The organism is Brucella tritici, from assembly GCF_008932285.1.
Classification (GTDB): domain Bacteria; phylum Pseudomonadota; class Alphaproteobacteria; order Rhizobiales; family Rhizobiaceae; genus Brucella; species Brucella tritici.
Genome location: NZ_WBVY01000002.1, coordinates 283765 through 399107 on the forward strand (window position 1 = coordinate 283765; position 115343 = coordinate 399107).

Below are 115343 nucleotides of genomic sequence, written 5' to 3' on the forward strand. Positions count from 1 at the left end.
GCCGGTAGATGCGGCTAACGTCGGACAGCCCCCGCCCGGGCAGGACAAACAGTCGCCGGTAGCCGAAACGTCGTCGCGCGTTGGCCGAGCCACGCAGTCTTGTCCGCAGTTCGGCCACCGACTGTCGGCGTGACTGACACAGCACCATCTTCCTATCCGCCGATATGATCTGGCAGGCCCGCAGCTTCGTTTGGAGACTTCCATGCTACCGTATTTGGCCTTCCAGTTGTAAAAGGCCGCTTTTGAAGTTACGTGCTTACGGCACAGCTCAGCTGCTTTCGCTTTTCCATTCGTGGGCGATAGGCGGAAAGAAATCCGTTGAACACAATAAGTTGCGCGCAGAAATCTGACTGCAATCTTTTGATTGATGGTGTGCGTCTGCTCAGAACGAGCAGTGCACGTACTTTAATCACCGTCAAAGGATGCAACTTCCTCCTTAACTGGATCGGTCTGTGAACCAGACTGGCCTTGGTCGCGATCAAAGATGCCGCCTGTCACGTTATACTGTAGCTAGTCTTTGTCATCGGTTATCTTGCAGATGCGTGGAAGTTAGTTGGAGGCTCCGCCGTTGGGTATGATCGCTCCAGAATTGCAGTGTGCGATCAGACGACAAATCGGATGGCACGCTGAATATCGAAGAAATCATCAGCTTTGAAACGGAGTGTACGGGGCGCCGGATGTTCGATGCCGGGGTACCAACTGCCACGATAGGCTTCTATCGGATTGGTGTATTCGACGATAAGCTCGAATGTCTTTGCCAGCTTAGGAAGACATTCGGACAGGTCGCGCGATAACGCCTGTTCAACGCTTTCACGAATTGCTTTGACAGCGCCCTGCGGCGACAAGGAGGAGGTCGCAGGCCCATGCCCTTCGCTTGTGGCGACGGTGAGAATGTCCGGCACGAGCCCGCGTGCTTCGCTGCACATCCCGGCGTCGCCCGAAAGAAACGCCGAAGGTACACCATAGCGCGCGGCGCAAAGGGCGTTCAGCGTATATTCAGACGCAACTTCACCATTGATCAACATTCGTGAAACCGTGCCTGTCAACGTGTGAGCCAGTGGATTGGTATCGGTGCCAGCTTTGTTGTGATAACCGGTATAAAGTGCCGCGCTGAAACTACGGTCAATACCGAACATCATGGCGTCAGGATGTCCGCTCCAACCACGTACAATGCGAACATAGTCGGGAAGTTTCGAGAGGATCAGATTACGCGCGGTAGAGTGTGCATCTTTCACCACAATTTCCTTCGCACCTGCAGCACGTGCACCCTCGCAGGCGGCCACCAGCTCGTCGGTCATGTATTCGCGAAACTCTTCGTAGTCGGCATGACCCTTTCGCGCCTCGTCCCAGTTGGTGATGCCAGCCGTACCTTCAATATCCGCGCTTATGAATATTTTCATGGCCTTCGATCCTTATCTCACTTGCATTTGCGCGCCCAAAGGTGCCGTTAATAGGGAGAAAACAATGTGTTCGACCGGAGTCTCCGTCAGGCGGCCTTCTCGGCTTGCCGACGTTCGAGAAACATCGGGCCGACCCGAATACCTGTTCGCCCGGCTTCGTCAGTTGCGCCCAGCTCCAGTATCTCTTCTTCATAAAGCAACCCGCGCATGCGGTACCGGTTACCGTCGACAGGTTCGCAAGTATGCGTGCAGAAATACTCGATCAGGCATTTGAGTTGGCCGTGGCTATAAGTCAGGTACGTGATGTTAAAGTCTGGCCCGTATCTGCCCAGATGAGAGGCTATTTCCGTTGGAACTTGCTCTGCAGGAAGGCTATCGGCTTTCAGCCACTCCTGACCTTTCCAGTCGAGTTTGCCGGGGTCGGGAAACAAGACATCCATATGAGGATAATCTGCTCCACGACCGTAGATGCGACCATCAATGACAAAATGGTTCCCGGACTTCGGACGAATTTGCAGAGGCACACCCTCTCCCATGAGATAGAGTTTGCCCGCCTTTTCCTTTACCTCGACAACTTCACCGCTTTCAACCTGACGATAAAGGCCTGGAAGGGTGGCAAACTGCTCGTCAGTTATAGCGGGCGGCACCTGGACGCCGTGCAGGCGCTTGCCCATACCATTTTCCGACAATGCAATACGCAAACCATCGCCAGCCAGGCGCGAAGCGATCTGATTGGCAAAATCCAGGGTGGCGAAGATAAGAACACCAAATCCAGCACGTGGGAGCAGCGTCATCTGGGATGCATAACCATAGACCGCTCCACCATGTCCAACGGAAGTCCAGCCATCCATATCTCCAACACCAAAACATAGCCCGTAGCCGTTCTGAGTTCGGTCGTGACCAGTTGGCCGCTTTCCTATCGGCGTCCACATGTCCCGCAGCGAAGCAGGGCCGATAACGGAATGACCATCCGGCGCAAAGCCGCCGCGGAGAAGACATCGTGCATAGTTTGCCATGTCATGGTTGGTCGAGAAAATGTTTCCAGCAGGAGAACCACCAAGACTGAATACAGGCGCAGGGCTATCCCCGTCGATGGTCCACATGTCTGCGGGCGCCAGACGCTCGCGGATACCGTCTGCCATACCCGAGGAGGTGTCATACATACCGAGAGGCTTGAGGATATTGTCAGTTATATAGTCTGCATAGCTCTTGCGTGTTACCTTCTCGATGACCAGTCCAACAACCGCGATCCCGGCATTGGAATAATGCATTGTTCCAGCACTGGGATCCTGCTTGAGTGTCGAGGTTGCAAGCTCGGCCACTGTATCTGCAAGCGGAGGGCGATGGGCGTCAAGATAATGGCCGCTTTTGGGTTCCCGGACGATACCAGCCGTATGACTCATCAACTTGCGAAGGCTGACATGAGAACCGAAAGGCCCGCTTTCACGCCCGACGAACGGATTGATGGGCTGGAAACCTGGAAGATATTCCGAAACGTCGACATCGAGGTCTAAAAGTCCCTTCTCGACCAATTGCATTATCGCGACCGAAGTGAAGGTTTTGGTAATCGAACCGATACGGAAACATGTCCGTGCATTCATCTCGAAATGACGATCTGGATGCTGAATATGTCCTTCCACCAGCAATCCGTCGCGATCAACAAGTGCATAGGAAATTGAAGGTATGGTCTTGTCTTCCACCTCATGGCGGATAAGGCTTTCGAAGAGTTCAATTGATTGATTTGAAAGCTTGGACACAACAATACTCCCGAGGTTCAGCTTGAGTGGCGAGGATCAAGAACATCGCGCAGCGCGTCGCCGACAAGGTTCCATGACAAAACGAAGAGAAAGATCGCAGCGCCGGGAAAGACCAGCGTATACCAGTATTGGAAAGGGTTTCCGGGCTGGCCAACAATCCAGTTTCGCGAATAGGCGATGAATTGCCCCCAATCCGCATAGCCTTCTTCAGTGCCGACACCGAGGAAGCTGAGCGCAGAGGCCGAAAGTACCATTGAACCGGTCGCCATGGTGGCGAGAACCAGGACCGGGAAAAAGGCATTAGGCAGAATGTGCAACGCAATAAGACGAATATCTCCGGCACCATAGCTGCGGGCGGCGTGGACATAATCCATCTCACGAATACGCAGTATTTCACTGCGGATGACGCGGGCATACCCCATCCAGCCAAAAGTTGTCAGCGCAATCGTAATCGGACCGATGCCCTTTCCAAGAAGTGCGGTTAGCACCATGGCTGCAATCAGGAATGGAACGGCCATGAATACGTCGACAATGCGCATCAGAACCTCGTCGACTGTGCCACCATAATAGGCGGCGAGAGAACCGATCAACGTTCCGATCAGCACGGAGATAGCGACAACGCCGAGGCCGATCTTGAAGGCCGTACGGGTGCCCCATATAACTGCATAATAGATGTCATACTGACCTTCCGTGGTCCCGAAGATCGCTTCTGCGGAGGGCGGTTGCGGTGTCGCCAGAAAGCCGGCTCGCGGCGTGTCATAGACCGACATCTGGAATTCCTGCGGCGGCGCCAGTACCGGCGCAAATATTGCCACCAGCACAAAGGCCAGCAAAATCAGGACTCCAACCAGGGAAATGGGGTTACGCAGCAGATATCGCAGCAATTTCATCGCGTCTTCACCCTTGGATCGAGTAACGGATAAATCAGGTCAACGATCAGGTTCATCAGTACAAGTACGATCGCAAAATAGAGGCTGAAGCCGAGAATTGCCGGAAAATCGAGATTGGCGGCGGACTTGGCAGCGAACTGGCCGAGACCGGCATAATCGAAAATGGTTTCTGTGATGACGACACCACCCATCATCGTCGCAAGCTCCATGCCGGCAATTGTGGTAACGGGTAGAAGCGCGTTGCGACGGGCGTGTCGCAGTTCCACAACGCGTTTGGGCATGCCTTTGGCTCGTGCCGTACGCACATAGTCCTGACGCAGGGTCTCAAGCATCGAGGTTCGCATCACACGTGTCATGCTGGCGAGATTGACATAGGTCAACGTAATGACAGGGGCAGCAAGGTGACGAAGGGAATCCCAAAGTATCTGAAAATTGCCGTTGAGGATCGCATCAATGGTATTGGCGCCGGTATATCTGGTGAAATCGGAGGACATGACCGTGGCCTGCGCCCACTGGCTGAGCCTCCCCGGTGGAAACCAGTCAAGCGCGGAATAAAAGATCAGAAGCATCAATAGGCCGAAGACATAGACCGGAAACGACCATCCCAGAATGGTGAATATCCGGATGAGGTGATCCGGCCATTTGTTGAGATAAATGCCCGCACGCGAACCCAAATAGATCGCGAGCAGAAAACTTGGAATGAAGGCCAGCAGAACCAGCTCCAGTGTTGCAGGCAACAGCGACGTCAGCGCATGGGATACAGGTTGACGTGCAGTCTCGGACCAACCGAGATTGCCGGTCATGATATTACCGATCCATCTGCCGTATTGAACGTGGAAGGGGTCGTTAAGCCCGTATTGTTCGATCATGCGCCGGATGCTCTCCTGTCCCCCTTTGAGAAAGTCGGGCGAAGGAGCGTAAGCCGCCAGCCGTTGTGTTGGCGATAGCGACATCTGCAGCGCGAAGAGCATCAATGACAAGGCAAAAAGGACGACGGGAAGCGTCAGCAACCGCCTCAAAGCGTAATTCAGCACACCAGAATCCGTTTCGCTTGGAGTTGGGGAAAAGAGCCGGGCGATCGTATCGCCCGGCACGTTTCAGCGAGACTCAGTCAGCCTTGGTCACCGGGTAGAAATCCCAGGCGCCGTAAAGGATCATATTATGCACATAACCATCGATATTACTGCGGGTAACGATGTAGCCGAAATCCTCCCAAAGGAATTGGGTGGTTGCATAGTCGTGAGACATCGTCTGCAGTTTTGCATAGATTGGTTCGCGAACGGCAGGGTCAGAGGAAGCCCAGGCCTCGTCCAGCAAGGGCTTGAATTTTTCAGCCATCAACCCACGATACCCGTCGCCGAGCATGCCACCGACGAGTCCGGTCGGTGAAAGATAATAGGTTGCGGCCCCGAGCGGACCACCTGGGTCGGAATAGTCTGGGCCCCAGCCCATATAGGTCAGCGGAGACGCTGGCTTTTCGCGATTATTGAGCTTGTCCGAAATCGATGCCCAAGGCAGCGACTGGATCTTCATCTTGAACTTGGGATTGATGCGCTGCAAACCCTGCTGCAGTGCAGACAATGCGGCTGTACCCTGCGGCGTGCCTTCCTGTACATAGGCCGTGAAGGTAAAGCCTGTTTCCCAGAGCTTGCCGCCGAAAGCCTTCTTGAAATGTTCTGCGGCCTTCTTCGGATCGTAGCTATAGATAGGAGAATCGTCACGATAGCCCATGATGCCGCGCACGGTCGGGCCACGCGACTGGACGGTCTTGTTCAGAAGAACCTGTTTGATAAGCGCATCATAGTTCTGCGCATAGTTGAAGCCCTTGCGCACATCAATGTCAGCGAAGAAATCGGGTGGGATGCCATTTCCATCGAGCTTGCCGCTGCCGAGTGCAGGGTTGTCGGCGTCATCGAGAGGCCATGCAAAATAAAGTCCGCGACTGAAAACCTTGGGCAGTCCGTCAACAACCTTGACACCCTCGGTCTTGCTGAGTTCATCGAGAAATTCGACCGGAGCCGTGACAAAATCGGCGTCCCCTGAGAGGAGCTGCAGGCGCCGTGTCGTCCATTCCGGCACCGTGCGCATGACAACGCGCTCCAGCTTTGCCGGTCCCATGAAGTAATTGTCGAACCGCTTGAGTGTGATGCGGCGATCGGTACGATCCCATTCTTCAAGCATGAAAGGACCGGTGCCATTTTCCTGAGCAAATAGTGGGTCGTCACCGAGCTCGGGGCGATAGTACTTTATCCATGTATCGCCATTGCCGTCCCATCCGCCAACGGAAGCGACCCATTCCTTGTCAACGATGGAAGCACCGAAAGGAAGAGCCAGAACACCGAGTGTAGCCGGGAAGGATTTGGGAAGCTTCAGGACAACATTGTCCCCTTCGACAGTGATCTGCGATGCAAGCTGGTCATAGACCTTGCGCAGAGCTTCAGGATTGGCGTCTTTGATATCCTTGACATTTGCTTCGGTCTCGACCCACTTCGTGACGTCTGGATATTTTCCGGCCGTTACCACTTCGGTAATGGCATTCGCCATCCACGATTGCCCCATGAGAATGGCCCGCAACAGCGAGTAGCGCACGTCTTCGGGTGTGATCTGGCCGTATCCCGGCTCTATCTTCGCTTTCTGATCACCGGCCAGTCCGTCGTAGTTCTGCCAGGTTATCTTGCCGTCGCTACCCTTGATCCCGACCTTGTGAGCGTGGACGTCCTTGCGGATGGGGAACGTATAGCTGATCGATCCATCAGTGCCTTGTTTTATAAGGCCATTTTCCAGCGTCGGCACTTCGCTGGAAAGGGCGGGCACAAATTCCGAAATCTGCGAACCGTTATAATTGAGCAGGCGACTATAGACATTCAGTACGCCGTAGGAACTCGGTGTATTCGCGATATAGGCTGGATCAAAGGACTGAATATCATCAGTCCAGAGAAAGACAAATGTTCCGGGGTTCTTGGTCTGCGCGACAGCAGGTGCTACCGCCAGGCCAAGGCCACAGGAAAGGGCCAGAGCCAAAGCACGTTTCATGGATATGTTCCCCTATTTGGTCTTGCAGTCTTCTTTTGAATTTAAGCTAGGAGCACACTTGCATTGGTGTCCAATGCGTAGTTAGAATGAATTATGCAAATAACGCATGAGGTCGTTATGGAGCTAGCGTGGCTCGAGGACTTCCTGGAAATTGTCGCGACGCGGAATTTCTCCACGGCCGCTGCATCGCGAAATATTTCGCAACCAGCATTCAGCCGGCGTATCAGGTCGTTAGAGTCATGGGTTGGTGCAGATCTTCTTGATCGAAGTACCTATCCGGTGCATTTGACAAGTGCTGGCAACATGTTCGTACCCCGCTGTCAGGAACTCGTGAGAGACATGTACCGTCTTCGCACCGATTGCCACAACGTGGCGGGGGCTAATTCACAGCTTCTTACATTCGCTGCACTTCACACATTAGCGATCTACTTTTTCCCAAACTGGATCAGCCGTTCCGAACTGCCGAGTTCACCCGTTCGCTGCAGTATGCATACGGGCGATTTTCTCGAATGTATTGAACATCTGTCTTCTGGAAAATGTAACTTCGCGATTACTTATGATCACCCCGATGGGCCGCCAGTTCTAGAAGCGGGGCCATTCGAATCCCTGCAGATTGGAAAAGATCGTCTGATCCTCGTCTCGGGAACTGATCCATCAGGTAAACCTCTTTACGATCTGGACGTAGCTGAGGGTGACAGAATTCCCTACCTTTCCTATTCATGGAACGACGGATATCTGGGAAAGCTCATCTCTCTCATCCAGTCACGCTGGCGACGTCCACTCAACCTGAGCACGGTGTATCAATCTTCACTCGCGGAGGGCCTCAAGCAAATGGCGATCGCCGGCCAGGGCATCGCGTGGTTGCCCCAGATATGCGTGCAGAAGTCGATCAGCCAGAACGAACTGGTTCAAATCGGCGGGCAACAAATGTCATTGGAGATAGAAATTCGGATCTTCCGACGTGCAGGTGCGAAAGACAGGGACGCAGAAGCGTTCTGGAAATATCTCGCAGAAAACCAAAGCCGCGCGCGCAGCCTTATCGATCCCGTCCTTAAGCTGCGCTGAAACCGTCCATGCGAAAACAGAGAGGGTAATGCAAAGTTTGCATAACCTTCTTTGGAGGCAGTCCTTTGCCGGTTTTTTTATTGGGTAGGCTTAGTTGACAGCCTCCCGACCACTTTAATGTTCCTGTTAAAAGCCACCTGTTATCAAGACAGTATGTTGACACAGGCTTGATCCAAAGCATTAGATAACCCCAAAATGCGAGCCAATCGCAAGGGGAACCAGTTTGACCAGGATATCGACAAGTAGTTTAACCCTTACTGATAACATCATCCTGTCCGTTGAAAACCTCGAAGTGTGCTTCGCGCCAAAAGCTGCAAATCCGGTGCATGCCGTGCGCAAAGTATCGTTTCAGATCGGACATGGAGAAACCCTTGCGCTGGTGGGAGAATCCGGCTCGGGGAAATCCGTGACGGCAATGACGGTGATGCGCCTGACAGAATTTGATGGTGCCAGGATTACTGGTGGCCGGATACTGATGCGGCTGAAGGACGGCTCAATCGCTGATCTGGTGAAACTTTCCGAAAGGCGTGTCGAGGCGCTGCGCGGCTTTGAACTCTCAATCGTTTTCCAGGACCCGATGTCGAGCCTGAACCCCGTTTTCACCGTTGGGGACCAGATTGCGGAAGCTGTCATCCGGCACCAGAGAAAGACACCGCATGATGCAAGGCAGATAGCGCTGAATGTCCTCAAACTTGTCCGCGTACCCGATGCCGAGCGTCGGCTGGACCAGTATCCGCATCAACTTTCGGGCGGTATGCGCCAACGTGTGATGATCGCCATGGCTCTGGCGTGCCGACCATCATTGATGATCCTCGACGAGCCCACAACAGCACTGGACGTCACTATCCAGGCACAAATACTGGATCTCGTGCGGGCGCTACAACGCGAAATCGGTATGGCAGTACTGTTCATCACCCACGACATGGGCGTTGTTGCAGAAATCGCCGACCGCGTGTGCGTGATGCTCAAGGGGGAGATAGTCGAGACTGGACCTGTCAACGAGATATTCAACAATCCGCAGCATCGGTATACAAAAGCATTGATCTCCGCTGTTCCTCGGCTTGGCAGCATGGCAGATAAGGATAAGCCTGAAAAGTTTCCTCTTCTTGTTTACGAGCACGATGCGGTTTTGGCGGAGGTGGCGCGATGAATGACGCTGCCAAGCAAAATATTGCCAAAACTCCGCTTGTCGAAGTTCGCAACCTGGTTACCCGTTTTGACCTAAAGGGCGGTCTTATGGGACGCATTACTGGCCGTGTCCATGCGGTCGAGAATGTTTCTTTTGATATCTTCCCTGGCGAAACCTTGGCGTTGGTGGGTGAATCAGGTTGCGGTAAGTCCACGGTCGCTCGAAGCATCATGCAACTGGACAAACCCCAATCCGGTTCAATCCGTTATGATAGAACTGAACTCATCGGCGCATCCAAAACGACTCTCACACGATTTCGCCGCGAAGCGCAGATGGTATTTCAGGATCCGTTCTCATCACTCAACCCGCGTATGACGATAGCGCAGGCTTTGATGGATCCCATGCGTGTCCATCGTGCGGGACGAACGACGCAACTGCGGAAACGGGCTGTTGATCTGCTCGCCAAGGTCAACCTCCCGGCTGACCATCTTGAACGCTATCCGCACGCCTTTTCAGGGGGGCAGCGCCAGCGCATCTGCATTGCCCGTGCTCTTGCGCTCGATCCACGCCTCATGATCGCGGACGAAGCCGTTGCTTCGCTGGACGTGACAATTCAGGCGCAGGTTATCAATCTGCTGATGGACCTTCAACGGGATATCGGCATTGCAATCCTGTTTATCAGCCACGATATGGCCGTCGTCGAACGCATCGCCCATCGTGTTGCAGTCATGTATCTGGGCGAGATCGTGGAGATTGGAGATCGCCGCTCGGTCTTTAACAATCCTCAGCATCCCTATACCAAAAAGCTGCTTTCGACCGTTCCTGTTGCCGATCCGGCACGGCGTCCAATTGGTCGCGAACCGATGTCGGATGAAATACAGAGCGCAGTAAGGGCACCGGATTTTGTGCCGGTCCATCTTCCTATGAACCAGATCAGTCCAACGCACTACGTACGTCAGTCTTGAACCTATGTTTGTCGGCGCAACTATCATGATAGCTGCCCCACATAGCTCACAATGGAAAACACCTTCAGAATCTGCCGATCTAACAAGCTTGGGTGGTATGGCCCGACCTGAAGCTGCTGGATTTTAACTGGCCGCGTAGGTCGCCGAGCAAGGCGCTTCAGTCTCAACATGCGTTAACACGCTAACGGATTGCTCTTTAAGGCCAGCCATTTCTTACTCAAAAAATTCATATCAGTTTTGAATAATGCCATACTCATTTGGGATTTTACATTTGCATCTACCTACCGCATGGTTTCAATAAAATGTTGGGGGAAGGTAGTTGTGAGCCAGGCTTCACGATATGTGCCTCCGCAAGTTGGGGAATAGAACAGACAATTATGTATCCTCGGAGAGATACGGGAGTTTCTCAAGTTTTACATGTCAAGTCATCATAAGGCATTCTTTGAATGGAGTGCACTTTGTCCGTCGCGATAAAAGTAAAGAACGAAAAATCGCATCATGATGATTTGGAAATAATTTTGGATAGTATAAAATTTATTATCCAATCAGATGGGGTGCTTCCTAGTAAACTTCATCATAGAGCCTGAAAAAGCAAAAGACGACCGAATATTCGGATTGAACGTATAAAAGGGGATAGAATGCTTACAAAAGCCAAGTTGCTATTGGCCACCGGATTGGTGAATTTGACTTTGATGTCACCAGCGCTCGCCGATCAGATACTACGTTTGGCGAATTCTGACGATCCTCGGACGATAGACGTCCAGATGACGACAAATGACTATACAATTCCGTTGAATGTATATGACCGGCTGGTGGAAGCAGAAACGGTAGCTCCCGGTCAGTCGAAAATCGTTCCATCCTTGGCCGAAAGCTGGGAAATCTCTGAGGACGGCAAAACCTATACTTTGCATTTGCGCAAAGGCGTTATGTTCCATAATGGCGAAGAGCTGACCGCCGATGATGTCGTGTTCACCTATGACCGCATGCTGAACCCAGCGACTAAAGCGCTGAATACCGATATTCTGGACTTCGTCGAAGGGGCGAAAGAACGCCTTGATGGCTCAGCGCAGACAGTTTCAGGCTTGCAGGCTGTCGATAAATATACAGTCAAGATCGTTCTGGTCCAACCATATTCGGCCTTCATCGCATTGCTCGCCAGTCCACAGGCATCGATCTATAATCGCAAATTTACCGAGCCGCTCGGTGACAAGTATGGCCTGTCGCCAGAGACCGTTAACGGCACGGGTCCGTTCATTTTGAAAGAGTATAATCTGAACGACAGCCAGATGATGGAAGCCAATGAGAATTATTTCAAAGGGCGTTCCAAGTTGGATGGCGTTCTCATCCGCGTTGTTCCCGATGCGGAAACCATGCGTATGCTATTCGAATCTGGCGAGATAGACGTGTTCGATACGGATTCCGCTATCACGCAAGTTCCATATTTTATGAAGAGCGAAAAGTGGAAGGACCAGATTAGAAAGGGTCCGATCGCTGGCTTGGACTATTACAACATCAACCAGAAGATTAAGCCCTTTGATGATGTTCGGGTGAGAAAAGCTTTCCAGATGGGTATCAACCGTCAGGAAATACTTGACAAGATGTTCTATGGTGAAGGACAGCTCGAGAACGGCGTTCTTCCAAGTGGGGTCACCTGCTACAAGCCCGCTACGCCGATTGAATACAACCCCAAAAAGGCCAAGGAACTGCTGGCCGAAGCCGGTTACCCGGACGGTGTCGATATTGCCTTTTCTCAGGTCAGCAGTTGGTCGTCTAAGTGGGTCGACCTGAACCAACTCGTTCAGGCACAGTTGAAAGAAGCTGGTTTCAACACCGAAATCAAAGTTGTCGATGAATCGGCCTACTTCGCCATGCGCAAAGGCGGTACCATCAACAATTATTCTCAGGTCTGGTCGGCCGATTTCAACGATCCTGACAACTTCTTCTACACCTTCTTTAGCAAGACAGGCACTTCGGTGCGTGGTTTCAACAATGAAGATCAGGAAGTTTTCGACGGTATCGAAAAAGCCCGCAGCATGACCAATCCCGACGAGCGGTGCGAACTGTATGCCAAGCTCGCTGAGCGTATTGTCCAGACGGACGCTGCGTGGGTTCCTATGTATAGTCTCAACCATTTGTTTGTCGTGCAGCCGCGCGTGAAGAATTTCGTGGTTCCGTGGAACGGATGGACAAGCATGAGCTACTATAAAATGGAAGTTGAAGATTAATTATGCTGACCGGGGAGTGATGCGTACTCCCCGGTCAGACTTCCAGTCTTCCAACTCCATTTCAGCAGGAATTAGATGGGCTAAATCCAGCTCGTCAATTCGTGTCAGCCGAAGATAACGTCCTTTGCGACATTGTCTTAGCCATACAGATGAAAGCCTCCACGCAATGCTGACCTTTTTGATTAAGCGTATTGCGGTTTCCATTCCGGTCTTGATCGGTGTGACCGTACTGCTCTTCATCATGATGAATATCATTCCTGGCGATCCAATTGCCTTGTTGATGAAAGAGCATGCCAGCGCTGAAGTTATCGAGCGCGTGCGAGCTCAGATGCATCTTGATGATCCACTGATCACCCGTTACTTCCGATTTCTGTTCGCGGCAATTCAAGGCGATTTGGGTGTTTCCATAAAACTCAATCGTGATGTCACGACCCTGATCCTCCAAGCTTTCCCGAACACGCTATATCTGGCGGCCTGTGCGGCCCTCGTGTCATGGCTGATTGGCATTCCGGTTGGCATCCTGTCAGCCGTAAAGCGCGATTCAGCGCTCGATCATTTTTTCATGGGTTTTTCGCTGCTGGGCGTTTCGATGCCGGTTTTCTGGTCGGCGCTCCTGCTGCAGTATATTTTTGCCATGCAGTTGAAATGGCTTCCGGTATCGGGCTTCTACGGCTTCAAATATGTCATTCTGCCAGCGATTGTGCTGGGCTGGAGTTCGGCGGGCGTTATCGCGCGTTTGACGCGGTCAAGCCTGCTGGAAGTCATGCGCAACGACTATGTGAGAACTGCACGCGCGAAGGGCCTGCGCGAGATTTTTGTCATCCTCCGTCACGCTGTTAAGAATGCTCTTATTCCTGTTGTGACGATTATGGCAATTCAGGTTGCCGGCCTTTTGTCGGGTGCAGTTATCACGGAAGCGATTTTCGGTATTCCCGGTATTGGCCGCATATCTGTCAATGCAATTCAGGCGCGCGACATGCCTCTACTTCAGGGTTCGGTTCTGTTTGCTACTGTTCTGGTGCTGATCGGCAATCTGGTTGCGGATATCCTTTATTCTGTCCTTGACCCCCGTATTCGCCATCAGATGAAGGGAGGGTCAAAATGACCGAACTTGCTCAGGCAAACGACGCCTATATCGAAGAAACGGAGAGCGCCAGCTTTCTGCGCGACACGGTTCGTATATTTCGTCGCAATAAAATGGCAATGACCGGCTTGATTATTGTCGTCGTTCTGGTGCTGACGGCAGTATTTGCACCGTATATCAGTCCGCATGATCCATATCGCGTTGATATGAACGAGCAATTCCTGTCGCCATCGCTCACACACTGGCTTGGCACCGATAATTTCGGACGGGACGTCTTAACCCGCATACTTTACGGTGCGCGAATTTCACTCGTGGTCGGCATCGTTCCGAGCTTCATATCGCTGATAATCGGCGCCATTATGGGCATCGTTAGCGGTTATTATGGCGGACGGATCGATTTTACGATCATGCGTCTTGCCGACATGATGATCGCCTTTCCGTCGCTATTGCTGGCGATGGTGGTGATGTACACACTGGGCGCGAATTTGTTCAACATTTTCATAGCCCTCAGCCTGGTCGGCTGGGCAAGTGTAGCCCGAGTTGTGCGCTCACAGACGTTGGCGTTGAAAGAAAAGGAGTTCATCGAGGCTGCTCGCGCCAATGGATCGAAGAAGACAACGATCATGTTCCGACATCTTTTTCCCAATGTCGTGCCGACGCTGATAGTTCTGTTCTCGCTTAGTATTCCTGAAGCGATCATGTGGGAATCCAGTCTCAGCTTCCTTGGCGTTGGTGTGCAGCCGCCCGAAGCAAGTTGGGGCCTGCTCGTTGCCAAGGGCAAGGAATATCTCTTTGCTGCTCCTCTCGTTGCCATCATGCCTGGTGTGGCAATTCTGATCACGGTGTTGGCGTTCAACTTCATCGGCGATGGGATGCGTGACGCTCTCGATCCTTACATGAAAGATTAAGGCGGCTGATATGACCGATCAAAGGCCTCTATTGAGAGTGCGCAACCTGCGTACTGAATTCAAGTCACATCGCGGAACAGTCCGCATCCTCGACAATGTGTCTTTTGATGTTGGACATGGCCGAATTGTCGGCTTGGTTGGAGAGTCCGGCTCCGGCAAAAGTATGACGGCATTGTCCCTGATGGGGCTGGTTCCATCGCCTCCCGCGACTGTTACCGCTGACAGTATCATGCTGGATGGTGTCGAACTGACGACCCTCACCAAGGATCAACTGCGCGCGAAGCGCGGGCGTGATATGTCGATGGTATTTCAAGAACCGATGACATCGTTCAACCCGGTCAAAACCATGGCGCAGCAGGTGGGCGAACCCCTGCAGATTCACGGCAAGTTTTCTAAACGGGACGTTCGCGATAAAGTTCGGCAAATGTTTGAGATGGTGGGCATTCCGGAAGCCAAAGCCCGCCTCGACGCCTACCCCCACGAATTGTCGGGCGGCTTACGCCAGCGGGCAATGATTGCCATGGGATTGATCTGTGAACCCAAATTGCTGATTGCCGATGAGCCGACAACGGCGTTGGACGTCACGACGCAAGCACAGATACTGCGCCTCATCATGGAACTGCGTGACCGTGTCGGCACCGCAATCATCATGATCACCCATGATCTCGGTATCATCGCCGAAATGTGCGACGAAGTGAATGTAATGTATGCCGGTCAGATCATCGAGCAGGCAAATGTATACGATGTTTTCGACCGTGCGTCCCATCCTTATACCCGTGGCCTGCTGGCCTCGATACCGAAGGCCAACGAGAAGCCGGACGGTACGCGTTTGAAGAGCATTAGTGGTATGGTGCCTAATCTGGCCAAACTTCCTGGTGGTTGCCGTTTCAATCCCCGCTGCAATGATGCCATGTCCGTTTGCAGTGTTAAGGCACCTGATCTGACCCTATTGGAAAATGGGCACAAAGCACGCTGCTGGTTGCATGACAAAGCAGGAGCCTCTCTATGAACAAGGTTCTCATTTCCACCGAAAAACTGAGCAAGCACTTCCGGCTCGGCAAGGGATTGTTCTCGTTTGACGAGAAAGTGGTTCGCGCAGTCGATGATGTATCGCTGGAAATCTATGAGCGTGAGACCTTCGCATTGGTCGGGGAGTCGGGTTGCGGCAAGTCTACTCTTGGGCGCATCATATTGCGGCTTCTGGAGCGCAGCAGTGGTTCGGTAAGCTTTAAAGGCCAGGATATATACGCGCTCGATGAAACACGAATGCGCGAACTGCGCAAACAAATCCAGATTGTGTTTCAGGATCCTTACGCATCGTTGAACCCGCGCATGCGGGTGAAGGATATTCTAGCCGAGCCATTGCGCGCGCACAATTTCGGCACCAGCCAGCAAATTGAGACCCGCTGTAAAGAGCTTCTCAATATGGTCGGCCTGCGCCCGCATCTGATCAATCACTATCCGCATCAGTTCAGCGGGGGGCAGCGCCAACGCATCGGTATTGCACGCGCGCTGGCGAACAATCCGGAATTTATCGTCTGCGATGAAGCCGTTTCTGCTCTTGATGTCTCCATTCAGGCTCAGGTTCTCAATCTCCTTCGAGACTTGCAAGAACAATTACAGCTTACATACCTTTTTATTACCCATGACCTGAGTGTCGTACGACAATTTGCTGACCGTGTCGGCGTCATGTTTCTTGGACGTCTGGTGGAAGTGGGTACAACGGAAGAAATCTTCAACAATCCGCAGCACCCTTATACGCAATTCCTCATTTGCGCTGTGCCGCGTGCCGATCCGCACCAGCGCAATAGGGCCCGCCCACTTTTGAAGGGCGAAATACCGAGCCCCATGAACCTACCCAAGGGCTGTCGTTTCAATACACGATGCCCTTGCGCACAGGACATTTGCCGGACTGAAGAACCAGTACTTTCCGGCGGCGTCGGTCTGCATCATGCCGCCTGCCATTTTCCAGGTGTTAAGCTCGGCGAAGCACAAGTGGAAGCTTGAAGCAAGCTTCAAGACTGCCCAATATTTTGCACTTCGCCACAGCTTTACTGGTCCATGTGAAAAACACGATCAAGCTTCGATAGGCTTGGAACAGAGTAGATACCTATGACCCGCATATCCGATGAAACTCTTGTGGATCGCTTGCTAACGTTTTTGTGCGAACAAAGCGAACCGCTCAGTATTCCCGGTATTGGACTGTCTATCGTCCGCCAGGGAAAGGTTCTCTATACAGGCGGCATCGGCGTTCTGGAGGCCGGCACTGACCGCAAGGTCACAGCGGATAGTCTGTTTGCTGTCGCATCCTGCTCAAAGGCTTTCACGACCACTTTATGCGCGATCCTGGCGGAGCAAGGAAAGTTGGACTGGGACCGGCCAATCCAGGAGATATGGCCGAAATTTGCATTTGGTCCTCGGGCTATTTCCGAACAGGTAACGCTACGGGACCTGTGTTCCAATCGTACCGGCATTGGCCAGGCAACCGCCGTAGAATACGGCTCTGTCCTGTCGTTTGAAGAAGTGGTCAACGGTGCTGGGAACGTCCCAACGATTGCACCATTTCGCGATCGATATTCCTATTCAAATCTCCATTTCACCGTCGCCGCTGAAGTATGCAACCGGGTGAATGATAAGACATTTGCCGAAGCGTCAGCGGCATATATTTTTGAGCCGCTCAAGATGACCACGGCGTCTGCTGATCGGCCCGATCTGGAAACCGATCCGCGTTTTGCCCGACCGCATGTGCGCAACGGCGATGCAATGCTACCTGTTGCTTTGGACAAGCTTTCTAACCTCATTGGCGCAGGGTCCGTGTCACAAAGTCCCAATGATGCGGCGCAATGGTTGTTGTTCAATCTGAACGCCCATCCAAATGGTGCCACGGTCTTACCAGTGGCCAAGCTGGCAGAACTAAAGCGAATTCATTCCCGAACCACACCGGAAAACACCTTCCTTGGCTATGGCCTTGGTTGGCGCATAGGCAACGGTAACGATTTGACGATTGTGGATCACACGGGCGCTATCGGAGGTGTACTTTCCCTCACTCGCCTGGTTCCCGATACAGGGTTCGGAATTTTTATTTCTATCAATGCGAGTGGCACAGAGATTGAGGATTTCCGCAATGCAGCTGCCAATCTTGCCGTGGCGCTCGATCGCGGTGAGGCAGATGCTGTCACGGCTCTTTATGAGCAAGCAGTTTGTTCATTAACCGAGAAGCAATCACAATATCGCAAGTCCATTTGGAGAAATAAGAAGCAGGCTCCTGTTGATGCTCCCATTGCCGGTGTTTTCGACGGTGGAGCGATGGGTACTTTGCGGATCGAAGCCCGCGACGGTTGCTTGACGACTTCGCTCGAGCTTTTGCCGGACTATCAATATTGCCTCATGGAAGCCGATAATGATGGTACGTACTCTTTGCGTTCGCTGGAAGCACCTGAACGTTGGTGGGGTAAAGATGATAAGGTCGCTTTACTTGTGCTGTCTGAAGACGGCGATACGATAACTTGGCAAAATATGTGGTTTGGTGAGTGTAGGTTTCACCGCAAGAGCATTTCCGCGGTTCCGGTTTAATCGGAACTACTCCAGCCGATTTCCATAACACTCGATAATTTTGCGGCCTGAGAACTGGTTCATTTCAGGCCGATTGACTGAGCAATTCATCTGGCATTGAACTGCAGATTACAGTTCGGGATTAAGGCGTATGCCCGGCCGTATTTTTTGATACGGTAGTTCAGATGGATCGGCCGTGTTAAATCCTGCGCTCTTTATCACAATAATTCGTTCGGCAATCGACTGGAAATCTGCCCTGAAGTGTACCGAGCTTTTAAGGCCTATGATTGCAACCCTTTTCGGATCAATGCCGAGATGAAAGAAAATGGCCTGTGTGCCTGCTTGTGACCGCCTGCTGGCCACGATTACGGAAACGCTGGTACCCGATATTCGGAGCAGTGCCGTCAGACCAATGTCAATTGCACTGCCCGCATAGAATTCACCGGTCCCATTGAATTTGCCGTCTCCGAGAGCAAGGACCTCGAATTCTGCTTTGAGTGGTGTAACGCCATCCGGCCCTGAACGACCGCCAATTTCCATCTCGAACCGGGCACCAGTCCCTTCTCGGTGTGCGGCCTCTGCCGCTTGAGGATCAAAAACAAAAGCGACGATTGCATCTTCCGCCCCTTGCTCCAAGAGCTGGCGGATCAAACCTGTACTGTCCCCTGTACCACCGGCGCCAGGATTGTCTTGTGTATCGACGAGAATTATCGGCTTTGTTGTTGAACGCGCCAGCTCCAGCGCCAAACTGACACCCTCATTCTCGTTGAATACGCAGTCTCTGGCATAGTCCATTTCGGCCTTCAGGATGCTATCTGCAAGCGACTGCATATGCCGGTCAAGATTGGGATGTGCTTCCATGCTGTATCCAATGATGGCAGGGCCGCAATCGAAGGTATCGGAGGGAGGAAACCCAGGTGCAAAACTGAGATGCAAATCATGCTGGCGCTCGATTTGCTCCAATCGGCTATAGATCGAAGATGTTGGCTCAGCCAATGTACATTGAGATGGAATGGGAATGAGGTATGGCGTTTGAACCAGCGCTTTGGAAAAACGCGTGCCGCTCCTGCACATGTTGAACAAAATCTGCGCTGTTCGCCGTCCGGTCTCCGTCATGTCAACGTGAGGATATGTTCGGTAGGCGGACATAAAATCACTATAGGCTACCATTCCCGGACTGATATTGGCATGAAGGTCGAGGCTGCAGGCGATAAGGACCTCAGGCCCTACAGCCTCGCGGATACGACGCAAGAAGTCACCTTCTCCATCTCCTATGCCTTCGACGACCATTGCTCCATGAAGATCCAATAATATCCCGTCGAACGGCCCTTTCGATGAAATCGCATCGAGAAAGAGGGTCACCACCCGTTCATATGCCAGCCGCTCAACAGTTCCACCCGGCTCGGCCTGACACCAGATGAGTGGTTGGAATTCGACGTTCTGTGAAATTGCCTCGTCTATCATGCCCGCAATAGGCAGATTACGTCCCCTCATGACTTCGAGGATAGCGCCTCCCAATGTCAGAGGTGGCCACCCCCCGGGCGTGTTGAACTCCGCCCAGCCTGTTGTACTGGGCGCGAAAGTATTGGTCTCGTGCTGAAAACCACCTATTCCAATTTTCATATCAGATACAGGTTTCCTATGAAATGCAGGTCATGAGACGTCTGGGTGCCCATCACGCTGGATTGGTCGCATTGTGCCCGTTAACCTGTGAGAGCGGTATCCAGTTCATCGATTACGCTGATGGAAAGGCCTCGGTTGGCTTCAAAACCAAACCCACGCACAGGAAAACGGATTGGATGACTTATTCGCGGAGACTATATCTTCAAGAACAAAACTTGAAAAATATCATTTGACGATAGTTTCATTCAAACGGGATATGTTTTCCTGTGATTTGTTCAATCGATCCGCGGGGCACATAGATTTCGCGCGATAAGCGTATCAACGATGGAATTCGTCGTGTTGACGATAGTCTCGATGAAACGCTCTCCAAGTTGGCTTCTACGTAGAGGGTCTGGCTGCCATATATTCAGGTCGTAAGGGATTGGCTGGGCGAGCGGCCGGAGAACGACTCCTGCGCTTTCGAAGGCCAGCGCACTTAATGGATTAATGATAGAGACCCCAATTCCGGCGGCAACCATTGTGCCGATCGAAGTTGCCGTCGTTGTCTCGACAACCAGATTACGCGCAATCCCTGCTGTGTCGAATTGCGCGTCGATCTGGCGGCGATAGGAATCTTCTTCGGAATAATAGATAAGCTCATGACGATCGAAATGAGCCATCTCAAGTACATCGTGCTGTGCCAGAATATGATTGCACGGCATAATGCACAGCAAATCCCCTGCGTAGAGATTAATGATCGAATTCGTATTGCCTGCAACGTTACCTTCAACGACTCCCAGATCAAAAAACTTGCTGAGCAGATCACGCGTTAATGCGGTTTCTTCCAGCGAGTGGATCTTGACAGAAGCATCGGGATAGATGCTGCGAAAGTTGCGAACGACCTGTGGCATCAGCGCGTGGGCGAATGCCGGCAGGCACGCCACTGTCACGCGTTGGAGCCGTTCGCCACGAATGGCGCGTGCTGTCCTGGCAATCTCGGCGAGGCTGACAAATGAGCGTTGCACAATGACATTGAGCGCTACCGCCTGCGGCGTCATCTCCAGACGGCGTTTTTCGCGTTGGAAAAGCGTAAAGCCAAGATCAGCTTCGAGCGACTTGAGCTCACGGCTGATTGTGGGTTGAGATGAGTTCAATTGCTTTGCTGTCTCAGTCACATTGAGGGTTTGCATCAACGACTGAAATATTTCCAACTGCCGGTGCGTCAGTTGCACGATACCCTCCACCACGATTCTAAGAACATATCATAAATGACTATTCTTATGATTAATAGGAATTTGACGGCATGTTATGCTCTGCTAGCCTTACTAATAATTTGGGGGAGACTTAGCGACCGCGAAACAGCCCCACGGTGGTCGAGAAGACGACAATTCGTTCTTCCAATACATAGAAAGAGTGAAGCAAATACAATGACGTCGTTCCGGCTCGCCAATCCACGGTCAGACGAAGGGAAGCAATATTTCATCAAATGTAACGGGCTCGGCAATGACTTCGTCGTCATTGATGGTCGCAGCACTCCCTTTCGGAAATCCGCGGATTATATCAAGTGGGTCTGCAACCGCCACGTCGGTATCGGCGGCGATCAGTTACTGGTTTTCGAAGCGCCTGCTTCGCCTGAAGCCTCCATTCGTCTTCGCATCTACAATATCGATGGACAAGAAGCGGAAACCTGCCTGAACGCTACCCGTTGCGCAGCCTGGTTGATCATGGAAGAGACAGGGCGAGACGAAGCCGTCATCGAGACACTCGGTGGGTCGATCCGGGCAAACCGGGCCGGCGATCACAAGGTTAGCCTGAATATTGGTAACGCCAAATGGGATTGGGCCGAAATTCCTCTGGCCGGCTCGATCGAATCTGCAGGCGATCAATTGGTTAGTGGACCCCTGAATAGTCCAATCGCTGTCAATATAGGGAATCCTCACCTCGTTTATTTTGTTCAAGACTTGGATGGGCTCGATATCGTCGCACTCGCTGATCCTGTGCAGAAAAGTAGCTATCTCCCCGAGCAGGCAAATATCGGCGTGGCTGAAGTTATCGGCCCGGATTCGATCAGACTCGTTGTCTATGAACGTCCAGGCATTCTCACCCAGGCCTGTGGCAGCGGCGCATGTGCCGCCGTGCTGGCCGCAAGACGGGCCGGTCTCATGTCCAGCGACAGGGTTACAGTCGGGACGCCCGGTGGTCAGCTTGAGGTCGAAATTTTTGGCGGCGAGACTTTCACGCTGACAGGTCCGGTCGACATAACCTTCGACGGATACATCGCATCCAACGTCCACCGGTGAAGATGAACAATAAGTGCCGTCGAACTCGGTCAGTCTCTCTGACCGTATCTGATATTCCATCTGAAAGTGATAAAATGAAGAGCGAATTCTCCCCAGACACGTTGTGCGATCTGGCTGACAAATATGCGACACCGTTATGGGTCTATAATGCCGATGTAATTCGACAGCAGATCGAACGTCTCGCTCCTTTCGATGTTATCCGGTTTGCGCAGAAGGCATGTTCCAACGTCAATATTCTGTCGCTCATGCGGGAGGCCGGCGTGCATGTCGATGCCGTATCTCACGGGGAAATCAGACGAGCGCAACAGGCAGGGTTTTCAGCAGCGGCTACGGGCGCCGGCGCGGCGGGAATTGTTTTTACCGCCGATCTTTTTGACCGTGATACCCTTGATTATGTTGTGCAGGAGAAGATTGAGGTCAATGCGGGCTCTTTGGACATGCTCCGACAATTGGGCGAAAGATCGTTTGGTCATCGCGTGTGGCTTCGTATCAATCCCGGCTTCGGGCATGGTCACAGCAAGAAGACCAATACCGGTGGAGAAAACAGCAAACACGGCATCTGGCATGGACAACTGACCCAGGCGATTGCCCTGATAAAGCAATATCGTCTCCATCTGGTCGGATTCCATCTACATATCGGTTCAGGCGTCGACTATCGTCACCTTGAGCGCGTCTGCCAGGCCATGACTGATATCATTTCATCGGTGGACCACGATTTTGAGGCCATATCCGCCGGTGGTGGTCTTTCGGTGCCCTACAAGGAAGGGGACCAGAACATCGACGTGGCTCACTATTTCAGTCTCTGGGATCAGACCCGCCGGCATGCGGAGAAAAAGCTCGGCCATCCGGTGCGTCTTGAGATTGAGCCTGGTCGCTTTCTGGTCGCACAGTCGGCAGTTCTGGTGGCGGAAGTGCGCGCAACCAAACAGATGGGCGGCAATCATTTCACACTGGTCGACGCGGGATTCAATGATCTGATGCGTCCGGCTCTCTATGGCAGTTATCACCATATTTCCGTTTTGACTGCGGATGGTAGGCCCCAGGAGACTGAATCATCGCGCCCGACCGTCATTGCAGGCCCTCTGTGTGAATCAGGCGATGTTTTTACACAACAACAAGACGGCACTGTGGAAATGAGAGAATTGCCGCCAGCTTTAGTTGGTGACTATCTGGTGTTTCACGACGCAGGTGCTTATGGAGCCTCCATGTCCTCCAATTATAACAGTCGAACACATGCTGCCGAGTATCTATTGGATGGCCCTGCGTCCCGCTTGATCCGGACACGCCAGAAAATAACTGAACTTTACCAGGGAGAATGTCTGAATTCGCCATCTTGACCGCCGTGTTGACGTCATTCAACTTCTGGCACAGTGAAGATTCATCGACGGGCTGCTGGCACCAAGATGGTCTCTTCTCATCGACGCCTCATTAGCGGAAAGCCTCATCCAATGTCCGACCGACTATTCGACCAGAAATACCACCTCGGTCATTTTCCGACTCCCTTGGAGCCAATGAGAAGATTTTCTCGTCATCTTGGCGGCCCCGAAATATGGATCAAACGCGATGATTGTACGGGGCTTGCAGGTGGCGGAAATAAAACCAGAAAGCTGGAGTATCTGATTTCCGATGCCCTCCGCACAGGTGCGGATACATTGATTACAACAGGTGCTTTGCAATCCAATCATGCCAGACAAACGGCAGCGGCGGCGGCAAAAGTTGGCCTGAATTGTCTTTTGTTGCTGGAGGATGCGGTTCCTTTTCGAGCGCCATACTATCACGATATGGGCAATCTCCTGTTGGATGACCTGTTGAGCGCACAAGTTCAACGCCTTCCACGCGGCAGCGATTTGACGAAAGCAGCTCTTGAGGCTGCCTCTATCTTAAGAAAGGCCGGTAAACGCCCTTACACTATTCCGCTGGGTGGGTCTAACGGGTTGGGTGCCCTGGCATATGTCGATGGTGTCGGAGAGCTTGCTGAGCAGGCAAGGGCTCTGGCTATAGAGTTTGATTATGTTGTCGTCGCAAGTGGAAGTGGGGGAACCCATGCTGGAATTCTGGCTGGTGCAGCGTATTTCAAACAACCATGGCGAACTTTGGGAGTAAGTGTCTCCAGTCAACCACCGGAACAAAGGCATAAAATTGAAGCAATTTTATCTGATCTGGAGAATTATTTGCCCGATCGGTGCACGGATCTAAGCGTCGATGTTGATGCTGGCCAGATCGGGTCCGGGTACGGCCAGCCTACACGACAAGCTGTTGCAGCCATACGTTTGGTCGCTGAAACTGAAGCAATCCTGCTCGATCCTGTATATACCGGCAAGGCGATGGCCGGGTTGATGGATTTCGTGCAAACACAAAAGTTAAACACGGGAAAACGCATACTGTTCTGGCACACGGGGGGCGCAGACGTTCTGTCGGCCTATACGTCCGACCTCGTTCGATCATAACCATAGTAGATGGTTCTGGTATTGGTTCTTTCATGCGATAAAAAATTTGCGCGACTTCATTCTCGATAGCAAGACAACATGGTGCTGAAATTGAATAATCAAGGTAAAAGCGGAAACACCAAACCCGTTATCGCAGTAATAATGGGGGAAAATACCAGCGCTGGTGGTGATCGATACGATATCTCGAAACACTACTTTGCAGCCATACACCGGGCTGGCGGCGTTCCATACGGGATACCCTATCTGACAGATATAGTGGATCGGGTCATTGAGGAGTTCGACGGCTTTTTAAGCATCGGAGCACGAATAAAGTTTCCTGATGACTGGTATGTTGAAGGGGATAGGTCTGTCTTTCCGCTCTCCGATCGTCTCGATGTGGAAGTAGCCCTGATGAAGGGATTTCTTGCTCGTGACAAGCCTGTGCTGGGCATCTGTAATGGGATGCAGATGCTGGGTTGTCTAAATGGTTGTCGCATGGTTTCGGATGTGCATGCCGCCCTGCCCAATGCAATCAATCACGACCAAGTCGATCTTCTGCATGAAGTTACTGTTTCGGCTGGAACGAGAATGGCTGGAATATTGCAGCTAGACAAATTCAATGTGAATACGTTTCATCGCGAAGCACTTGTCGATATTTCCGAGAAGGTGATTGTCTCCGCTTGCGGATCTGATGGTGTAGTAGAAGCAATAGAAATTCCATCACAATCATTTGCGATGGGCGTACAATGGCATCCCGAATTATTCGGCACTGCAGAGCACCCCGGCACCCTATTATTTGACGCATTTATAAGCGCTGCTGCCCGACATGCTTGAGACAAGACAGGCCATGGTGATGGAGGGGCTCAATTTTCTATACCTTCCGAGCTCCGTCACCATGCTTTACGGTCTGTCACGCAAGTTTCACTTTTGCGGAGTTATGTGGTCTTCGTGGGCTGCCCCTATGGGGTGATCCGTTTGGAATGTTAGTGCATGCTCGGTCTGCTGGCCACCGCCGGTGTTGACGCCGGTCCATTTTGGCAGGCCAGAGGGCTGCTTCGGGTGCCGGTGGTTTGTAGCCCAGCGATGAGTGGGACCGCACGGTGTTGTAATGCTGTCGCCAGTTTTCGATGATGATTTTCGCCTCCTTGAGCGTATAGAAGATTTCGCCGTTGAGCAGTTCGTCACGGAGCTTCGAGTTGAAGCTTTCGCAATAGCCGTTTTCCCACGGACTGCCCGGCATGATGTAGGCGGTTTTGGCCCCGACTGCTGCGATCCACTCCCGGAGTGCCTTTGCGATGAACTCCGGGCCGTTGTCAGAACGAATGTGCGTCGGGATGCCCTTTAGGATGAAGAGGTCGGAAAGCACGTCGATGACATCGACGGCCTTCAGCTTTCTCTCGACCCTGATGGGGATACATTCTCGCGTGAACTCGTCGATCACATTGAGCATGCGGATTTTCCTGCCGTTGTGCGTGCGATCCTCGACGAAGTCGTAAGACCAGACATGGTTGGGGTATTCCGGTCGAAGCCGGACGCACGAGCTGTCGTTCAACCACAGCCGACCGCGCTTCGGTTGCTTCTGAGGCACTCTCAGCCCCTCCCGTCGCCAGATGCGCTCAACCCGCTTGACGTTCACGATCTATCCAGCCTGGTGCAGCATCGCCGTGATGAGGCGATAGCCATAGCGGCCTGACTTACGAGCGAGCGCCGTGATGTCTGCGGTCAACGCCGCTTCATCATCCGGGGTCTTGGCGATCTTGCGCTGAGTGGAACGATGCTGGCCGAGAACCCGGCATGCCCGACGTTCGGACACCTTCAGTTCATCGATCACATGATCCACGCAAGCACGGCGACGGGCGGGGCTTAGAAGTTTCCCTTCGCGGCCTCGGCCAAAATCATCTTGTCCAGGGTAAGGTCGGAAACGGCTCGCCGGAGCCGGGTATTCTCCGCTTCCAGTTCCTTTAGGCGCTTCACCTGGTCGCCCTTCAGTCCACCGTATTCGGACCGCCACCGGTAGTATGTAACTTCCGTCACGCCTATCGACTGGATCGCCTCCGCCATCGATTTTCTTTGCGCATTCAGCACGTCAACCTGACGGAGTTTCGTGACAATCTCTTCGGCCTTGTGTGTTCCGCTGGGCAATCGATTCACTGGATCGATTGCTTATCCAGCTCCAATCGTTGCCATTTCAATATCCTTCTGAGGCTCAAAAGCCATACTTCACGAAGGATCTCTTTGCAGAGGGCAGACCAATTCGTTGGGTTTTGCATTTCAGCCCCAAGCTGCTTGACCGCTTCAATCGGAGAAAACGCGAGGTCACGCGGAAATGGAACCTCGACGAGACTTATGTAAAGGTCAAAGGCGCGTGGTTTTATCTGTATCGCGCCATCGACAACTATGGCGATACGGTCGAGTTCTACTTCACCGCAAACCGAGATCTCCAGGCTGCGAAGCGCTTTCTGCGCAAGGCCCTAGCTCGCCATGGCAAGCCGGAGCGGATCACCATTGACGGCAGTCAGACCAACCGCATGGCCATCATGCAGTGCGATGCGAACCGGTTGCGGCATGCCGGAGGGCCCATCGCTATCCGATCCAGCAAATACATGAACAATGCCATCGAGCAGGATCACCGTCGTGTCAAGCGCCGGATCCGGCCGATGCTCGGCTTCAAATCCGAAGCCGCCGCCAGGATCACGCTTGCCGGTATCGAACTGGTTCATATGATGCGCAAGCAGCAGGGCGTCTTTGCAACAGCAAAAGCGCCCTCGCTCAAACGGCAATTCGCCGAACTCGTAGCATAACTGCGTCCAGCGATAAGCCAGTCTCCGTCCCAACCGAATTTTTGCAACAGAACCTGGCGGCGATAGTGAAGCTGGTGTTCTTCGGTCATGCACCGTGCCTATCATCCACCCCCACACATTTCCGTTAAGGCGACGCTACCGCTTCAGCTAAGAACGATATTGTGCCGCAAGTGCTCTCAAGGCTTTCGTGAAGAGGCTGACGTCGATACCAACGCCAACAAAGTTAGCACCGGCCGTCTTGCAGTTCTGGATGAGCGAAGTGTCGGCCGAAAGCACGCCCGCAATGCGTCCGGCGGCTCGTATACGGCGCAATGCATCCAGCACTGCCTCGCGTACTGGTGGTGCTGAAACATTGCCCAGATAACCCATGTCGGCGGCCAGGTCCGATGGACCGATGAAAATACCGTCAACACCTTCGAGAGCCAGAATGTCGTCGAGAGTGTCGAGGCCGTGCATGCTTTCTACCTGCAGAAGGACGAGTACTTCATCATTTGCCGTGGCAAGATAGTCCGTGATCTCGCCGAACTTTGATGCACGCGCCAGCGCAGATCCAACTCCGCGGACACCTTTGGGTGGATAATGTGCGGCGCGGATGCAGCGCTCCGCCTGTTCAGCAGTTTCGATCATGGGGATAAGCAGATTCTGAGCGCCAATATCGAGTGCCTGTTTGACGCGTGTTGGATCATCATTTGGCAGACGCACAACCGCAGCGCTTTCCTTACCGTCAAGTATAGCAAGCTGTGCCATGATTGACCGAATATCGTTCGGCGCATGTTCACCGTCGATTAGCAGCCAATCGAAACCGGCAGTGGCTGCCATTTCTGTTGCGTATGGATCAGCAAACCCAAGCCAGATGCCATGCAGACATTCTCCTGCCTTGAGACGATGTTTGAAATGATTGGAAGGTGCGGGCATCTGGAAACCTCAGAATTTCAAAGAAACACTACCAAAGGAGCCAAAGTCGGCTTCAAAGACACTGCCAAAAGGAGCCTCTATCGGACGGATGAATGAGCCGGAGAGAAGTATCTGTCCCGCTTCTATTCCCTGCTCATATTGAGCCAGCCGATGAACCAACCACAATATGCCGGTCACCGGATCATTCAGCACGCCGGCTCCGAGCCCGGTTTCTTCTACAATACCGTCGCGCTTCACAATTGCTCCGATCCAGCGCAGATCGAAAGCGTCGATAGTATGCCGTTCCTTGCCCAATACAATACCTGCATTCGCGGCATTGTCGCTGATCGTGTCAGTGATAATACGCGTCTTTCCTGACGCTGGGTCCGCGCGAAAAATGCGGGTGTCGAGAATTTCGAGGCTGGGGGTTACGAATTCTGTCGCCGCCAGCACGTCCTTGTGCGTAACATGCCGGCCCTTGAGAGGTGCATTCATAATGAAGGCAATCTCAGCTTCGATGCGCGGTTGAATGAAACGTCCGGCCGGGATTTGTGCGCCGTCATCGAAAAGCATATCATCGAGAAGTACGCCAGAATCCGGGGTCGTGATGTTGAGCGCCTGCTGCATGGCGCGCGAGGTCAGACCTATCTTCCAACCGATCACTTTTTGTCCGACCGAACGTTTACGATCGATGAGGGCAGCCTGGATCGTATAAGCGCCTTCAAGGTCGAGGTGCGGATAACGCTGAGACAGCAGGCCGATCTGGTGGCCACTGATCTCTGCCTCAAGGAGGGCGTCTACAGCTTCCTGAATCTCTTGCGGGTTCATTCGTCTGCCACTCCGTTACGCAGCAGGCCGATGCCTTCCGCTTCGATTTCAACGATATCTCCGGGACGCAGCCAGACTGGTGGATCGAACCTTGCACCTGCTCCGGTAGGGGTGCCTGTCACAATGATGTCGCCTGGCGACAGCTCGGTGAAAGTCGAGATGTAAGCGATCTGACGGGCAATTGGAAACAGCATCCGGCTGGTACGGTCCTGCTGGCGCACTTCGCCATTGACGCGCGTCACGAGGCCGATGTCGAGTATTTGCGTCGCATCGGTGAAGGGGACAAGCCATGGCCCCATACTGCCGGACGACTGCCAGTTTTTGCCTTGCGTCACGTTGAACTTGGCGTGGCGCGTCCAGTCGCGAATGGTGCCCTCGTTGCATAAAGTAAGACCCGATATGTGGCTGAGCGCTTCATTCTGTGGAATGCGACGGCCTGGCTTGCCGATGACGATCGCGATCTCGCCCTCATAGTCGAGTTGTTCGCTTTCTGTAGGGCGAATCAAAGCTGAATTGTGGCCGGTGAAGCTACTGGCAAAGCGGGGAAACAGCGACATATTCGCGGGCGCGGCCTGCCCGTCCTTATATTCGGCATTACGGTCGGGGAAGTTTACGCCGACGCAGATGATCTTGCCGGGATCCGGAACCGGGATTTGTAATGTATAAGTGCCATCGGTGTGGCTGGGTAGACGGGATTGTGCGGCCTCGAGAACCTGTTGAATAGCATCGGCAGCTATTACGTTGCGCAGAGTCGCCCACTGCGGAAACTCTTCGGACAGCGCGAGCACTCCGGCATCGACAGTTGCCCCCCAATAGTTTCGGCCATCTGCCGTGAATGTGACGAGGTTCAATTTCCACTCCTGAAATTTGCCCGAAGCGCGGTGCCATGCTGACCTACAGAATTTCGATGCAGCCCAGTTCAAGCTTCAAAGCTAATAAATTTAACTTGATATATAACATGTTATATGCTTTGTGAATAGTCATCGCTTGCAGAGTTTTGGCGGGGCGGACTTCATCTTGGTGTTGACATTGCCAACTACCGCAAGGCTCATGCCAGAATTCAACATTGGGAGGACGGAAATGCTCAAATCAATTCAAAAGCTTGCCTTTGGTGTAGTGACTGTTTTTGCTGTTGTAGGCAGTGCAAATGCACAGAAGGGAGATACCGTCGGCGCCATCAAAGCACGAGGACAGCTCAACTGCGGTGTTTCCACTGGAGTTCAAACCGGCATGAGTACGCTTGATGCCAACGGTAAATGGGCCGGTTTCGAGGTGGATTTTTGCCGCGGCGTAGCAGCGGCCATTCTTGGTGATCCCGACAAGGTCAAATATGTTCCCCTCGAGATCAAAACGGCGTTCACTACATTGCAATCAGGAGGCATTGATCTTCTGGCGCGCACTGCCACGGAGACTTTCCTTCGCAATGTCGAGATGAACCTCACCTGGGCCGGCACCTATCTGTATGATTCCCAGGGCTTCCTTGCACGCAAGTCGCTCGGCGTGAATAGCGCTCTGGAGCTCGACGGTGCTTCGATCTGCGTTTCAGCGGGATCCAACTACGAGCAGAACCTGTCTGACTATTTCCGCAATAACAAGCTTTCCTTCACACCGGTCGCAGCCAATTCGCGCGATCAGAACGAGAAGAACTTGATTGAAGGACGTTGCGATGTCTACGCCAATGTACTCAGCGCGCTTGCCGCGGCACGCACCAAGATGCCGAATCCTGATGAATGGGTCGTATTGCCGGAAATGATCTCCATGGAACCCATTGGACCGGTTGTACGTCAGGACGACTATCGCTTCCGTGATGTAGTGGTGTGGGTGCTCAATGCCCCGATTGCTGCCGAGGAATATGGTGTCACTTCAAAAAACACAGTTGAAATGCGTGACGCGTCGCCTGCACCGGAAGTGCAGCGTCTGCTCGGCAAGACCGGCGATTTCGGTGCTAAACTTGGCCTCGACAATGACTGGGCGCTGAACACTATTCAGGCTGTCGGCAACTATGGTGAGATGTTTTCCCGTCATCTGGGCGATGAAAGCCCAGTCAAGCTGGAGCGTCGCTTGAACGGACTTTGGAAGGACGGCGGGTTGATGCACACTCCGCTGATCCGTTGACGTTTCTATAATTTCTGTCGCGGGCGGCGGCGGTCGCCCGTACACGGCTCTTCCGCTTTGCAAGAGAGCGCCTTTGAGTTCTTTTAAAGGGATTTAAATATGTCGGGACAGTCGACATCCTTAGCGACTGGCTATAGCGGCGTTTTCACAAGCGTTGCCTTGCGGCGTTGGCTGGTGCAACTTCTGATTGTCGCTGCGTTGGTGGCCGCTGGTTACGTGGCGTTCAGTAATCTAAATAGCAATCTGGCTCAGCGTGGCTTGTCGTTGGGTTTCGACTTCCTCCGCCAAGAGGCGGGTTTCGAGATTTCCTTCTCGCTGATCCCATTTTCGGCCAGCGACAACTATATGCGGGTTTTCCTCGTCGGGCTGACCAATACACTGCTGGTCACGATACTAACCATCATATTATCAACTATTCTTGGTTTCGTTGTCGGTGTCGCGCGTCTGTCTTCGACCTGGGCACTATCAAAGACGGCTATTCTCTATGTGGAAATCGTCCGCAATCTGCCACAGCTTCTGCATATCATGCTGTGGTACAATGTTGCGCTGCGTAATATGCCCGTACCTAAGAATGCCGTCGGTCTGCTCGATGTGGTCTATCTGACCAATCGGGGTATCTACATCCCCGCAATTCACTCCGACCGGCCGTTGTTATGGGTCGTCAGCGTACTTTTTGCGATTGCATCGTCCATCGCCCTCTATGTATCGATTACGCGCCGCTCTGACGCCATAGGCCGGCCGCTAAATGCATGGCTGCCGTCCCTGGCTGCACTAGTGCTTTTGCCAGTTGCTGTCGCATTCGTTTCGGGGAGCACTCTTTCCATCGATATGCCGCAACTGAAGGGTTTCAATTTCATCGGCGGATGGGTTTTCGTGCCGGAACTAAGCGCACTGGTTTTCGCGATGGCCATATATAATGCGGCATTTATTGCCGAATTGGTGCGGGCTTCTATCGAGGCTGTTAGCCGCGGCCAGAGAGAGGCATCGGCAGCTATCGGCTTCAACTGGGCGCAAACATTGCGTTACGTCATCATCCCGCAAGCTCTTCGGGTTCTGATACCGCCACTCGGAAACCAGTACCTAAACATTTTGAAGGGCTCGTCACTTGCCGTGGCGATCGGATTCCCCGATCTGGTCAGCGTGTTCACGGGCATCACCATGAACCAGACTGGCCGCGCGATTGAGATCGTGATGATGACTATGGGAACCTATTTGTTGATCGGCCTGGTGATCACGGTTCTCCTGAATGTCTTCAACTATATGACCCGGATTGTGGAACGATGAGCGCTGTGCAATCTCCCATCATCGCCAAGGAACTATCCCCCACTGGCAGGATACTTGATTTTGCAAGAACGAAATTGTGGCCTACCCCACAGGCGCTGATCATTAACCTCGTGGTTATGGTCGTGTTGGTAGCTATTGTGGTCAACATTGTGCCCTGGGCCTTGTTCAATGCCACATGGGCAGGCACCAGCCGTGCCGACTGCGTGACAGGGGGGGCCTGCTGGGCCTTCGTGCATGAACGCTGGCCGCAATTCATTTACGGCTTCTATCCTGAAGAAGAGCGCTATCGTGTGAACATTGTTTTCGCGACACTCACCGCCGGTATTGCCGCTCTTCTTGTTCCAGCCATACCAGGCAAGCGCTGGATCGGCTCGTTCATGATACTGGTCTACCCGTTCTTCTGCCTTGGGTTACTGCTTGGTGGTTTCGTTGGTCTCCCCCTCGTGCCTACGGACCGCTGGGGCGGGCTGCTTCTCACTCTCGTATTGGCTGTTTCGGGCATCACATTGTCATTACCGATGGGGGCCGCGCTGGCACTTGGCAGGCGAAGCGAAATGCCTATCGTGCGCTGGCTGTGCATTGGTTTCATCGAATTCTGCCGGGGCGTGCCGTTCGTCACGGTTCTGTTCATGGCTATCGTGATGCTGCCCTTCTTCCTGCCAACCGGCATGAAGCCAAACGCGCTGGCACTCGCCGTCGCAGGCATCATCTTTTACGAGGCCGCTTATATGGGCGAAGTTGTTCGCGGGGGACTGCAAGCTATTCAGAAGGGGCAATATGAGGCGGCCAAGGCCATCGGTCTCGGGTTCTGGCGCATGATGATCTACATCATCCTGCCGCAGGCGGTGGGCAAGGTCATCCCAGGCATTATGAACACCACCATTTCGCTCTTGAAGAATACCACGTTGGTTATGGTCGTCGGGTTGTTTGACCTGCTCAACATCGTCAACGCCGGTGCTTCGGACCCAAAGTGGTCCGGCTCGCAGACCGAAGGGTATTTCGTTGTTGGGTTGGTGTTCTGGCTCATGAGCTTTTCGCTGTCGCTATACAGCCGCAGCATCGAAACCAGATTGAAGAAGGCGGATCAACGATGACCGGCAAAGCTTCGCAGCAAACTCCTTTGCTCAACCTGCACGACGTCAGCAAATGGTATGGAAAATTTCAGGTGTTGAACGGGATCAATCTGGAAGTTACCGCTGGCGAGAAGATTGTCGTCTGTGGACCTTCCGGCTCAGGAAAATCGACAATTATCCGTTGCGTCAACGGTCTGGAAGGTTACCAACACGGTGAAATCCGCGTGGGCAACGATCTGGTTCGGCAGGACAGCTCTGGGATCGAAAAGATCCGTCAACGTGTCGGGATGGTGTTTCAGTCTTTCAATCTGTTTCCGCACATGACCGTTCTTGAGAACCTGACGTTGGGTCCGATCAAGCTGCGCCACAAACGCAAGGCGGATGCCGAGGCCGCAGCGCTTGATCTTCTGAAGCGCGTTCATATCGTCGAGCATGCACATAAATACCCAAACCAGCTATCCGGCGGACAACAACAACGCGTGGCTATTGCACGCGCCGTTGCGATGGAGCCTGAGATCATGCTCTTCGACGAGCCGACCTCGGCGCTGGATCCAGAGATGGTGAAGGAAGTGCTCGATGTCATGACTGAACTCGCCCAGACCGGCATGACCATGGTTTGCGTGACTCATGAAATGGGCTTCGCCCGTGCTGTTGCGGACAGAGTAGTCTTCGTGTGTGAGGGGCGAATTACCGAAGTAGCTCCACCTGACGTCTTCTTCACCGCGCCGCAGACCGAGAGAGCCCGGCAATTCCTCCAACAGATCATTCACTGAATGCCGTCCACGGCCAATCCAAAGAGTGTCCGATATGACAACCCTTCCACTAACCGAATTCCCCTATCGCCTGAGACTTCCGGGCCCCACAGCCATCCCCGAAGCGGTGCGGATGGCGGGTTCGCGTCCGATCATCAATCATCGCGGTGCAGAAATGCGCGTCATCCTGGGCCAGGTTCAGACGATGCTGCGTCCGCTTTTCGGAACGACGCAGCCGGTGATCCTGCAATCCAGTTCCGGCACTGGTGCGATGGAGACAGCCCTCGTCAATATTCTGGCGCCCGGCGAGAAGGTTCTTGCTTGTGTCAATGGTCAGTTTAGCGAACGTTTTGCCAAGATTGCGAGCACCCTTGGGGCCGAGGTCGATGTACTCGACATTGAATGGGGCAAAGCACCAGATCCGGAAGAAGTGCGTCAACATCTGACTGGTGGCAATTATCGCGCCGTTCTCGTTGTGCATAATGAAAGTGCGACTGGTGCATTGGCGGACCTGCGTGCTCTTGGCGAAATTACCGCCAAATTGTCAACACTTCTCGTGGTCGACAGCGTCAGTGGAATTGGCGGCGTAGAAATGCGTCAGGATGAGTGGGGCGTTGACGTCGTGGCTACCGGCTCGCAGAAAGCGCTGATGTGCCCCCCCGGCCTTGGGCTGATCAGTCTGAGCGCAAAAGCGCGCGCTATCGTTGACAGAGATGATCGCTGCCCCCGTTTCTACTGGGATCTGCGAAAGGCGCTGGCGGTTGTTGAGCAAAACGAGACTGCCTTTACCGCTGCGGTTTCGCTCGTGCAGAGCTTGCATGCTGCATTAAGCTTGATTCATGAAGAAGGTATTGAGCGAGTTTATGCGCGTCACCTTCGACTGTCGCAAGCCATGCGTGCCGGTTTCGTCGCACTGGGATTGGAAGCCTTTGGGGACCCTTCATGTCACTCGCCTACCGTCGTGGTGGGTGGATTGCCGGAAACCATCAAGGGTGGCGACGTAGTCAAACACATGCTGGAAACTTATAACACGGCCATCGCCAGCGCCCGCAACAAGCTCCAGGGTCGGGTCATCCGTATCGGTACCATGGGAGCCTTTTCCATTGGCGATGTGGTGACGGATCTGCTTTATCTTGGCCGATCATTACAGGCGCTTGGTCACGCCTGCGACCCGGACGCCGCGGTCGCGGCTGCTCTTTCCGCTAATTGCTGAATATGAGAGGACATCCCGAACATGCCCCACATCTGGGTTGAATACTCCGCTAACATCGAAAAAGAAATCAATGTTCCGCAGTTGCTTGAAGCCGTGCAGGACGCGCTGATTGATGATGGTAGCATTTTTCCATTCGCGGGAGCGCGTACACGCGGTGTTCGCGTCGACAACTATCTGGTTGTCGACGGTCATCCCGACAATGCTTTTGTGCATGTATTGCTGCGTGTTGCGTCAGGAAGAAGCGAAGCGGACCGAAAAGCTGCAGGCGAAAGAGTCTTCGCGAAAGTGAAGGACAATCTCGCGGCTCTCATGACGAGCAGACCGCTAGGTCTTTCGGTGCAAATGGAAGAAAGCGACGGGACGGTCAATCTTAAGACCAGCAACTATCGCGACTACCTCAGGATGCGCGCGGCGAGCTGAATGCAGGCAGCGTGGCCATTCAGGTCCAGGAGATACAAAAACGCAGGCTTCCAACCTGCGTTTTCATTTGGAATGTGCAGCGGATAATTGTTTGGAGCAAAGCTGCGTTTACTCCATGAGACCGGTTTCAGTCTCCTCCATATCCGGGAGAATGTTGAAACTGTTCATCGTGGTCTCTAGCTCTGCCAGCATGGTTTGAAGCTGCTGTAACCGTTCGTGTCCATATGCTTCCGCGATCCGTTCATAAATTTGAACGGACTGCGGCGCATGCTGGCGGATCAGTTCTTGTCCCTTGTCGGTAAGTGACAATACGCTTCGTCGCTGGTCTTCTTTATCAGTGCGGCGCGTGATGTGCCCGGATGTTTCCAGTGTACGCAGGATTCGTGACAGGCTCGGGCCGAGCAGGAAGGTCAGACGGACGAGATCGTTGACGTCGGCTTCACCAGACGAGCTGATTGCCCTGATAACGCGCCATTGTTGTTCAGTAACGTGATGTTCGCGTAGTGAATTCCGAAAATGGCGCATCACCGCTTCCCGGGCACGCAAGAGATGCATTGGAAGCGACATGGAGAATTCACGTAAATCACGTTCAGGAGCGTGACGATTGCCCCCATGCGCCTCTCCTGCCGATCCAGAGTCGTTTTGCTTCCCTTTCATCGATTGGCGCTCCGTTCATATTTTTAGCTCTTAGAAGCTGGATGCTTCTCAATCCCTTTTTTGTCTGAAGCCAAAAACTATCGAACGGTGCGCTCGATCCTGAGAAAGGCTTACATCACAATAATATCGACACATCTCCAATTTATCAATTCTATTCAATAAGTTGAGAAGAATTATTGTGTATTAGGAGTGCTCTCTTCATGTTCGTTCTCACTAATAACAGTTTCAGCGATTGCGCTTTGGACTTGTCCAGTCAAATCAGCCGCTGGAAATCCGATAATCGCCTGCAAGTGGGTTTTGTCGCAAACTTTTCACTTCTGTTGAGTTAAATGCCTCTGTTGCCTGTATTTTAGCGAGGTGCGAACGAATGACTGTCGATTTCAAAGGGGCTCATTTTCCCAAAAGCGCAATCCTTTATGCCGTATTCTTCTACCTTCGCTACCCTGGCTCCTATCGTGACCTTCAGGAAATTATGGCTGAGCGTGGCGTCGATATTGATCATGCAACATTGAACCGTTGGGTCGTTCGATGCGCGCCACAGATTGCAGATCATGCACAGAAGCGTAAGCGGCCAACGCTTGGTTCATGGCGGGTTGACGAGACTTATATAAAGGTCAAAGGGAAATGGACCTATCTGTATAGAGCCGTAGATCGTGATGGCCAAACTCTTGACTTCATGCTCTCTGAGCGCCGGGCCCTCGGCGCGGCAAGGCGTTTCTTTAAGAAAGCCATCGCAAGCAATGGTGTTCCTGACAAAATCGTCATTGATAAGAGCGGAGCGAACCTGGCTGGTGCACAGGCTGTAAACACGATCCTGAAAATCACCGGAACGGGCAAGTTGATGGAAATCCTGCAGGTCAAATATCTGAACAATATTCTTGAGCAGGATCATCGATTCATTAAGCGGATCACCAAGCACATGTTAGGCTTCAAAGCATTTCATTCAGCTGCAGCTACCATTGCCGGCATTGAAGTGGCGCATATGATCCGCAAAAACCAATTCGCAAATGACAAAGGTTCGCCATTCAAAGTCTTTGTGGAGCTCGCGGCATAATTGCGTCCAGGGATAAGACCGATCTTAACCGGCTGAAATATTTGCGACATAACCCTCAATCAACGCGGCTCGACCGAAGTCCTGCAGGCTGATTTCAGAATACCTGCTGAAACTACACGCGTCCACGAGCCCCTTCCTCCTGTGAATATCGGCGACTACCCACAATCCTCCGAGGTTACGCCCACTGATAAGGCCGGCTCAAGTAACGCCTTGATTGCCTCCCATGTCACGGTTGACGGGGACGCTGCCGACGGAGATGACCTGATCCAAGGTGGACCCGACGCTGATTGGCTATGGGGTGGCGGTGGTGATGATATACTCCTGGGTGGTGATGGCGATGACTATCTTGACGGCGGAACCGGCAACGACTTTTTGGATGGCGGGGCGGGCCGCGACTTGCTGAACGATGGCGTTGGCGACGATGTACTCCTTGGTGGCGATGGGGGTGATGTCCTGTACAGTTATGATGGTGATGACTATCTCGATGGCGGCAACGGAAACGACCGGCTTGCCAGCTTTGGAGGCAATGACATCATTCGTGGCGGTGACGATTGGATCGATGCCTCCCGAGACTGTTTCGTTGATGGTGGTGCCGGCTACGACGTACTCGCGATGGAGTTTGGCAATTCGGAGACCCCGATCGTTTTTGATGCTGCGAGCGGGGCGACCGCGGCTGGACTCACCTTCATCAATATTGAAGGCATCTCCGCTCATTTGGCCGGCGATCAGGACAACCTGCTTCTTGGTTCCGATGCAAACGAGGCATTCTTTTCGTCATCCTCTGGCAATGACGTGCTTGACGGTGGAAGCGGAAACGATACGCTCGTTGATCAGGGCATTTTGGAGGGTAGTGGAGACGATCGCCTCTTTAGCGGTGAGGGCAACGACAGGCTTCAGAACGACGGCGGGGGCGGTTCGGATGAGCTCACTGGCGGTCCCGGTGCAGATACCTTCTCCTGGTTCCTGATTCCACCATCTGGCGAAGGCGTTGACCATATTCTCGACTTTGACGGTGCAAGCGGCGACAGAATCGAGTTTTCCGAAATAGCGCAAGGGGTTACAGGAATAGACGACTTTGACGCCTTCCTTGCAGCGTCACGCGACGTGGAAGACGGTGTTTACATCTCCTTCAATGGCACTGGCGATTTCGGAATCCTGGTTGAGAATGTGTCACTTGCCGACTTGTCGTCCAGTGACATTGTCTTTGATGTTGGCGGTGCGTAATGAAACAGTAAGCGCCGTTGCCGACCTATCACCCTTTGGGGGCTCTCTTGTAAAAAATCGGGTTGGTTAGAAAGGCGCTGGTTTCCACTCCACACGTCAATAATATGGCAACCTGCACTCATTCCGTGAACACTACCATGACGCCAGGTTTGACGATTTTCGCGAGTTCTTCTGCATCCCAATTTGTAAGACGCACGCAGCCATGGCTCGATGTTTTGCCGATGCGCGAGGGATCAGGGGTGCCATGAATGCCATAAGTGGGTTTGGAAAGTGCAATCCAAACCGTTCCGACAGGACCGTTTGGTCCTGGCGGAATGGTTAGAACGCCTTCATTGGCTCCCTGTTTGAAATTGATCCTGGGATTGTATGTATAATTGGGATTGATCGCTATTCGTTTGACCTGGACCGTGCCTGAAGGGGAAGGGGTGTCCGAAGAGCCGATAGTGGACGGGTAGGCTACCTTCAGCTTTCCAGCTGTATCATAGCCACGAACCTGTTTGCGGCGTTTGTCTGCCACGATATGGGCAATTGGTGTGCGTTTGGCTTTGGCCAGATTGGGGACTTTGATGATCGAACCCGGCTGATTGAAATTAACGCCAGGATTGATCTCTTTGAGAAAACTCTCATCGATTTGAAATCGCTCGCCAAGCATCTCCGTAACCGAGGTATAAGCCATTGCTGGCAATTGGGCCTTTAAGGCATAGTCGGTCGGTATTTCCGCTACAAATTGCTTGCCGACATCCTCATTGGTGATGAGGTAATCCCTGAAAGCTGGTCCGCCGGTGTTTTCAAGCTCAGCCTGAATTGCAGCCGGATCAGCCGGATTGATAAATCTGCCAGTGATTTCCCCAAAAGCTGCAGAAGCCTTGTCGACGTTACTGCCTGAGCGTCCGTCAATTGCACCAGGCGAAGCGCCTGCCCTGTCCAGCATGATCTGATACGAGGCAATCTGTTCCTTGGCTCCGACGCCACTTGGCATTTCAATAGCAGGCGCTAGATCGTCGGCGGATGGGGTATAGTTCGATGAGACTTCCTTTTCTGTTTGTTGCGCACGATTGATGCTGCCGGTGGTCATTTGGTCCAGTTCGGCATTGGTCGGTGCAGCTGATCCCACTGACGCGGGCGGTCGAATTTCTTTTATCTGCAAAAGCAGTCCGTTGATCGGACGCAGATTGGCGGAGAAGGGCGAGGAATAGCGTTGGTTCTGTTCAAAGGATCGTTGCGCTATCTCATGTTCAAGAAACAGCGTCGCTGCTTTGCCCGAACCGACAAGCAGGCCGGAAAATACAACAATACTCAAGGTGAATTTGGATAAAGAAGCGAAGTGCGACATATCGTAAGCCTGATTGAACTCGATAAGTATTCGCCGGATTATGGTTAAATAATCGTTGCGGTCATTTTACGAGTCAAGAAACAGGATTGAACCTAAACCGAGAGCTCTCGCTTGGTGTTGCTACGATCATCTGGAACTTCGGCTGATACCCCGTCTTATTGGCATGTCAGCTATGCGAAACTGACGCTTCTGTCCCAGACAGCGCGGACCTATATGCTGTTTGCAACAAAGAGAGAATTTTGAGGAGAGAGAAATGAACCTGATCCGCTCGTACAACAACTGGCGCCGTTACCGTAACACCGTCAACGAACTGAGCCGCCTGAATGCACGTGAACTGAACGATCTGGGCATCATGGCTTCGGAAATTCCATCAATTGCCCGTCAGGCTGTTCACCGCTAATAATTTCTGATTATCGCTAAGGCAGTTCCTCCCAATTCCTAGGCGATCTAAGACCAGACGTTTTCCTCCCAGGGTCTGGTCTTCCCTTAGACACCCGTCGCTCCTTTTGCGGCGGGTGTTTTAATTTGGGGAGTAAGACACATGCCAAAGACCCAGCTTTTCTGATTAAATGCCATAAGGAGGGACCAACCAAAAGAATGAGTAATAATTACATGTTCTCATCCGTTTTGGCGTATAGGTTGGCGTGAGCTCGATCAGTGGTGGCTTGTGACTGCACAAATGCATTCATGGTGTTTGTAAATCATATGCAAAGGCAAAAGCCGACAGATCAGCATGTATTTCAGTTACATTGGCGCCAATTGACCGCAGTTCGATGCGATCGTCCGTGTAGGCGCGAACATCAATGATCGCCTTACCGGTGGTAAAGGCGTCAAAGGAAGCCGCAATAAGCTGACCTCCGCTGTCATTCAGGGCGTGCATTGCCTTGTGGAGTGACTCGGCCTGAGCGGAATCCAAAATCATGATGCGACTCCATCTGGGTATTGGCAGTCAGCATAATCCTGCCCGTGACGCTTAGTGGTCGTCATGCACTAATCCAGACCAAAAGTTGTGCGAAACGGTAATCCTCACTCTTGGCCTTATTAGAGAGCCTTTGGAAGGAGAGAACAAAGGCTTCGAATTTTCATCATCGAAAGGCAAACAGATGACTTACACGTGGAAAGTCATCTGTTTTGTCAGCGCCCTGCTGCAGATGCTGCGGAGCAGTTTGCCTCAGGTTCGACCCAGACGTCTACGCAATTCTTCGTTCTCAGCACGCAGCTTTGCAGCAAGTTCTTGGCGTAGCTTGAGGTTCTCTGCTTCCAGTGCAACCAAGCTGGAAAGATCATCGCTGGACGGCCCTGCCGACGGCGCGGGTGCTTTCTTTGCAGCAGCGTTCTTCCAGTTATAGTAGGTCTGCTCACTCACTTCAGTCTGCTGCAATGCAGCCTTGAGAGTGGTCTTGCCGCCTTTTGTTGCTTTTTCGATAGAAGCGAGGATGGAGGCGCGCTGGGCCGGCGTGTACTTGTTGCGCTTGTGCTCTACCGGTGGTGTTGCAGCGGGTTCTGCTTTTGAAGCAGCTTTGGCCGCTTTAGCAGGCTTTGCAGCAATTCTGGTTGCTCCTGCAGTAGAGGCAGCTCCAGATTTTTTTGATCCTGGCGCGGCTTTTTTCCGCGGTGCACGGGTCTTTGGTTTCTCGCCAACAGGTTCAGCAGCGTTGGTTTCCGTTACAGTCGGATTTGCGTCCGTAATTGTTTCATCAGCCACGTGGAGTTTCTCCTGGTTTGCTAATCGGGATAGGCTCGATTTTAGAATATACAGATCAATGCTTAATGTGGAAATAAGATCTGGCATTTCATGGGAATAACGAGAGCGGCTTGTTTGAGAGGCGTTTGTCTTAATCCAGCGCTCTCGGAACATTGAAATCCGGATGGGAAATCTATACGTAGCGGGACAGCGTTTTGTACTCGCTTCTGTCATGTTTCCTTGGGATAGCTATTCACCGATGAAGAACCCGGTCCGCAATGTCGTCGTCGAATATAAGAACAAGCGTGCTCGCAAAGGAAATGTTTCCCTGTGGGGAGACCTTGATTTGAAATCTATTGCTCGGCAAGTCGAAGCGGATACGCCGCAAGCTACCATGGATGCTTGTGCGGAATTTGATCTGCCTGAACCACGTGACAATAGAACCGAAGTTATCGACCCAAACGTTGTACAAAAGACTGCGCCATCCATTGAGACGATCGAGGCTAAACGAGAGCCTTCTGTCGTTGACGTTGCAGAACCAGAACGAGCGATAATCGTGTCCGATCCCGTTCAAAAACTGGAAACTGTCGTCAGACGGAAAAATCGATCTGTTCTGCGTGGAGTGAAAAAGGCTGTGTCGCAGAAAACGAAGACGGCGACATGTTCCGTTGCAACGATGGATATCTGTGCCGAGTTGTTGTACCTCGAACAAGAAAACGCTTCTCTCAAGCGCGAATTGATAGCGAAATTGCGCGCAGAAAACGCGAACCTTTGCGCGATGCTCGAACGGGCGGAGCAGCGGTCTATTACAGACAACAGATAAATCTGTTTCAGCAAGGCTGGCATTCGCCTTGCACCAATATCGATCCTACTTTCATCACTACCAATCGATCAGAGTTTCTCGTTCTAGCCATACAGGCGTGATCGGTTTATCTTCGCTTACGCGACGTGTTTTCGGAAAGAAGACAACTCAATTCCTTTTTGGCACGAAAGGGGAGGATAATTAGCGATGAAATCGTGGGGTGAGCGTCTCGTCACAGGACTAAAGAATTGGCGATCACGCAAAGGCGAAGCTGCGCCTGAACAAACACCAGATGCCGGACTCAGGGAGCAGCTCAATCCAGAGTCGATAGAACAATCGTCGATCGGAGCTGTAGACTTTGATCAAACGTCTTCTGCGGTCAATCAGAAAGTCGATCCAGCAGACATATATGCAGTTATGCAAATTACGGACGATGACGGCGAACCGAATATGCTTCAGAGGGCCTCAGATCAGCCGGAACAGATTGGCCGAGAGTCAATTAAGCCCTCGACCTCCACATCCAGGCTTAAATCGCCTGCAAAACAATCCGCAACGAGAACACTGAAACACGGAGGTCAGCTGACGACAAGCAAAGACCTGTCCGCGCAGCAGGGGGCCTCGGTTGACGAAGCTTTTGACGAGGAGCGCCTCATCAGCGACGATACCAGTGGGCCCAATCAAGAGCTCCCGAAACAATGCACTGGAAAGGTCTCCTCGAAAGATTCTGGTGGAGCAGGCAGTAAGTCAGCCATTTCGACCGGGTCAAAGAGTCCATCCGGCCGATTAGTTGCTGTTCTGAAAGCTCCACAGGCGGAGGAAGCAACGAACGAGAACGCTACCATTCTCGTTGTTCCCGCGTCACCACAAAAGTACTCCCGTAAGCGAAAGCCAAAAACTACAGATGAACGGGTGACGGATGCGCAACTCGCAGCACTGGAAGCAGAAAATGCTCGGCTTAAGCGCCTTCTTCGGGAAAAGCTGAGTGCGAAACAGGATAACTCAGAAAGTTGAATGACGGTCTGGTCCGATGCAGTCAAACTGTAATCTAATTGGCAGAGCGGATGTATTAAGACCCGATCATGGTAAAGCGGCAGGCGTATCGCCATCTGAAAATACAAGAACAATGTTACTGGGGAGTATCACTGCCGCGTCAGTTTCCTGACAAGATTCATATTCGATTTCGAGTCCGGAACGAGGTATCAGTAGAGTTCTTGACTGGTTAACAGTTGAGCGCATCGGAGATGGTGCTGGCAATAACAGTTATCGGTATCGTTGGTTTGTTCGGACTAAGGAGGCCAGCGCTTCACCTCCCTTAATTGGGGTCTGAATCGGAGCACCTAGGGTGCCAGATCATCCTTCTGAAGATGACTTTTCGCAGCAATCTGGCGCATAAACTCCTGCTCGGCGGCCTTGTCGAGCTCCTTGTCCGTGTAGGACTCGAAATAAACTGATAAGTAGGATAACCGCTCCGAAAATGGCTCCTGCACGTTAAGCGCGTAATATCCCATTTGCGTGTAGTAGAAGTTCCTTGCGCGAATGATCGCCTCGCGCTCGGTGAAGCCATGCTCTGCAAACATGGCAATCATTGCCTCCATGCGTTGCTGATCGGCTTTCGCGATTACCGTCTGCAGCTCCGTTTCTCCGCGGGCCCAGTCACGCACTGCGAAATCGAGCTTTGGGTCAAAGAGTTCCGGGTCGAGCCAGCACATGAAAAGCGCCAGCACTCTATCCTCGATCGTATCGGGTGTGGTCGCTGCGCGAATGATGCTGGCGGTGTTCGACTGTGCCCAGACCTCGATCAAGGCGGCCAACAGTTCTCCTCGGTCAGCGAAGTGCCAGTAGAAGCTCCCGCGCGTCACGCCAAGCTGTTCGGCTAAGCGCGTAATGCGGACCGCATCAATACCGTTTTCTACCAGCAAATCCAGCGCCGCAGACAGCCAGTCTGCACGGGTGAGGCGTGGTTGTGCAGGGCTGTCACCACCTTCCCTGCTAACGCGTTCGATGACTTCACGACTTTTCATTGACAAGACCATACATGTTTGTATCGTAGTATACACATCTGTCTGGTAAGTGCCATAGCTTTTTACCATCGGCAGAAGAAGAACTACGGGGGAGGGGATGACTAAATTTGAAAAATCACCCGCACGGGTGAACCGGTTTGCTGAACTCGCGTTCCAACCTCGCTTTGCTTATCCAGAGATGGCCGAGGTCGTTGAGGTCGCTGGCTTAGCCGACCGCAGCGAGCTTTCAGGCGGCTTCGCACGCTTCAAGAACGCTGACATTCCCTGGCAGGTCCGATACGACGAGTTGATCCTGATTATCTCGGGCAGCTTTTCTGTCGAAACCCCAAAGGGATTGCTGAAAACGGGACCGATGGATACCATCTGGTTACCGGCAGGAACACCTGTGCGCTATATCTCCAGCGATGCGCTCGTTTTCTACAGTCTGCAACCAGCAACTTGGATCAACGAGTTTTCCGCATGACCCGTATTACACTGCTTCCCAAGGACGACCGCTCCAATGGCTGGAGCGCGCTGCTCCCCTCACGCATGTCATGCCCTGCGTTGAAGGGCGATATCACCGCCGATTTCGTCGTCATTGGTGCGGGATATGCCGGAGTTGGCGCTGCGCGGCGCCTGGGAGAACTGCGCCCCGACGCACGAATCGTCATCTTCGACGCTCAGCAACTGGGCGAGAACGCTTCGGGTCGAAACTCAGGCTTTGCTATCGATCTGCCGCATAACGTTGGCTCCTCATTGGAGGAACTCGCCAAGGGGAGTGCTTATCTGCGACTTGCCCGCGCCGGAATCGCTTCGCTGCGGGACTGTGTGCAGCGTTACGAGATCCAGTGCGACTGGAGTGAGGACGGAAAATACCACACCGCCACCTCGGATCGGGGTGCGGAGGAAGTCCTGAAACCTACCATCGAGGAACTTGATCGGCTGGACGAGCCGTACGAATGGCTCGACCAAACGGAGACTGCGAAGCGACTTGGGACTAGGCATTTCGCTGCGTCGGTCTATACCCCCGGTACAGTGTTGCTAAACCCGGCCGCGCTGAACCGCGGACTGGGTGAGAACTTGCCCGAGAACGTGACACTTTTCGAGAATTGCCCGGTGATTGAGGCGGACTTTGGCTCGACAATAACGCTTCGCACCGCGAACGGGTCGGTCCGGGCGCCTAAGGCCATCCTGGCCGTCAACGGGCTGGCGATGCGCTTCGGCTTTTGGAAGGGCAAGCTCCTGAACTTCGCCGCCCATGCCAGCCTGAGCCGCAGACTGACGGAAGCCGAACAAGCGGAGTTGGGCAATATCGCACCTTGGGGCTCGACCCCAGCTAATGCCTTCGCAGGCATCACGATGCGCTATACCAATGACCGCCGCATCCTGATCCGCCAGAACATCCATTTCTGCCCCAACCTGCGGCAGTCGGACGAACGTCGGGCGAAGATCCGCGTCGAGCATCAGCGTCTTTTCGATCAGCGTTTCCCTATGCTGAAGGGTGTGACGATGGAGCATACCTGGACCGGTTATATCTGCCTGTCACGCAATGGCGCACCTGGCTTCGGTCAGGTCGCCTCGAATGTCTGGAGCGCTGTCTGCCAGAATGCGGTGGGCGTCGCCAAGGGTACGATCAGCGGACGGCTGGCCGCCGAAATGGCTTTGGGTGAGGACAACCCGTTGATCGCAGACATGATCAGCCTCGGTACGCCAACGCCGGTTCCGCCGCGGCCCTTCCTTGATATCGGGGTCAGGGCGCGTTTTGCTTACGAGATTTTCAGAAATCAACACGAGGCCTGAAGAGAGGCCGTTTTCGGGGGAGGAAAATATGACGACAATCCTGCGCAGCCTGAAGAGCGCGGCACTGCTGGCCGCCCTGCTGTCTTGTGCGGCATGGGCGACGCCGACCATGGCTGAGACGTTGAAGATTGCGACCGATTCCGGCGCCAAGGGCTCGGAAGCCGGAAATGCGATCGAGGCTTGGGCCAAGGAAATCGAAGCTGCCACCAATGGTGAGCTCAAGGTAAAAATCTTTTATCAGAATGAACTTGGCGGCCAGCAGGAGGTCTTTGACCTACTGATGGCGGGTGATGTCGATCTGATGCTGAACTGGCCGATGACCTCCTATGACCAGCGCATCTCGCTGATATACACGCCGTACATGTTCACCAATTGGGATGAGGCGCTGGCGGCTTATGCTAAGGACGGTTGGCTCAGCACTGCGCTGTCGGATGTTTATGCCGCCAACGGACTGAAATTCTTGGGAGCCTGGCCCGAGGGCTTTAATGGCGTCGGCACCAAGGGGGGGCATGCCACGTCGGTCGAAGCCGCCAAGCCTTTCAAGGTGCGGGTGCCTCCGGTCTCTCCCTTCACCGAGACCATTGCAGCTATGGGCTATCAGACCGCGACCGTGGATTGGGGAGAACTTTATTCAGCCATCCAGACTGGTGTGGTCGATGGCGACAGCGCCAACGTTATCTTCTATGACTACAAGTATTTCGGCGACGTTCTGACGGACTATGTCCACAGCCGCCAGCAGTTCCTCACCGGTATTCTAACTGCCAACAAGGAAACCTGGGACGGGCTGCGGCCCGAACATCAGGCGGCGGTGGCCGCTGGGGCTGAGAAGGTTATGCTTGCCCAGTTTAAGAATGCGCAGAAGGCCGACGACGGTTATGTCGAGGAGTGGAAGAAGCTTGGGCATAACTATGTCGAGTTAAGTGAGGAGGAACTGTCCAAGCTTCGCGATACCGTGCGTTTGGCAGTCTGGCCGAGAATGGAGTCGCTGATCGGCGCTGACCTTCTGGCCCTTGTGCGCCAGAACACTGCCAGCGAGTGAGGAAGCCTACGTGGAGGTTCCGGTGATTAACTTTCTGACGGCGGTGGACCGAGCGCTTGCTTGGCTACTCCGCGCAATTGTTCTGATTACAAGCTCCATCGTCACGCTATCGCTGGTTGCGCTAGTGATTAGCCGGTTTGTATTCGGTTACTCCCTTGTCGGCATGCATGAAGCGAGCTTGCTAGCTGCGATCTGGCTCTACATGGCGGGCGCCGTACTCGCTTCGCGTCGGAACGAGCACCTGGTCGTCGATTTCTTGGCGACTTCGCTCCCTTCCTCCCGAGCGAAGGCTCTGCATGGGATGATCGTTGCAATCCTTACTCTGATCATCGCGAGCCTCTTCGCGCACTGGATATACAAGATGCTGGCCTGGGGTATGAAGCGACCTCAGATTATACCTGTGCTTGACCTGCCACTGGTTTGGGCGCAGGCGCCGCTAGCGCTCGCCGCCTTCTGCGCCATAGTCTACGCGCTTCGCGATATCGCGCGAGCCGCGCTGCAACTTTCCCCGTCCCGCAAGGAGAACTAAGATGGAGGCGCTTCTGGTTCTCGGCCTGCTCCTGCTGCTGCTCGGCGTGGGACTTCCGGTCGCTTGGTCTTTTGCAGGTGTCGTTGGCGTGCTGGTGTGGATTTATGACGTCAACCTCAACACTCTGATGCTTCAGGGGTTCAGGTCGATGAATTCGGTGATCCTGCTTGCGCTCCCGTTGTTTATCCTAGCTGGCTATCTGATGCAGTCGGGCGGGATCGCGAGTCGTCTCGTGGCCTTCCTCGAAATGGCAATCGGTCGGCGACGCGGAGGCATGGGCAATGCCTTGGTCGGGGCTTCTGGAGTTTTCGGTGCTATCGCTGGTACTGCGACGGCGGCTGTCGCGGCCATCGGCACACTAATGATCGATCCCATGGCCGAGAGAGGCTATCCGCGCGGCTATTCGGCCGCACTTCTAGGCATCTCATCACTCTTAGGCATCCTCATTCCGCCTTCAATCACGATGATCCTCTTCGCTGTTGCAACCCAGCAATCAGTGGCGGCCTGTTTCGCGGCGTCGATTGTACCGGGTATCATGCTAATGTTTGGGTTGATGTTTTACAACTGGAGCCAGATAGGGCAGAACATTCATGAAATCCGTGATGTCCGTTCGCCGTCGGTCGGCGAGAAAGGGCGCATTACTCTGCGGACCCTGCCAGCACTGTCCTTGCCGGTTATCATCATTGGAGGTATCTATGGTGGCGTGTTCACCCCAACAGAAGCGGCGGCCTTCGCCGTCATCGCGGCGGTGATCATTGGCACCTTGGTTTATCGGGACATGAACTTACAGCGCCTGAGCGAAAGTACGGTAGCGGCTGCCGAGACGACTGGCTCGATCGTGCTGATCTTGCTCTTCTCCTTTGTCATCGGGCGCATTCTGGTAGCCGAACAGATTCCGCAGGACCTGACCGATGTAGTGGCATCGCTCGTCAGCAATCCAGTCGGGGTATTGCTGCTTGTGAATGTCTTCCTGATCATCGCCGGAGCCATCGTTGACGACGTCTCGGTTACTGTCGTGATAGCGCCGCTGCTTCTTCCGCTGATGCAGTCGGTGGATGTCCATCCGGTACATTTCGCTGCGATCGTTGCGACCTCGGTTGTCATCGGGGCGAATAGTCCACCGATGGCGCCCGTCCTGTTCATGGCCTGCCGGATCGGCAGGGTTTCCGTCCATCATGCCGTCGGCCCTGCCTTGAAGATGATGGCGTATGTGGCGCTGCCGGTGATGGTCCTGACAACCTTTATTCCCGCCCTCTCGCTAGCTTTGCCACGTTGGCTTGGTTTGCTTTGGTGAAGTGTTAAGGCAGATCGGTCTGCAGCTCAATTGCCTCTGACAGTGTGCGTGTATTTCGATGTCGCTTGTTATGTGTTTGACTGGCATTCAGCACATCGTCCAATGGCTGATGTCAGCGGTTTATCTCCTTTCACATCAATGATCGTTTTCGGAAGCGCCTTCGTCGTCTCAAACGAGCAAGCACGTCATCACACCGTGCGATGTTATGACGTAGACTACCGGATGAACGTCACCTTTTGCGGTTAGAGAAACAAAACTGTGGCGCTGGCTGCAACGTCACTTCGGATCGAAAACGATGAGTTCATAGCCTCGTCGTCGGGACGCTTTCACTGTCTCAAGGTGACATTTTCGTGGCTGGTCGTGAAATTGGAGCGAATGACGTCCGGATCGGCATGGCTTTCCAGAATCCGGCTCTCCTTCCCTGGCTCAACATTCGCGACAACGTAATGATGCCGCTGAAGAACGCGGCAACCTAAAGGAGGGGTACTTTTCGGGCGCCGATAAGGGGGCTTACTTAAACGCCGATTGACACGTTGACGTTGCGGTCTTGTTTTGCGACACATGAATGATGCAGACCGCTATCACAATCGATCAGGACTATCTCGTAACACGGCTCAAGGCACTTCTTGCCATACCGAGTCCGACCGGGTTTACCGACGAAGCCGTGCGTTATGTTGCGCGCGAGCTGGAGCATCTGGGACTTGAGGTTATGCTGACGCGCCGGGGGGCTATTCGCGCGCGCAGGGTGGGCCTGACGGAGAGACCGGCGCGCGGGATCGTATCGCATGTCGATACGCTCGGCGCGCAGGTAAAATATCTGAAGGAAAACGGACGGCTGGAGCTGGTTTCTATCGGCAACTGGTCGGCACGTTTCGCCGAAGGTGCCCGCGTTTCCATCTTTTCGTCCAAAGGAATTTATCGCGGTTCGATCCTGCCGCTGAAAGCTTCCGGCCATACATTCAATGACGAAGTCGATACGCAGCCGGTCGGCTGGCCTTATGTCGAACTCCGCGTCGATGCGCTCGCCCGAAATCGCGATGATCTGCTGCAGCTCGGTATCGATGTCGGTGACATAGTTGCTGTCGACCCCGCGCCCGAATTCATCGATAATGGCTTTATCGTCTCGCGCCACCTTGATGACAAGGCAGGTGTCGCCATCATGCTTGCAGCCCTTGAGGCAATGCAGAGAGCCAATGTGGAAACGCCGGTCGACAGCTATTGGCTGTTCACCATCGGCGAGGAAGTTGGAGTGGGTGCCTCTGCGGTCGTTGTGCCGGATATTGCCTCGCTGGTCGCCATTGATAATGGAACGACTGCACCAGGTCAGAATTCATCGGAGTTCGGCGTCACGCTTGCCATGGCGGACCAGACCGGACCGTTCGATTACCATTTGACGAAGAAACTCTACGAGCTTTGCGCAGAGCATGACATTCAGGTCCAGAAGGACGTGTTCCGTTATTACCGTTCCGATGCTGCGTCTGCGGTTGAGGCGGGGCATGATGTGCGCACGGCTTTGCTGACATTCGGTGTCGATGCCTCGCATGGTTATGAGCGCATTCATCTGAGCGCGCTTACTTCCATTGCAAAACTTGCAGTTCATTATGTAATGAGCGAAGTCGAGATCAAACGCGATGCCGAGGAAACCGCCAAGGGCCTCAAGGGTTTCACGCATCAGAAATCGACCAAGGCGGAGCAGGATTTGAAACCGGAGGATACGCCTGCAGAATAGGCTCTGAACTTTCTGAAATCGCGAGCGGACTCAGGCCCGCTTTTTTTGTCTCGCAAAAATTAATTATGATAGTTCATTGATGATCGTTGATTTATGCCTATAAATTAGAGTCTGACGGATTTGACAAATGAAGGGGGAACCCCATGAGCAGGTTATTCCGTGCCGTCCTGACTGCTATGGCGCTTTCGGTCGCCGGGGCGGGCACAGTCGCGCTGGCTCAAACGCCGCCCAATGTGCTGATTGTCGGACAGATTGCTGAGCCGCAATCGCTCGATCCGCATACAGTCACGGCCACCAATGATTTCCGCATCCTCGTCAATATTTATGACGACCTTGTGCGCTACAAGGACGGAACGCTGGAAGTAGAACCGGCACTGGCGGAAAGCTGGACGATTTCGGACGACGGCAAGACCTATACGTTCAAGCTGCGTCAAGGCGTGAAGTTCCATGATGGTTCGGATTTCAATGCCGAAGCGGTCAAGTTCAACTTCGACAGAATGCTAAAGGAAGACCATCCATTCTATAATACCGGCCCATTTCCGCTTTCGTTCAATTTCTCGTCCATCGATGCAGTCAATGTGCTCGATGAACACACTGTCGAGTTCAAGCTTAAGGAGCCTTTCGCTCCATTTCTTTCCAATCTGGCCTATCCGACCGGCCTGATTGTGTCGCCGGAAGCGGTCAAGAAATATGGCAAGGAATTTGGCCGTCATCCATCAGGAACCGGTCCGTTCAAGTTCGCGGAATGGCAATCCGGCCAGCGTGTTGTGGTGGAGCGAAATCCTGACTACTGGGACGGGGCGCCGGCGCTGGAAGCAATCGTGTTCCGTCCGATCACAGATGCCAATACCCGCGTCGCGGAGATGATGGCAGGTGGGCTGGATGTCATGGTGGAAGTGCCGCCAGATAATCTTGCCACCTTCAAGCAGGACGCGAATTTTGCGGTTGCCGAACAGGCCGGCCCCCATGTCTGGTTCACTATCCTGAACGCGAAAGGTGGTCCGTTCGCGGATAAGAAAGTGCGTCAGGCGGCGAATTATGCGGTTAACAAGCAAGGCCTTGTAGATAATGTGTTGCAGGGTTCCGCAACTGTTGCTGCGGGACCGATCCCACCCGCCTTCAATTGGGTCGAGAACAAAACCGAACCCTATCCTTATGATCCGGAAAAGGCCAAGGCGCTCCTTGCCGAAGCTGGTGCAAGCAATCCTGAAATCACGTTCTATGTGACCGAAGGCGGTTCGGGCATGCTTGATCCAATCACGATGGGCGCCGCAATCCAGGCCGATCTTCAGGCTGTGGGCTTCAAGGTCAAGATTGAAACCTATGAGTGGAACACGTTCCTTGGCCGGGTCAATCCGGGGCTGGCGGGCAAGGCCGATATGGCCGAGATGGCGTGGATGACCAATGATCCGGACACGGTGCCTTATCTGACGCTTCGCAGCGACGCACTGCCGGACAAGGGCGGTTTCAATTCCGGTTACTATTCCAACCCCAAAGTGGATGAGCTTCTGGAGAAGGCGCGGTCATCGACGGATCAAGCCGAGCGCGGCAAGCTTTATGGCGAAGTGCAGAGCATTGTCCATGACGATGCGCCATGGCTGTTCGTGGCGAACTGGAAGCAAAACGCAGTCACGACCGCTGCCGTCAAGGGGTTCAAGTTGCAGCCGTCTTTCCTGCTGCATTTGAAAGACGTAACCAAGGAATAAGCAGGAAGGGCATTCATGCCAGCCTATATCCTCAAGCGACTTTTGGCCGTTGTTCCTGTGTTGCTCGGGCTCTCGATCATTGTTTTTCTCGTCATGGCGATGATCCCGGGCGATACGGCGACTGCGTTGCTCGGATCATACGCAACACCGGAAAATGTAGAGCGGATCAATCGCGATCTCGGTCTCGACAAGCCGTTGCTGCAACAATATTTCATCTGGATGGGCAATCTCCTGCATGGGGATTTCGGGCGTTCCTTCGTGCTCAATCGCCCAGTACTGGATGAGGTTATGGAGCGCTTTCAGGCGACACTCGTGCTTGCAGGCGTAGCACTGGTGCTCTGTTCCGTGTTCGGGCTGCTTGCAGGCATCGTTTCGGCAGTGCGCCAGTTTGGATGGGCGGACAGGACGATCACTTTCATCGTGCTTGCCGGAATTTCCATTCCTTCATTCTGGCTGGGATTGCTGCTGATCTATCTCTTCGCGGTCCATTGGCGCATCCTGCCAGCATCCGGCATGTACGCCGTCTATGGTGGCGGCGACATGAAGGATTTGCTCTGGCATTTGATCCTTCCCGCCACAACGCTGGCCGTGGTCGCGGCAGGCGTGATCGCGCGTCTGACCCGTAGCGCAATGCTCGAAGTGCTTCGTCAGGATTATATCCGGACAGCCCGGGCCAAAGGTCTAAACGAAAGTCGCGTGATATACGGTCATGCGTTTCGCGCCGCACTTGTCAGCGTCATTCCTGTGATCGGTATTCAGGCGGGCTTCGTTCTGGGCGGCGCCGTCTATATCGAGACTGTGTTCCAGTGGCCCGGTATTGGCGCCATGCTGGTGAAGGCCATTTCCACCCGCGATATCTTGCTGGTGCAAGGTGGCGTACTTGTGGTCGCGGCGAGTTATGTCCTCTTCAATCTGCTGGCTGATGTCATCCAGACCATGTTTGATCCAAGGATACGTTCATGAGCGCGCTTCCAGAAATTTCTGCCGCGCCAGCGGCGGTCCGCATGTCATCATGGCGGCTCCTGATGAGCAATCGACTGGCGGCTTTCGGTTTTTTCCTGCTGGTCATGATCTGCCTCGTCATTCTGCTGGCCCCGGTTCTCCCACTTCCCAATCCTGACGCGACTTCTCCCGCAATGCGATTGAAACCCGTGTTCAGCGAAGGACATCTTCTTGGAACGGATCAGCTCGGGCGCGATATATTGAGCCGTGTCATATGGGGCACGCGGGTGTCTGTCGCAGTTGGCTTTGCGGCGACGCTGATCGCAGCAATCGTCGGTTCTGCCATCGGTCTTGTGGCTGGCTATGCGGGCGGGCGAACTGACAATCTGATGATGCGCGGCATCGATATGTTGATGGCATTTCCTTATATCCTGCTGGCGCTGGCTATCGTGGCGGTGCTCGGGCCGGGCCTGATGAATGCACTCTACGCGATTGCGGTGGTCAATATTCCATTCTTCGCGCGTAATGTTCGCGGGGTTACGCTTGGTCTCGCGCATCGTGAGTTCATTGATGCTGCCCGGCTCTCCGGGAAAAGTCCGGTTTCGATCCTGTTAAGCGAAGTGCTGCCCAATGTGCTGCCGGTTATCGTCATTACCATGTCTACGACGGCAGGCTGGATGATCCTCGAAACGGCTGGCCTGAGCTTTCTCGGCCTGGGGGCACAGCCGCCGCAGGCCGATCTCGGCTCCATGCTCGGCGAGGGGCGCGCGCAACTGTTCAATGCCCCGCACGTCTCCATCGTGCCCGGCTTGATGATCTTCCTGCTGGTCATCAGTCTCAACGTATTGGGAGACGGAGTGCGCGATGTTCTCGATCCGCGGTTGCGGTCAGGGGCACTGGCGCGGCCAGGTGCTGTAACCGATATTACCAAGGATCGGGCATCGCCCGTGAACAGGGATAGCGGAAATGCCCTTTCGATTGCAGGGCTGGAAACGGGCTTTGTCAATGGCGGGCATTTCACCCCCGCTGTCCGCAATGTTTCACTGGAACTCGAACGCGGCGAATGTCTCGGCCTTATCGGGGAGAGCGGATCGGGCAAGAGCGTGACTGCCTTGTCGGTGATGGGGCTGGTTGCATCTCCGCCCGGGCTTATCCGCAACGGCGCGATCTATCTGGGTGACCGGGACGTTTTTTCAATGTCTGAAACCGAGTTGACGGCGGCACGGGGCGCAAGAGTCGCCTATGTGTTTCAGGACCCATTGACGACGTTGCATCCCATGTATCCGGTCGGACGGCAAGTTGAGGAAGCGATTGCAGCGCATCGCCGGGTTGGAGCCAGTGAGCGGCGGGAACAGGCGATTGCGCTTCTTGATAAGGTTGGCATTCCAGATGCAGCGGAGCGGGCCAATCACTATCCGCACCAGCTTTCAGGTGGCCAGCGCCAGCGTGTCGGCATTGCCATGGCTTTGGCCAACGATCCCGATATCATCATTGCAGACGAACCGACCACGGCGCTCGATGTCACCGTACAGGCGCGCATTCTCGAGTTGCTGCGTAATCTCCAGCGCGAGCGCGGTATGGCTCTCCTGTTTATCACCCATGATTTCGGAGTGGTTTCGGAGATTTGCGACCGCGTGGCGGTGATGAAAGACGGCGAGATTGTCGAGACAGGCACGACATCGGAAGTTCTTTCCAATCCCCAGCACAGCTACACGAAACGCTTGATCGCCTGCGTTCCGGAACTTGGGCAGGGCGCCGACTTTCTGGAACGCGTGTCCGGTCTATTCAACCCCGAGCACGGAAAGGCGGCAGGATGAGCGAAAATGCGATCAGCGTTCGCGATCTCACCAAAACCTTCGGTGGCGGACGAACACTTCTGGGGAAGGAGCGTCACAAAGTCGAAGCCGTGAAAAATGTTTCGTTCGACCTTAGAAGCGGTGAGACATTGGCGATTGTCGGTGAAAGCGGATCGGGTAAAAGCACGCTCGCCCGAATGCTCGTCGGGCTGACAGAACCGACGAACGGTACGATGACGATTGCTGGACGCGATGCGCATGAACTGCGAAGTTCCGGTGCTCGGGCATTCGGCAAGGTCATACAATATGTGTTTCAGGACCCTGTCGCTTCACTTAATCCCAGAAAGACGATCCGGCAGATATTGGAAACACCACTCAGGCTTCTGAGCGGGCTGAATTCAGCTCAACGCCAGCAGCGTATGATCCAGTTGCTGGACGCCGTTCAGATGCCCAAGGATACGCTGGAACGATATCCGCACGAATTTTCCGGCGGGCAGGCGCAACGTATTGCCATTGCGCGGACGCTGGCCGCCGAAGCGGAAATCGTGGTGCTCGACGAACCGGTTAGCGCGCTTGATGTTTCTGTTCAGGCACAGGTTCTTTTGCTCCTCGATCAACTGAAGAAAGAATTCGGTCTCTCCTATCTTTTCATCAGTCATGACCTTGCCGTGGTGGAAGCCATCTCTGACAGGGTCGCGGTGATGTATTTCGGGGAAATCGTTGAGGAAGCGACCGCAAGCGATCTTTTTGCCGGGCCGGAACATGCCTATACACGACAACTCGTGGAAAGCGCGCCGCGCATAAGGAGAGAGTAGCAAGATATGGTCAGAATGGGCCGGAATTCCGATCACGAACCGCAATCGCGCGCGAGGGCGGCAAAGGTCCGTCGGCGACCGGAAGAGATTGCCGACCGTATCAAGGATGTTATCCGTTCCGATGCATTGAGGCCGGGAGATCGACTGCCACAGGAAAAGGAACTGATTGACCAGTTCAAGGCCGCCAAGGGCGCTGTGCGCGAAGCGATGAAGGCGCTGGAGACGCAGGGTCTGATTTTTACGCGCAGCGGTCCCGGCGGCGGGGCTTTTGTGGCCGAACCTTCCGCCCAGCACGCAATGGAAATGCTTGGAAGCTATTTCTTTTTCGATCAGCCGAGCCTTGCCGAAGTTTACGCTATCCGTAAGCTTCTCGAACCGGAGGTTGCTGCTCTCTTGTCCGGCAGATTGACTGGTGACGACATTGCTCGGCTGGAAAATGCGATGCGGGTCTACGATCGCCCACCGGTCGATCTTGATGATCAATATCGCCAGCGCATTGCGGAACTGGATTTCCATTCCTTGCTGGCACAGCTTTGTCCGGACCGTTTGCTGGGTTTCATCTGCGGATTGACCCATAATCTGCTGCGAAGCTTGCCAATTGCACGCGCAATCTATGCAGACCCGACGCCGGCCTCGCGTGAAGAAGGACTCATTTTTCAGCATCGATTGCTGGCGGCGCTTGTCGAAAATCGCAGCGATGATGCGCGCCGTATAACGTTTGAGCATATGGTTTCCGCTGAAAACTATATGCTTTCCAAGGCGAATTTAGTCGGGAAAGCCACATAGCGGAAACGAAAAAGTTGGGAACAATCCCGGCGCTCCCGCATTTGCAATTATGCAGGCCGCCGCCATAACAGATGCGACGGCCTCATTTGTTTATGAATGACAATGGAGGTTTCGACCCTTTTTATGTGTGGTATTTGCGGAGAAGTCAGGTTTGACGGCGGTTCGCCGTCAGTTTCGGCAGTCTCGAAAATGGCGGATGTACTCAGTCCTCGCGGACCCGATGCATCCGGGATTGTGATCCGGGGCAATATCGGCTTCGGGCATCGAAGATTGAGAATCCTTGATCTTTCCGAAAAATCGCAGCAACCGATGATCGACGCCGACCTCGGTTTGACGCTGGTGTTCAATGGTTGCATCTACAATTTTCGCGAGTTGCGCGCGGAGCTTGAACAGAAGGGCTATAAGTTCTTTTCCGATGGCGACACGGAAGTCATTCTCAAGGCATGGCATGCTTGGGGCGAAAGCTGCGTAACGCGCTTTCTTGGCATGTTCGCCTTCGCCATTCACGAACGTGATACCGGCAGGATTATCCTGGCGCGTGATCGGTTCGGCATCAAGCCGCTCTATATTGCCGAGGTGGCCGGTGCCTTGCGGTTCGCCTCTTCACTGCCTGCTCTGGTCAAGGCGGGAGGCATTGACACATCGATCGACCGTGCAGCCTTGCACAATTATATGAGTTTTCACGCCGTCGTACCGCCACCGCGCACGATCTATAATGGTGTTCGAAAACTTCCCCCGGCGACGATCCGCGTCTATGAGCCGAATGGACGCTTTACTGACCGCATCTATTGGCAGGCGCCTTATCGTCGTCTGCCCGGCGACGGCGCGTTGAGCCGCGAGGAATGGCAGGAGCAATTGCTCGCCATGCTGCGTGTCGCTGTCAAGCGCCGGATGATTTCCGACGTGCCGGTCGGCGTGCTTTTATCCGGCGGTGTGGATTCGAGCCTGATCGTCGGTCTGCTTGCTGAGGCAGGACAATCGGGGCTGATGAGTTTTTCCGTCGGCTTTGAAGAAGCCAACGGAGAGAAAGGCGACGAATTCGTCTATTCCGATCTGATCTCCGAGCATTTCGGCACCGAACATCATAAGATCTTTGTGCCCTCAGCGGACTTGATGGATGCCCTGCCCGGAACAATCGCGGCAATGTCCGAGCCGATGGTGTCCTACGATAATGTCGGGTTTTATCTTCTTTCCAAGGAAGTTTCCAAACATATCAAGGTCGTTCAATCCGGGCAGGGTGCTGATGAGGTTTTTGGCGGTTATCACTGGTATCCGCCGCTGGTCGATTCCAACGACGTCGTCAGTGATTACGCGAAAGGGTTCTGTGACCGCTCGCATGACGTGCTTGCCACGCAGCTATCGCCGGAGTGGATGTCAGAACGTGATTACAGTCAGGACCTTCTGGAAGAACATCTGCTGCAGGATGGAGCGGATACGCCTGTCGACCGTGCGCTGCGGCTCGACACCAATGTGATGCTCGTGGACGATCCGGTCAAACGCGTGGACAACATGACGATGGCCTGGGGGCTTGAAGCGCGGGTGCCATTTCTGGACCATGAACTGGTCGAGCTTGCCGCCCGCATTCCGCCCGAGGAAAAACTGCGTGACGGCGGTAAGGGCATCCTCAAGGATGTGGCGAGAAAGGTCGTTCCAAGCGAAGTGATTGACCGCAAGAAAGGATATTTCCCGGTGCCGCAGCTCAAATATATCGATGGCCCTTATCTCGATATGTTGCGAGACGCCCTCTCTTCACAAAAGGCGAGGGAGCGTGGGCTTTTCCAACGCGATTATCTTGAACGCCTGTTTGCAAAACCGTCCGAACACATAACGCCATTGCGCGGTTCTGAGCTTTGGCAGGCTGGCCTCCTTGAAATGTGGCTGCAAACGCAGGAGGCATGAAATGCGGAAAACCGGTGAGGTGGATATGACACGGCAGAAAGCGAAAGGCCGCAAGGCCTTTTCGCACCGTCTGACGCGCTTGCGCACGCCTGAAAGCGCGGGCTTTTATCAAGAGCACACGCATGGCCATGACAAGGCGGGAACCGAAAGCCGCAAGCTGGATGTGGTTGTCGATTGTGGTTGGGGACGATTGCTCTTCGCGCAGACCTTCGAAACCAATGAGGCCATTGTGGAAGCATTGCGGGGGGAAGCGCCAGCGAGCCGCGATATCGTCTTTTACGTCAGCGATCCTCATGTACTGCTGTCACTCGCACCACATGAGATATTTCTCGACCCGTCGCATACATACCGGATTGAACTTGCAACCTATCGTCCGGGCGGTCGACGGACACGCGGCATAACCATTCGTCGCGCAGTCTCCGAAGTGGATGCGGAAGGCATCAATGCCGTCTATGCGGCCTGTGGGATGGTTCAACTGCGTCCCGACTTTTTCTCCTCTGAGCGAGACAATCGTGCTGTTACCTATTTTGTGGCCCAGGATGATACTACCGGCGAAATCGTTGGCACTGTAACGGGAATCGACCATCAGCGCCTTTTCGATGATCCTGATCGCGGTGCTTCGCTCTGGTGTCTTGCAGTTCATCCGCAAGCACGGTTGCCGGGCATCGGTGAAAAACTGGTGCGAAAACTTGCCGAGCATTTTCAGGCTCGCGGCTTGAGCCATATCGATCTCTCGGTTCTGCATGACAATGAGAATGCCATAAGGCTCTATGAAAAGCTGAAGTTTCGCCGTGTTCCGCTCTTCGCGATCAAGCGCAAGAACGCAATCAACGAGAAGTTTTTCGCCTCACATCTTGAATCCTTCGACGCGCTCAATCCCTATGCCCGCATCATTATTGATGAAGCGGTGCGCCGTGGTGTTCAGGTTGAAGTTACCGATGCCGAAGGTGGCTTTTTCCGCCTCTCCTATGGCGGGCGTTCCGTCCATTGCCGTGAGAGCTTGTCTGAAATGACCTCGGGTGTAGCGATGTCAATCTGCGACGACAAGGCCGTGACGCGGCGCGTCGTCGAGACCGCTGGGCTGACAGTGCCGGAGCAGATTGCCGCCGAAGCGGACGATGACGCGCTGGAAGCTTTTCTAAAGCGTCACAGCGAGCTGGTGGTGAAACCAGCTCGGGGCGAACAGGGGAGGGGAATTTCCGTCGGCATTTCGACCATGAAAGACCTGCGAACGGCGATCAAACAGGCGCGAACCGTGTGCGACCGTGTGCTACTAGAGGCATGTTTTGGAGGCGAGGACCTTCGGCTGGTGATAATAAACTACCAGCTCGTCGCGGCCGCAGTTCGTCGCCCGCCGCGGGTGGTCGGCGATGGCAAAGCGACAATCCGCAAGCTTATCGAGATACAATCCCGCCGACGCGCCGCGGCGACAGGCGGAGAAAGCCGTATTCCTGTCGATGCTGAAACGAAAAGATGTCTTCACAAACAAGGTCTATCGCTCGATTCTGTTTTGGAGGACCATCGTGAAATCACGGTGCGCAAGGCGGCCAATCTTCATACAGGCGGTACGATCCACGACGTTACAGCTACTGTTCATAGAGACCTTGTTGATGCTGCCTGTAAGGCTGCCCGGGCAATCGGTATTCCCGTTGTCGGGATCGATTTCATAGTCAAGCAACCCGAAAAACCGGATTATATCTTCGTTGAAGCCAATGAGCGTCCGGGGCTTGCTAATCATGAGCCCCAACCGACTGCCGCAAAATTTCTCGATTTGTTGTTTCCTGGATCAAGATAATGGTAATTTAGCGAAATCGAGATTAATTTATGTTCGTCGGAGAGGCACTCCGGCGACAGCTGCATTTCTTGACTGGCAATCTGGAAGTGGAGTTGCATAAATCCGTTGAAGAGGCCGCCGGGTTGATGCGTCTTGGTCAGGGCGCAGCAATGCGGCCAGCGGCCTTAGGTTTCTTGAAGCCAGATCATGGTTCGTTTGGTCGGCTTCGAATACGTATATCCCATTGACATATCCCATTTGATTCACTATCTACATCATATCACTATGGATAAAACTAGGAGTGACGCAGATGGAGCAGGGAGCAGTATTCCAGAGCAACCGGAGCCAAGCTATCCGCTTGCCAAAAGCAGTAGCATTGCCTGCTGATGTGAAACGCGTTGATATTGTTGCTGTGGGGCGCACTCGAATCATAGCACCCGCTGGTGAGGTCTGGGATAGCTGGTTTGATAGCTTAGAGGCGACTTCCGACTTCATGAATGAGCGTGATCAGCCTGCTCCACAGGAACGCGAGGCGTTCTAATGCTGAAGTACATGCTGGATACAAATATATGCATTTTCACGATCAAGAACCGGCCGCAGCAAGTGCGCGAGGCGTTCAACCGCTTCCACGATCAATTGTGCATCAGCTCAGTCAGTTTAATGGAGCTGATTTACGGGGCGGAGAAGTCTGCCCATCCTGAAAAGAACCTTGCAGTCGTGGAAGGGTTCGCAGCTCGCCTTGAGGTGTTATCGTATGATGAACCGGCAGCAAACCATACGGGCCAATTACGTGCTGAATTGGCCCGCAGTGGAACTCCAATCGGTCCATACGATCAATTGATTGCTGGCCATGCTCGCTCGCGTGGCCTGATAATCGTTACAAACAATCGCAGGGAATTTGATCGTGTTCCTGGCTTGCGAGTAGAAGACTGGACTGATTAATCCCTAACGTATGTTCACGGTATTCATTGATAATCCAGGATGATGTATTTCTGTTCACGTTACTGAAGGGTCGTGGGTTCAATTCCCTTCAAGGCGTGTAATTGTGTTCGGCACAGTGATAAAGGCGATCCTTGACAGGAATCCGCAGTCCTTGAGAATGAAGCACTTCCGACAATTTTTAAGCTTTCCTGATGCTTCGCGCTTTCGATTAGTAGGCTACCCAGTATTCCCAGTTCAGAAGATTTTAGTTTAACGAGAACACAACAACAGCTTTCCGTCAGACTTTAGGTATGCAAAATCGGCATATCGATCAGCGTACTTTCGATTTCTGCTTTCGAGGTGAGGCTCATATAATGATGTATCATTCATCAATATGTCAAAAAAGCCAAGAGGACACGAATATATGGCGTATGTAACTGCAGAAATTCGAGATTCGAAAGTATATCATGGATATGGTGAGGATCGGAAAGCTGTAATCGATAATCTTGACGCGGGCGGATTTGTAACAAAACTTATAAAGGTTTCCAGAATTTTGTCGGTTACCGAAGATTATATTTTTATTGAGTGTCCTCACAACACCGTTCAGACGTGGGAGTATAAGGGAGCGCTTGAGGATTTCAGGTTGAAACTGCGTCAGGCGGGGGTCGCGGCGGAATGAGTGCTTCTCCTGCACGTGGGGTTGAAAAATGAAAATAGTGTCCGTCAACGTTTACTATGTGCGCGGACAGGGCCTGAAGCCCGTTCTGGTGAAAATTCAGACGGATGAAGGCATATCCGGATTAGGCGAGGCCGCCATTTCCTATGGAAGCGGCGGCACAGCTGTAGCGGGTATGATTAAAGATCTGAGCGAACGGTTTTTGTTGGGGGCTAATCCGCTGTCCATCAATCGAATCGTTTCGGACATGTACGACCAGGCGTTCTGGTTAAAGAACCCCGGCGGAATTGCTTGTGCCGGGATGAGCGCCATAGAGCAGGCGCTGTGGGATATTCGCGCCAGAGCGTTGGATGTGCCTGTATATGAACTCTTTGGCGGAAAAATTCGCGATGAACTGAACTACTATGCGAATGGCTGGTATTTCGGAGCGACATCCAACTCAGACCTGATTAGAAAAGCTGCCGACGCTGTTGACGACGGACATTATGCCCTGAAGATGTATCCGTTGGCGCAGATACAGCCAAATGGAACATTGCGGCATCCAAATGGTCGATACTCTGACAATCGTGACGCGGTCACCGCTGGAATCGAACGCGTGCGCGACGTACGAAAGGCGATCGGTTCCGATGTCAGGCTTATGCTTGATTTCGGTGGCGGCATTTCTATCGCAGACACCATGCGGTTCTGTGAGCGTATCAAAGAATATGAAATCGAGTTTGTGGAGGAAATCACCGATCCGGGCGACCTCGGTGCGTTGTCTCAAGTCGCTTCGTCGATTGATATTCCGATTGCGACTGGAGAGCGGCACTATCTCAGACAAGGTTTTCGCGATCTTCTTGAGAGACGTGCAATCAGTATATTGCAGCCCGATATTGGCAATGCGGGTGGTTTCGCGGAAGTCCATAAAATATCAGCGATGGCTGACGCCTACGGTTTGAAGGTGCAGCCGCATGTGTGCGGAAGTTCTATCGCAGCCAACATCGCGACCCACATGAGCGCCTGTTTACCCAATTTTTATATTCAAGAACATTTCCCATATTGGGCTGACATACCCGGATATATTGAAGTGGCTACCGTCCCCTTTGAGGAAACGGTCAGGAACGGACGCCTTCCGATCTCAGAACACATTGGGTTTGGAGTCGAGTTGCATGAGGCTGTCATGAAGGAACATCTTTGGGCTATTATCCGATAAATGCCGTTACCTCATACTGACGGGTGAACTGCAATCTAACATCGCTATTGTCTGCTATTTTGTTTGCCCTTGGCACTGTTGTAGGCGAGTGTGTGCCACAACTGAAGTGCTGGGATGAGATTTGATGAAAAAGCCAGGGAAACAAAACTGGGAAGTAGGGATGAACCTCATCTACTTTTCAGCCTTCCGGGCGGTGATGCTAACTGGAACGGTAAGCGCCGCTGCTGAACTTATAGGGCGCAGTCAACCCGCCGTCAGTCGGCTTCTGAATAAGCTTGAAACCGAGTTGGGTGTCACCCTGTTTGAGCGCAGAAAAGGGTTGATCACGCCGACGTCGGTTGCCCACCTTCTTCTGGATGAAATCGATAGAGCGTATACATCTCTCGATTCTTTGCGAAATTTTGCGGCAACTGTTGCCGAAGGTGAAACCAGCCGTATAACTGCGGCTGTTATGCCCGCCCTTGGGATAAGTTTCATGCCCCAGGCGCTAAAGAAGTTTAAAGATAGCTGGCCTCAAACACGTGTGCAGTTGAATATACGGCTTTCTGCCAAGATCGAAGAATGGGCGGCGTCCCAACAGCTGGATTTTGGTCTTGCTGAACTCCCATTCCGCAGATCTGGCTTTCAAACAGAAGTTTTCAGCGATGCCTCTTATATTGCTGCGGTTCCACGTGACCACCATCTCGCGAGCCGCGACAAAATTGAACCACCGGATCTTCGAAACGTACCATTTGTATCATTTGCGTCATTCACCGCAGCTGGCCCGATTATTGCGCAGGCATTCCGCGCGGCGGGTGAAAAACTGGACCCAGCTTATGAAACAACGATTTCCGCTGCGGCATATGAATTCGCCAAAATTGGCCTGGGGGTCGCGCTTATAGACCCTTATACGGCCATTCACCAACTTGATGATCGGGTAATGCTGGTGCCATTCCTGCCTAAAATACCGTTCAACGTGGCGCTTCTTCGCCCTTACTCCCGTCCGCAAAGTCGCGTGTCGGAAGCGCTTCTGGACCTTCTTTTCAGCGAGCGAGACGCAGTGTTGGCGAAGTTGCCGCACTTTTGACGGATAGGAATCAGACTTCCGGGGGCTCATCCATTATGCATTTACTGCATATAGGAGGCCAATTTTTTTATTTTGAGCATTCCGAATTAGCTGCTGTACTCGCCCGACGCCTAGGAAGGGAGCAGTTAAATGAGAATGGAGGCCGCGCGGGACGAAAGTTATGATGTGATCGTCATTGGCGGCGGTATCAACGGTACCAGCGCTGTCCGCGAACTCTCCGCCGCTGGGTACAAGGTCTTGCTTGTTGAAAAGGGTGATTTCGCAAACGGCGCGTCGAGCAGATCGTCCAGGATACTCCACTGCGGTCTAAGATATTTTGAGACGAGACATCCGGTCCGCACGTTCGCATCGTCGCCTTTGAAGTTGAAGAACGCGATTTCCATGGCGCGTGCCGCTATGAATGCGCGGGAAGAACTGGTGCGTCTCCAACCAATGCGATGCAAGCCTTTCAAAATGTGCTTTCCTTTATACGAAGCGGATGATCTGCGTGGATGGCACCTGGATATTGGGCTTTCGCTCTTGAAGCGTCTTGGATCGGGGCGACTGCCGCTGGAGTACCAACGGCACAAGCGCAACTTTGATAGCTCAGTGCCTTTGGCAAAGGACCTTCGAGATCGGAAACAACTGAAGTCGATAGCGACTTACCGCGAATACATCATGGACTGGCCCGATAGGCTTTGCGTCGATGCGGCCATCGAAGCAGAGAAGCTAGGCGCTGATGTCCGTTTGTTCACCAGTGCGAGCATCAGAGAAAAAAACTCTGATGGGCTGTGGCGGGTCGATCTTAGCACCGCAGATCGTGAAATGAGCAGCGTGTTCGCACCTATCATTCTCAATCTTGCCGGAACTTGGATCGATGACGTTCTACAGGGAGTGTCCGGGGAGGGGAATGATCGTCTGATTCACGGGACGAAAGGCGCGCATATAGTCGTTCGTCTTCCGGATTATTATCGTGGTCATGGGGTCGCGGCGCTTAACCGATTGGGAATGCCGATTTATTGTCTGCCGTTCAATGAGGACCTGTATCATATTGGCCCGACTGAAACCTATTTCGAAGGCGACGCCAGTAACGTTAAGGCCGATGACGTCGATATTGAGTTTCTACTCGATGAAATCAATTTTCTTCTCCCAGCCCTCAAACTGACGAAACACAACGTCGAATTTACCTGGGCCGGTGTGCGGCCGTTGACCTTCAATCCCAAAAATCCTGACGGCGACAGAGTTCGGCAAATTCATGATTTGAAGGGCAAAGGCCATTCGGGAATTTTCGCGATGACCGCCGGACCAGTTATGAGCCATATGAGTGCAGGAAGGGAGCTGCTGGCGACAGTAGATGCAAACATTCCGATGCGGCTTGATCGGCAAAGAAGGCCAGTGCAGCAGACGAATACACCGTTGGGGACCGATGAAGGCGCGTTGTCGTTTCGGCATTATGTCTCGTACGAACACGCCCAGGATCTGAAAGGTATCTTCTATACCCGTAGCGGCATAGGTTGGGGGCGGCACATAGACCGAGCCACTGCAACTGATGCGGCCAGTGAAATCGCGGATTTGCTAGGATGGGAGCCAGAGCAGATCGAGCGCGAAGTAGATAAGTTTCTTCAATACCAACGGGAAATTCACCGTTCGGGAGAGCCTGCAAAATCCTAACGAAACAAAAAAGAGGAGTGAACAGAAATGGGTATGCGCAGACATCAAAATCTTGCTTTGGTGGCAGTTTCCACACTTACTATGGCGATTTCGCTTTTTGCGAGCCAGGCTCGTGCTGATGGCGAGCGATTGAAGGAAATCCTGGAGCGCGGCACTCTCCGTGTTGGTTTGCAAGGGGCTTTCAAGCCCTGGTCTTTCCCAGGTGCGGACGGCAATCTTCAAGGTATCGAAGTTGATCTCGCCAAGAGCGTCTCGGATGCGCTGGGTGTCAAACTAGAGCCCGTCATTATTACATCTGCGAACCGCATGCAGTTCCTCCAGCAGAACCGGATCGATCTGATTGTCGGCGGTATGTATGATACTGCGGAACGTCGTAAGGTGATCGGCATTATTGAACCCGCTTACTGGGCCTCGGGGCCGACCTTGCTTGCCAAGAAGGGTGTCATCAAAAGCTGGGACGACATTGCCGGAAAGCCGGTGTGCGGAAAGCAGGGAAACTACTATAATCAACAAGTCGAACGGCAACTGAAAGCAAAGCTGATTGCATTTACCGGAAATTCCGAAGGTAAGGAAGCTCTGCGTGCTGGACGTTGCATTGCTTGGATCTACGATGATGTCAGCATCATGGCTGATCTCGAGACACCAGAGTGGCAAGATTACGAAATGCCTGTTCAGGCCCTCTATAATAATCCGTGGGCTGCTGCTGTCCCGCTTGAAGAACGCGATAAGGGCTGGGGCGCATTCATGGCGGGTATGGCATATCGCTGGCAAGCTGATGGTACGCTGATTGAACTCGCCAAGAAATGGAGTGTAGCACCGTCTGATTGGTTCACCGAGCAGAATAAGAAGCTCCATTGGGATACCGCTTACCTCGAGCCGAAAGAGTAAGGCCGGTGCTTTCTGATCAGCAGTAGCTCGGAGTGATGATGATCGAACATATATCAAGTTTCTTCCGCAATCTGAACGAGACTGCGGGCTTGAACTTTATCGTCTTCTATGACGACTACGAGTTCAGCCGCTTTCTTGAAGGGGCGTTGATTTCACTGCGGCTTATGGCGTTTTCCATCTTGCTGTCGCTGGTGATCGGCGTGTTGGGAGCTTGGGCACAAACGTCAAAAAGCGCGATAATTCGCGTGGCGGTTGATGCTTATATCCAGGCGTTTCGAAATACACCTCCGATGATCCAGCTTTTGTTTTTCTACTTCGGTCTGGGTGCGTTCACGCCAGCCGTTGACATGGGGGGATATTACGAGCCCATTATCTCTTCTTTTGGGTGGGCTGTAATCTCGCTTGGTATCTTTGGTGGGGCGTTCAACGTCGAGATATTCCGGGCTGGCCTGGAAGCCGTTCCTGAAACGACAAAAGAAGCGGCTGAAAGCCTCAGCTTTTCGAACTGGCAAATCTATATGTATGTGACACTTCCACTGGCGTTTCGCATTAGCCTGCCAGCTTTGACGAATAACCTAGTGAGTTTGGCCAAAACAACCTCGCTTGCTTATGTTATCGCCGTTCCAGAAATGACCTATGTCCTCAATCAGGTTTGGTCGGACAACATCAACGTGCCTGAGATGATCCTCGTGCTTTTTGTGTTCTATGTCGCGGTTGTGAGTATCCTCGCCTGGGGCCTCCACGCTCTCGAACGCCGTTTGGCACTACCGGGGTATGGACATGAATAAGCGCGCTTTCACAATTGTTCCTTCGCATTACGGCGTAACGGCATTCTCTAGCGCTCTGTCGTTGCGATACGGAATTGTTCTCGTTGCAATGTTTTTCGGATCATTGTGTGTCGCTTATGCGCAAACAATGAATGCCGGAACGCCGACTGCAGTCGAGACACTTTTCGGGTGGGTTCCATTCATCTTGCGTGGCTTTTTGCTGAACCTCTATATGAGTTTTTTAGCGATGGCCTTGGCGACGGTTCTCGGAATTCTGCTCGGTCTCATGCAGATCAGCTTGTTCTGGCCGGTAAGAGCCATTGCGCGCCTGGTGACGCATCTCCTGAGAAACTCGCCTTGGCTCGTTATTCTCTTCATCGCCATGTATATGATGCCAGAGGATTTTGGTCTTCCGGGCGGGATTGTGATACCGTTTCCTGGCTGGATGAAAGCAACCGTCGCTTTTGCGCTGCCCGTCATGGGCAACATAAGCGAGATCGTCCGTGGGGCGGTTCGATCCATTCCGTCGGGGCAGTGGGAATCGGCCGAAAGTCTTGGCTTTACCCGTGTTCAGACACTTTGGAACATCATATTGCCACAGAGCTTCCGGCGTTCAATACCTCCATGGATGAACTGGTACGCGCTACTTACGCTCTCCACTCCGATGGCCTCTATTTTCAGCGTCAGAGAGTCTGTTGCCAACGCACAGGCTGCAATGGAAGCGTCGGGCGGACGGCCGGAATTTCTCTTTCCGTTCTATCTGTTCCTTCTCTGTCTGTTCTTCGCGTACATCTATCCAATCGCGCTTCTGACAAGGAAACTGGAGAAAAGATATGCTGCATAAAGAAAATATCGATGCACCCCCTCTGGTTTCTCTAAAGGACGTGCACAAGGCGTATGGCGATCTGGAAGTTATCAAAGGGGTCAGTCTTGATGTTCGCAAAGGTGAGGTGATCTGCATCATCGGTCCGTCGGGTTCGGGCAAATCGACTCTCATACGTTGTATCAATGGTCTAAGCCCAGTGCAGAAGGGCTCGATAATCGTCGCCGGGCAGGAGGTGAATGATCCCAAGCTCGACAAGCTCGCATTGCGGCGAAAGGTCGGAATAGTCTTTCAGCAGTACAATCTGTTTCCGCATAAGACGGTTTTGCAGAACGTCATGATGGCGCCGATCAAGGTCCTGCGTGAACCAAAACAGGAAGTTGAGGAACGGGCGCATGCTCTGATTGCAAAAGTCAAACTTACTGGCAAGGAAAACCAGTATCCCGGCCAGCTGTCAGGTGGTCAGCAGCAGCGCGTCGCCATCGCGCGAAGCCTGGCCATGCGTCCTGACGTTATGCTTTTCGATGAAGTTACCGCAGCGCTCGATCCTGAAACCGTCAAGGAAGTATTGGCGACGATAAAGGAACTCGCGTCCGACGGGATGACCTGCATTCTGGTTACCCATGAAATGGGCTTCGCACGCGAAGTGGCCGATCACATCTACTTCACGGATCGAGGTGTGATCGTCGAGCATGCTCCACCGAAAGAGTTCTTTACCTCAGCCAAGGATCCTCGGACCCAACAGTTCTTAAGTCAGATATTCTAGCCGAAGTACGACACGACAATCATCAGTAGCATCAGGAACATGCCAGGCCGAGCGCCAGGTGTGAACGGGTTTCTATAAACCAAAGGGAAAAGCGATGTACCAGCAAGCCTCCAACGGTGTCAAAAATGACCCACTGCTGCAGCCGCTGAAAATCAAGCATCTTGAACTTCGCAATCGCATCATGAGCACCAGCCACGCGTGTGGTCTGGAGGTCAGCGGGCTGCCGCTTGAAGCCTATCAACGGTATCATGAAGAAAAGGCCAAGGGTGGAATAGCCCTGTCGATGTTCGGTGGATCCTCCAATATCGATATCGATTCTCCGAATGTCTTTCGGCAACTGAATGTTGGAACAGATGACATCATCCCACATTTTCAGCAGTTTGCCGAGCGTATGCACCGCCACGGTGCAGCGCTCATGTGTCAGATAACACATCTTGGCCGACGCGGCGAAAGTTATGGCGGCGATAGGCTGGCGATGATTGCGCCGTCGCCCCTCCGTGAGACGCTTCATCGCAGCATACCCAGAGAGATGGACGACCATGATATTAATCGCGTTGTGAAGGCATTTGCTGCTGCGGCGCTGCGATGCAAGGAGGGAGGGCTGGACGGCATCGAAACGCATGCTGGTGGTCACATGATAGGGCAGTTCCTGTCTCCGATTTCCAACCGCAGAACCGATCGCTTTGGCGGATCGCTCGAAAACAGAATGCGGTTTCCGCTGATGGTGCATGAAGCTATCAGAAAGGCCGTGGGTGATGATTTCGTCGTTGGTATCCGCATGGCAGTGGATGAAGGACCCGATGGCGGCATGGGTTTCGAGGAATCTCTGAAGGTTGCACAAGCACTTCGCAATATTGGCGGGATCGATTTTTTCAATGCGATTTATGGCATGATGGACACGACCCGTGGTCTCGCGGAAGACGCTATGCCTGGAATGGGATCGCCGCTTGCACCTTGGGTCGAGCCGGTCGGACGTTTCCGCCAGGAGCTCGATATTCCGGTATTCCATGCCGCACGTATTTCCGATGCTGCTTCCGCCCGATACGCTATCCGCGAAGGCAAAATGGATATGGCGGGCATGACCAGAGCGCAGATCGCTGATCCATACCTTGCAAGTAAAATAGCGTCGGGACGAGAAAGCGAAATCCGGCCATGCGTGGGCGCTACACATTGCCAGTCGCCGCATCGTCCCGCGTGTCTTCATAATCCGGCAACGGGAAGAGAAACAGTCCTGCCTCAGGTCTTTACTAAAACCGAAAGCGCCAAACGTAAGGTCGTCGTGGTTGGCGGGGGGCCCGCAGGCCTTGAGGCCGCCAGAATATGCGCGGAACGGGGTCATGAGGTTTCGTTGTTTGAAGCGGCATCCGATTTCGGCGGTCAGCTTCTTCTTGGCGCGAAGGGTTCGTGGCGTGGTGACCTCATCGGCATCGTTGAGTGGCGCGTGGCTGAACTTAATCGTCTCGGCGTGTCCCTCCAAACGAATGCTTATCTTGATGAAAATGAAATCCTGGCGCTGAATCCTGATGTTGTCTTGCTGGCAACGGGCGGCATGCCGCAAATTGATCTTCTGCACGGCGGTGATCTATGCGTTTCGACGTGGGATATCCTGGCTGGTCAGTCCAAGCTATCGGGTGAAGTTCTCGTCGTTGATGGCACCGGGCGACATCCGGCTCCGCTGGCGGCCGAGAAGGCCGTTGGCTTTGGGGCCAAGGTCCAATTCGTCACCATAGACGCCCAAATCTGTGAAGAATTGACTTATGCCGAACGTTTACGCTGGAAAAAGCTATTTCTGAAATTTGGCCTTTATCCCAAAACTGAAACACGTTTGACGGAAGTCCACCGCCAGGACAACCGACTGATCGCAACGCTTGTGAACGATATTACGCGAGAAACAGAAACAATTGTGGTCGATCATGTTGTTGTGGAGCAAGGAAGTGTTCCGTCCAACGAAGTTTTTGAAGCGCTTCGATCCAGTTCTTCAAATGACGGTGTTACCGACTTGCGCGCTATGGTTGACGCCACGCCTCAGCCTATCCGCGAAAGACTTGGATTTGAGCTTCACCGGATAGGAGATGCTCTTGCCAGTCGGAACATTCACTCCGCGATGTTGGACGCAATAAGAATATGCAGCTCGCTTTGAGAATTTTGGGAGCGTATTCAGCGTCCGAATTTATCCAGCAGTTGATACCATGCGGCTACTGTACGGACGGCTGGCGCTCTCATCGAGAAAAATGGAATATCTACCGGTTTCTGGCGCCGCATCAGCGCCAGATCAGGCTTTTCGCCTTGCAAAAGATCAATCGCGTAGCGTCCCAGAAGGCTCGACATCGCGATTCCCGTTCCATTGTAGCCGAGCGAAAAGCCAATATTCTTATCGATCAACCCGATTTGTGGAAGACTGTCCATCGTCATGGCAACAAGCCCCGACCAGCGATTGACGATCCCGTAGTCTTTCAACTGCGGGAAGATATCAGACATTGCTCTTTCAAGGGTCGCATAGGCGGCCATGGAGTCATTTCTGCCGAATGCGCCCCTACCGCCAAAAAGCAAGCAGTCTCCGCTACGTCGGAACCATCGCATCATTCTTCGCGTCTCGCTGTAGCTCCGATTGTTGCAAAGAATTTCATCAAAAACAGAACTGGGCAACGCTTCCGTCGAGATGATCGCACTCCTGAACGGTATGATGGTCTTACGCACATTGCCGGTGACAGGCGTGATGTCGGAATAGGCATTCGTTGCGATCAGAATCTGTTTGCACCTGATCGATCCGAATTTTGTACAAACGAGTTTTGCCGGGCCTTCTTCCGCGATGCGAAGAGCGGGACTATTTTCGTAAATGAGGCCTCCGGCCAAAAGAACGGCGTTGGCCAAACCCCGGCAGTAACTAAGAGGATGTATAGTGCCAGCATGGGAGTTCAAAACTCCTCCATAGAAGCGCGTACTTCCGGTCTCTGCCGCAACCTCATTCGCATCAAGCACTGTGATGCTCGTATCGCCGAATATGTCCCTGATTGTCTTCGCTTCTTCCACGAGCGCCGCGAAGGCGGCCTCGTTATGCGCACAGCGAATGTTCCCGGTTTTCGTCAGATTCGCTTCTCGGATCTGAAATCGCTCGACATAGCTTTCAACGCAATCCATGGCTTTGTGACCGAGCGCGTTCATGCGTTGAGCGACTTGCCTGCCGTGAGTTTGCGCCATGACGCTTAGTGATACACGATACTTCGTTGATACCACGCCGCCATTTCTTCCTGATGCGCCGAAGCCGACTTCTTCTGCTTCGAGAACAACAGGTTTCAAACCAAGTTCAATTGCTCTTACGGCGGCCGACAAGCCTGTATACCCACCTCCGATGATGACCAAATCAGCGGCAATGTCGTCCTGCAATGTCTTGCAGTTCAGAGGTGGTGTTGCAGTCTCACGCCACAAAGATCGGGGTAGGCCGAGTTCTCGCATCTGGAAAATACCTGGGCTTATTTACAAGTTATTTTCTCTCGCTTTCGACAGCATCGGCGAGTTCTCGCAGGGTCGAGAAATGGAAGTCCGGCGTCGTCACTACTTCCGGAACAGGCGTTCCACCGAAACCCTTGAGACCCTTTCGGCGCTCGATCCAGCAGACTTTGTATCCAAGCTCTTTAGCGACGCCTATATCGTGGTACTGGCTCTGGGCAACATGCAGGATTTCATCCTGCTTGAAACCAAATGCCGATTGGCGCCCAAGATTGTAGGAAAAGAAGCGTGGATCCGGTTTTGGATACCTTGCATCGTCAGCAGTGACGCTGTCGTGAAACGGGTTGCCGAGCTTGTTCGAATTGGCGCTGAAACCGACACGATCATAATTGGTCATCGCAACAAGTCTAAAATGCCTACGCAATCGTCTGAGCGCTTCAGCGGAATCCTCGAATGCGGGAAATTCAAAGAAGTGGCTATGAAATTTGTCACCCGCGGCGCTGTCGTCCGACAGCCCAAGTTCTTTCGCAGCGTAGAGATAAACTTCGCGCATGACCTCGCTTGCGCGGCCCGGAAATTTCTCCCTTGCTTTCAGATAGGGCTGGAAAATCTGATCATCACTCAGCGTCTTCGCGGCCGCTCCGCCTGCGGCGCGAAAACCATCCAGAATACCCTTCTCGAAGTCGATGCAGGTTCCGACGATATCAAAAGTCAGAACTTTAAAATTTTCGAAGGCCATGAAAATTGTTTCTCCTATTCCGGGCACAAGCCAGTTGTCTGGCTACATTGGGATACTTGAGACAAATCCATCAATTCCAAAAATAATCACCTCTGGGGTTACATTTTGTAATGTCACATATTCGACGGCTCCTTCCCTCGCTCAACGCACTCGTCGCCTTCGAAGCGGCAGTCCGATGCGGAACATTTGCAAACGCGGCACGGGAACTTGGGGTTACAAGTCCCGCAGTCAGCCGCACCATCGGGCGTCTGGAGCTTCATCTCGGAATGCAGCTTTTCAAACGAACGCCGATGGGAGCAGAACTGACGGAACAAGGAGGTGATCTTTTTGCGGAAGTCTCGAAGAGCTTTTCAAACATTGAACGTGTTTTGGCTGGACTAAGACAAAATGCGCAAACGAAGCGACGCACGCTGCGAATATCAGTCTCAGGGGCTTTCGCTACGCATTGGTTTATGCCGCGGATGAACCAATTCCAAGCGCTGTTTCCTGATGTAGACATTCAGTGGCAACTGATCATCGGGCCGCTCGATTGTCCGGTTAACGACGCGGATATCGCGATGCGGTTCGATCCGAAAGTGGATGACCGGTATCGAATTTTTCCACTTATGCCAGAGATTCTGCTGCCTGTGCGATCTCCGGCCTTCGATTTCAATTCGAAACAGTCCCAGTCGGGTTTGAATCAGGTGATTACTCTTAGCGGGTCACAGTTCAGATGGGCAGATTTGTATTCCGTTGATGCACTGACAGAGATAGCCCGGGAACTTCAATTCTCGGATTACAATGTCGTTGTACAGGCCGCGCTGATGGGACAAGGCAACGCTATCGGCTGGTTAAGTGTGGTGTCAACCTTGCTGGCCAACGGCTCGCTCGTTCCATCGCATCCTGTTGTGGTTTCGACTGGCCGAAGCTGTAATCTAGTGACTTCGATCAAAACGGATGAATGGTTCATTCGCGACATTTGCGACTGGATCATCGATGAATATCGACGGGATGTGAGAGAGATTAACAAAGCATACGAAGGACTGATCAACGAATTCTGAGATTCGCCGCCCGTAGCGGCAATCCAAACTTCGCTGTCGCTTTGATCAAAAAGTAAATGGTCGCGGGTTTCTATCCGATGCGCGTATGATGTGCTCTTGACTGGCAATCGGATTGGTGAACGGGGAAGAGAGGCTCTATTTCGCTACTGATCAATGTACTAATACATTAATAATGACTGCCTTACGTACCAAAGATTTTAGAGACCGTGGATGGATTACCAAATGACTGACTTTGGGAAAGTAAGGCCCGCCACTTTGCAGATTCGCCGCTATATGGATTTATTAGTTTTGAAAATTGTAAGGTCTCTACTCAGGCAAAAGTGTGGTTCAGTCTGGTAGATCGCGCGCTCCTGTCCCAAGGGAGCGCTAGAGAAAGGGCTTGACTTAACTTATGTCATAAGTCATATGACATAGGCTGCGTTTGCTTGATGGGACCCAGGGTATTCAAAAGACGCCGCGGGAGGAAAAGTCGAAGCGCGACAGGGAACGTGCTTGGACAAAAAAGCTGGAGGAAATCATGTTTACGAACCTGTTCAGGCGGTTTGCGCTTGCGGCCTCTTTGGCGTCTGTTGTGTGCTTTGGTGCATCATCGGCGATTGCGCAGTCTCTGTCGGATATCACTGGAAAAGGCACCGTAACGATCGGTGTGCTGACGGGCATTCCGCCCTATGATACGGTTGATGCCAGCGGCAAGACCGATGGGTTTCTCGTGGATGTAGCACGCGATGCGGCTAAGGCGCTTGGCGTCAATCTTGAAGTTGTGCCGGTCAATAACGCTTCTCGTTCGGCGGCACTTGAGTCCGGTCGCGTCGACTTTTTGATCGCGCAGATGACTGCGACGCCAGAACGCGCAAAGACATTTCTCATGACCAATCCATATGGCGCTTATGAAATGCGTTTCATTGCCGCCAAGGATATGAAGGTCGAAACTCTGCAGGATCTGGCTGGAAAGCGCATCTCGGTGCCAAAGGGAAGTACTCAGGATGTGGCTGTGAGCGGCTATGGCATCGAAGGCCTGGAGGTTGTCCGTTTTGATGACGATGCGCTTGCAATGCAAGCTCTGATTTCAGGCCAAGTCGATGCGACAGCGGCGGTGGCAACAGTTGCAGAAGACATCATAAAAAAGCGCAACCTCACCAATCTGGAGATCAAGAAAGACGTTCCGATCTTTACGCTCTATTGGTCGATGGCTACCCGTAAAGGCTCGACAGAGCTGCATCAGTGGCTGAACAACTTCATCTATTATCAGGAAGTGACCGGTCGCCTGAATGAACTCCACGAGAAGTGGATCGGCGGACCTATTCCGGGTGGAAAACTCCCGACGTTCTAAGCCTTTTATGTCTGATCGGCGTCGCATGCCGCAATGTATGCGACTGCCCGTTCCTTCATGCCGTGTTCTTTGTGCAAGGCCCCGCCCGATGAAAGAATATGCATAAAAGTTAAAGTGTTACGGCACCTCGCAATCCCGCTTCTGCGCCGCTGTTAACTCTGAAAGATCAACACAATGGCCTATGAGATGGACTTCGCTCCGGTCCTAGCCCGAACTCCCGAGCTTGTAACCGGAACAATCAACACGATAATCCTGTCAGCAGAGGCAATTGCCATCGGCCTTACGATCGGTCTTGCTGTGGCTCTGCTGCGCTTCGATGGCCCACGCTGGGGCAGGAAAATCGGCGCGGTCTATGTTGAAGCATTCCGCAATACACCGCTTCTGGTGCAACTCTTTCTGATCTACTTCGGCTTGCCTTACACAGGGATCAAGCTGGACGCCAATCAGGCCGCGATATTCGCTGTATCACTTAATCTTGGAGCCTATTCGGCAGAGATATTTCGTGCAGGTCTGATCGCCATTCCCAAGACCCAGATTCAGGCTGGTCTGGCACTTGGCCTGTCTCAGTTTCAAGTCATGCGCTACGTGGTTTTGGTTCCTGCGCTTCGCATCATCTATCCGGCATTGACCGGCCAGCTGACACTCACCTTGCTAGGCACTTCGATTGTGTCGGCGGTTTCGGCGAAGGAGCTGACCATGGCAGCAGGCACGATCGAGTCACAGACGTTCAGGAGCCTAGAAACCTTCTTGATCGTGGCCGCCATCTATATCTGCATCACGTTTTTCTTCCGCTTCATCTACATGCTGTTTGGTCTCTGGCTGTTCCGCCGCCGCGTGGATGTGGGCAATGAAACTGGGGCGCTGATGCTCGATGTTCAGGAGCAAAAGCCATGATCCAGTCATTCGGATGGACAAGCATTCAGTTTCTGATCCAGGGCCTTTGGTGGACAGTCGGTCTCTCGCTTATCACTTTCGCCTGCGGTGGCATTCTCGGATTGCTGTTTGCACTGGGTCGCTCACTCGGACCAAGGTGGCTGCGCTGGATCATCATGGGCTACATTCAGCTCGTGCAGGCAACACCACTTCTGATCCTGCTGTTCCTATCATTCTACGGTCTTAGCTTCCTTGGCTTTTACTTTCCGCCGCTGGCAGCTGCAGCAATCTCGCTGACGATCTACACGACAGCGTTTTTGGCAGATATCTGGCGCGGCTGCATTGAATCGATCCCTCGCGCTCAGTGGGAAGCTTCGGATTCACTTGCGCTTAGCGGTACCCAAACGCTGCGCTACGTGATCCTGCCGCAAGCCTTTCGCATAGCACTTGGCCCAACAGTCGGCTTCATGGTGCAGGTAATCAAGAATACGTCGGTGACGGCTTTGATCGGCTTCGTCGAGCTTACCCGCGCCGGACAGCTTCTCAACAATATGACCTTCCAGCCTTTCCACGTCTTCCTGACGGTCGCAGTGATGTACTTCGCCCTTTGCTACCCGTTGTCGTGGTGGAGCGAGAAATTAAAGGAGCAGAAAAATGCCAGCGCTGCGCATTGATAACCTGCAAAAATCTTTCGGCTCTCTGCCTGTTCTTAAAGGTGTGGACCTCTCGGTTGAACCTGGTGAAACCGTTGCCGTTATCGGGCGGTCCGGTTCTGGCAAAAGCACGATGTTACGCTGCATCAACGGGCTTGAGCCATTCAACTCCGGCTCAATCGAAGTGGTTGGGCATAGGCTTGATGGCACCAACAAGGGTCTACGCGATTTGCGCAAGGAAGTTGGGATGGTGTTTCAGAGCTATAATCTGTTTCCGCATCTCACCGTCGCCGAAAACATCAAGCTGGCCCCGCGTCTTGTGAAGAATGTGTCCAAGGCAGAGCAGGAAAAGCTGGTCGATGAAGTGCTGTCGAAAGTCGGCTTGCTGGAAAAGAAAAATGCTTATCCAGACTCTATGTCCGGTGGCCAGCAGCAGCGTGCGGCGATTGCCAGATCATTGGCAATGAAGCCTAAGGTCATGCTGTTTGACGAAGTGACTTCCGCACTTGATCCAGAACTGACTGGAGAAGTTCTGAAGACCATCGCTGAACTCGCCAAGACCGGCATGACCATGCTTTTGGTAACGCACGAGATGGGTTTTGCCCGTCGTGTCGCGACCCACACCGTCTTCATGCATCAGGGAAAAGTCTGGGAGGCCGGGCTTTCCGAAGAACTTTTCGCAAATCCGAAAACGCCGGAATTGCAGGCGTTTATTTCCTCGGATGTGAAGTGAACCAGCAATCATCAATTCCCCACATAACTACTGACTCAAGGAGAGAGCAGTGCCTGTAGTTGAAAATCTGAAACTGGCTGAAAAGCTGCGCAATGGCGAAGCGACGTTCGGCACAACATTCTACACCGGTTCGACGACAGCAATCGAGGTTGCTGGTAATTGGGGCTTGGATTTTGCCTTCATCGATGCCGAGCATACGCCCGTCAACGTCGATACCCATATGGAAAAGCTGGTGATGGCAGCGCTTCTTTCGGGCATCGCACCGCTGGTTCGTGTTCGCGGCACGAATGAATGGGATATCCGCAAGTCGCTGGAAATCGGCGCAACCGGCATTATCGTACCGCAGGTCAATACCGCAGAGCAGGCTCGTGCAATCGTCCGGGCGGCAAAGTTTCCGCCTTACGGCCGACGTGGTGGTGACGCTTCATGTCGTGCCGCGGGTTTTGCCGGGCCGGGCTTCCAGTGGTCATCCTATATGGAACGCGAGAATGCCAACAAGCTCGCGATCCCGATGGCTGAGAGCTTCGAGTTCTTCGACAATATCGATGAAATTCTCGATGTCGAAGGCATTGATGTCATCAACTTCGGCCCAGCCGACTACTCGATCTCGCGCCGCATTTCGATCGACTATTCCATGTCGCATCCGGAAGTCGATGAGAAGCTGAGCGAGCTTATCGAAAAGTGCCACGCGCGCGACATCAAGGTCATGGCGCCGTGCATTCCACCGGTCGCCGAGAGCGTCACCGCGCTAAAAAAGAAGGGCGTGGACATGATTATTATGGGCAATGACGTGATGTTCCTTAACGAAGGAAATCGTCGCGCGCGCGAAGCAATCGACGCCTCAGCCAAAGCGTAAAATCTGCGAGGAGAACCTACAATGACTGATATTTTTAGTGTCAAAGACCGCGTTGCGGTTGTGACAGGCGGACTTGGGCAGCTCGGAACGCAGTTTTCCAAGTCTTTGGCCGAAGCAGGTGCGAAGGTGGCAATCTTCAGCCGTCGCCCATTCACGAAGCAGCAGATTGCTGAAAAGTTTCCGGGACTTGAAGATCGTATCCGCGTTTATGAGGCAAGTGTCACAGACAAGGCTGCCCTTGAAGCTGCAACCAAACAGCTGATCGCTGATTGGGGCGTGCCGCATGTACTCGTCAACAATGCGGGTATCGATTCAAAGCCAGACGGTTCGGCAGAGCAGAATGCGCCGTTTGAAGTCTATCCGCAGAAATTCTGGGATGAGATTATCGATACCAATCTGACCGGCGTTATGCTGACCAGTCAGGTTATCGGCAGCCACATGGCATCCGAAGGTCGCGGTTCAATCATCAATGTCGGTTCGATCTACGGTCTCGTTTCGCCAAATCAGGCGCTCTATTCCTATCGTGAAAAACGCGATGGCAAGCCGTTCATCAAAGCAATTTCCTATGCCGCTTCCAAGTCGGGACTTATCAATCTTACGCGCTATCTCGGTACCTATTGGGGTGAGAAGAACGTTCGTGTGAACCTGATTTCATTCGGTGGTGTGAAGACTGCGAGCTTCGATAAAGAATTTATCGATGCGTTCCTTGATCGCGTACCAATGCGCCGCCAGGCTGAGATCAATGAGTATAACGGTATCATCCGCTTCCTCGCATCCGACGCTTCGTCTTACATGACGGGTTCGAATGTCGTTGTGGATGGCGGCTTTACTGCTTGGTAAAGCTCGATAATACCGAGTAGGAGGAGGCTGAAACCAGAACCTGATTATGTCAAAACCTTGACATGAAATGCGAATTTACATATGACATATGTCATAACTCTAATGTAAATAAAACGCGATAATCGCGGCTTCGGAGCGGTAAAATGGTGATTGGTTCAGTTTCCCCTCATGTCGATCGCGGCAAGTTGCATATGCATATTGTTGCCGCGATAGAGGCGCGCATTCTGTCTGGTGAGCTTCAGGTGGGAGAACGTCTGCCTTCTGAGGCCGAGATTGGCAGGACATTTGGTGTCAGCACGCGATCTGTGCGCGAAGCCATGCAGGTTCTTGAAACCAAAGGGCTGGTGCGGCGTCGCCACGGTGAAAGAGCAGAAGTTGTCCGGGATGATGTCAGCGAGTTCATGGACTCACTGGTATCGTCAGTTGGATCGCTTTTTGCGCGTGACTCGTCCTATCTCGTTCAGGCCATGGATGTGCGTCGCCTGATCGAAGTGGATGTTACGGGGCGCCTCGCTTCTGGCGAGGGAGAACTGCGTGATGGAGTGACCGCAGCACTCGATGTCATGCGGAAATCTGCCGATGACAATGACTTCTCCCGTTTCGCCGAAGGCGACGCGGCTTTCCATCGGGCTTTGGTGCAATCTTTGGGCAATGAGATTTTAACTTCACTGCACGGCAATCTTCATTCGCTCATCTCAGAGGTCATCAAAGTATCGAGCCGGGTTCCGAGCAAAAAACTGAGCGCGGGGCTGGCCGAGCATGAGAATATTTACGGGCTGATTGCAGCAGGTAAGGCCAGCGATGCGCGCGAAGCGATGCGCGAACACATCACCAACAGTACGGCTTATCTCGAACAGGCGATCAGACAATCCAGAAACAGGCCTGAAACGGGCTAAAACGGAAGAACAAAACAATGAGCAGCTATGATTATTCGCGCGTCAACTGGGATGCGATCAAACGCCTGTCGCGCTGGTATTCGGGCGATATTCAGGATGTCATGGACAAGCATGGCTTTTATGGCTTTCTGCAGGGACTGAGCCTGCAAAGCGAACTGAAGCCGGGGCAGGTGATCTGCGGTCCAGTCCATACTGTTCTCTATGAAAAAAGCACGCGAACCGGCCAGCCTCAAGATGTCTATCACGGCACAATCGACAATGTCGTCGAGGGCGGCATTCTGCTGGTGGACGCATCCTGTGCTGAAGGTTCCGGCACGGGTGAATTGATGTCGACTGGTGCAAAAACTGCCGGTGCTGCTGCAACAATCGTCAATGGTACGGTGCGCGATATTGCCGAAGTGAAAAAGCTCGATTACCCGCTTTTTGCGCGTGGCGTTAGCCCGGTCGGGGTTTCTGGGCGTATGGAGCCGACTAAGTCGCAAGTCGAGTTGAACATCAATGGTGTTCGGGTGCGGCCTGGCGATGTGATTTTCGCTGATATTTCAGGTGTAGTGGTTATTCCTGAGGAACTGGTTGCCGTTATCGCCGACGATGCAGATGCCAATGGTGATGGTGAAATCCAATGCCGCGAACGTATCTTGTCTGGTGAGAAGTTGCAGAGCGTCTGGCTTTTGGGGTCAACCGGGCCTGTCTGACGAGCAGTTGAACTGCTTGTAGAGGACAAGCATCGGTTCTGGAGGAGACGATCACATGCAGGATATCATTCTCGTCGCCAATGGCGACTTGCGTGAAAGCGCGAATATTCAATGCTGGCCTGAACAGGCCAATATGGAAAGCCGTCTCATCGCGGCAATCGAGAAACTCGGCAGGAAAGCGGCCCGCGGACACGGTATCGATCCAAAAACCGGCCACGGTTTCATCACAACGCAAAAGCAGGGCATTGAGGTTTTCTCGATAATCGATTCCGATGCTCCTTGAAATCATTCGATCTTGGAGCAGACCAAGAGGCAACAGTAGCGGGGCAGATGGCTGCGCGCGAATGTACGCAGCCACGTTGTTCAGTGCAGTGGGGCGCTTGCCGCAAGCCGCTCATCCTTGTCGTGCAGCGCGAAGCGGTCAATCATGTCGGCACTCGCCTCGTTAAAGCCGAGGACTTCGACCTCGTCGCCTGCCTGACGGAACTTCAATACGATCTTGTCCAACGCGCCAATTGCAGTGATGTCCCAGAGATGGGCCTTTGTCAGATCGATGATGATCCGCTTACCCTTATCCGTGAAGTCGAACGCATGGATAAAGGCTTCCGCCGACGCAAAGAAGACCTGCCCCACCACTGCATAGGTGACACTATTTTGTTCGGCATCCTCTTCGCGCGTGACCCTGAACAGACGGGCTACCTTGCCAGCAAAAAAGATGCCGGACAGCAAGACGCCAACGATTACGCCTTTCGCCAAATCATGCGTTGCGACGACGGTGATGACCGTTGCCAACATGACGACGGAGGATGGAAGCGGATGGCGTCTCAGGTCGAGGATCGACCGCCAGGAGAAAGTGCCAATGGAAACCATAATCATAACCGCAACAAGCGCGGCCATGGGGATGATCTGGACGAGGTCGTTAAGGACGACAATCAGGAACAATAGGAAAGCACCCGCGACGAACGTTGAAAGTCGTCCTCGACCACCAGATGTTACGTTGATGACCGATTGTCCGATCATGGCGCATCCGCCCATGCCGCCGATCAGTGCCGAGGCGATATTACCCGCGCCCTGTCCAATGCATTCCTGACTCTTGTTGCTGGGCGTGTCTGTCATGTCGTCGACGATCTGCGCGGTAAGCAGCGATTCCAGCAGGCCGACCGCAGCGAGCGTCACTGAGTATGGGAAGATGATCTGCAGCGTCTCCCAGGTCAACGGAACCTGCGGAAGGATCAGGAATGGGATCGAAGACGGAAGTTCACCGAGGTCGCCGACTGTGCGTAGGTCCATGCCAAACCACCAAGCCATGGCCGTGAGGACCGCGATGGCCACGAGCGGCGATGGAATAGCCTTGGTCACGTATGGAAAGAGATAGATCATGGCGAGGCCGCCTGCGATCATCACGTAGGTAAGCATCGGGACCCCTATGAGTTCGGGCAACTGGGCTATGAAGATCAGGATCGCAAGGGCGTTCACGAAGCCCGTGATGACAGAGCGGGAGACGAAGCGCATCACGCGGCCGAGCCTCAGCCATCCCGCGACAATCTGGATGACGCCCATCAGAATAGTGGCCGCGAACAGATACTGAAGACCGTGCTCTTTGACCAACGAGATCATCACCACCGCGGTTGCGGCAGTGGCGGCAGAAATCATGCCCGGCCTCCCGCCCAGAAAGGCGGCCACACAGGCAATTGCGAAGGAGGCGTAGAGCCCCACCTTGGGATCGACGCCCGCGATCACCGAGAAGCCAATCGCTTCCGGGATGAGCGCGAGGGCGACGACGATGCCCGAGAGCACGTCGCCACGGATATTGGAGAACCACTCCTGGCGGTAGTTTGAAAGAGTTCGCATGGGATTTTTCACAGGTGATGCAACGGGCCGAGCAAAACTCGGTCCTCGAGAATGGATTAGGTTGCGTTGCTGTGTTGTCTGGCGGATCGGCGGCCAGAAGAGCCACCCGGAGTTTCACCGAGTCCTTGTGGATGACGCTAAGTAGCTCACGCAGTCCAATTTTGCAATTACGTCTCAGTCTGAACCCGCTCGCCACAAAAAATAGGACGCGGCATCAAGGTACGGGTGTGACACCGGTTACCGTGTACCTTTTCTCACCCATTTCAGCGAAACGACCAAAGAATGGTAACCATAGAGATTACTGTCGGCACCGGAAGCCACCGCGCCCGGTGCGTTATCTCCAAAGCTGAAGGTATTTAGATCATTGAGAGTGACCTCTCCGCCGGCATCTGCAAATGCGGCAGAGGCCGCCGTGCCGTAAATTGTGAAGTCGGTGCGGGTGAGCGTGATCGTTCCGCCACCGGCGGCGTAAGCGCCATGCGAGTTTTCCTCGACCGTGGACACGGAACTATCAATCAGCGTGATGCTGCTGTTGGCTCCAACTGCGCTGACGCCATAGGTCGTGACCGTGGTATAGCTTCCTTCAATCACCCCGCCATCCACGGCGTAGAGGCCATGACCGCCCGTGCCGTTGGTGATTACCTCAGAAACATCATCCGGCGAGGTCCCGATCAAGGTGGCGGTCCCGTTACCGCTCACCTGCATGCCGTGACCGGTGCCAGTAGCTGTTAGCAAAACAGAGGTGCCACTATAGCTGCCGGTGCCCGAAACGTCGACCACCGGCGCAGCATTAGCGCTTTCTCGTATGGTGAGAGCCGGATCCGAACAACTACCGGAAGAAATACTAATAGGTCCGGGTGACGAGGGAGCACATTGCGCCAAAGCTTGCCCCGAAGACGGCAACGCCGTCATCGCTACGGCCAAAGTCGCAGGATGGAAGAAAATGGAGCTCATTAGTGCTCTCCTCCTCGCGTCAAGTCTTGGAATGGCAACTGATATGCTCACACGGTCAGCACGCAATCGATGGCCCCCCAATCACGAAAACCTTAGATACGAGGTAAGTCGAGAATCAATAAAATATAGTAATATAGTGTACTTAAGTGTTTGCAAGTCTGCTAGCTGTTTGGTCCCAGCACGTGATGGTGTAGAACTGTCACCGACACAGCGGAGGGAGCTATGGGCCAAATTCTCCACGGCAGCGCCAAGACCACGCACGCCATTCGAGCAGAACTATAGCGATCGAAAGCTTCGGTCGCGCAGCTCGCCGCGCGGTTCGGGATCAACGAGAATACGGTCCTGAAGTGGCGCAAGAGGCGTTCCGTCGAAGATATGCCATCAGTCGCACAACGACTGAAAGAGCGTGGCAAACCCCACAAGCTCGTCATTGTTGCCGTCGCAAGAAGGCTCGTGACATTCGTAAACGCGATCCGCAAAAACGGCGCCTTATGGAGCCATCAAAGCCCAACTTAGACACAGTTGCTAACACCCCATCAAACGCAATCAATCAATGTTAGGGTGGCGGTCTGCTAACTTTTCACGCTGAACAGCTAGCTGCTGGATCTTTGCCTCCAGCATGGCGATTTCAGCATCGATATCCTCAATACGGCCTTCAATAATGTCGTAGGATTCCTGTAGCAGGACTTTTGCCTCCGCTGGGTTAGAAGCATTCGGTGTGTCACCCCGTAACGGCCGATTGGCGGTCTCGGGCAAGAATAGGCTGGTAAAGATGCCAATTGCTGCCGCACCCATCAGATAGTATGCTGGCATCAGCAAGTCTTCTGTGCTTGCGACCAGCCATGCTGCCAGCGTCGGTGTGAGACCCGCCACTATAATGGCTATATTGAACGAGCTCGCCAGGGCGCTATATCGAATGCGGGCTGGGAATAGAGCTGGGAGGGTTGCTGCCATCACACCGATCATACAGTTCAGCGCAATTGCCAGGAATAACAACCCCAGGAAGATTTGAGCCGACTGGCCACTGGCGATCATCAGAAATGAGGGAATGGCGACCATAAACAAGGCGATACTGCCAATCAAAATGAAGGGTCGTCTACCAATGCGGTCGCTAGTGAGGCCGATGATTGGCTGAATGAACAGCATACCTATCATCACCGCGATGATAATCATCACGCCATGGTCTTCCGAATAGCCCAGGTTGCTGGACAGGTACGTCGGCAAATATGTCAGAAGCATGTAATAGGTGGTGTTCGTCACCAGAACAATACCGATACATACCAGCAAGGATTTACGATATTTGGTGAATATCTCCGCAAATGGCACGGTTGGCCGGTCTTGTAGTGCCGATTTGTCTTCCTGCTCTAAGCGTTCCAATTGCTGCGTAAACGCCGGAGTTTCTTCAGCCGCATGACGCAAATAAAGGCCTATGAGCCCAAGCGGAGCAGCAACCAGAAAAGGTATGCGCCAACCCCAACTCAAAAAAGCAACTTCCGACAAGAAGGTCTGCAAAAGAACCACGAAACCCGCACCGAGTACGAACCCTGCAATGGAACCGAAATCGAGCCAGCTGCCGAGCACACCGCGCTGGCGGTCAGGGGCGTACTCCGCCACAAAAATCGCCGCGCCTGTATACTCCCCGCCTACGGAAAATCCCTGTGCCAGTTTGCACAATAATAGCAGGATAGGCGCAAGGATACCTATACTGTTGTAACCGGGGATCAATCCAATACAAAATGTGCTCGCTGCCATGATGATTATAGTGAGCGACAATACTTTCTGACGGCCAAAGCGATCGCCCATGACACCGAAAAACAGCCCGCCGAGTGGCCGTATAAGAAAGGGCACCGAGAAAGTCGCTAGCGCTGCGATGGTTTGAATTGCCGGAGAAACTTCAGGAAAGAAGACTTTACCCAGCGCGAACGCCACAAAACCATAAACGCCGAAGTCGAACCACTCCATGGTGTTGCCTAAAGCGGCCGCAGTGACAGCTTTCTTTAACTTCGATTGATCGACGATTGTGATGTCGTCAAGTGTCAATGGGGAATGTTGATTTGTCACTAATAGGTCTCACCGCCGAGAGAAATCCGATAGTGTCAGTATCTTACAAAATTTCTCAATATCAAGAATAAGACTGGAGTAGATTGGACATGCATTTACTACGATCGAGAGTACGCTCGGCCGAGCGCACCAGGCTTCATAACTAGCAACTGTGTGTAAGTTTGGCTTTGATGGCTCCATGAGGCGCCGCTTTTGAGGATCGCGTTTGCGATTGTTCCGAGCCTTCTTGCGACAGTGACGATAATGAGCTTGTGGGTTGCCACCAGGCAACGACCTGCAGCCGGAGCATGGTAGGGGCCTTGTTAGGGGTCGCTGACCTGGCGTTCATCATGTACTCATAGTTCAGCCAGATACCACGAGGTTCCGTCATTTTGACTGGCAATCAGATTAGCGATGCATGATAGATAGACTTACGCGCCGTTTTCGTCACTTTGATGAGTGTTTGCCAACATCGGTTTCCCAACACGTCGAATTTCTTCCTCATCGAACCTTCTTTCAATGAATGGCTCTGAAACTGTTTAGCGCCCCTATCACTTAGCATAGGATGTTTTCTCCGTTTAGAAGATAGTTCCCCATAGCCAATAGTGCGAAAATTATCTCTCTATTTTGTTTCTCACAACAAAATCGATAGGAGGACTGAAACGTGGTCTTGTCGCAGCCGCTCGCGGCTCGCCATAACAAACGAAGTAGCATACCAATCTTGGCATTGGTAATGGCCTTCCTGCTATTCGGGCTTGCTGCGTGTAGCTCCAAGCTAGAGGGAAGCGCTGCGAGTTTGTCGTTTTCTCGAACTGACTGCAAACGCGTGACAGTTTATGTTTCTACTGTCAGGGCCCCAGCAGATGATTCCGGGACAACGTTTACGAGTGGCTACTCACCACACCTGAGATTTGTAAAGCATGTAATATCAATCCCACCTACTCACAAAGCTAACTTGGTTGAGTGGCCCAGTACGCCACCAAATCCGGCCAAGGAATTTGTTACACTGACATCCCGGAGCCTCACTGCAGACGAGTTTTATTCGGCTATATTTTCTGCCAATCGTATCCCTTCTGTCCGACTATTTGTACATGGATACAATAACACTTATCAGGAATCGGTCTATCGGCTCGCGCAACTTGCAGCAGATTCCCACGATGGCCAGACCGCAGTGTTATTTGCCTGGCCGTCCCAGGGTAACGCGCTAAGCTACAGCACGGACAGGCGCGCTGCGCTAGCTTCAACCGCCGGTCTTGCCGAGACAATTGAGATCCTTGTCCAGGGAGGAAAGATGAAGGTCGGCCTCCTTGCACATAGCATGGGAGCGTGGCTTGCGATGGAAACCCTATCCGGATTGAGCCGAACCTCTCGACGTCAGGTGGCTAGGCGTTTGGACAATATAGTATTAGCCGCCCCAGATATCGATACTAATGATATGATCCGTCAACTAAATACGATCGGGCGACTTGCGCACCCACTGAATCTGCTGGTATCTGGTGACGATGAAGCGCTGGCGGTGTCCCGGATTATTACCGGTGGTCAACGAGTAGGGGCGGACGACGTTTATAATCCATGGGTCAAGACGGCCGCTATACAATATGGGGCGCGGGTTATCGATATTTCGGAACTCAGCGCTTCTGACAGTTTTCGGCATTCTCGGTTCACCGCGATGGTGTCACTCTATTCGAAGTTTCACAGTCAAATAGACGATCAATCTGCCGCGAAATATGCTGGACCGGGTACTTATGTTTTTCATGCTGCGACCGCTCAGTTGGAGCCCACTGATCAATGAGTACATGTAGCGTGAGCGCTACGAACAGCCCACCTTTCCTTTTGTGATCGAGGCCGCGAGATAAGCTCCTTTACCGATAGGAGCGGAACGGGATGGTTGGAGATCGCGGTGATGCCATGCTTGAAGTCATGGATGAAGACATGCATGAAGCCAGGCATGAGGGAAAATATCGTCGGATCGAGGTGATTACCGGTCGGCGCCAGCGGCGGAATTGGACTGACGAGGAGAAGGCGCGCATCCTTGCGGAAAGCGCGGAACCTGATGTGAACATCTCGGCCGTTGCTCGGCACTGGGGCGTCAATCGCGGCTTGCTGAATGTTTGGCGTCGGGATGCCGGGCTGACCTCTTGCCGCTCGGCCAAGATCTCAACGCAGCAGGCGATGTTCGTGCCTGTAACGGTGGTCGGCGATCAAGCGGCCCACCAGGGCTCTCCATCGGATGCCGCGCACTCCGCCGCAGGTCGAATTGAAATCGAGATTGCTGGCGCGCGCGTGACCGTGATCGGTACGGTGGCGCCCGAGTTGGCGCAAGCGATCGTAGCGGCGTTGCGGGGTCGCCGGTGATCGGACTTTCGCCGAATGGCATGAAGATCATGGTTGCGACGCAGCCTATCGACTTCCGACGTGGTATGAACGGCTTGGTGGCTTCGGCGCTTGCTGCTGATCCGTATTGCGGCGACGTGTTTGTGTTCCGCGCCAAGCGTCTTGATCGACTTCGCTGCATTTATTGGGACGGATCCGGCATGATCCTGGCGACGAAGTGGCTTGAGGCGGGCAAGTTTGTTTGGCCGCCGATCCGCGATGGCGCGATGCAGATGACACGCGAAGAGTTCTCTCTTTTGGCTGCCGGTATTGACTGGACAAGGGTGAAGCAGAACTCGGTAAAACGCCCCTTGAAAGCAGGGTGAACGTATTGGTTTTGCTTGAAGATTTGTGCCTATATGGTAGGATCTCTCATGCTGCTTCGACCCGATCCCTTACCGCAGGACGCCGTTCAATTGATACGGATCATTCTCTCGCTTGACGAAGAGAATGCCGACCTTAAGGCGCGCGTGGCCTTCCTTGAAGGCCAGTTCTTTGGGACGAAATCGGAGAAGATGACGACCATAGATCCGACGCAGGCAACCCTTGACCTTGGCGATCTGAGCGACATTCCCGTTGCTGCCAATGACGATGTCGCGCCGGTCGATGAATACAAAACGCAGGCACGGCGATCGCCAGCTCGCAATATCGGCCACTTACCCAAGCACCTTCCGCGTTATGACGAGCTCATCGAGCCGGAGAGCAAGATTTGCCCCTGCTGTTCGTTCGAACTTCATTGCATCGGCACGGACGTCAGCGAGGCGCTCGACATCGTGCCTGCCGTTGTTCGGGTGAAACGGACGATCCGGCCACGCTATGCATGCCGGGCCTGCGAGAACGGTGTTGTGCAAGCACCCGCGCCGGCGCGCGTGATGGATGGCGGCATGGTGACGACGGCATTCGCGGCCCATGTCGCCGTTTCGAAGTTTGCATGGCATCTGCCGCTTCACCGTCAAGCCCAGATGCTTGCCTCCTGCGGCGTGATCATCGATCGCGGCACGCTCGGCGCCTGGGTCGAGCGGGTCGCTTGGTGGCTTGAGCTTCTCTACGATGCGCTCACCGCGTTCATCCGCTCGCAGCCGAGGGTGTTCTGTGATGAGACGCCACTTCCGCGGCTCGATCCGGGGCGCAAACGAACCAAGATCTGCCAGTTATGGGCGCAAGCGATCGACGATCGCCCATGGAATGGTCCGGCGCCGCCGGCGGTAGTCTATACTTTTGCCGAAAGCCGCAGCGCTCGCGAGGTCGAGGGGCAACTGTTGTCGTTTGCTGGCGTGCTTCAGGTGGATGGGTATCAAGCCTACAAAACCCTGGTCAAGCGTCGGGGAAAGAGCAACATCGCGCCAGTGCGACTGGCCTTCTGTCTTGCCCATGCCCGGCGCAAGTTTGTCGATGTCGTCAAGCTGACCGGCTCTTCAGAGGCTTTGTCGATCCTCGCCAGGATCGCCGAAATCTATCGCATCGAAGCAGGCCTGCGCGGGGAAAATGCTGATACCCGGCTTATCGTCAGGCGCCGCGAGACGGTGTCCATCATGGGGGAGCTGAAGGCCAAGCTTACCGAGCTGAAAGACGAGGTCTCGTCGAAATCGGCGCTTGGCAAGGCAGTCTCCTACACACTCAACCATTGGGGTGGGCTGACAGCGTTCCTCGATGATGGCCGGGTCGAGGTAGACTCCAATGTCGTCGAGCGTTCGATGAAATCCGTGGCACTGACGAGAAAGAACTCGTTATTCGTGGGCAACGAGCGGGGTGGAAAGACCTTCGCGGTCATCGCATCCCTCGTCAACACCTGTAAACTGAACGACGTGGATCCTGAGGTTTGGCTTGCCGATGTGCTGGAGCGGATCATCTCCGGCAAAGTGAAAGCCAACGAGATGGAACGTCTCCTGCCCTGGACCTGGAAGGCCGAGCGTGAAGCGATGGCACAGCAGGAGAGACGGGCGGCATGACACAGAACAATCAGCAGACGACGGAACGACCAAAGCTCGATGACGAGGCGTTTGAAGCCTTTATCAGGGGACGTCGTCCGATATCGCCTATCTGGTCCATGAGCGGTCTCGATGGCTACCTCACTGCCCTCATCATTGGCCCGAAGTTCATCGACCCACGCAAATGGATCCCGAAACTGACCGGTCCAGATGCCCTGAACCTACCGATAGAAACGACCGAGCATCAAGCCGTGCAGACGATTGTCGCAGAGTATAACCGCATCTCGGCAAGCCTTTCCGAAACACCGAAAGACCACCGGCCCAGGTTCACCAGGATCGATGGTCAGACCTTTGATATCTTCGATTGGGATATCTCCTTTCTGTTAGGAACAGAGTACGCGCCCAAGCTTTGGCGGCCCGTCCTGCGAGGCCATGCCGTCACTGGCGATATCATCGCGCCCATCCGCAAGCTCGGCGAGGCGAAACGCAAAGCGACCTGCCAAGATGCTGCTGATGTCGCCGAAGCACTCGTCAACATCCGAACCTACTTTATGCCGAAGCGGGCAAAGCAGAAATACTGACCGAGCGCCAGAAACCTATTCCGTCAATCACAAAAGCCGTGGGCCATTCGTAGCGCTCACCATGTAGCGTCCACCATCGGTGTGAAGTTCGTTAGCTACTGTACATCACAATTTACGTTGACATTCGAGCGTTACTTTGCTGTCAAACTGAGCGAAAACTCGAATCCAATTTAGATTAGTATCACAAGCCAGTTGGCAAATTTATAATGAACTTCGCTCCTTTTGGCTGGTTGGGTTCTGCCGATAATCGTCCACCATGCCCTTCGACTATGGAGCGACAAATGGCAAGTCCCATGCCCATTCCGTTAATCTTCGCGGATACAAATGGTTCAAAGATGTTTTCGAATTCGGTGAGACCAATACCAAGATCGCTGATTTCGATGCGAATTCCTGCGTTCGTCGGACCCACGTTTATGCTGAGGATTCTCTCATCTTGAGAACTTTCCATGGCCTCTATCCCGTTGCGCATTAAATTCACTAGCACTTGGAGTATTTGTGTTCGATCTAACACTAACTGTGGTAAGTTAGGCCGTTCTTCGACGAATATATCGATTCGGTGTTGTAATGCATTTCCAGTCAACAGGGATCGCGCTTCAGATATTATGTTTCCAATATCTGTAAGAATGCGCTCATCTGCTGAGTGTTTAAATAATGCTTTGATTCGATTAACTACATCGCTGGCGGTGTTAGCATCCCGTGTGAGGCGTTCAGCCGTTTGTTTTGCCCGCTCTAGATTCACCGGTGTTGCTGACAACCAACGATGACATGCATATGAATTTGCCACGACGGCAGCGAGTGGCTGATTAACCTCATGCGCAATTGAAGCCGATAGCTCGGCCAGACTTGCCGTTTGGCTAGCGCGAAAAAGCCTCTCCTGAGCCAAGCGCAGTGCTTCCTGAGCCCGCACTTCGCTATCGATGTCAATGCATATAACGTTCCATTGTACTATTTCACTCGCAGTATTATGCATTGGCACTGCGCGAGTTTCGACCCAACGGTATTCGCCGTCGAAGCGCCGCAAACGGTGCTTATGAGCGTAGGGTTCTCCTGATGAAAGGCATTGCGAATATCTCTTCTTAACTACTTCTACGTCGTCAGGATGAACACTTGTATCAAGCGTGCCCGCCAGCCGTGATTTTCCTGAACTATCCAACTCTTCGAGCTCATATCCAAGAAATTCACGAAATTGTTGGCTCCGGTAAACTGGCTCACCATTCGGCGCAGCACAGTCAACCATTGCTGGCAACGTCTCAACCAAGCGCGAAAGGAAACGTTCTTTTTCACGCAACACATTTTGAGAAACTTCTTGGTCATGAATGTCAATGTTGGCACCATACCAACGGATTATATTGCCCTCCTCGTCGCGAAGCGGGTTAGCATAACCTTGGGTCCATCGATATTCACCATCCCAGCGGCGATTTCGAAACTTGTGTTCGAATTTTTCTCCGGTTTTGACTGAATCGGTTATCTTGTCCAAGTAAAGCAATCTGTCGTTAGGGTGTACGCTGCTTTTCAACGACTCTGCGAGTCCTGGCTCGTCATCGCTTTTTCTCGGGTGAAGCCCCATATAGTCCTTCATCGTCTTGTTGATATATGCGGGGTGGCCTTCCGCCGAAATAGACCAGAGTTGGACCGGTACCGTATCAACTAGTTGTTCAAGTTCCCTCTCACGATTGCGCAGTGCCAACTCTGCATGCTTACGTTCAGTTAAATCAAGGATATAGGCGACACCTTGTCTGCGCTGACCTTCGAAACAAGCGGCACCTATTAGTACGGGTACTCGACCCCTGTCCTTCCTGAAAAACTCTTTCTCCCTTGGTTGCATTAGACCTGTATTGGCAAGTTCCTGAGCTTCTTCAAGTGCGTGTGCGTCTTGCCACTCCGGCGGAGTTAAATCTAGCCAGCTAAGTCCTCTTTCCAATTCGTCACGACTATACTGGACCATGTTAAGAAAAGCGTCGTTCGCATCCAAAAGTTGTCCATTTAGATCCCACATGACAATTCCGATAATGTTAGAATCGACCAGCCGACGAAGCTGACTCTCGCTGCGTCTTAGCGCTTCTTCCATCATCACTTGATCATGTATGTCATGACATAAACCGTACCATTGGATTATACGTCCGCCCCGATCACGCATGGGCTCGGCCCGACTAGACATCCAATGAAAAGCCCCATCCGCACGGCGTAAGCGATAACGCATCGCGAATACATCGCCATTAGCGATACACCGGCGAAGCGTCGAACTGAATTCCTTGGCGTCATCTTCGTGTATACAGTCAATAAGCACGTCCAATTTTGAGCGGCCGGGGCTTTCTAGGTCATCAGCGCTGAAACCAATGAAATCGACCATACGCTTATTGAAAAAACTAGGTTCGCCTTCATCCGTTAAACGCCACAAATGACTAGGAACCATATCTACTAATAATGAAAGTTCTTCTTCACGCGACCAAAGTGCCCCGTTATCCACGGCGTCATTTTCTAAAGAGGTCTGATCTGCCATCACCAATCTCCTGCCAATCTGTTAGATGCAGAAAACTTCCTTTGGCTATCATACCATATTTGAAATCAATCTGCCTTGTCCTCATCAAGTGCAGCGCAAGCGTCTAGGAATAACAAAGGCCCATCACGAATACTATGGCTCGTGATGGGCAAATAATCTTAAATAGTAACTTGCCGAATCGTCATTTATCGACTGATAAATCGCAGTAAATCGTCATTTATATTGTCGGCGTGGGTGGTTGCCATGCCGTGCGGAAAGCCTTTGTAGATTTTAAGTTCAGCGTTCCTAAGCAGCTTCGCGGAGAGCAACGCCGAATTGGCATACGGAACCACTTGGTCGTCATCACCATGTAGCACCAGCGTGGGAACGGCTACGGCCTTCAGATCCTCGGTAAAATCTGTTTCCGAAAACGCCTTGATGCCTAGGTAATGCGCATTTGCGGCCCCCGTCATACCTTGCCGCCACCAGTTCTGGATCAAGGCTTCGGAGGGCACGGCGTTCTGTCGATTGAAGCCATAGAATGGTCCGCTCGCGACATCCCGATAAAACTGTGATCGATTTGCCGCCAAGGCGGTTCGGAATCCATCAAACACTTCAATGGGTAATCCATCCGGATTCGATGACGTTTTTACCATAATCGGTGGGACGGCACCGATCAGTACCAGTTTGGCGACGCGTCCGTCGCCATATTTGGCTGTATAGCGGGTTGCTTCTCCACCGCCGGTGGAGTGTCCTACATGGATAGCGTTTTGAAGATCAAGATGCGTGATGACCGCTGCGACGTCGGCCGCATAGTGGTCCATGTCATGCCCATCACTGACTTGGCTCGAACGACCATGACCTCTGCGATCATGCGCTATTACACGATATCCCTTCGCCAGGAAGAAGAGCATCTGGTTGTCCCAATCATCTCCGCTCAAGGGCCATCCGTGGTGGAAGACAATCGGTTGGGCGTCCTTTGGGCCCCAGTCCTTGTAAAAAATCGCCACGCCGTCTTTTGTGACGACATATCCATGTCGGTCACTGAACTCCGTTCCGGACGATTTCTCAGCTGAATTTGCGGAAGCTGGACCAAATGTGGCGCCGGCAGCTGCAAGACCAAGGGTACCGGACATGACTGCACGGCGGGTGGCCGTGACTGATAGCTGTTCCATATTATACTCCTATAGGCAGTCGAGACTGCATTTTCTGAATTTCATGAGCTGATCGGCTCACATGGGAACGCTAACAAAGTTGCCAGACGAAATGACCTATCCCCGGGCTCAGTTCCGCTTCATCTTTGGGAGCAGTGTATCTGTCGCTTTGTTGAATGCGCAAAACCGCTTCTGCCCTAGCGACGAGCGGAGGTATCCGATATGAAGTTGTGCCCAAGCAGGCGGCGAAAGCTGAAGGACGAAGATTTCACCGGCCTTCGATCTAGTGATCAAATTGCTGCAAACATCGAACCCGCCGAGAGCGAGGCTTCATCGCATGTGCAGCATGGTACATGCTGACCGGTTACGAACATAGCTCAGGGAATAGAGATGTATCTACCATCGCATTGAACAATCGAAGCCTTGGATGAATAGCGTCATGAGACAATGCAGTTCATGCTCTTCTGACGGCCTCAACAAAGGACAGTGAAGAATAACCCTGAAGGAAAGATCATGACCAATCATGTACCAAACAGAGGACTCGAATGGGCGAGTCTGACACTGGGTCTGGCCCTGGCTTATTGTATGTTCCCGTATATTGATCGACCGTTGGTTGCGTGGAATGCAGGCTTTGTGGGTACGATCATTATTTGTTGTTCGATTACGGCAATCTGCCATTATCGTAGCTGGACCGAATGGGTCAATTTTGTACTTGGCTGCTGGACAGTGATTTCACCTTATGCACTCGGTTTCGAGGCACTGCCCTCGGCTACTTTGGTTCATATAGCGCTCGGTATCTGCATCGCTGCAAATGCTGCTATTCAATTGATTTGCGAGCCTGGAACAAAGACCTCGGAGCAGCCACAAAACGAACCCTTTTGAAGAAAGGAAACCGGAAGGCAGCCAGGAGCTTGGTTCAGTTCCAACATGACCGGATCGGGAAATATTGTTGGATGTACCGTGCCCTGCGTGTGGTCTTGCTGTAACATTCTTACCGCGATCGCACGCCATTGAGAAACAGAGTTACGGCGGAGGCCACCGTGGCCCGTGCCTCGCTTTCGGTAGGGGGAGTGCGCAATCCCAGCACAACCTGTAAATGAAGATTATCCCGGATCATTCCGACGAAATGCCCGGCAATAAGCAAAGGATCGTCTATCTGAATTTCTTTGCGATCGGCTGCAGCCTGGAGAACTTTGGCGAGATGAGCCGTGGTACGGCCCGGGCCCTTCTCATAAAACACGCGCGCAAGATCGGGAAATCGCCCGGCTTCAGTGATGATGATGCGATAAATGCCTAGGACCGAAGGGCTCATGTAAACCTCCAGTAGGTGGTTACCAAAAGTCGTCAGCGTATCGGGCAACTCACTTTGGGTAGTGTAGTCTAGAGAGAGTGCAGAGATCGCGCGATCCGCATTATCGGCAACCAGAGCCAGGAACAATCCCTCCTTGCTGCCAAACTCACTATAGATCGTTCGCTTCGAGCCACCGGTACGCTCTATGATCGCATCAATGCTGGTGGTTGCGTAGCCCTGCTCGAAGAAAAGCTCAGCTGCAGCACGAAGAATAGTTTTCCGTCGAAGTTTTGTCCGTTCGCTTTTCGTGTCGGTCACTTTATCGGCCTTCTTCAATAACTTCCGCTTGACCGGTAACCTACATTACCATAACCGTCAACGGTAACGACAATTACCAATTGGTGCACAAGATGATGACCTGGAAGAAGAAGAAAATCGTTGGTCTGGTGTTTTGTCTCAGCGCGATTGCAACCGCTGCAGGAGGTTGGGCGTGGGCGCGCTCGAGCGAGCGGACGACAACGGACAATGCCTATGTTCGCGGTAATACGACAGCAATCGCATCGAAGGTAACCGGATATGTCACCGTGGTTGATGTAGCCGACAACCAGACTGTACGAGCAAATGATGTTCTGTTCAGAATTGATGACAGGGATTTCCGCGCACGTCTGGCGCAGGCTGAAGCAAATGTGCAAGCAGCACAGGCACATATCGACAATGTGGAGGCGGAGATCCAGCTTCAGCATATTCTGGTCAAGCAGGCGACGGCACAGAAACGGGCAGCAGAGGCAGATCTTGCTCTCGCGGTCAAAGCGTCTCAGCGACAGCGTGAACTTGTTCGCACAAATTCGGTCAGCAGAGCTCAGGTCGATGAAAGTGACGCTGCGAGGTCAAAAGCAGAGGCTGGCTTATTAGGCGCAGAGGCCGCGCTGGAGGCACAAGAAACACGTATCAAGGTTCTCACCACACAAAAGGAAGCTGCCCTGGCTGCTGTGCTTCAAGCCAGGGCTGCGCGTGACCTGGCCCGAATTGATCTCGACAATACAGTCGTCCGTGCTCCCTTTGACGGTGTTATTGGTAACCGTCAGGTTCGCGTCGGACGCCTGGTATCCCCCGGAGCTTCCTTGATCGATCTGGTGCCAATCAAGGACGTTTGGATTGTCGCAAATTTCAAGGAGACACAGATTGAGAATATTCAACCCGGTCAGTCCGCCCAGGTAACGGTCGACGCCTATCCCGGCATAATTATCGAGGGAAAAGTTGACAGTTTTGCACCGGGTAGCGGATCGGCCTTCAGTCTCCTGCCCGCTGACAATGCTACTGGCAATTTCGTCCGTGTCGTGCAACGTGTTCCAGTCAAGATCAAACTTGTTCAGAACCCAATTCCCGGCCGCCTGCTTCCCGGACTTTCTGCCCGGGTTCAGATCATTCTGGGGAGCGAGAGCTGATGATCTCTCCCCCAAGCGTCTCAAGCCAAACCAGGCAGAATACAGGATGCCTCCTCCTCGCTGGCATTGTGATTGCCACTTTGACTGAGGCGATTGCGGGTACCGCTTTGACGCTTGGCAAAGGTGATATAATTGGTGACGTTTACGCTACTCCCGACGAATTCGCCTGGCTCGACATCGGATATACGACACTGAAGATGATCGCGTTCCTTACGGCATCCTGGATTGCGACGACCGTTAATTTGCGGATTATCGTTGTTGGGGCAACTATGATGATAACATTGGCAAGTGCGGTCACTGCCTTGACGACCCGACTGGATTTGCTGATTGTTCTGCGCGCATTTCAGGGGTTTTCGGGAGGTCTCCTACTGGTAATCGGGCAAACTGTTATCTTTCGAGACTTTTCGCCTTCTCGCCAACCTGTTCTACAAGCCTTGTTTGCAACAGGGGCTGTGGTTGCACCGGCGACCATCGTACCGGCACTGCAAGGATGGCTATTGGACAGCTATTCCTGGACGTGGATTTTTCTTTCAGTAGTTCCTATCGGATTGCTGGCAGCGGGGCTTGTTCTCATATCAGAAGAAACCATCGACACCTATATTCCCTATAGGCGCTTTGACTGGAGTGGCCTTCTGCTGGCATCAATCACGCTTTTCTGTCTTGTCTATGTGCTCAGCCAGGGCGACCGCTGGAACTGGTTCGATGAACGTCGCATCCGATGGCTGACCGGAATAGGTGTAGTGACGCTTTGCCTGTTTGTTGGTCAACAAGCGAGCCGGCCTAAGGATGAGGGACTGCTCGAGCTCAGTGTTTTCAGGTCCGTCGATTTTACGTTCGCATTCATAGTAAGTTTTGTAGCTGGTGCGGCATTGTTTGGAAGCACTTATTTGATTCCGAGTTTTGCAATCTCGGTCCTGGCTTTCACGCCAACGGATACCGGTGTTCTGTTGCTCGCTAGTAGCCTTCTTTTTGTATTTTCGCTTTTCTTGTCTGCCTTCGTATTCCAGGGCCTGGGCGTCTCTCCAATTGCCACCGTACCCTTCGGGATCGTGATGATCATGATCGCTATGTGGCTCCTGTCAGGTTCCGCAGGCGACAGCGGAATGGACGACATGATGAACGCCGTTCTCCTGCGGGGCTTGAGCCTTGGCTTTCTATTTCTGTCTATTACCTTGATCGCATTCAGTATGGTGAGTGCGCGCAGCCTTCCTGCCGCAATCGGCATCTTCAATACTGGCCGCCAGTTTGGCGGTCTTCTGGGAATAGCTTGTCTTCAGTCTCTTATGACGCGGAATATCGCAAGCAATGTATCTGTGCTCGCCAGCCATATCACATCTGGATATTCTGCTGTAGGCGATCGGTTAGGAACAAGTGCGGCAGTTCTCGAGGCCCGCGGGATGACTACGGCTGCTGCAAACCAGGCGTCCAAGGCGTTTTTGAGCAAGGCTGTCGCGTACCAGTCTACGGTAATCGCTTTCGATGCGGCATTTTTCACGATTGCATTGCTTTTCGTTTTTGCGGCGCCGACACTGATCGTTACCAAGATTATCTTGACGCGAATGGCGAGCACCAAAAAGGGCCCGCAGTCAGCTTGTGAGGATTATCAAGACAAGGACATATCCAACGCTAGCCCTGTCCAAGGTCACAAGAGCAGCCACAAGCGCTGACAACTAGTGCGAGGGCTGTTTAAGCGCTTAATGAGCAAGCACGACAACTAGGTTCAAACCCTCCGCTTCGAGCCCTTCGTCGCTTCACATGAGTAACTGTCGGGATTATCGCTGCCGCGCGATGGGTGCAGTACATTGGTGAAATTACTTTTGCTCTGGGCCAAAGCAAATCTCGCACCTGGAGCACTAAGTCCTTGCATCGCGCGGGATCGCCGAACGAATTCGATACTGGTCACCCATCTTCGTCTTGATGGCTTTAAGGGAATTTATTGAATAACTCGTGCCGCGCTATTCTACACGCTTATGGAAATATTCTCCAGAGGATCGGTTGCGACTTAGCTCCTATACCTTGGTGTGGCGAGTATTAGACATAGAGTGTGTGATCGAGACACTTCCGATCAATAGCCATTAGTCGCCGTTCTCGTGCATCATTGCCATGCAAGCGATGAGCACTCGATCGCTTTTCTGAGGAAGATCGCATTCAGCGATCCTACGGCAAATTGCCATTGCAAGTGATCCAGGAACTAGTGAGATCGTGAATCTGTTCCAACATACAACGGCAAATAAGAGTGCACCTTTTCCAACAAAGCCTGTCAAACGGGTGAAAAACGGAGACGCCTGATGAAACACGAAACAAACCTGAGCAAATCAGGACCTGATGAACTGGTGCCTTCCCGCTATGCATTGCGTATCGGTGAGATTGATGTTCTGGTCATCAGCGATGGTGTGTTGCCTCTTCCAACTGAAATGTTAGGGCACAACATTGACCCGGACGTACGAGCAGAATGGTTTGACGATATGTATCTGCCACCGGATTCGTTCGATTGGTCGCTGAACGTGGTCGTAGTGCGTAGTGGTAATCAGACGATCCTCGTCGACGCTGGATTGGGTCTCGATCCTGACCTCAACTTGCCGCGCGCGGGACAGTTGGTCAAGCGACTGGCCGGTGCTGGTATTGATCTTGCTTCGGTCACTGACGTGGTCCTCACCCATATGCATATGGATCATATCGGTGGTCTTCTTGTCGAGGGCGTGAAGGAAAGATTGCGTCCTGATCTACGGATTCATGTGGCGGCCGCAGAAGTTGAGTTCTGGGAATCGCCGGATTTTACCCACGCTCACATGCCCGACGGCTTTCCTGATGCACTCAGGGCAACTGCCAAACGATTTGTCGAGCAGTATCGGGATCAACTGTGCCTGTTTGATGAACAATGTGAAGTGGCAGCCGGTGTGGTCGCCTATCGCACTGGCGGGCATACCCCAGGACACTGTGTGGTTCGTCTTGCATCGGGTGAAGATCGACTGACCTTTGCTGGTGACGCCATCTTTGCTGTCGGATTTGATCATCCAGACTGGTACAATGGTTTTGAACATGACCCCGAGGAGGCAGCCCGTGTTCGTGTACGTCTTTTAACCGAACTCGCCGAAACCGGTGAACAACTGGTGGCGACCCATCTACCGTTTCCATCTGTGGGCCGCGTCGCGGTCGATGGTGACGCTTATCGTTGGGTCCCGGTCTTCTGGGATTACTGATTGCTTTCATATTCAGGATTTTCCGGGTGCACTCTCGAGAGTGTGCCCGGTGTTTTTATCGTGCCAGATACCAGCACATCTCGTGAAAGAACATCTTCCTGGACACAACCAGCGACCTATCCAATATATATGGATAGGATTTGCTCTCTGCTCAGCCGTTCAAGAGCCCTGTTTGTCAAAGAACGGATGGTTTCCATTCATTCCATTACAAATAACGACCGCCAGGCTTTCGACGAAGTCTCTGCTCCTCAGCTCCCGAGGAGGATCAAGATTTGATCTCTGGCTGATATGCTGTCTGCTTACCCCTTCGAACGGCAATAGGACTTTTGTGATCTGAAGATTACGTTGGTTGTCGGTCAAGCTGGGCAGGGCGAAAAATGCCTGCCAGATGCGTTGAGAGATATATTAATTAGACAGAACATCAGATCGCTGGCGGCAACATTTGTTCATTTTTAATACCGACGCCGATGGGCTTTCAGCCTTGATGCAACGGAATGCGGATCGCTGCGTGGGGAGGGACGCAGCGATCCGCCAATTGAGCGACAAACGTGGGAGGATATACGTTCCAGGCCCGACAGATAGTGTCAGGTAGTCGCTCAGTCTGACGGCTGGGTGACGTGAACCGCGCGAGCGGCGATTTGCAGGCGGTTCCACAGATTGATCGCGCCAACCATCACCGTCAGATTGACAACTTCGTAATCCTTCAATTGCGTTTTGATCAGTTCTTGATCACCTCGTAGTTCTTCTAATTTTTCACCATTGGTGAGTGCTTCGGTCAATGCGAGGGCTGCACGCTCCTTGACGCTATAGAGAATTGATTTTCGCCAAGCGCTGATCATGAATAAACGCATCTCTGCTTCACCATTCGCGCGGGCTTCCACCACACTTGTTTTCATGCAGGATGCGCAGCCACTCATCTGTGAGACCCGCAACCGCACCAATCCGCTCAACGGATGCTGCCACACACTCGCATTGATCATTCTTTCAACCACCAGCAGACCTTTAATCGCTTCTAGCCTGGTAGTGTATGAGGGAATAGGCGTCATTGTATTTGCCTCCCTTTCTGGTTGAAGATGACCTACTATGTTCAAAACTGGCATTCAGTTCCATTGTGCCGGGTAGCTGGAACAGCAATACTTTGGTGCAATCCCATGTGTACTGACGGTGGGTGTAACCTTTCTAAAAGCCCAGATATTAATACTGATCTTGTTAGGTAGAAACGACTGCGTTTTAACGGATTTAGCGTATCAATTGAAACTGTGTCCAAAACGCAGTTCGGCATAATCGCACCGTGCATATGATCGAGACTACGAAGTTAATAAATATAGGGTTCCCGACCACCCAGCTTTCCTGATGCGATCATCAAACAGGGATAACTGCGACTGAATGATTTTGCGGCTCACCTCGTCCGGTTCTACAGCTTCAATCAGAAATCTGGTCATTTCCATTTCCAGGGGCAACTCCGGTGGCGCTCGGCATTACTTGTTGTCGAAGCTGGAAGGGACGTGAATGTGTCAAACGAAATTGGTTTGGATCTACCAGTAATGATGCTATTTCTAACAGCGCATCAGTTGCAGTAGGTCCGATCGTTCTTCAAGAAATGGCGGCGCTAGGTGCTTAGCCCTTATTGATAAAAATTAGGATCGGCAATGCCGATCCTCAGTCTAACCATATTCTGTTGTTTTATCATTGGCCCCACAGCAACCGACCTGGTTCCTGGGTGGAGCTGATTGGTTTGTATACGGTCTTGGGAGCATCTGGGCCGTGGCCAGCACGTACCTGCTTTACAGATGACGTTGGACGGCTATCGGTTCTCGTTGATGGATACTGCCAATCCGATCCGATATGGTCACTTTGGGCAAGGACACTTCCACTCGAAAGAAGAAGTGCTGCAGCGGTTAGAATTATCGCTTTCATTGTGGTTCTCCAATGTTTCCGTTGTGCGATCTGCACAATTCGACGGTAGGAGCTTATTAATCACTTGACGATCATCTGATCGAAAGGGTTGATCTATCATGATGCATAGTAACCAATCGGCGATTGAATAGCCGAGACAGTTCGTTACGGCATTAATCCCTATGGTGAATGGTATTATCAAGGCTCGAAGCCGTACCGGATCTCTTGGAGTGGCCACAATTAATCGGATGATCATCGCAACGATGTGCTGAACCTAGACCTTGGTACAATCGGACAGATCCTACTGTTCGATAGGAGATGCTGGGAAGATGGAACATAGTTGACAACAACTTGTAAGAAGAAGTTGTTGGAGAAAGAGATGAAGAAGCTGACCAAAATCCTGGCCTTTGCGGTAATGTTTTTTTCTGGAACTATTGCACAGCCAGTGTTTGCCCAATCCAAACCCACCATTGTTCTTGTTCATGGCGCCTTTGCAGATTCCTCGAGCTGGAACGAAGTTATCTCTCGGCTCAAGCGCGACGGTTATAAAGCGATAGCTGCCGCAAATCCGCTTCGGGGCGTCATGGCAGATGCGGCAACTGTCTCCGCAGTTATTCGATCAATATCGGGGCCGGTTGTCCTGGTCGGACATTCCTATGGTGGTCCCGTTATCACAGAAGCCGCTAACGGTAATCCCAACGTGGCTGCGCTCGTCTATGTTTCTGCGTTCGCACCAGATCGAGGTGAAACGAGCCTTGGCCTTTCAAACAAGTTTCCCGGCAGTACATTAGCGGATGCAATTTTTTCAGTAGAGCAGGGGCGGGGTGAACGTGATCTCTTCATTCGGTTGGACCGTTTCCATGATCAGTTTGCAGCGGATCTATCCGAAGATCGGTCTGTTTTGATGGCGACCACCCAACGTCCGGTCGCACAAGCGGCACTGGAGGAGAAATCTGGTTTCCCCTCGTGGAAGAGGTTGCCGTCCTATTCGATCTATGGAACGCAGGATCGAAACATACCGCCGGCCGCAATGGAATTTATGGCTAAACGTGCGGGCACAGTAAAAACTGTTGTCGTAGATGGAGCTTCCCACGCGGTGATGATTTCGCATCCGGAAGAAGTCGCTGCGCTGATAGAGGAAGCAGCTTCCGTACACTAGGCGCTCGGGCAACTACCGCCGTAAACAAATCTCCTGACAACGAACAATGACACTGGGGCACGTTTGGCAAGCGGGGCCGGTTTGCGTGTCACTCCATTTCTTGCAGACATGACAGGAACCCACCATGATCAAGACGTTTATCCGCATTTCGTTGGCAACCACTATTCCGATTTCGACGGGGTTTGCCCATGAAAAACCCAGTGAAACATCCACAGTAACAGTCATTTACGACCAGGTGCTTCCGAATGTGCCGGGAAAGAGCATGAAGGGCGTGCTCGTGGAATATGAACCGGGCGGTACTTCGCCTGCTCATACCCATCCTGCTTCTGCCTTCATTTACGCGACGGTTCTGGAAGGAGCTGTCCGCAGCCAGGTCAATGATGGTCCGGTTATTACCTATCACGCAGGTCAGAGTTTCTCGGAATTTCCGGGTGATCGACACAATGTTAGTGAAAACGTTAGTCCGACCAAGCGTGCCCGCCTTTTGGCGATCTTCATCGTTGACACTGATGAAACGAACCTCACCACCAATGACTAGCGAATCTGACCTTAAGAGGAGGAAGAATATGTATATCCCGGCAAAATCTTTCATGACTTCATCCAGGCAGCAGATGAAGGAGAGCGAGCAGTCCTCCCGTCCCGGGGAAACTCGCTCCCGGTTTCATTCGTCCTGCAGGGAAGATGGTGGCATTGAAACGGCTCAAGAACGAACGGGTTGCCCACGCGGACTTAATCCAAGCTGCCCGTTCGCCTTGACTTGCAAGTCGGAAGGCCAAGTTTGCACTACCAAGACAAAGCGCTCCTTTGTATTTTGACCTCTTGCATTTTGATGCGTCAGGTTCTGGTTTCGGTCGCCAGTTGCCAAACCGAATTGAAGAGGGCGAAGAAGCACTTTCCCCCTTGGGGGCTATGTCAAAAGGCAATGTTGCCCCGAGATGGTACCAAGCCTTGTTATCGAAGATCTTGCTTGGTGTTCCAGGCGCTGCCTTAGTAGAAGTATCCGGTCAGCCTCACGCTTTCGGCCCACAATGCCTCTGCGGTATTGGGATCGATTGCAAAAGGTCGAACGCCAAAACGCTCTTGTCTTTCTACCGGTGCGATATCGCAATTTTCGCAATAAACCCCGCCAATACCCGCCAACTCGGGCGCGGTAGCGCACCAGATCGTCGTGGCAGCGCCTTGCTGTTGTGTCTTCATATCGCGATCCGGATCTATGACTGGTTGTCCGTTATTATCGATTGCGCCGAAGGAGTCGATTTCCTCCCGACTGAGGTGACGCGCTAGTGGACCGAGTATCGAGCCGGGATGTACCGAAAATGCCCTCACACCATGATTGATACCACGTGCATCAACTGCAACGGCGAAGAGCGCATTGGCTGTCTTGGCTTGACCGTAGGCGAGCCATTTGTCGTAGGGGCGTTGCACGAAATCAAGATCTTCGAGCGCAAGTCCGCCCAACTGATGTCCCCGTGAGGACAGTACGATGACGCGCGCATTTTTGGCCGCGCAAAGAGCAGGCCACAAGGCCGCGGTCAGGCGAAAGTGACCAAGATGATTAGTCGCAAACTGGCCTTCATGGCCTTCTGCATCGCGAAATAGAGGAGTGGCCATCACTCCCGCGCTGAGGATCAGAATGTCCAGGGAGCCATGCTCAATGACAAACTTATCCGCAAAGCTGCGAACAGAGGCGGGATCAAGGAGATCCATCGTGAATAGTTCAACATTTGGAATATTGCATTGCATCTTGCCGGCGGTGCCAATGTCGCGCACCGGAACGATCACGCGGGCCCCTCTCCATGCCAGAATACGCACCGTTTCAAGGCCGAGATTTGACGCGCCGCCTGTCACAACGGCAGTCTTTCCTGTGAGGTCGATATCGCGAATAACCTCTTGGGCAGTAGTACATGGGCCGAATGGGGTGCCGAGCGGCGTTTGACCGTGCTGCATGTTCTTCTCCTGATTGTGCCTTGAAAAGGTAGAAATCGATCACAGGAAAATCTATAGTCAAATGGCTTGTTTAATGTAGATATTGACCGGTTGTGATGTTCAACGATCCCCTTTCCCAGCTGCTGAATTTGATTGAAGCCAGCGCGACTATGTCCGTCGGACTTGAGGCTTGCGGGCGTTGGGCAATCGACGTGCCTCCTGTAAGTGCCTTGAAATGCAACATCATCAGGCAAGGTAGTTGTTTTCTGGAATTGCAAGGTGAGCGATTGATGCTTGCTGCAGGAGACTGTTTCCTGATCGGCCCGGATATCCCTTTTGTCATCGGGAGTGATCTGAATTGTTCGCCCATTCCAGCGGCTGAAGTCTTTTCGCAGAAAGCCTACAAGAACCATGCAAAGCTGGACGGTGGCGCGGGGCCGGGGTTCCTTTGCCATAGTGGCCGCATGGATCTGCCTTTAAACAGCGAACTTCTGCGAGAAATCTTACCATCGATCGTCGTGATTCGAGCGGAAAGCATTGTAGCGGAACGTCTCCACTGGCTCACCAGCAGACTGGAAGAAGAGCTCGCCGGCGATGTTCCCGGTGGTGCGGCGATAGCTATTCCGATCATGCAGATGATTTTTATTGAACTGATACGTAGTTTGCCCGTTATGACTGAGCGCAGTTGGCTCTCCGCCCTCTCAGATCCCAGAATTGGCGGTGCATTGATGGCGATCCATCGGGACCCAGGGCACAATTGGCGGCTGGATGAACTTGCAGGCATCAGCCATCTTTCACGGTCCCAGTTCTCGGCACGGTTCCGTGTCGCCGTCGGACATAGTCCGATGGAGTATATTTTGCGCTGGCGCATGATGCAGGCGCACAAACTGCTGGCGCGACCGAATATGACAATTGCGTCTGTGGCTGCGCAACTGGGGTACGGCTCTGAAAGCGCCTTTATTTATGCTTTTCGTCGCATCCTTGGTACGACTCCACGTCGAATGCAGCAACAAATACGCTCGCCCGAAAGCCCGAAAAAATCCAACAAAGACAAAAAGTTATAATAATCAGACCAGCATTACTGAATAGAATAAGCGCTCCATCGGAGCTCACTAACCGGTCGAACGGCGATAAGGAAATTGCCTTGCCAATGTTTGGCAACCCTTAACCCATCGGGTCAGTTCCATCAAAAATAAAGCAAGCATTCTATAGATTTCCATAGCATGCAGATCGAGAGAGTTCAGGTTAAACTGAACCTGATGATCATCGGTGAATGCTGAAAAGGCTGCGGCAAATGACGTTTACTTCTATATCGGATGAAGACGATCATACTCAGGCAATTGAAGCTGCGCGAACTGTTGAACGTGTGGTGGGGATCGCCTGGGCGACCGATAAAGATGGCGAGGTTATTTATCTGACCGAGGAGCTGCTTTCCCTTGTCCAGTCTTCATTGGAGCAATCCAATAAACCGATTGGTAGGGCTTTATATAGCTGGTCAAAACTTATCCATCCCGATGACCTTGATGGTTTTGCAGCAATATGGCTCAAGTCATTACGTACCGGTGAAAAATATAGTTTCGAACATCGGCTTTTGAGTTCGAGCGGCGCTTATCGATGGTGTCGCAGTTCCGGACAAGCATTGCGGGATAAGCAGGGTAAAATCTGTGGCTGGTATGGAACCATAATCAATGCCGATGTCCCATCAATTGACAGCGAGCGCTTCAACCTTGTAACGAACTTGGCGTTGGACAGAAAAGCGCGTTCCGATCAACCAGAAACACTTGATCTTACCCATCCAGACGACAGGATATCCGCATCTCATGCGGCCGCTCGTGCATTCTGGACCGGTGTTCCGCAAATCACCCGACACCGTCAACGCCAGTCCGATGGGACGTATCGCAGGATCGAGACCCGGTCGGAGCCAAGCTATAGCGTCAGCGTGGATATTGGAGACTTGGTCACTGAGCAAGACCCTCCTAAACAAATAGCGGCCGAGTTGCTTGGAAATGATGAGACAGAGCCGATGCGTTCGGCCAAGGTTGTGGAGAGCATTTTCGGCAATGGTTGGGCGTTTGACGCAGCAGGAAGATGGATTTTCCTCCATCCATTCGCACAGAGCTCTCTCGGTGTCACCCTGGATTATCTTAATGCTGCTGTAGATGAAGGCCATACTGCGTGGAAACGAGTACTACATCCTGATGATTATGAAGAAGTTGCGGAAAAATGGCGTCACTGCCTGGCGACCGGAGATGACTTTAACGTTGAATTCCGTTTTCGACGGGCCAATGATGTGTATGTCTGGGCAAGAACCGCCGCCAGACCCGTACGCGACGGCAATGGGCAAATCTCAGGCTGGTACGGTATTGCACTCGATAATGATCTATATAAGAAAACCGTAACCGCGTTACGCGAGCGGGAACAAAGCCTGCAACAGCTGATAGACACAGTCCCTGCACTCGTCTGGACGATTTCGGACAAGGGGTCGCCAACTTATGTCAACAAGCGGTTTACCGAAGTAACAGGCGCGACACTCGAGGATATCACCGCAGTCGACAAGTCTCCCAATCTCAGTGTCATCCATCCAGATGACATTCAAAAGGCAAGAGATGCCATTGACCGTTCCCTCACGACGCATGAACCGTATTTTCAAAGATACCGACAGTTGCGTTCTGACGGCAATTATCGCTGGACCGAAACCCGCGCCGAACCGTTGCGAGACGAAACCGGCGCGGTCGTCCAGTGGTATGGTGTCTGCGTCGACATCGACGATCTGGTAACTGCCCAAAAATCCCTGTCTGATCGGGAGCGCGAGCTTTCAATGCTCGTCGATATGGTGCCGAGCTTTATCTGGCGCCTTACCCCGGAAGGAGAGCCGAATTACTTCAACAGGCGTTTGATTGATTTCTTCGGTATGGATGTTGAGGACGCGGAAAAGATGGGGCCAAAGCGTCTGGCAGCCATCATGGAAAGCACGACACACCCCGACGACGTGGAGCGGGTATCCCAAGCGCTCAACCACAGCATTGCCACTGGCGAACGCTTTTCGATGAGATATCGACTTCGCCGGGCTGACGGTGTCTATCGCTGGGTTGCCGGACAGGCGGATCCACTGCGAGACGACGATGGACGCATAATCCAATGGTATGGTCTATCAACCGACATCGACGATCAGGTCAAAGCCGAGGATGCCCTTAGACACAGCGAACGCCGTTATCGCGATCTTTTTCAGTACATGCCGATCGGGCTCACCCAGGTCGATGCTAAAAAACTTGTTTTTCTGTTCAATGAATTGCGGGCGCAAGGCGTGAACGACTTGCGCGACTATATAGACGAGCATCCAGAATTCCTCACACAGGCTGTCGAGGCTCTAGAGGTCGAAGAAGTCAACCAACATATTCTCGAAATGTTTGGGGCCAAAAATGCCGATGAAATGCGTGGTTCGGCCACCCGTTACTGGCAGCCCGGCATGGACACGATTCGCCGTTCGATAGAGGCGCGCTATCGTGGAGAAGAGGTTTTTCAGGAAGAAACAAAAGTAATGCGCCTGGACGGTCGCGTCATCGATGTCCTCTTTACGACTGCAAGACCTGATGCAGTGGCTGATAAAAGTCTGGTTGGATTCATCGATATAACCCAGAGGAAGCGCGCGGAGGAAGCATTACGGGAAAGGGAACGGTCACTTTGGCGTCTGGTGGAAGCTTTACCTGTCATGATCGACTGTGCTGATCCGAACGGCGAACCGATCTATCGGAGCGATCGATTGAGCCAATTTCTCGGCTATGGTCTCGACAGGCTCGACGAGGACGGCAAGCTCAATGCAACGCTTGATGCAGGTGTGCATCCTGACGATTTGGCCGGAGTGAAAGAACAATATGCACATTCTCTCGCGACTGGGGAGCCATATGCACGCAGACACCGTTTACGGCGTTTCGATGGGCAATATCGCTGGGTTGAGACACGGGCAGAAGCAATGCGCGACGGACAGGGTAATATCGTTCAGTGGAACGTTATATGTCTGGATATTGATCGCGAAGTCCGAGCGCAGGATGAACTTCGTCTCACACATGAGAAATTAGCTCGAGCGAGCCAGGCCTCAAGCCTTGCAGAGCTCTCGGCGTCGATCGCACATGAGGTCAACCAGCCTTTGGCGGCTATTGTAGCCAATTCCCATGCCTGTCGGCGCTGGCTCACCGCCGAACCGCCAAACACCGAACGAGCCCTTAAGACTGTTGAACGCATCACACGGGATGCCACATCTGCCGCCGACGTTGTCGGTCGAATTCGAGCTCTGTTCAGGCAGTCGGCTGACGCAAAAAAGAAAATTATGCTGAACGACGTCATCGCGGAGGTGCGCGAGCTCATGACGGAGGAGCTGCTGCGCTGGCGTGTCCGCACCGTCGTCGAAATAGAGGCAGATTTACCGTATGTGATGGCGGATAGGGTCCAGATCCAGCAAGTCCTTTTGAATCTCATTCGAAATGCCATTGAAGCGATGGAAGCCATCACACGTGATCGCCACCTGACGATCAAGGTGGTTCGCGACGGAGGTTTCATTCAGACAAAGATCAGCGACCAGGGCGTGGGAATTACATCCCCGGAAAGAATATTCGAACCGTTTATTACGACGAAAGAACAGGGAATGGGCATGGGACTCGCGATTTCCCGTTCGATTGTCGAGGCACATGGTGGTTGCCTGTGGGCGGAAAAGAACGAGCCGTACGGAACGGCGCTAATTTTTACTCTCCCCGTGGAGGCGAAGGCGGCAAGTGATGAGCATTAGCCAGTTGGTATTCATTGTAGACGACGACGAGCGCATCCGCGAGGCTCTTGAGGAGCTTTTGGCTTCGTATGGCATGCGCACTTTGTCATTTGGATCGGCAAGAGATTACGTCAATGCTCACAAGCCTGATGTTCCGTCTTGCCTTGTGCTCGATGTCGAACTTCCCGATATTAACGGTTTGGAACTGCAGAAACAGATTTCGGTGCAGGAACATCCGCCAATCGTCTTCATTACTGGTCATGGCGATATTCCCAGTTCTGTTCGCGCAATGAAGCGGGGCGCTGTCGATTTTCTGACCAAGCCCTTCAGTGACGCAAAACTCCTGGCGGCAATCAATGCGGCAATCGAACAAGATCAACAGCTACGCAATAGCCGGGCGGAAATCGAATTGCTGAGACAGCGCTATGGAGAACTCACATCGCGAGAACGAGAGGTAATGCCGTTGGTCGTGAGCGGTCTTCTCAATAAGCAGGCAGCTGCCGAACTCGGCATAAGCGAAGTGACGTTGCAACTCCACAGAAGGAATGTCATGCAAAAAATGGCGGCAGCGTCGCTCCCTGATCTCGTACGCATCGCGGAGAGGTTGAGAATACCGATCACCCACTCGCGCAGATCAAAAGGGGAGGAACTATGATCGAGAACAAGCTCGTAATTGCGGTTGTTGACGACGATTCACGGCTACTGGAATCAATGGAAGATCTGTTGGAGTCGACAGGGTACATGGCTCGCTGCTTTTCTTCTCCCGTCTCACTGTTAACGCGGGGGCTTGGAGGCATAGACCTCGTTATAACGGACATCGGCATGCCGGACATCAATGGCTTCGAATTGCGAGAAATAGTTCAGGAAGTTCGTCCTGATATTCCTGTATTTCTCATAACAGGAAGGCACGAAATAGCAGATCAGGAGCGAGCTCAGGGAATAACAGGTTTCTTCAGGAAGCCGTTCGATGGACAGGCATTGCTTGCAGCAATTGGTGAAGCATTACACAAGCGTCGAATGGAGGGTGGACATGAGAACTGAACAGCAGTCACACAATTTGAAACCAGGGCAACCGTCAAAACGCGCCACGGATGCGGAGCAGCCATTCGTTGTGATCGTAGATGACGATGAGGCCATACGAGAGGCACTCTTCGAGTTGATCTTATCGGCAGGGCTCAGGCCCATAGCTTTTGCCTCTACACGCGAGTTGATTGGAACCGACCTGCTGGAAGCACCCGGTTGTCTGATCCTTGATGTGCGCATGCCCGGAACAAGTGGGTTGGATTTACAGCGACAATTGGCACAAAGCGGCAATCCCAAACCGATCATCTTCCTGACAGGGCATGGTGATATTCCGATGACTGTTGAGGCAATGAAAGCCGGTGCCGTCGATTTCCTGACCAAACCGGTGCGCGATCAAACGCTGCTCGATGCGGTTACGTCAGCAATAGAAACGGATGCGCAGCGACGTTCCCATGCAGTCATAGTCAAACGCAATATCGAGCATCATGAGACATTGACCCCTAGAGAGCGAGAGGTCTTGCGGGAAGTGGCACGCGGTCGACTTAACAAGCAAATTGCTTTTGACCTAGGGATCAGTGAGGTAACCGTCAAGCTTCATCGGGGAAATGTCATGCGGAAGATGGAGGCATCTTCCATAGGGGAGTTGATTAGGATTTGGGAGACTCTGCCATCGCAGATCCAGAATGCATGATACGAACCCTGCTGGAGATTGATCGTTTCAAATGGCTGGGGTTCGGAAAAATAGTACGAAATCAATCCAAGGCTGTTTAGATGAAGAATCTGTTCTGATTGGCTGAAAACCTGAATATGGCCTCACGAGGAAGCCAATACTTTTGCTCGGTTCTCGACCATATCGCAAAGGACGCGCACACGCATGGGAACCAGGCGCTTATAGGCATGCACAGCGTGAAACGGCATAAAGGCAAGTGGTAGCATTTTCGAAATGTCGACCAGAGTTCCTTTTTCGAGATCGTCCTTAACCACACAACGCATCACAACAGCTGCGCCGAGACCTTGTCTGGCAGCGGCTTTCAATGCCTGGCCTGAATCGCAGTCGACACGTCCTTGTGGGACGAAGTGAGTACCATCATCCAGCTTTACGTCGTTCGGGTATCCATTGGCCATATACCTTGCAAAGGGCAACCTCGCAGCTTCCTCTATTGTGCCAGGCAAACCATGATTATTCGCAAAATCCGGAGAACTGACCATAATCATTTCAAAATCGACCAGTCGGCGAATGATCAAATCACCATTCTCGACCGCTCCCACCCGAAATGCCACGTCGTAATCTTCGCGAATAATATCGACGTGACGATCGGTCAGGCCGATTTCAAGATGAATTCCCGGGTAACGCGCAGCAAAGCCGGACAATATGGTGTCAAGGAACAGCGGGGCAAGTTCACTAGACATGGAGAAGCGGACACGACCTGATATCTCCTTGCGTGCATTGATTTCATCATCGGCAATATCGAGTTCGCGAAGCAGGGGAGACAGGCGCTCGAATAGCAAATGTCCGTCTGCAGTCAGTACGAGAGCACGCGTCGACCTTAGAAAGAGTCGCGCTTCGATGAGTCTTTCAAGTCGTCCGACACTTCTGGAAATAACTGAAGGGGATGTCTTGAGCAGCCGGGCTGCTGCACTGAAGGAACCTGCTTCCACAGTGCGCACAAATGCCAGAAGGCCTGCGGTTTCATTCAAAAGGTTTGGCATTTGAACTCCAGAAGCAAAAGTGAAATACCCAGCCATGGGCTAATGGAACACAGATCAAATCCATATTTTACCTCCAGATCAATATGGAGAAAGTATATGGGTCTTCTCAAAGACAAGGTGGCCGTTATCACAGGCGGCAACAGTGGCATCGGTAAAGCAACTGCAAAACTATTCGTGGAGAATGGAGCACAGGTCGTCATAACTGCTCGCCGACAGGACGCTCTAAACGCAGCACTGAAAGACATCGGCGGAAATGCTATTGGCATTTGCGGCGATGTCTCCGATCTTTCCCACCATAAACAGGTGGCAGATGAGATCTCCGATCGCTTCGGCACTTTCGATATCTATTTTGCAAATGCCGGTGTCATCGACCTTAAAGCGTCTGAGGCAGTGACTGAAGATATTTATGATCGACATTTCAACATCAATACAAAAGGCGTCTTCTTCGGTGTTCAGACATTATCGCCTCTCATCAATGATGATGGCACTATTATTGTCACCAGTTCTCTGGCGGCAACCAAGGTCCTTCCTGATCATACAGTTTATGCCGGGTCGAAGGCGGCTACGGTGGCATTTGTGAAGAACTGGGCTCTCGAATTCAAGCATAGACGTATCAGGGCAAATGTTATCAGCCCAGGACCCACAGATACTGAAATCCTGGGCAAACTTGGAATCTCAGACGTCGAACGCGAACCGTTTCTCAAGTTGATGGCCGAAACCATTCCCGTAGGGAGATTGGGAACGACTGATGAACTGGCACGAGCCGCTCTGTTCCTCGCTTCACAGGCGAGCAGCTTCATCAATGGCATTGATCTCCACGTCGATGGCGGAATGTCGCTTGTTTAAAGGATCTGGATTTATGACACAGAATAATTCTGAAATTGCTGTTTTTGTTGAGAAACTAGCAGAAGTGGGCAGCCATTATCGCATGGACGAAATGGAAGAGTTATATTCGGAAGATCTCGCTTTCCTGGTGTTGACGCCAGATGGCGAAATCTCCCGCTTTTCGAAAGCGGGAATATTCGAGGAGTTCCGGTCACGACGAGACGCAGGAGAACTTCCTCTTCTCACCACAAAACGATTCCTTCATATTGAAGAGCAGGGAGATGAAGCTACTGTCATCCTCTTTCGCCAGATGAGTGAAAAAACGACCCCTGCATTTTATGAACTGCGCCTTAGAAAGCAGAAGGGCAACTGGAAGGTTTGCGGTGAAACAGTATTGCCGTGGCCAGACCTTTCTCAAGCTGGCAGCTTTCTTCCTCCGCGAGAAAAGCAATTACCAGATCAGACCGGAACTTGAGTGGAAACGTTAGCTCTCAAGCGGGAATAGTCGTGATTGAACGACCGTAGATATATGAAACCTCGGTGGCGGATAGTTGCCACCGGGATCATTCGAATCCTGTCAACAAGCATAGATTGCTCGGTAAATTGAACTCTGCAAAACTTCATCAATCTCAATATACGGGTCAGACGTTGTTCTCGTAACAAATTTCTTTCTGACACGTTTGCAAGTTGAATTTTTCAAAGGTGATCATTGTGACTGGGATGCAAGAAGCTGAAGCATTGAATGGTGTAGGTTTCCAGAGCCGGGTCTGGAACTGGGTGATTGAGTGTTTCGGAGGGGATCTGGCGAACAATAGAGCGGAAAGAAATCGGCGGTTTCTCGAAGAAACTGTGGAACTGGCCCAGTCTCTGGGGTGCGACAAAGCTACCTTACTTCAAATCGTTGATTATGTTTACGCTCGGGAACCTGGTATTCCTGAACAGGAAGTCGGTGGCGTTATGGTAACTTTTGCGGCGTTATGCGAGGCAAACAACATCGAAATGGCTGTTGCCGGACGAAACGAACTCTCGCGCATATCTTCAGTCGAGGCGATGAGAAAAATCCGAGCGAAGCATTCTTTGAAACCAGAACTTTGAGCCAAACCAGAGATCAGGGATACGGCCCACTTCGGAAGTTGGATGTGAGTTTTGTTCCCAACCTTACACCAATACTTAGGACGTAAGTTTCCTCGTATGTCGTACAGGATGCTTCATTCCATCAGCCAATCGCCCCGCGTTGTCTGCCGAGATATTTTTAAAAGCGGTCTGGTAAAGCGGATCGAAAGCAGAAACAACAATCGCGGCTTCTGCAGACTGTATCG

Annotated in this window: 101 protein-coding genes, 7 pseudogenes and 1 other annotated feature (1 of these 109 running past the window's edge); of the genes and pseudogenes, 80 read left to right on the forward strand and 28 right to left on the reverse strand. The window is 52.8% G+C overall.

The window, feature by feature from the left end:
* From F9K94_RS06825 to F9K94_RS06850, 6 genes and pseudogenes are all read right to left on the reverse strand, one after another.
* Nucleotides 1-282 (reverse strand): annotated as a pseudogene (locus tag F9K94_RS06825) (IS3 family transposase); its annotated part reaches 20 nt to the left of the window's first position; the annotation flags it as partial.
* Nucleotides 283-602: 320 nt separating this feature from the next.
* Entirely contained in the window at nt 603-1400 is a 798-nt protein-coding gene (locus tag F9K94_RS06830) for a M55 family metallopeptidase (protein WP_151644431.1), read from the reverse strand.
* Nucleotides 1401-1486: 86 nt separating this feature from the next.
* The gene (locus tag F9K94_RS06835; protein WP_151644432.1) at nt 1487-3157 is read right to left on the reverse strand and encodes a serine hydrolase domain-containing protein; all 1671 of its coding nucleotides are present in this window, start codon (nt 3155-3157) and stop codon (nt 1487-1489) included.
* Nucleotides 3158-3174: 17 nt separating this feature from the next.
* Nucleotides 3175-4047 carry an ABC transporter permease gene (locus tag F9K94_RS06840; RefSeq protein WP_151644433.1) on the reverse strand — a complete coding sequence of 291 codons (873 nt, stop codon included), beginning with the start codon at nt 4045-4047 and terminating at the stop codon, nt 3175-3177.
* Nucleotides 4044-5081, reverse strand: coding sequence for an ABC transporter permease (locus tag F9K94_RS06845; protein ID WP_235920579.1), 1038 nt, complete (start codon nt 5079-5081; stop codon nt 4044-4046). Before F9K94_RS06845 ends, F9K94_RS06840 begins: the two co-directional genes overlap by 4 nt.
* Nucleotides 5082-5154: 73 nt before the next feature.
* Nucleotides 5155-7080, reverse strand: coding sequence for an ABC transporter substrate-binding protein (locus tag F9K94_RS06850; RefSeq protein WP_151644434.1), 1926 nt, complete (start codon nt 7078-7080; stop codon nt 5155-5157).
* Nucleotides 7081-7197: 117 nt separating this feature from the next.
* On the opposite strand from F9K94_RS06850, the pseudogene F9K94_RS24660 reads away from it, so the two are divergent.
* The 9 genes and pseudogenes from F9K94_RS24660 to F9K94_RS06895 all read left to right on the forward strand — a co-directional run.
* Nucleotides 7198-7368, forward strand: a pseudogene (locus F9K94_RS24660) (LysR family transcriptional regulator); the annotation flags it as partial.
* 51 nt (nt 7369-7419) lie between these two features.
* Nucleotides 7420-8145 carry a LysR substrate-binding domain-containing protein gene (locus F9K94_RS06855; protein ID WP_235813539.1) on the forward strand — a complete coding sequence of 242 codons (726 nt, stop codon included), beginning with the start codon at nt 7420-7422 and terminating at the stop codon, nt 8143-8145.
* A gap of 223 nt (nt 8146-8368) precedes the next feature.
* Nucleotides 8369-10239, forward strand: a pseudogene (locus F9K94_RS24925) (ABC transporter ATP-binding protein).
* Nucleotides 10240-10877: 638 nt separating this feature from the next.
* Nucleotides 10878-12464, forward strand: coding sequence for an ABC transporter substrate-binding protein (locus F9K94_RS06870; RefSeq protein WP_061347493.1), 1587 nt, complete (start codon nt 10878-10880; stop codon nt 12462-12464).
* A gap of 166 nt (nt 12465-12630) precedes the next feature.
* Complete coding sequence (locus tag F9K94_RS06875) at nt 12631-13569, forward strand: ABC transporter permease (protein ID WP_151644437.1); 939 nt, start codon at nt 12631-12633, stop codon at nt 13567-13569.
* Nucleotides 13566-14456 carry an ABC transporter permease gene (locus tag F9K94_RS06880; protein ID WP_151644438.1) on the forward strand — a complete coding sequence of 297 codons (891 nt, stop codon included), beginning with the start codon at nt 13566-13568 and terminating at the stop codon, nt 14454-14456. The genes F9K94_RS06875 and F9K94_RS06880 overlap by 4 nt, the downstream gene beginning before the upstream one ends.
* A 10-nt stretch (nt 14457-14466) precedes the next feature.
* A complete protein-coding gene (locus F9K94_RS06885; RefSeq protein ID WP_061347490.1) occupies nt 14467-15465 on the forward strand; it encodes an ABC transporter ATP-binding protein in 999 nt (332 codons plus the stop codon).
* The gene (locus F9K94_RS06890; RefSeq protein ID WP_151644439.1) at nt 15462-16463 is read left to right on the forward strand and encodes an ABC transporter ATP-binding protein; all 1002 of its coding nucleotides are present in this window, start codon (nt 15462-15464) and stop codon (nt 16461-16463) included. The genes F9K94_RS06885 and F9K94_RS06890 overlap by 4 nt, the downstream gene beginning before the upstream one ends.
* Before the next feature lie 105 nt (nt 16464-16568).
* Nucleotides 16569-18029 carry a serine hydrolase domain-containing protein gene (locus tag F9K94_RS06895; protein WP_151644440.1) on the forward strand — a complete coding sequence of 487 codons (1461 nt, stop codon included), beginning with the start codon at nt 16569-16571 and terminating at the stop codon, nt 18027-18029.
* A gap of 108 nt (nt 18030-18137) precedes the next feature.
* Here F9K94_RS06895 and F9K94_RS06900 read toward each other — a convergent pair whose 3' ends face one another.
* Together F9K94_RS06900 and F9K94_RS06905 are read right to left on the reverse strand one after the other, a co-directional pair.
* The gene (locus tag F9K94_RS06900; protein WP_151644442.1) at nt 18138-19631 is read right to left on the reverse strand and encodes a M81 family metallopeptidase; all 1494 of its coding nucleotides are present in this window, start codon (nt 19629-19631) and stop codon (nt 18138-18140) included.
* Nucleotides 19632-19906: 275 nt separating this feature from the next.
* Complete coding sequence (locus F9K94_RS06905; protein ID WP_151644444.1) at nt 19907-20842, reverse strand: LysR substrate-binding domain-containing protein; 936 nt, start codon at nt 20840-20842, stop codon at nt 19907-19909.
* Nucleotides 20843-21037: 195 nt separating this feature from the next.
* Here F9K94_RS06905 and dapF point away from each other — a divergent pair, with 195 nt between their 5' ends.
* The 4 genes from dapF (at nt 21038) to F9K94_RS06925 (ending at nt 25170) form a co-directional block, all read left to right on the forward strand.
* Nucleotides 21038-21910: a diaminopimelate epimerase gene (gene dapF / locus F9K94_RS06910; protein WP_151644446.1), complete on the forward strand. Its 873-nt coding sequence runs from the start codon at nt 21038-21040 to the stop codon at nt 21908-21910.
* Between the two features lie 74 nt (nt 21911-21984).
* A complete protein-coding gene (gene lysA / locus F9K94_RS06915; protein WP_151644448.1) occupies nt 21985-23247 on the forward strand; it encodes a diaminopimelate decarboxylase in 1263 nt (420 codons plus the stop codon).
* A gap of 111 nt (nt 23248-23358) precedes the next feature.
* Nucleotides 23359-24357, forward strand: a complete 999-nt coding sequence (locus F9K94_RS06920; protein ID WP_151644450.1) for a D-cysteine desulfhydrase family protein — start codon at nt 23359-23361, stop codon at nt 24355-24357.
* Between the two features lie 78 nt (nt 24358-24435).
* Nucleotides 24436-25170, forward strand: coding sequence for a gamma-glutamyl-gamma-aminobutyrate hydrolase family protein (locus F9K94_RS06925; RefSeq protein WP_151644452.1), 735 nt, complete (start codon nt 24436-24438; stop codon nt 25168-25170).
* Between the two features lie 149 nt (nt 25171-25319).
* Here F9K94_RS06925 and F9K94_RS06930 read toward each other — a convergent pair.
* Nucleotides 25320-26478: pseudogene (locus tag F9K94_RS06930) on the reverse strand (IS3 family transposase).
* A gap of 113 nt (nt 26479-26591) precedes the next feature.
* Between F9K94_RS06930 and F9K94_RS06935 the strand changes: the two are divergent.
* Nucleotides 26592-27137, forward strand: a pseudogene (locus F9K94_RS06935) (IS6 family transposase); the annotation flags it as partial.
* Nucleotides 27138-27284: 147 nt separating this feature from the next.
* Here F9K94_RS06935 and F9K94_RS06940 read toward each other — a convergent pair.
* The 3 genes from F9K94_RS06940 to F9K94_RS06950 are packed head-to-tail and all read right to left on the reverse strand — an operon-like array spanning nt 27285 to nt 29710.
* Entirely contained in the window at nt 27285-28052 is a 768-nt protein-coding gene (locus F9K94_RS06940) for an aldolase/citrate lyase family protein (protein ID WP_151644454.1), read from the reverse strand.
* Nucleotides 28053-28061: 9 nt separating this feature from the next.
* The gene (hpaH, locus tag F9K94_RS06945; protein ID WP_151644456.1) at nt 28062-28859 is read right to left on the reverse strand and encodes a 2-oxo-hept-4-ene-1,7-dioate hydratase; all 798 of its coding nucleotides are present in this window, start codon (nt 28857-28859) and stop codon (nt 28062-28064) included.
* On the reverse strand, nt 28856-29710 hold the full coding sequence (locus F9K94_RS06950) for a fumarylacetoacetate hydrolase family protein (RefSeq protein WP_151644458.1): 855 nt from the start codon (nt 29708-29710) through the stop codon (nt 28856-28858). The genes hpaH and F9K94_RS06950 overlap by 4 nt, the downstream gene beginning before the upstream one ends.
* Nucleotides 29711-29939: 229 nt before the next feature.
* Between F9K94_RS06950 and F9K94_RS06955 the strand changes: the two genes are divergently transcribed.
* The 6 genes from F9K94_RS06955 to F9K94_RS06980 all read left to right on the forward strand — a co-directional run bounded on the left by F9K94_RS06955 (nt 29940) and on the right by F9K94_RS06980 (nt 35716).
* Complete coding sequence (locus F9K94_RS06955) at nt 29940-30974, forward strand: amino acid ABC transporter substrate-binding protein (protein WP_151644460.1); 1035 nt, start codon at nt 29940-29942, stop codon at nt 30972-30974.
* Nucleotides 30975-31073: 99 nt separating this feature from the next.
* The gene (locus F9K94_RS06960) at nt 31074-32258 is read left to right on the forward strand and encodes an amino acid ABC transporter permease (protein ID WP_151644462.1); all 1185 of its coding nucleotides are present in this window, start codon (nt 31074-31076) and stop codon (nt 32256-32258) included.
* Complete coding sequence (locus tag F9K94_RS06965; protein WP_151644464.1) at nt 32255-33352, forward strand: amino acid ABC transporter permease; 1098 nt, start codon at nt 32255-32257, stop codon at nt 33350-33352. Before F9K94_RS06960 ends, F9K94_RS06965 begins: the two co-directional genes overlap by 4 nt.
* Nucleotides 33349-34104: an amino acid ABC transporter ATP-binding protein gene (locus F9K94_RS06970; RefSeq protein ID WP_151644466.1), complete on the forward strand. Its 756-nt coding sequence runs from the start codon at nt 33349-33351 to the stop codon at nt 34102-34104. The genes F9K94_RS06965 and F9K94_RS06970 overlap by 4 nt, the downstream gene beginning before the upstream one ends.
* A gap of 34 nt (nt 34105-34138) precedes the next feature.
* On the forward strand, nt 34139-35296 hold the full coding sequence (locus tag F9K94_RS06975; RefSeq protein ID WP_151644468.1) for a pyridoxal-phosphate-dependent aminotransferase family protein: 1158 nt from the start codon (nt 34139-34141) through the stop codon (nt 35294-35296).
* Nucleotides 35297-35317: 21 nt separating this feature from the next.
* A complete protein-coding gene (locus F9K94_RS06980) occupies nt 35318-35716 on the forward strand; it encodes a 5-carboxymethyl-2-hydroxymuconate Delta-isomerase (protein ID WP_151644471.1) in 399 nt (132 codons plus the stop codon).
* Between the two features lie 108 nt (nt 35717-35824).
* Here the strand turns inward: F9K94_RS06980 and hpaR are convergent, their stop codons facing one another.
* Nucleotides 35825-36373, reverse strand: a complete 549-nt coding sequence (hpaR, locus tag F9K94_RS06985) for a homoprotocatechuate degradation operon regulator HpaR (protein WP_151644473.1) — start codon at nt 36371-36373, stop codon at nt 35825-35827.
* 367 nt (nt 36374-36740) lie between these two features.
* Between hpaR and F9K94_RS06990 the strand changes: the two genes are divergently transcribed.
* Together F9K94_RS06990 and F9K94_RS24860 are read left to right on the forward strand one after the other, a co-directional pair.
* Nucleotides 36741-37427: an IS6 family transposase gene (locus F9K94_RS06990; RefSeq protein WP_151644475.1), complete on the forward strand. Its 687-nt coding sequence runs from the start codon at nt 36741-36743 to the stop codon at nt 37425-37427.
* Nucleotides 37428-37568: 141 nt separating this feature from the next.
* Nucleotides 37569-38651: a calcium-binding protein gene (locus F9K94_RS24860; protein WP_151644477.1), complete on the forward strand. Its 1083-nt coding sequence runs from the start codon at nt 37569-37571 to the stop codon at nt 38649-38651.
* Nucleotides 38652-38769: 118 nt separating this feature from the next.
* On the opposite strand, the gene F9K94_RS07000 is transcribed toward F9K94_RS24860, so the two are convergent.
* Complete coding sequence (locus tag F9K94_RS07000) at nt 38770-39984, reverse strand: L,D-transpeptidase (protein WP_235920582.1); 1215 nt, start codon at nt 39982-39984, stop codon at nt 38770-38772.
* A 253-nt stretch (nt 39985-40237) separates the two neighbouring features.
* Between F9K94_RS07000 and F9K94_RS07005 the strand changes: the two genes are divergently transcribed.
* Complete coding sequence (locus F9K94_RS07005) at nt 40238-40384, forward strand: DUF1127 domain-containing protein (RefSeq protein WP_081104565.1); 147 nt, start codon at nt 40238-40240, stop codon at nt 40382-40384.
* 285 nt (nt 40385-40669) lie between these two features.
* On the opposite strand, the gene F9K94_RS07010 is transcribed toward F9K94_RS07005, so the two are convergent.
* Both F9K94_RS07010 and F9K94_RS07015 read right to left on the reverse strand, forming a co-directional pair.
* Nucleotides 40670-40906, reverse strand: coding sequence for a hypothetical protein (locus F9K94_RS07010; RefSeq protein ID WP_151644479.1), 237 nt, complete (start codon nt 40904-40906; stop codon nt 40670-40672).
* A gap of 249 nt (nt 40907-41155) precedes the next feature.
* Entirely contained in the window at nt 41156-41689 is a 534-nt protein-coding gene (locus F9K94_RS07015) for a transposase (protein WP_151644481.1), read from the reverse strand.
* Nucleotides 41690-41852: 163 nt separating this feature from the next.
* On the opposite strand from F9K94_RS07015, the gene F9K94_RS07020 reads away from it, so the two are divergent.
* A complete protein-coding gene (locus tag F9K94_RS07020; protein ID WP_235920583.1) occupies nt 41853-42491 on the forward strand; it encodes a hypothetical protein in 639 nt (212 codons plus the stop codon).
* Nucleotides 42492-42677: 186 nt separating this feature from the next.
* On the forward strand, nt 42678-43481 hold the full coding sequence (locus tag F9K94_RS07025; protein ID WP_151644485.1) for a hypothetical protein: 804 nt from the start codon (nt 42678-42680) through the stop codon (nt 43479-43481).
* Nucleotides 43482-43807: 326 nt separating this feature from the next.
* Here F9K94_RS07025 and F9K94_RS07030 read toward each other — a convergent pair whose 3' ends face one another.
* On the reverse strand, nt 43808-44491 hold the full coding sequence (locus tag F9K94_RS07030) for a TetR/AcrR family transcriptional regulator (RefSeq protein WP_151644487.1): 684 nt from the start codon (nt 44489-44491) through the stop codon (nt 43808-43810).
* 97 nt (nt 44492-44588) lie between these two features.
* On the opposite strand from F9K94_RS07030, the gene F9K94_RS07035 reads away from it, so the two are divergent.
* From F9K94_RS07035 to F9K94_RS07150, 25 genes are all read left to right on the forward strand, one after another.
* Nucleotides 44589-44954 (forward strand): cupin domain-containing protein, encoded by a 366-nt coding sequence (locus F9K94_RS07035; protein WP_151644489.1) that lies wholly within the window; start codon nt 44589-44591, stop codon nt 44952-44954.
* Complete coding sequence (locus F9K94_RS07040) at nt 44951-46270, forward strand: NAD(P)/FAD-dependent oxidoreductase (protein WP_151644491.1); 1320 nt, start codon at nt 44951-44953, stop codon at nt 46268-46270. The genes F9K94_RS07035 and F9K94_RS07040 overlap by 4 nt, the downstream gene beginning before the upstream one ends.
* A 28-nt stretch (nt 46271-46298) precedes the next feature.
* Entirely contained in the window at nt 46299-47309 is a 1011-nt protein-coding gene (gene dctP / locus F9K94_RS07045; protein WP_151644493.1) for a TRAP transporter substrate-binding protein DctP, read from the forward strand.
* Nucleotides 47310-47331: 22 nt separating this feature from the next.
* A complete protein-coding gene (locus F9K94_RS07050; RefSeq protein WP_151644495.1) occupies nt 47332-47838 on the forward strand; it encodes a TRAP transporter small permease in 507 nt (168 codons plus the stop codon).
* Between the two features lies 1 nt (nt 47839).
* The gene (locus tag F9K94_RS07055) at nt 47840-49132 is read left to right on the forward strand and encodes a TRAP transporter large permease (RefSeq protein WP_151644498.1); all 1293 of its coding nucleotides are present in this window, start codon (nt 47840-47842) and stop codon (nt 49130-49132) included.
* Between the two features lie 350 nt (nt 49133-49482).
* Nucleotides 49483-49608, forward strand: a complete 126-nt coding sequence (locus F9K94_RS24825; RefSeq protein WP_255362627.1) for a hypothetical protein — start codon at nt 49483-49485, stop codon at nt 49606-49608.
* Nucleotides 49609-49700: 92 nt separating this feature from the next.
* Nucleotides 49701-50861, forward strand: a complete 1161-nt coding sequence (locus F9K94_RS07060) for an osmoprotectant NAGGN system M42 family peptidase (protein ID WP_151645317.1) — start codon at nt 49701-49703, stop codon at nt 50859-50861.
* A 143-nt stretch (nt 50862-51004) separates the two neighbouring features.
* A complete protein-coding gene (locus F9K94_RS07065; RefSeq protein WP_151644500.1) occupies nt 51005-52567 on the forward strand; it encodes an ABC transporter substrate-binding protein in 1563 nt (520 codons plus the stop codon).
* A gap of 15 nt (nt 52568-52582) precedes the next feature.
* Nucleotides 52583-53530: an ABC transporter permease gene (locus F9K94_RS07070; protein WP_151644502.1), complete on the forward strand. Its 948-nt coding sequence runs from the start codon at nt 52583-52585 to the stop codon at nt 53528-53530.
* The gene (locus F9K94_RS07075) at nt 53527-55326 is read left to right on the forward strand and encodes a dipeptide/oligopeptide/nickel ABC transporter permease/ATP-binding protein (RefSeq protein ID WP_151644504.1); all 1800 of its coding nucleotides are present in this window, start codon (nt 53527-53529) and stop codon (nt 55324-55326) included. The genes F9K94_RS07070 and F9K94_RS07075 overlap by 4 nt, the downstream gene beginning before the upstream one ends.
* Nucleotides 55323-56120, forward strand: a complete 798-nt coding sequence (locus F9K94_RS07080) for an ATP-binding cassette domain-containing protein (protein WP_151644505.1) — start codon at nt 55323-55325, stop codon at nt 56118-56120. Before F9K94_RS07075 ends, F9K94_RS07080 begins: the two co-directional genes overlap by 4 nt.
* Nucleotides 56121-56126: 6 nt before the next feature.
* Nucleotides 56127-56906 (forward strand): FadR/GntR family transcriptional regulator, encoded by a 780-nt coding sequence (locus F9K94_RS07085; protein ID WP_151644507.1) that lies wholly within the window; start codon nt 56127-56129, stop codon nt 56904-56906.
* Between the two features lie 123 nt (nt 56907-57029).
* The gene (locus F9K94_RS07090; RefSeq protein ID WP_151645319.1) at nt 57030-58805 is read left to right on the forward strand and encodes an N-acetylglutaminylglutamine amidotransferase; all 1776 of its coding nucleotides are present in this window, start codon (nt 57030-57032) and stop codon (nt 58803-58805) included.
* Between the two features lies 1 nt (nt 58806).
* The gene (ngg, locus tag F9K94_RS07095; protein WP_151644509.1) at nt 58807-60600 is read left to right on the forward strand and encodes an N-acetylglutaminylglutamine synthetase; all 1794 of its coding nucleotides are present in this window, start codon (nt 58807-58809) and stop codon (nt 60598-60600) included.
* 289 nt (nt 60601-60889) lie between these two features.
* On the forward strand, nt 60890-61120 hold the full coding sequence (gene vapB / locus F9K94_RS07100; protein ID WP_010660354.1) for a type II toxin-antitoxin system VapB family antitoxin: 231 nt from the start codon (nt 60890-60892) through the stop codon (nt 61118-61120).
* Nucleotides 61120-61521 (forward strand): type II toxin-antitoxin system tRNA(fMet)-specific endonuclease VapC, encoded by a 402-nt coding sequence (gene vapC / locus F9K94_RS07105; RefSeq protein ID WP_029928525.1) that lies wholly within the window; start codon nt 61120-61122, stop codon nt 61519-61521. Before vapB ends, vapC begins: the two co-directional genes overlap by 1 nt.
* 403 nt (nt 61522-61924) lie before the next feature.
* Nucleotides 61925-62179: a hypothetical protein gene (locus tag F9K94_RS07110; protein ID WP_151644511.1), complete on the forward strand. Its 255-nt coding sequence runs from the start codon at nt 61925-61927 to the stop codon at nt 62177-62179.
* 28 nt (nt 62180-62207) lie between these two features.
* On the forward strand, nt 62208-63368 hold the full coding sequence (locus tag F9K94_RS07115; RefSeq protein ID WP_029928521.1) for a mandelate racemase/muconate lactonizing enzyme family protein: 1161 nt from the start codon (nt 62208-62210) through the stop codon (nt 63366-63368).
* 124 nt (nt 63369-63492) lie between these two features.
* On the forward strand, nt 63493-64434 hold the full coding sequence (locus F9K94_RS07120) for a LysR substrate-binding domain-containing protein (RefSeq protein ID WP_226622753.1): 942 nt from the start codon (nt 63493-63495) through the stop codon (nt 64432-64434).
* Nucleotides 64435-64563: 129 nt separating this feature from the next.
* Nucleotides 64564-66084, forward strand: coding sequence for an FAD-dependent oxidoreductase (locus tag F9K94_RS07125; protein WP_029928517.1), 1521 nt, complete (start codon nt 64564-64566; stop codon nt 66082-66084).
* Nucleotides 66085-66111: 27 nt separating this feature from the next.
* A complete protein-coding gene (locus tag F9K94_RS07130) occupies nt 66112-66972 on the forward strand; it encodes a transporter substrate-binding domain-containing protein (protein WP_328593540.1) in 861 nt (286 codons plus the stop codon).
* Between the two features lie 38 nt (nt 66973-67010).
* Nucleotides 67011-67760: an amino acid ABC transporter permease gene (locus tag F9K94_RS07135; RefSeq protein ID WP_029928513.1), complete on the forward strand. Its 750-nt coding sequence runs from the start codon at nt 67011-67013 to the stop codon at nt 67758-67760.
* 127 nt (nt 67761-67887) lie between these two features.
* Nucleotides 67888-68583 carry an amino acid ABC transporter permease gene (locus F9K94_RS07140; RefSeq protein WP_226622782.1) on the forward strand — a complete coding sequence of 232 codons (696 nt, stop codon included), beginning with the start codon at nt 67888-67890 and terminating at the stop codon, nt 68581-68583.
* On the forward strand, nt 68573-69328 hold the full coding sequence (locus F9K94_RS07145) for an amino acid ABC transporter ATP-binding protein (protein WP_151644513.1): 756 nt from the start codon (nt 68573-68575) through the stop codon (nt 69326-69328). Before F9K94_RS07140 ends, F9K94_RS07145 begins: the two co-directional genes overlap by 11 nt.
* A 181-nt stretch (nt 69329-69509) precedes the next feature.
* A complete protein-coding gene (locus F9K94_RS07150; protein ID WP_328593543.1) occupies nt 69510-71468 on the forward strand; it encodes an oxidoreductase in 1959 nt (652 codons plus the stop codon).
* A gap of 17 nt (nt 71469-71485) precedes the next feature.
* Here F9K94_RS07150 and F9K94_RS07155 read toward each other — a convergent pair whose 3' ends face one another.
* Entirely contained in the window at nt 71486-72781 is a 1296-nt protein-coding gene (locus tag F9K94_RS07155; RefSeq protein ID WP_151644515.1) for an NAD(P)/FAD-dependent oxidoreductase, read from the reverse strand.
* A 28-nt stretch (nt 72782-72809) separates the two neighbouring features.
* Nucleotides 72810-73514 (reverse strand): HAD-IA family hydrolase, encoded by a 705-nt coding sequence (locus F9K94_RS07160; RefSeq protein WP_094515227.1) that lies wholly within the window; start codon nt 73512-73514, stop codon nt 72810-72812.
* A gap of 110 nt (nt 73515-73624) precedes the next feature.
* Between F9K94_RS07160 and F9K94_RS07165 the strand changes: the two genes are divergently transcribed.
* The 10 genes from F9K94_RS07165 (at nt 73625) to F9K94_RS07210 (ending at nt 81713) form a co-directional block, all read left to right on the forward strand.
* Nucleotides 73625-74554, forward strand: a complete 930-nt coding sequence (locus tag F9K94_RS07165) for a LysR family transcriptional regulator (RefSeq protein WP_029928501.1) — start codon at nt 73625-73627, stop codon at nt 74552-74554.
* Nucleotides 74555-75071: 517 nt separating this feature from the next.
* Nucleotides 75072-75884, forward strand: a complete 813-nt coding sequence (locus tag F9K94_RS07170) for a transporter substrate-binding domain-containing protein (protein ID WP_151644517.1) — start codon at nt 75072-75074, stop codon at nt 75882-75884.
* 174 nt (nt 75885-76058) lie between these two features.
* Nucleotides 76059-76778 carry an amino acid ABC transporter permease gene (locus tag F9K94_RS07175; protein ID WP_105519395.1) on the forward strand — a complete coding sequence of 240 codons (720 nt, stop codon included), beginning with the start codon at nt 76059-76061 and terminating at the stop codon, nt 76776-76778.
* On the forward strand, nt 76775-77431 hold the full coding sequence (locus F9K94_RS07180; protein WP_151644519.1) for an amino acid ABC transporter permease: 657 nt from the start codon (nt 76775-76777) through the stop codon (nt 77429-77431). Before F9K94_RS07175 ends, F9K94_RS07180 begins: the two co-directional genes overlap by 4 nt.
* Nucleotides 77412-78143, forward strand: coding sequence for an amino acid ABC transporter ATP-binding protein (locus tag F9K94_RS07185; protein WP_064321521.1), 732 nt, complete (start codon nt 77412-77414; stop codon nt 78141-78143). Before F9K94_RS07180 ends, F9K94_RS07185 begins: the two co-directional genes overlap by 20 nt.
* 49 nt (nt 78144-78192) lie before the next feature.
* Entirely contained in the window at nt 78193-78999 is an 807-nt protein-coding gene (locus tag F9K94_RS07190) for an HpcH/HpaI aldolase family protein (RefSeq protein WP_151644521.1), read from the forward strand.
* 21 nt (nt 79000-79020) lie between these two features.
* Nucleotides 79021-79839: an SDR family oxidoreductase gene (locus tag F9K94_RS07195; RefSeq protein WP_112806123.1), complete on the forward strand. Its 819-nt coding sequence runs from the start codon at nt 79021-79023 to the stop codon at nt 79837-79839.
* Between the two features lie 143 nt (nt 79840-79982).
* The gene (locus F9K94_RS07200) at nt 79983-80735 is read left to right on the forward strand and encodes a FadR/GntR family transcriptional regulator (protein WP_112806121.1); all 753 of its coding nucleotides are present in this window, start codon (nt 79983-79985) and stop codon (nt 80733-80735) included.
* 17 nt (nt 80736-80752) lie between these two features.
* A complete protein-coding gene (locus tag F9K94_RS07205; RefSeq protein ID WP_151644523.1) occupies nt 80753-81430 on the forward strand; it encodes an RraA family protein in 678 nt (225 codons plus the stop codon).
* Between the two features lie 55 nt (nt 81431-81485).
* Nucleotides 81486-81713, forward strand: coding sequence for a hypothetical protein (locus F9K94_RS07210; RefSeq protein WP_192799457.1), 228 nt, complete (start codon nt 81486-81488; stop codon nt 81711-81713).
* An 80-nt stretch (nt 81714-81793) separates the two neighbouring features.
* Here the strand turns inward: F9K94_RS07210 and F9K94_RS07215 are convergent, their stop codons facing one another.
* On the reverse strand, nt 81794-83281 hold the full coding sequence (locus tag F9K94_RS07215) for a SulP family inorganic anion transporter (protein ID WP_151644525.1): 1488 nt from the start codon (nt 83279-83281) through the stop codon (nt 81794-81796).
* A 72-nt stretch (nt 83282-83353) separates the two neighbouring features.
* Nucleotides 83354-83409: a sequence feature (sul1 is cis-regulatory element that is thought to sense ions involved in sulfur or methionine metabolism; They are found in Alphaproteobacteria), on the reverse strand.
* Between the two features lie 109 nt (nt 83410-83518).
* Entirely contained in the window at nt 83519-84235 is a 717-nt protein-coding gene (locus F9K94_RS07220; protein WP_151644527.1) for a hypothetical protein, read from the reverse strand.
* A gap of 222 nt (nt 84236-84457) precedes the next feature.
* Here F9K94_RS07220 and F9K94_RS07225 point away from each other — a divergent pair.
* A pseudogene (locus F9K94_RS07225) lies at nt 84458-84616 on the forward strand (helix-turn-helix domain-containing protein); the annotation flags it as partial.
* A gap of 165 nt (nt 84617-84781) precedes the next feature.
* On the opposite strand, the gene proP reads toward F9K94_RS07225, so the two are convergent.
* On the reverse strand, nt 84782-86296 hold the full coding sequence (gene proP / locus F9K94_RS07235) for a glycine betaine/L-proline transporter ProP (RefSeq protein ID WP_151644529.1): 1515 nt from the start codon (nt 86294-86296) through the stop codon (nt 84782-84784).
* A gap of 712 nt (nt 86297-87008) precedes the next feature.
* Here proP and F9K94_RS07240 point away from each other — a divergent pair.
* The 5 genes from F9K94_RS07240 to F9K94_RS07260 all read left to right on the forward strand — a co-directional run bounded on the left by F9K94_RS07240 (nt 87009) and on the right by F9K94_RS07260 (nt 91157).
* Nucleotides 87009-88067, forward strand: a complete 1059-nt coding sequence (locus F9K94_RS07240; protein ID WP_080641669.1) for an alpha/beta hydrolase — start codon at nt 87009-87011, stop codon at nt 88065-88067.
* Between the two features lie 92 nt (nt 88068-88159).
* On the forward strand, nt 88160-88630 hold the full coding sequence (tnpA, locus tag F9K94_RS07245) for an IS66-like element accessory protein TnpA (RefSeq protein ID WP_151644534.1): 471 nt from the start codon (nt 88160-88162) through the stop codon (nt 88628-88630).
* Complete coding sequence (tnpB, locus tag F9K94_RS07250) at nt 88627-88974, forward strand: IS66 family insertion sequence element accessory protein TnpB (protein ID WP_151644536.1); 348 nt, start codon at nt 88627-88629, stop codon at nt 88972-88974. Before tnpA ends, tnpB begins: the two co-directional genes overlap by 4 nt.
* 48 nt (nt 88975-89022) lie before the next feature.
* Nucleotides 89023-90597, forward strand: coding sequence for an IS66 family transposase (gene tnpC, locus F9K94_RS07255; protein WP_151644538.1), 1575 nt, complete (start codon nt 89023-89025; stop codon nt 90595-90597).
* A complete protein-coding gene (locus tag F9K94_RS07260) occupies nt 90594-91157 on the forward strand; it encodes a UPF0149 family protein (protein ID WP_151644541.1) in 564 nt (187 codons plus the stop codon). Before tnpC ends, F9K94_RS07260 begins: the two co-directional genes overlap by 4 nt.
* A gap of 181 nt (nt 91158-91338) precedes the next feature.
* On the opposite strand, the pseudogene F9K94_RS07265 reads toward F9K94_RS07260, so the two are convergent.
* Together F9K94_RS07265 and F9K94_RS07270 are read right to left on the reverse strand one after the other, a co-directional pair.
* Nucleotides 91339-93609, reverse strand: a pseudogene (locus tag F9K94_RS07265) (PAS domain-containing sensor histidine kinase); the annotation flags it as partial.
* Between the two features lie 233 nt (nt 93610-93842).
* Complete coding sequence (locus F9K94_RS07270; protein WP_010660382.1) at nt 93843-94811, reverse strand: alpha/beta fold hydrolase; 969 nt, start codon at nt 94809-94811, stop codon at nt 93843-93845.
* A gap of 492 nt (nt 94812-95303) precedes the next feature.
* Between F9K94_RS07270 and F9K94_RS07275 the strand changes: the two genes are divergently transcribed.
* Nucleotides 95304-95672: an SPW repeat protein gene (locus F9K94_RS07275; protein WP_151644545.1), complete on the forward strand. Its 369-nt coding sequence runs from the start codon at nt 95304-95306 to the stop codon at nt 95670-95672.
* A gap of 109 nt (nt 95673-95781) precedes the next feature.
* Here F9K94_RS07275 and F9K94_RS07280 read toward each other — a convergent pair whose 3' ends face one another.
* Nucleotides 95782-96417, reverse strand: a complete 636-nt coding sequence (locus tag F9K94_RS07280) for a TetR/AcrR family transcriptional regulator (protein ID WP_151644547.1) — start codon at nt 96415-96417, stop codon at nt 95782-95784.
* 77 nt (nt 96418-96494) lie between these two features.
* Between F9K94_RS07280 and F9K94_RS07285 the strand changes: the two genes are divergently transcribed.
* The 3 genes from F9K94_RS07285 to F9K94_RS07295 all read left to right on the forward strand — a co-directional run bounded on the left by F9K94_RS07285 (nt 96495) and on the right by F9K94_RS07295 (nt 100726).
* On the forward strand, nt 96495-97526 hold the full coding sequence (locus tag F9K94_RS07285) for an HlyD family secretion protein (protein ID WP_010660379.1): 1032 nt from the start codon (nt 96495-96497) through the stop codon (nt 97524-97526).
* Nucleotides 97526-99193 (forward strand): DHA2 family efflux MFS transporter permease subunit, encoded by a 1668-nt coding sequence (locus tag F9K94_RS07290; protein WP_122241760.1) that lies wholly within the window; start codon nt 97526-97528, stop codon nt 99191-99193. Before F9K94_RS07285 ends, F9K94_RS07290 begins: the two co-directional genes overlap by 1 nt.
* A gap of 621 nt (nt 99194-99814) precedes the next feature.
* Nucleotides 99815-100726 (forward strand): MBL fold metallo-hydrolase, encoded by a 912-nt coding sequence (locus tag F9K94_RS07295; protein WP_010660377.1) that lies wholly within the window; start codon nt 99815-99817, stop codon nt 100724-100726.
* A gap of 596 nt (nt 100727-101322) precedes the next feature.
* Here the strand turns inward: F9K94_RS07295 and F9K94_RS07300 are convergent.
* Entirely contained in the window at nt 101323-101772 is a 450-nt protein-coding gene (locus tag F9K94_RS07300; protein ID WP_151644549.1) for a carboxymuconolactone decarboxylase family protein, read from the reverse strand.
* A 1229-nt stretch (nt 101773-103001) separates the two neighbouring features.
* Between F9K94_RS07300 and F9K94_RS07310 the strand changes: the two genes are divergently transcribed.
* Nucleotides 103002-103781: an alpha/beta fold hydrolase gene (locus F9K94_RS07310; protein ID WP_151644551.1), complete on the forward strand. Its 780-nt coding sequence runs from the start codon at nt 103002-103004 to the stop codon at nt 103779-103781.
* 124 nt (nt 103782-103905) lie between these two features.
* Complete coding sequence (locus F9K94_RS07315; protein WP_151644553.1) at nt 103906-104319, forward strand: cupin domain-containing protein; 414 nt, start codon at nt 103906-103908, stop codon at nt 104317-104319.
* A gap of 449 nt (nt 104320-104768) precedes the next feature.
* Here F9K94_RS07315 and F9K94_RS07320 read toward each other — a convergent pair whose 3' ends face one another.
* A complete protein-coding gene (locus tag F9K94_RS07320; RefSeq protein WP_151644555.1) occupies nt 104769-105728 on the reverse strand; it encodes an SDR family NAD(P)-dependent oxidoreductase in 960 nt (319 codons plus the stop codon).
* 95 nt (nt 105729-105823) lie between these two features.
* Between F9K94_RS07320 and F9K94_RS07325 the strand changes: the two genes are divergently transcribed.
* The 5 genes from F9K94_RS07325 (at nt 105824) to F9K94_RS07345 (ending at nt 112180) form a co-directional block, all read left to right on the forward strand.
* On the forward strand, nt 105824-106771 hold the full coding sequence (locus F9K94_RS07325) for an AraC family transcriptional regulator (RefSeq protein ID WP_151644557.1): 948 nt from the start codon (nt 105824-105826) through the stop codon (nt 106769-106771).
* A gap of 230 nt (nt 106772-107001) precedes the next feature.
* Complete coding sequence (locus F9K94_RS07330; RefSeq protein WP_151644559.1) at nt 107002-110487, forward strand: PAS domain-containing protein; 3486 nt, start codon at nt 107002-107004, stop codon at nt 110485-110487.
* Nucleotides 110477-111121: a response regulator transcription factor gene (locus F9K94_RS07335; RefSeq protein WP_010660368.1), complete on the forward strand. Its 645-nt coding sequence runs from the start codon at nt 110477-110479 to the stop codon at nt 111119-111121. The genes F9K94_RS07330 and F9K94_RS07335 overlap by 11 nt, the downstream gene beginning before the upstream one ends.
* A complete protein-coding gene (locus F9K94_RS07340) occupies nt 111118-111507 on the forward strand; it encodes a response regulator (RefSeq protein ID WP_010660367.1) in 390 nt (129 codons plus the stop codon). The genes F9K94_RS07335 and F9K94_RS07340 overlap by 4 nt, the downstream gene beginning before the upstream one ends.
* A complete protein-coding gene (locus F9K94_RS07345; RefSeq protein ID WP_010660366.1) occupies nt 111497-112180 on the forward strand; it encodes a response regulator transcription factor in 684 nt (227 codons plus the stop codon). The genes F9K94_RS07340 and F9K94_RS07345 overlap by 11 nt, the downstream gene beginning before the upstream one ends.
* A gap of 122 nt (nt 112181-112302) precedes the next feature.
* Here F9K94_RS07345 and F9K94_RS07350 read toward each other — a convergent pair whose 3' ends face one another.
* Nucleotides 112303-113199 carry a LysR family transcriptional regulator gene (locus tag F9K94_RS07350; RefSeq protein WP_010660365.1) on the reverse strand — a complete coding sequence of 299 codons (897 nt, stop codon included), beginning with the start codon at nt 113197-113199 and terminating at the stop codon, nt 112303-112305.
* 96 nt (nt 113200-113295) lie between these two features.
* On the opposite strand from F9K94_RS07350, the gene F9K94_RS07355 reads away from it, so the two are divergent.
* The 3 genes from F9K94_RS07355 (at nt 113296) to F9K94_RS07365 (ending at nt 115119) form a co-directional block, all read left to right on the forward strand.
* The gene (locus F9K94_RS07355; protein WP_036578871.1) at nt 113296-114045 is read left to right on the forward strand and encodes an SDR family oxidoreductase; all 750 of its coding nucleotides are present in this window, start codon (nt 113296-113298) and stop codon (nt 114043-114045) included.
* Nucleotides 114046-114058: 13 nt separating this feature from the next.
* Nucleotides 114059-114499 (forward strand): nuclear transport factor 2 family protein, encoded by a 441-nt coding sequence (locus tag F9K94_RS07360; RefSeq protein WP_010660363.1) that lies wholly within the window; start codon nt 114059-114061, stop codon nt 114497-114499.
* A 245-nt stretch (nt 114500-114744) separates the two neighbouring features.
* Nucleotides 114745-115119 (forward strand): hypothetical protein, encoded by a 375-nt coding sequence (locus tag F9K94_RS07365; RefSeq protein WP_029376135.1) that lies wholly within the window; start codon nt 114745-114747, stop codon nt 115117-115119.
* Nucleotides 115120-115343: the final 224 nt, after the last annotated feature.

Coding starts and splice junctions, on each gene's coding strand:
- F9K94_RS06830 (WP_151644431.1), bottom strand. CDS start 1,400: ATGAAAATATTCATAAGCGCGGATATTGAAGGTACGGCTGGCATCACC.
- F9K94_RS06840 (WP_151644433.1), bottom strand. CDS start 4,047: ATGAAATTGCTGCGATATCTGCTGCGTAACCCCATTTCCCTGGTTGGA.
- F9K94_RS06850 (WP_151644434.1), bottom strand. CDS start 7,080: ATGAAACGTGCTTTGGCTCTGGCCCTTTCCTGTGGCCTTGGCCTGGCG.
- F9K94_RS06855 (WP_235813539.1), top strand. CDS start 7,420: ATGTACCGTCTTCGCACCGATTGCCACAACGTGGCGGGGGCTAATTCA.
- F9K94_RS06870 (WP_061347493.1), top strand. CDS start 10,878: ATGCTTACAAAAGCCAAGTTGCTATTGGCCACCGGATTGGTGAATTTG.
- F9K94_RS06875 (WP_151644437.1), top strand. CDS start 12,631: ATGCTGACCTTTTTGATTAAGCGTATTGCGGTTTCCATTCCGGTCTTG.
- F9K94_RS06880 (WP_151644438.1), top strand. CDS start 13,566: ATGACCGAACTTGCTCAGGCAAACGACGCCTATATCGAAGAAACGGAG.
- F9K94_RS06885 (WP_061347490.1), top strand. CDS start 14,467: ATGACCGATCAAAGGCCTCTATTGAGAGTGCGCAACCTGCGTACTGAA.
- F9K94_RS06890 (WP_151644439.1), top strand. CDS start 15,462: ATGAACAAGGTTCTCATTTCCACCGAAAAACTGAGCAAGCACTTCCGG.
- F9K94_RS06895 (WP_151644440.1), top strand. CDS start 16,569: ATGACCCGCATATCCGATGAAACTCTTGTGGATCGCTTGCTAACGTTT.
- F9K94_RS06900 (WP_151644442.1), bottom strand. CDS start 19,631: ATGAAAATTGGAATAGGTGGTTTTCAGCACGAGACCAATACTTTCGCG.
- dapF (WP_151644446.1), top strand. CDS start 21,038: ATGACGTCGTTCCGGCTCGCCAATCCACGGTCAGACGAAGGGAAGCAA.
- lysA (WP_151644448.1), top strand. CDS start 21,985: ATGAAGAGCGAATTCTCCCCAGACACGTTGTGCGATCTGGCTGACAAA.
- F9K94_RS06920 (WP_151644450.1), top strand. CDS start 23,359: ATGTCCGACCGACTATTCGACCAGAAATACCACCTCGGTCATTTTCCG.
- F9K94_RS06925 (WP_151644452.1), top strand. CDS start 24,436: ATGGTGCTGAAATTGAATAATCAAGGTAAAAGCGGAAACACCAAACCC.
- F9K94_RS06940 (WP_151644454.1), bottom strand. CDS start 28,052: ATGCCCGCACCTTCCAATCATTTCAAACATCGTCTCAAGGCAGGAGAA.
- hpaH (WP_151644456.1), bottom strand. CDS start 28,859: ATGAACCCGCAAGAGATTCAGGAAGCTGTAGACGCCCTCCTTGAGGCA.
- F9K94_RS06955 (WP_151644460.1), top strand. CDS start 29,940: ATGCTCAAATCAATTCAAAAGCTTGCCTTTGGTGTAGTGACTGTTTTT.
- F9K94_RS06960 (WP_151644462.1), top strand. CDS start 31,074: ATGTCGGGACAGTCGACATCCTTAGCGACTGGCTATAGCGGCGTTTTC.
- F9K94_RS06965 (WP_151644464.1), top strand. CDS start 32,255: ATGAGCGCTGTGCAATCTCCCATCATCGCCAAGGAACTATCCCCCACT.
- F9K94_RS06970 (WP_151644466.1), top strand. CDS start 33,349: ATGACCGGCAAAGCTTCGCAGCAAACTCCTTTGCTCAACCTGCACGAC.
- F9K94_RS06975 (WP_151644468.1), top strand. CDS start 34,139: ATGACAACCCTTCCACTAACCGAATTCCCCTATCGCCTGAGACTTCCG.
- F9K94_RS06980 (WP_151644471.1), top strand. CDS start 35,318: ATGCCCCACATCTGGGTTGAATACTCCGCTAACATCGAAAAAGAAATC.
- hpaR (WP_151644473.1), bottom strand. CDS start 36,373: ATGAAAGGGAAGCAAAACGACTCTGGATCGGCAGGAGAGGCGCATGGG.
- F9K94_RS06990 (WP_151644475.1), top strand. CDS start 36,741: ATGACTGTCGATTTCAAAGGGGCTCATTTTCCCAAAAGCGCAATCCTT.
- F9K94_RS07000 (WP_235920582.1), bottom strand. CDS start 39,984: ATGTCGCACTTCGCTTCTTTATCCAAATTCACCTTGAGTATTGTTGTA.
- F9K94_RS07005 (WP_081104565.1), top strand. CDS start 40,238: ATGAACCTGATCCGCTCGTACAACAACTGGCGCCGTTACCGTAACACC.
- F9K94_RS07010 (WP_151644479.1), bottom strand. CDS start 40,906: ATGATTTTGGATTCCGCTCAGGCCGAGTCACTCCACAAGGCAATGCAC.
- F9K94_RS07020 (WP_235920583.1), top strand. CDS start 41,853: ATGGGAAATCTATACGTAGCGGGACAGCGTTTTGTACTCGCTTCTGTC.
- F9K94_RS07025 (WP_151644485.1), top strand. CDS start 42,678: ATGAAATCGTGGGGTGAGCGTCTCGTCACAGGACTAAAGAATTGGCGA.
- F9K94_RS07030 (WP_151644487.1), bottom strand. CDS start 44,491: ATGAAAAGTCGTGAAGTCATCGAACGCGTTAGCAGGGAAGGTGGTGAC.
- F9K94_RS07035 (WP_151644489.1), top strand. CDS start 44,589: ATGACTAAATTTGAAAAATCACCCGCACGGGTGAACCGGTTTGCTGAA.
- F9K94_RS07040 (WP_151644491.1), top strand. CDS start 44,951: ATGACCCGTATTACACTGCTTCCCAAGGACGACCGCTCCAATGGCTGG.
- dctP (WP_151644493.1), top strand. CDS start 46,299: ATGACGACAATCCTGCGCAGCCTGAAGAGCGCGGCACTGCTGGCCGCC.
- F9K94_RS07055 (WP_151644498.1), top strand. CDS start 47,840: ATGGAGGCGCTTCTGGTTCTCGGCCTGCTCCTGCTGCTGCTCGGCGTG.
- F9K94_RS07060 (WP_151645317.1), top strand. CDS start 49,701: ATGCAGACCGCTATCACAATCGATCAGGACTATCTCGTAACACGGCTC.
- F9K94_RS07065 (WP_151644500.1), top strand. CDS start 51,005: ATGAGCAGGTTATTCCGTGCCGTCCTGACTGCTATGGCGCTTTCGGTC.
- F9K94_RS07070 (WP_151644502.1), top strand. CDS start 52,583: ATGCCAGCCTATATCCTCAAGCGACTTTTGGCCGTTGTTCCTGTGTTG.
- F9K94_RS07075 (WP_151644504.1), top strand. CDS start 53,527: ATGAGCGCGCTTCCAGAAATTTCTGCCGCGCCAGCGGCGGTCCGCATG.
- F9K94_RS07080 (WP_151644505.1), top strand. CDS start 55,323: ATGAGCGAAAATGCGATCAGCGTTCGCGATCTCACCAAAACCTTCGGT.
- F9K94_RS07085 (WP_151644507.1), top strand. CDS start 56,127: ATGGTCAGAATGGGCCGGAATTCCGATCACGAACCGCAATCGCGCGCG.
- F9K94_RS07090 (WP_151645319.1), top strand. CDS start 57,030: ATGTGTGGTATTTGCGGAGAAGTCAGGTTTGACGGCGGTTCGCCGTCA.
- ngg (WP_151644509.1), top strand. CDS start 58,807: ATGCGGAAAACCGGTGAGGTGGATATGACACGGCAGAAAGCGAAAGGC.
- vapB (WP_010660354.1), top strand. CDS start 60,890: ATGGAGCAGGGAGCAGTATTCCAGAGCAACCGGAGCCAAGCTATCCGC.
- vapC (WP_029928525.1), top strand. CDS start 61,120: ATGCTGAAGTACATGCTGGATACAAATATATGCATTTTCACGATCAAG.
- F9K94_RS07110 (WP_151644511.1), top strand. CDS start 61,925: ATGGCGTATGTAACTGCAGAAATTCGAGATTCGAAAGTATATCATGGA.
- F9K94_RS07115 (WP_029928521.1), top strand. CDS start 62,208: ATGAAAATAGTGTCCGTCAACGTTTACTATGTGCGCGGACAGGGCCTG.
- F9K94_RS07120 (WP_226622753.1), top strand. CDS start 63,493: ATGAAAAAGCCAGGGAAACAAAACTGGGAAGTAGGGATGAACCTCATC.
- F9K94_RS07125 (WP_029928517.1), top strand. CDS start 64,564: ATGAGAATGGAGGCCGCGCGGGACGAAAGTTATGATGTGATCGTCATT.
- F9K94_RS07130 (WP_328593540.1), top strand. CDS start 66,112: ATGGGTATGCGCAGACATCAAAATCTTGCTTTGGTGGCAGTTTCCACA.
- F9K94_RS07135 (WP_029928513.1), top strand. CDS start 67,011: ATGATCGAACATATATCAAGTTTCTTCCGCAATCTGAACGAGACTGCG.
- F9K94_RS07140 (WP_226622782.1), top strand. CDS start 67,888: ATGAATGCCGGAACGCCGACTGCAGTCGAGACACTTTTCGGGTGGGTT.
- F9K94_RS07145 (WP_151644513.1), top strand. CDS start 68,573: ATGCTGCATAAAGAAAATATCGATGCACCCCCTCTGGTTTCTCTAAAG.
- F9K94_RS07150 (WP_328593543.1), top strand. CDS start 69,510: ATGAGCACCAGCCACGCGTGTGGTCTGGAGGTCAGCGGGCTGCCGCTT.
- F9K94_RS07155 (WP_151644515.1), bottom strand. CDS start 72,781: ATGCGAGAACTCGGCCTACCCCGATCTTTGTGGCGTGAGACTGCAACA.
- F9K94_RS07160 (WP_094515227.1), bottom strand. CDS start 73,514: ATGGCCTTCGAAAATTTTAAAGTTCTGACTTTTGATATCGTCGGAACC.
- F9K94_RS07165 (WP_029928501.1), top strand. CDS start 73,625: ATGTCACATATTCGACGGCTCCTTCCCTCGCTCAACGCACTCGTCGCC.
- F9K94_RS07170 (WP_151644517.1), top strand. CDS start 75,072: ATGTTTACGAACCTGTTCAGGCGGTTTGCGCTTGCGGCCTCTTTGGCG.
- F9K94_RS07175 (WP_105519395.1), top strand. CDS start 76,059: ATGGCCTATGAGATGGACTTCGCTCCGGTCCTAGCCCGAACTCCCGAG.
- F9K94_RS07180 (WP_151644519.1), top strand. CDS start 76,775: ATGATCCAGTCATTCGGATGGACAAGCATTCAGTTTCTGATCCAGGGC.
- F9K94_RS07185 (WP_064321521.1), top strand. CDS start 77,412: ATGCCAGCGCTGCGCATTGATAACCTGCAAAAATCTTTCGGCTCTCTG.
- F9K94_RS07195 (WP_112806123.1), top strand. CDS start 79,021: ATGACTGATATTTTTAGTGTCAAAGACCGCGTTGCGGTTGTGACAGGC.
- F9K94_RS07200 (WP_112806121.1), top strand. CDS start 79,983: ATGGTGATTGGTTCAGTTTCCCCTCATGTCGATCGCGGCAAGTTGCAT.
- F9K94_RS07205 (WP_151644523.1), top strand. CDS start 80,753: ATGAGCAGCTATGATTATTCGCGCGTCAACTGGGATGCGATCAAACGC.
- F9K94_RS07210 (WP_192799457.1), top strand. CDS start 81,486: ATGCAGGATATCATTCTCGTCGCCAATGGCGACTTGCGTGAAAGCGCG.
- F9K94_RS07215 (WP_151644525.1), bottom strand. CDS start 83,281: ATGCGAACTCTTTCAAACTACCGCCAGGAGTGGTTCTCCAATATCCGT.
- F9K94_RS07220 (WP_151644527.1), bottom strand. CDS start 84,235: ATGAGCTCCATTTTCTTCCATCCTGCGACTTTGGCCGTAGCGATGACG.
- F9K94_RS07240 (WP_080641669.1), top strand. CDS start 87,009: ATGGCCTTCCTGCTATTCGGGCTTGCTGCGTGTAGCTCCAAGCTAGAG.
- tnpA (WP_151644534.1), top strand. CDS start 88,160: ATGGTTGGAGATCGCGGTGATGCCATGCTTGAAGTCATGGATGAAGAC.
- tnpC (WP_151644538.1), top strand. CDS start 89,023: ATGCTGCTTCGACCCGATCCCTTACCGCAGGACGCCGTTCAATTGATA.
- F9K94_RS07260 (WP_151644541.1), top strand. CDS start 90,594: ATGACACAGAACAATCAGCAGACGACGGAACGACCAAAGCTCGATGAC.
- F9K94_RS07270 (WP_010660382.1), bottom strand. CDS start 94,811: ATGGAACAGCTATCAGTCACGGCCACCCGCCGTGCAGTCATGTCCGGT.
- F9K94_RS07275 (WP_151644545.1), top strand. CDS start 95,304: ATGACCAATCATGTACCAAACAGAGGACTCGAATGGGCGAGTCTGACA.
- F9K94_RS07285 (WP_010660379.1), top strand. CDS start 96,495: ATGACCTGGAAGAAGAAGAAAATCGTTGGTCTGGTGTTTTGTCTCAGC.
- F9K94_RS07290 (WP_122241760.1), top strand. CDS start 97,526: ATGATCTCTCCCCCAAGCGTCTCAAGCCAAACCAGGCAGAATACAGGA.
- F9K94_RS07295 (WP_010660377.1), top strand. CDS start 99,815: ATGAAACACGAAACAAACCTGAGCAAATCAGGACCTGATGAACTGGTG.
- F9K94_RS07300 (WP_151644549.1), bottom strand. CDS start 101,772: ATGACGCCTATTCCCTCATACACTACCAGGCTAGAAGCGATTAAAGGT.
- F9K94_RS07310 (WP_151644551.1), top strand. CDS start 103,002: ATGAAGAAGCTGACCAAAATCCTGGCCTTTGCGGTAATGTTTTTTTCT.
- F9K94_RS07315 (WP_151644553.1), top strand. CDS start 103,906: ATGATCAAGACGTTTATCCGCATTTCGTTGGCAACCACTATTCCGATT.
- F9K94_RS07320 (WP_151644555.1), bottom strand. CDS start 105,728: ATGCAGCACGGTCAAACGCCGCTCGGCACCCCATTCGGCCCATGTACT.
- F9K94_RS07325 (WP_151644557.1), top strand. CDS start 105,824: ATGTTCAACGATCCCCTTTCCCAGCTGCTGAATTTGATTGAAGCCAGC.
- F9K94_RS07330 (WP_151644559.1), top strand. CDS start 107,002: ATGACGTTTACTTCTATATCGGATGAAGACGATCATACTCAGGCAATT.
- F9K94_RS07335 (WP_010660368.1), top strand. CDS start 110,477: ATGAGCATTAGCCAGTTGGTATTCATTGTAGACGACGACGAGCGCATC.
- F9K94_RS07340 (WP_010660367.1), top strand. CDS start 111,118: ATGATCGAGAACAAGCTCGTAATTGCGGTTGTTGACGACGATTCACGG.
- F9K94_RS07345 (WP_010660366.1), top strand. CDS start 111,497: ATGAGAACTGAACAGCAGTCACACAATTTGAAACCAGGGCAACCGTCA.
- F9K94_RS07350 (WP_010660365.1), bottom strand. CDS start 113,199: ATGCCAAACCTTTTGAATGAAACCGCAGGCCTTCTGGCATTTGTGCGC.
- F9K94_RS07355 (WP_036578871.1), top strand. CDS start 113,296: ATGGGTCTTCTCAAAGACAAGGTGGCCGTTATCACAGGCGGCAACAGT.
- F9K94_RS07360 (WP_010660363.1), top strand. CDS start 114,059: ATGACACAGAATAATTCTGAAATTGCTGTTTTTGTTGAGAAACTAGCA.
- F9K94_RS07365 (WP_029376135.1), top strand. CDS start 114,745: ATGCAAGAAGCTGAAGCATTGAATGGTGTAGGTTTCCAGAGCCGGGTC.